Source organism: Actinomyces israelii DSM 43320 (assembly GCF_000711965.1).
In the GTDB taxonomy this organism is placed as follows: Bacteria; Actinomycetota; Actinomycetes; order Actinomycetales; family Actinomycetaceae; genus Actinomyces; species Actinomyces israelii.
Genome location: NZ_JONS01000015.1, coordinates 1 through 98,100 on the forward strand (window position 1 = coordinate 1; position 98,100 = coordinate 98,100).

At 72.6% G+C, this 98,100-nt stretch carries 73 protein-coding genes; 32 read left to right on the forward strand and 41 right to left on the reverse strand.

Annotated elements, in window-relative coordinates; all coding sequences use genetic code 11:
- The first annotated feature begins 415 nt into the window (after positions 1-415).
- On the forward strand, positions 416-1,726 hold the full coding sequence (locus O145_RS06650; RefSeq protein WP_052374781.1) for a hypothetical protein: 1,311 nt from the start codon (positions 416-418) through the stop codon (positions 1,724-1,726).
- Between the two features lie 314 nt (positions 1,727-2,040).
- Positions 2,041-3,648 carry a hypothetical protein gene (locus O145_RS06655; protein ID WP_229118401.1) on the forward strand — a complete coding sequence of 536 codons (1,608 nt, stop codon included), beginning with the start codon at positions 2,041-2,043 and terminating at the stop codon, positions 3,646-3,648.
- A 32-nt stretch (positions 3,649-3,680) separates the two neighbouring features.
- On the opposite strand, the gene O145_RS06660 is transcribed toward O145_RS06655, so the two are convergent.
- Positions 3,681-5,207, reverse strand: a complete 1,527-nt coding sequence (locus O145_RS06660) for an alanine/glycine:cation symporter family protein (RefSeq protein WP_043561459.1) — start codon at positions 5,205-5,207, stop codon at positions 3,681-3,683.
- Positions 5,208-5,392: 185 nt separating this feature from the next.
- Here O145_RS06660 and O145_RS06665 point away from each other — a divergent pair, with 185 nt between their 5' ends.
- From O145_RS06665 to O145_RS06685, 5 genes are all read left to right on the forward strand, one after another.
- On the forward strand, positions 5,393-6,394 hold the full coding sequence (locus tag O145_RS06665) for an ABC transporter ATP-binding protein (protein ID WP_043561461.1): 1,002 nt from the start codon (positions 5,393-5,395) through the stop codon (positions 6,392-6,394).
- A gap of 113 nt (positions 6,395-6,507) precedes the next feature.
- Complete coding sequence (locus O145_RS06670) at positions 6,508-7,344, forward strand: hypothetical protein (RefSeq protein WP_043561463.1); 837 nt, start codon at positions 6,508-6,510, stop codon at positions 7,342-7,344.
- 35 nt (positions 7,345-7,379) lie between these two features.
- The gene (locus tag O145_RS06675) at positions 7,380-8,537 is read left to right on the forward strand and encodes a sensor histidine kinase (protein ID WP_229118402.1); all 1,158 of its coding nucleotides are present in this window, start codon (positions 7,380-7,382) and stop codon (positions 8,535-8,537) included.
- Positions 8,534-9,148 (forward strand): response regulator transcription factor, encoded by a 615-nt coding sequence (locus tag O145_RS06680; RefSeq protein WP_043561469.1) that lies wholly within the window; start codon positions 8,534-8,536, stop codon positions 9,146-9,148. Before O145_RS06675 ends, O145_RS06680 begins: the two co-directional genes overlap by 4 nt.
- 125 nt (positions 9,149-9,273) lie before the next feature.
- Positions 9,274-10,002, forward strand: coding sequence for a B3/B4 domain-containing protein (locus O145_RS06685; RefSeq protein WP_043561473.1), 729 nt, complete (start codon positions 9,274-9,276; stop codon positions 10,000-10,002).
- 468 nt (positions 10,003-10,470) lie between these two features.
- Here the strand turns inward: O145_RS06685 and O145_RS06690 are convergent, their stop codons facing one another.
- The 3 genes from O145_RS06690 to O145_RS06700 all read right to left on the reverse strand — a co-directional run bounded on the left by O145_RS06690 (position 10,471) and on the right by O145_RS06700 (position 14,452).
- A complete protein-coding gene (locus tag O145_RS06690; protein ID WP_052374783.1) occupies positions 10,471-11,679 on the reverse strand; it encodes an AAA family ATPase in 1,209 nt (402 codons plus the stop codon).
- A gap of 70 nt (positions 11,680-11,749) precedes the next feature.
- Entirely contained in the window at positions 11,750-13,453 is a 1,704-nt protein-coding gene (gene ffh / locus O145_RS06695) for a signal recognition particle protein (protein WP_043561476.1), read from the reverse strand.
- 387 nt (positions 13,454-13,840) lie between these two features.
- Positions 13,841-14,452, reverse strand: coding sequence for a LysE family translocator (locus O145_RS06700; protein WP_043561479.1), 612 nt, complete (start codon positions 14,450-14,452; stop codon positions 13,841-13,843).
- A 68-nt stretch (positions 14,453-14,520) separates the two neighbouring features.
- On the opposite strand from O145_RS06700, the gene O145_RS06705 reads away from it, so the two are divergent.
- Positions 14,521-15,408: a LysR family transcriptional regulator ArgP gene (locus O145_RS06705; protein WP_043561481.1), complete on the forward strand. Its 888-nt coding sequence runs from the start codon at positions 14,521-14,523 to the stop codon at positions 15,406-15,408.
- 105 nt (positions 15,409-15,513) lie between these two features.
- Here O145_RS06705 and ftsY read toward each other — a convergent pair whose 3' ends face one another.
- The 5 genes from ftsY to O145_RS06730 form a co-directional block, all read right to left on the reverse strand.
- On the reverse strand, positions 15,514-16,674 hold the full coding sequence (gene ftsY / locus O145_RS06710) for a signal recognition particle-docking protein FtsY (protein WP_043561484.1): 1,161 nt from the start codon (positions 16,672-16,674) through the stop codon (positions 15,514-15,516).
- Positions 16,675-16,830: 156 nt separating this feature from the next.
- Entirely contained in the window at positions 16,831-17,205 is a 375-nt protein-coding gene (locus tag O145_RS06715) for a hypothetical protein (RefSeq protein WP_043561486.1), read from the reverse strand.
- Between the two features lie 145 nt (positions 17,206-17,350).
- Positions 17,351-21,052: a chromosome segregation protein SMC gene (gene smc / locus O145_RS06720; RefSeq protein WP_043561624.1), complete on the reverse strand. Its 3,702-nt coding sequence runs from the start codon at positions 21,050-21,052 to the stop codon at positions 17,351-17,353.
- A gap of 72 nt (positions 21,053-21,124) precedes the next feature.
- Positions 21,125-21,817: an ABC transporter ATP-binding protein gene (locus tag O145_RS06725; protein WP_052374785.1), complete on the reverse strand. Its 693-nt coding sequence runs from the start codon at positions 21,815-21,817 to the stop codon at positions 21,125-21,127.
- The gene (locus O145_RS06730; protein WP_156966631.1) at positions 21,810-22,922 is read right to left on the reverse strand and encodes a hypothetical protein; all 1,113 of its coding nucleotides are present in this window, start codon (positions 22,920-22,922) and stop codon (positions 21,810-21,812) included. Before O145_RS06730 ends, O145_RS06725 begins: the two co-directional genes overlap by 8 nt.
- 242 nt (positions 22,923-23,164) lie before the next feature.
- On the opposite strand from O145_RS06730, the gene O145_RS06740 reads away from it, so the two are divergent.
- The 5 genes from O145_RS06740 to O145_RS06760 all read left to right on the forward strand — a co-directional run bounded on the left by O145_RS06740 (position 23,165) and on the right by O145_RS06760 (position 29,136).
- Entirely contained in the window at positions 23,165-24,535 is a 1,371-nt protein-coding gene (locus O145_RS06740) for a sensor histidine kinase (RefSeq protein ID WP_084682439.1), read from the forward strand.
- Positions 24,522-25,304 carry a response regulator transcription factor gene (locus tag O145_RS06745; RefSeq protein WP_052374787.1) on the forward strand — a complete coding sequence of 261 codons (783 nt, stop codon included), beginning with the start codon at positions 24,522-24,524 and terminating at the stop codon, positions 25,302-25,304. Before O145_RS06740 ends, O145_RS06745 begins: the two co-directional genes overlap by 14 nt.
- Positions 25,305-25,433: 129 nt before the next feature.
- A complete protein-coding gene (locus O145_RS06750) occupies positions 25,434-26,198 on the forward strand; it encodes an ABC transporter ATP-binding protein (RefSeq protein WP_043561496.1) in 765 nt (254 codons plus the stop codon).
- Positions 26,195-27,946: a hypothetical protein gene (locus O145_RS06755; protein ID WP_229118403.1), complete on the forward strand. Its 1,752-nt coding sequence runs from the start codon at positions 26,195-26,197 to the stop codon at positions 27,944-27,946. The genes O145_RS06750 and O145_RS06755 overlap by 4 nt, the downstream gene beginning before the upstream one ends.
- Before the next feature lie 152 nt (positions 27,947-28,098).
- The gene (locus tag O145_RS06760) at positions 28,099-29,136 is read left to right on the forward strand and encodes a S41 family peptidase (protein ID WP_229118404.1); all 1,038 of its coding nucleotides are present in this window, start codon (positions 28,099-28,101) and stop codon (positions 29,134-29,136) included.
- A gap of 134 nt (positions 29,137-29,270) precedes the next feature.
- Here O145_RS06760 and ndk read toward each other — a convergent pair whose 3' ends face one another.
- The 3 genes from ndk to O145_RS06775 all read right to left on the reverse strand — a co-directional run bounded on the left by ndk (position 29,271) and on the right by O145_RS06775 (position 32,520).
- A complete protein-coding gene (ndk, locus tag O145_RS06765; protein WP_043561499.1) occupies positions 29,271-29,705 on the reverse strand; it encodes a nucleoside-diphosphate kinase in 435 nt (144 codons plus the stop codon).
- Positions 29,706-29,833: 128 nt separating this feature from the next.
- The gene (dhaL, locus tag O145_RS06770; protein WP_043561501.1) at positions 29,834-30,517 is read right to left on the reverse strand and encodes a dihydroxyacetone kinase subunit DhaL; all 684 of its coding nucleotides are present in this window, start codon (positions 30,515-30,517) and stop codon (positions 29,834-29,836) included.
- A 143-nt stretch (positions 30,518-30,660) separates the two neighbouring features.
- Positions 30,661-32,520, reverse strand: a complete 1,860-nt coding sequence (locus tag O145_RS06775) for a bifunctional folylpolyglutamate synthase/dihydrofolate synthase (protein WP_043561504.1) — start codon at positions 32,518-32,520, stop codon at positions 30,661-30,663.
- An 853-nt stretch (positions 32,521-33,373) separates the two neighbouring features.
- On the opposite strand from O145_RS06775, the gene O145_RS18035 reads away from it, so the two are divergent.
- Positions 33,374-34,048, forward strand: coding sequence for a hypothetical protein (locus tag O145_RS18035; RefSeq protein ID WP_156966632.1), 675 nt, complete (start codon positions 33,374-33,376; stop codon positions 34,046-34,048).
- A gap of 272 nt (positions 34,049-34,320) precedes the next feature.
- Here the strand turns inward: O145_RS18035 and O145_RS06780 are convergent, their stop codons facing one another.
- From O145_RS06780 to ileS, 11 genes are all read right to left on the reverse strand, one after another.
- Positions 34,321-35,715, reverse strand: a complete 1,395-nt coding sequence (locus tag O145_RS06780; RefSeq protein ID WP_043561505.1) for an FtsX-like permease family protein — start codon at positions 35,713-35,715, stop codon at positions 34,321-34,323.
- Positions 35,712-36,449, reverse strand: coding sequence for an ABC transporter ATP-binding protein (locus tag O145_RS06785; RefSeq protein ID WP_043561508.1), 738 nt, complete (start codon positions 36,447-36,449; stop codon positions 35,712-35,714). Before O145_RS06785 ends, O145_RS06780 begins: the two co-directional genes overlap by 4 nt.
- Before the next feature lie 131 nt (positions 36,450-36,580).
- Complete coding sequence (locus O145_RS06790) at positions 36,581-37,246, reverse strand: response regulator transcription factor (protein ID WP_043561511.1); 666 nt, start codon at positions 37,244-37,246, stop codon at positions 36,581-36,583.
- Positions 37,243-38,436 (reverse strand): sensor histidine kinase, encoded by a 1,194-nt coding sequence (locus O145_RS16405; RefSeq protein ID WP_052374789.1) that lies wholly within the window; start codon positions 38,434-38,436, stop codon positions 37,243-37,245. Before O145_RS16405 ends, O145_RS06790 begins: the two co-directional genes overlap by 4 nt.
- Positions 38,436-39,908: a lipopolysaccharide biosynthesis protein gene (locus O145_RS06805; RefSeq protein ID WP_043561517.1), complete on the reverse strand. Its 1,473-nt coding sequence runs from the start codon at positions 39,906-39,908 to the stop codon at positions 38,436-38,438. The genes O145_RS16405 and O145_RS06805 overlap by 1 nt, the downstream gene beginning before the upstream one ends.
- Positions 39,908-40,507 (reverse strand): acyltransferase, encoded by a 600-nt coding sequence (locus tag O145_RS06810; RefSeq protein ID WP_229118405.1) that lies wholly within the window; start codon positions 40,505-40,507, stop codon positions 39,908-39,910. Before O145_RS06810 ends, O145_RS06805 begins: the two co-directional genes overlap by 1 nt.
- Complete coding sequence (locus tag O145_RS06815; RefSeq protein WP_156966633.1) at positions 40,504-41,781, reverse strand: O-antigen ligase family protein; 1,278 nt, start codon at positions 41,779-41,781, stop codon at positions 40,504-40,506. Before O145_RS06815 ends, O145_RS06810 begins: the two co-directional genes overlap by 4 nt.
- Positions 41,765-43,861, reverse strand: coding sequence for a glycosyltransferase family 4 protein (locus O145_RS06820; protein ID WP_043561523.1), 2,097 nt, complete (start codon positions 43,859-43,861; stop codon positions 41,765-41,767). The genes O145_RS06815 and O145_RS06820 overlap by 17 nt, the downstream gene beginning before the upstream one ends.
- Before the next feature lie 140 nt (positions 43,862-44,001).
- The gene (locus O145_RS06825) at positions 44,002-45,324 is read right to left on the reverse strand and encodes a nucleotide sugar dehydrogenase (RefSeq protein WP_156966634.1); all 1,323 of its coding nucleotides are present in this window, start codon (positions 45,322-45,324) and stop codon (positions 44,002-44,004) included.
- Positions 45,321-46,121, reverse strand: a complete 801-nt coding sequence (locus O145_RS06830) for a glycosyltransferase family 2 protein (RefSeq protein ID WP_084682441.1) — start codon at positions 46,119-46,121, stop codon at positions 45,321-45,323. The genes O145_RS06825 and O145_RS06830 overlap by 4 nt, the downstream gene beginning before the upstream one ends.
- Positions 46,122-46,482: 361 nt before the next feature.
- A complete protein-coding gene (gene ileS / locus O145_RS06835) occupies positions 46,483-49,833 on the reverse strand; it encodes an isoleucine--tRNA ligase (protein WP_043561529.1) in 3,351 nt (1,116 codons plus the stop codon).
- Between the two features lie 885 nt (positions 49,834-50,718).
- Between ileS and O145_RS06840 the strand changes: the two genes are divergently transcribed.
- Entirely contained in the window at positions 50,719-51,642 is a 924-nt protein-coding gene (locus O145_RS06840) for a UTRA domain-containing protein (protein WP_229118406.1), read from the forward strand.
- On the opposite strand, the gene O145_RS06845 is transcribed toward O145_RS06840, so the two are convergent.
- Together O145_RS06845 and O145_RS06850 are read right to left on the reverse strand one after the other, a co-directional pair.
- On the reverse strand, positions 51,552-53,639 hold the full coding sequence (locus O145_RS06845) for a PTS sugar transporter subunit IIABC (protein ID WP_043561532.1): 2,088 nt from the start codon (positions 53,637-53,639) through the stop codon (positions 51,552-51,554). The genes O145_RS06840 and O145_RS06845 overlap by 91 nt on opposite strands.
- Positions 53,640-53,787: 148 nt before the next feature.
- The gene (locus O145_RS06850) at positions 53,788-55,452 is read right to left on the reverse strand and encodes an alpha,alpha-phosphotrehalase (protein WP_043561535.1); all 1,665 of its coding nucleotides are present in this window, start codon (positions 55,450-55,452) and stop codon (positions 53,788-53,790) included.
- A 294-nt stretch (positions 55,453-55,746) separates the two neighbouring features.
- Here O145_RS06850 and O145_RS06855 point away from each other — a divergent pair, with 294 nt between their 5' ends.
- Positions 55,747-56,466, forward strand: a complete 720-nt coding sequence (locus O145_RS06855) for a hypothetical protein (protein ID WP_043561538.1) — start codon at positions 55,747-55,749, stop codon at positions 56,464-56,466.
- 183 nt (positions 56,467-56,649) lie between these two features.
- On the opposite strand, the gene O145_RS18040 is transcribed toward O145_RS06855, so the two are convergent.
- The gene (locus O145_RS18040; protein WP_043561541.1) at positions 56,650-57,432 is read right to left on the reverse strand and encodes a hypothetical protein; all 783 of its coding nucleotides are present in this window, start codon (positions 57,430-57,432) and stop codon (positions 56,650-56,652) included.
- A gap of 215 nt (positions 57,433-57,647) precedes the next feature.
- On the reverse strand, positions 57,648-58,436 hold the full coding sequence (locus tag O145_RS06865) for an SDR family NAD(P)-dependent oxidoreductase (protein WP_043561544.1): 789 nt from the start codon (positions 58,434-58,436) through the stop codon (positions 57,648-57,650).
- Between the two features lie 115 nt (positions 58,437-58,551).
- Here O145_RS06865 and O145_RS06870 point away from each other — a divergent pair, with 115 nt between their 5' ends.
- The gene (locus O145_RS06870; RefSeq protein WP_043561546.1) at positions 58,552-59,979 is read left to right on the forward strand and encodes an alpha-amylase family protein; all 1,428 of its coding nucleotides are present in this window, start codon (positions 58,552-58,554) and stop codon (positions 59,977-59,979) included.
- Between the two features lie 93 nt (positions 59,980-60,072).
- Positions 60,073-60,897: a pyrroline-5-carboxylate reductase gene (gene proC, locus O145_RS06875; RefSeq protein WP_043561549.1), complete on the forward strand. Its 825-nt coding sequence runs from the start codon at positions 60,073-60,075 to the stop codon at positions 60,895-60,897.
- Positions 60,898-60,957: 60 nt separating this feature from the next.
- On the opposite strand, the gene O145_RS06880 is transcribed toward proC, so the two are convergent.
- From O145_RS06880 to O145_RS06890, 3 genes are all read right to left on the reverse strand, one after another.
- Positions 60,958-62,697 (reverse strand): ABC transporter ATP-binding protein, encoded by a 1,740-nt coding sequence (locus O145_RS06880; RefSeq protein WP_043561645.1) that lies wholly within the window; start codon positions 62,695-62,697, stop codon positions 60,958-60,960.
- Between the two features lie 11 nt (positions 62,698-62,708).
- Complete coding sequence (locus O145_RS06885; RefSeq protein ID WP_043561551.1) at positions 62,709-64,541, reverse strand: ABC transporter ATP-binding protein; 1,833 nt, start codon at positions 64,539-64,541, stop codon at positions 62,709-62,711.
- Positions 64,542-64,742: 201 nt separating this feature from the next.
- Positions 64,743-65,273 (reverse strand): hypothetical protein, encoded by a 531-nt coding sequence (locus O145_RS06890; RefSeq protein ID WP_156966635.1) that lies wholly within the window; start codon positions 65,271-65,273, stop codon positions 64,743-64,745.
- 475 nt (positions 65,274-65,748) lie between these two features.
- Between O145_RS06890 and valS the strand changes: the two genes are divergently transcribed.
- From valS to O145_RS06910, 4 genes are all read left to right on the forward strand, one after another.
- A complete protein-coding gene (valS, locus tag O145_RS06895) occupies positions 65,749-68,571 on the forward strand; it encodes a valine--tRNA ligase (RefSeq protein ID WP_043561556.1) in 2,823 nt (940 codons plus the stop codon).
- 713 nt (positions 68,572-69,284) lie between these two features.
- The gene (locus tag O145_RS06900) at positions 69,285-71,171 is read left to right on the forward strand and encodes an AMP-dependent synthetase/ligase (RefSeq protein ID WP_043561560.1); all 1,887 of its coding nucleotides are present in this window, start codon (positions 69,285-69,287) and stop codon (positions 71,169-71,171) included.
- A 122-nt stretch (positions 71,172-71,293) separates the two neighbouring features.
- A complete protein-coding gene (locus O145_RS06905) occupies positions 71,294-73,198 on the forward strand; it encodes an AMP-dependent synthetase/ligase (RefSeq protein WP_043561563.1) in 1,905 nt (634 codons plus the stop codon).
- A gap of 50 nt (positions 73,199-73,248) precedes the next feature.
- Positions 73,249-75,015, forward strand: a complete 1,767-nt coding sequence (locus tag O145_RS06910; protein ID WP_084682444.1) for an AMP-dependent synthetase/ligase — start codon at positions 73,249-73,251, stop codon at positions 75,013-75,015.
- A gap of 32 nt (positions 75,016-75,047) precedes the next feature.
- Here the strand turns inward: O145_RS06910 and O145_RS06915 are convergent, their stop codons facing one another.
- The 4 genes from O145_RS06915 to O145_RS06930 form a co-directional block, all read right to left on the reverse strand.
- Positions 75,048-75,422 (reverse strand): chorismate mutase, encoded by a 375-nt coding sequence (locus tag O145_RS06915; protein ID WP_052374791.1) that lies wholly within the window; start codon positions 75,420-75,422, stop codon positions 75,048-75,050.
- Positions 75,419-76,714, reverse strand: a complete 1,296-nt coding sequence (gene clpX / locus O145_RS06920) for an ATP-dependent Clp protease ATP-binding subunit ClpX (RefSeq protein ID WP_043561567.1) — start codon at positions 76,712-76,714, stop codon at positions 75,419-75,421. The genes O145_RS06915 and clpX overlap by 4 nt, the downstream gene beginning before the upstream one ends.
- Before the next feature lie 218 nt (positions 76,715-76,932).
- Positions 76,933-77,625, reverse strand: a complete 693-nt coding sequence (locus tag O145_RS06925; protein ID WP_043561570.1) for an ATP-dependent Clp protease proteolytic subunit — start codon at positions 77,623-77,625, stop codon at positions 76,933-76,935.
- Position 77,626: 1 nt separating this feature from the next.
- Positions 77,627-78,256, reverse strand: a complete 630-nt coding sequence (locus O145_RS06930; RefSeq protein WP_043561573.1) for an ATP-dependent Clp protease proteolytic subunit — start codon at positions 78,254-78,256, stop codon at positions 77,627-77,629.
- 325 nt (positions 78,257-78,581) lie between these two features.
- Here O145_RS06930 and O145_RS06935 point away from each other — a divergent pair, with 325 nt between their 5' ends.
- The 4 genes from O145_RS06935 (at position 78,582) to O145_RS06950 (ending at position 81,527) form a co-directional block, all read left to right on the forward strand.
- Complete coding sequence (locus O145_RS06935) at positions 78,582-79,232, forward strand: ATP-binding cassette domain-containing protein (RefSeq protein ID WP_043561576.1); 651 nt, start codon at positions 78,582-78,584, stop codon at positions 79,230-79,232.
- A 72-nt stretch (positions 79,233-79,304) separates the two neighbouring features.
- Entirely contained in the window at positions 79,305-80,330 is a 1,026-nt protein-coding gene (locus O145_RS06940) for an ABC transporter substrate-binding protein (RefSeq protein ID WP_043561580.1), read from the forward strand.
- A complete protein-coding gene (locus O145_RS06945) occupies positions 80,330-81,100 on the forward strand; it encodes an ABC transporter permease (protein WP_043561584.1) in 771 nt (256 codons plus the stop codon). Before O145_RS06940 ends, O145_RS06945 begins: the two co-directional genes overlap by 1 nt.
- Positions 81,101-81,164: 64 nt before the next feature.
- A complete protein-coding gene (locus tag O145_RS06950) occupies positions 81,165-81,527 on the forward strand; it encodes a cupin domain-containing protein (RefSeq protein WP_043561586.1) in 363 nt (120 codons plus the stop codon).
- Between the two features lie 64 nt (positions 81,528-81,591).
- Here O145_RS06950 and O145_RS06955 read toward each other — a convergent pair whose 3' ends face one another.
- From O145_RS06955 to O145_RS06980, 6 genes are all read right to left on the reverse strand, one after another.
- A complete protein-coding gene (locus tag O145_RS06955) occupies positions 81,592-82,383 on the reverse strand; it encodes an ABC transporter (protein WP_229118407.1) in 792 nt (263 codons plus the stop codon).
- Positions 82,383-83,093 (reverse strand): fluoroquinolone export ABC transporter permease subunit, encoded by a 711-nt coding sequence (locus O145_RS06960; RefSeq protein ID WP_052374792.1) that lies wholly within the window; start codon positions 83,091-83,093, stop codon positions 82,383-82,385. Before O145_RS06960 ends, O145_RS06955 begins: the two co-directional genes overlap by 1 nt.
- A complete protein-coding gene (locus O145_RS06965) occupies positions 83,090-83,944 on the reverse strand; it encodes an ABC transporter ATP-binding protein (protein ID WP_043561589.1) in 855 nt (284 codons plus the stop codon). The genes O145_RS06960 and O145_RS06965 overlap by 4 nt, the downstream gene beginning before the upstream one ends.
- A complete protein-coding gene (locus O145_RS06970; protein ID WP_229118408.1) occupies positions 83,941-84,588 on the reverse strand; it encodes a TetR/AcrR family transcriptional regulator in 648 nt (215 codons plus the stop codon). Before O145_RS06970 ends, O145_RS06965 begins: the two co-directional genes overlap by 4 nt.
- Positions 84,589-84,757: 169 nt before the next feature.
- A complete protein-coding gene (gene tig / locus O145_RS06975; RefSeq protein ID WP_043561592.1) occupies positions 84,758-86,191 on the reverse strand; it encodes a trigger factor in 1,434 nt (477 codons plus the stop codon).
- A gap of 237 nt (positions 86,192-86,428) precedes the next feature.
- On the reverse strand, positions 86,429-86,719 hold the full coding sequence (locus O145_RS06980; RefSeq protein ID WP_043561594.1) for a hypothetical protein: 291 nt from the start codon (positions 86,717-86,719) through the stop codon (positions 86,429-86,431).
- Positions 86,720-86,857: 138 nt separating this feature from the next.
- Between O145_RS06980 and fucP the strand changes: the two genes are divergently transcribed.
- Both fucP and O145_RS06990 read left to right on the forward strand, forming a co-directional pair.
- Positions 86,858-88,213: an L-fucose:H+ symporter permease gene (gene fucP / locus O145_RS06985; RefSeq protein WP_043561597.1), complete on the forward strand. Its 1,356-nt coding sequence runs from the start codon at positions 86,858-86,860 to the stop codon at positions 88,211-88,213.
- The gene (locus O145_RS06990; RefSeq protein ID WP_043561603.1) at positions 88,210-89,637 is read left to right on the forward strand and encodes an ABC transporter substrate-binding protein; all 1,428 of its coding nucleotides are present in this window, start codon (positions 88,210-88,212) and stop codon (positions 89,635-89,637) included. The genes fucP and O145_RS06990 overlap by 4 nt, the downstream gene beginning before the upstream one ends.
- 130 nt (positions 89,638-89,767) lie before the next feature.
- Here the strand turns inward: O145_RS06990 and O145_RS06995 are convergent, their stop codons facing one another.
- On the reverse strand, positions 89,768-90,058 hold the full coding sequence (locus O145_RS06995; protein ID WP_043561606.1) for a putative quinol monooxygenase: 291 nt from the start codon (positions 90,056-90,058) through the stop codon (positions 89,768-89,770).
- Between the two features lie 406 nt (positions 90,059-90,464).
- On the opposite strand from O145_RS06995, the gene O145_RS07000 reads away from it, so the two are divergent.
- The 4 genes from O145_RS07000 (at position 90,465) to O145_RS07015 (ending at position 97,725) form a co-directional block, all read left to right on the forward strand.
- Positions 90,465-90,869 carry a UDP-N-acetyl glucosamine 2-epimerase gene (locus tag O145_RS07000; protein WP_052374794.1) on the forward strand — a complete coding sequence of 135 codons (405 nt, stop codon included), beginning with the start codon at positions 90,465-90,467 and terminating at the stop codon, positions 90,867-90,869.
- A gap of 251 nt (positions 90,870-91,120) precedes the next feature.
- Complete coding sequence (locus tag O145_RS18605) at positions 91,121-92,056, forward strand: DUF6531 domain-containing protein (protein ID WP_169740329.1); 936 nt, start codon at positions 91,121-91,123, stop codon at positions 92,054-92,056.
- Positions 91,989-97,151 (forward strand): polymorphic toxin-type HINT domain-containing protein, encoded by a 5,163-nt coding sequence (locus O145_RS16410; RefSeq protein WP_052374796.1) that lies wholly within the window; start codon positions 91,989-91,991, stop codon positions 97,149-97,151. The genes O145_RS18605 and O145_RS16410 overlap by 68 nt, the downstream gene beginning before the upstream one ends.
- Positions 97,144-97,725, forward strand: coding sequence for a hypothetical protein (locus O145_RS07015; protein ID WP_156966637.1), 582 nt, complete (start codon positions 97,144-97,146; stop codon positions 97,723-97,725). The genes O145_RS16410 and O145_RS07015 overlap by 8 nt, the downstream gene beginning before the upstream one ends.
- The last annotated feature ends 375 nt before the right edge of the window (positions 97,726-98,100 follow it).

The window sequence follows — 98,100 nt, forward strand, 5'->3', positions numbered from 1 at the left end:
GGTCAAGCAACAGTCCCTCGACGCACGCCTACCAGCACGACCACGCCCGGGAGAGGGACCGCACACGGCCGCACAACCACGCCATCATGCCAGACAATCACCACCGTCAACCACTGCGCCCCTTCCCAGTGCCCGTGCGCACCTGCGGGATCCACCACAGGCCTCGACCGGTCCGGCGCACGTGAAGGTGCTGAAAGACGCTGCAGCAGAAGGTGGCGAGCCGCCGGGCGAATGGATCATGCTTCTGTTTGTGAGACGCCCCTCTTTCGGCATCCGTCCCCCCGGCGCATCGTCCTCTGTCCGCCCGCCCCGGCCGGCGAGCGGCGTCTCCGGCTCATCCCCGTTCCACCGCCCGGGCAGGGTGGCGCGCACAGGCACGCCCGACCCGTCCGAACCGCCGCGGCGCCCGAACCGCGTGGAGACGTGGCTCGGGAGCCTCACTCGGAGATCTGCGTTCCTCATCGCCACCACCGTCGCCCTCGTCGTCGTGCTCGTCGCGGTCGGCGCACTCGCACGTCTCCGAAGAGACAGTGAGCAGAACGCAGCGGGAGACACGCGGTCGACGGGGGCCGCCGCTCCTCAGCCCTCCGCATCCGCCTCCACCGCGTCCCCCGCACCCTCTGTCGGCCCGAGAGACTCGTGGAAGCAGGCATGGAGCACCAATCTCGACCTGGGCGCTGACGCCCAGGTCGAGATCTACGCCAACAGCGACTACGTCGTGGTCTATGACTGGGTTCCCGGGGAGCGGGCGAACGCACGGCTGCGCGGATACAGCCTCGCCGGCGGCCGACCCCAGGAGCTGTGGTCGACAACATCCGCGGGCCAGCCGACAGCGCTGACCTCCTCGGTCCTCGTTCTGGGCGGTCAGCTCATTGATCCCGCCACCGGCGAGACCACGGATGCCCCTTGGGGTGCGTCGTCCTACGCATCCCTGGTCACGGATGACCTCATCATCACCTGCGCGACAAGGCCCTCCCCTGCCTGCACCGGCTGGGACCTCGACGGCGGAGCCCTCATCCAGCGCTGGGGACCGGTCGCCTTCCCCGGAACCGCCCGTCCCCGTTTCAACAGGACTGCCGTCACCGGGGACACCCACACCGGCTACGCCCTGGCAGAGGTCCATGGCTCATTCTCGTCCGAGGAATCCGTGGCTTTCGTGTCACTGGCAGACGGGAGCATTCAGACCCGGCCGGACGAGGAGGGCGGCGAGTACCTGCATTTTGTTCCTGCCGCGGACGGATGGCTCCAGCTCGGCGCCGCTCCCCGGTCGGTCACCGCCCTGGAGCCGGACGGCACCGAGATAGAGACCTATGGTTCTGTCCAGAACATGCTGACACTGCTGCTGACAGACTCCGACTCCGGGCTGCCCACCGTCGAGCAGTACAAAAGTACTTTCACCTTGGGAGGGACCTCCTGGGCCTCGATAGCCTTCAGCTGCCACAGTCGCTCCTGCACGCTCAACGGACAGCCGCTCACCGGCGCGGATGACGCTACGCGGTCCTCGCTCATGTACGAGTTCGACTTCACTGCGACGGCGAATGAGCGCTACCTTGTCCTGAGCCACGACTTCGGAGGCAAGGTGCGCATTATCGATCGTGACCGGGGAGGCGTCGTCCCCCAGGGGGACGCGCTGTACGGGTCCCGCACCCGCGTCAAGGTCGTGCGGGCGGACCTGCTTATCGCGGTCGAGGACGGCAGCCTCGTCGCCTACACGCCCCCCGAGTGAGCCGGCTGTCTTCAACCGGCTGCGCGGAGACGACCCGACGTCGGCGTAGATGATCGATTCCGTGGACGGCGAGCGGGGCCGGCGCCCCCCGGCACGGCCCGCGCAGCCCCTGCAGCCCCCTTCGCCGAGATCGGTTCACTTCCGACCGATCTCGACGAGAGAGGGGGCCGCGGGGACGGGGAGGCGCGCCCATGTGCGCGCCTCCCACCTGGCCCGGCCCACGCCCCGTTGGAACCGATCATCTGAAGAGGACGACCCGGGCATTCCGACCGGGCACTGGCGAGCCGCAAGACGCGTAGGTCATGCTTATGCGTATGAAACGTCCCTTCTTCGGCATCCGTCCCCCCGGCGCGCCGACATCCATCCGTCCGCCCCGGTCGGCGCACGGCTCCGGCTCCTCCCTCTTCCGCCGCCCGGGCCGGGCAATGCCCCATCCGAGCCGGACAACGCCCACAAGCGAGCCGCCCCTCGTCGAACCAGTACCGGCCCCCGAGCCGTTGCGCCGCCCGACGCGCAGGCCCGCCCCCGCGGAACCATCGCCGGCCCGCAAGCCCCAGCAGCGCCCGACAAGCAGGCCCGCCCCCTCCGAGCCGCCGGCCCGCAAGCCCCCGCAGCGCCCGGACCATGCCAGGGGGAAGCCCCGAGACTTCGACTGGGGACCTGCGATCCTCACCGCCTCGGTCGCCCTCATTGTCGTCGGCCTCGTCCTGGTCGGCTCTCTCGACAACGACGGCGAGAGGAACGCGGCCCGGAGAGCACGGCCGACAAGGGCCACCTCCGCACCGCGGTTCTCGGCCTCCTCCCGCGCCACGACGCCCACATCGTCGAATACCGCCGACGACTCGTGGAAGCAGGCGTGGAGCATTGACCTCGAGCTCGACGACGATGCCGACATCCGCACCTACGTCAGCGGCGACCACCTCGTGGTCCACGACCGAGCCGCCGGGGCGAAGCAACAGCTGCGCGGATACAGTCTTGCCGACGGCCGGCCCCAGGAGCTGTGGTCGATCACCCCCAGGGGACGGCCCAAGGCCATGACCCCCACGGTCCTCGTCTCCTCCAGAAGCCTCATCGACCCGGCCACCGGTGAGGCCACGGACGCGCCCTGGGGCTCCTCCGAGCCGGTTCTGGTCACGGACGATTTCATCATCACGTGTACGAGCAGGCCTTCTCCCACCTGCACCGGCTGGGACCTCGCAGACAAGACCCTCACCCAGCGCTGGGGACCTGTCGCCTTCCCCGGAACCGTCCATCCCGGGTTTCTCGACTCTGCTATTACCGGGGACACTCACACCGGCTACGCCCTGGCGATGACCGGGGACTCGGACTCGTCCAAGGAGAGAGGGGCGGTGTCCTTCGTGTCGCTGGCGGACGGGACCATCAAGGCGACCCGCCCCCAGAAGGAGGCGGGGAAGGTCATAAGTCTCTTTCCCGCCGCGGACGGATGGATCCTGCTCAAGGACGATGAGAAGTCGGTCACTGCCCTGGCTCCCGACGGAACCGAGCAGGAGACCTACACCGCTTCCCAGAGCACCTCCGCGCTGCTTCTGACGGACTCGGGAGTTCCCACCCTTGACCAGTACAAGAAGGCATTCACTTCGGGGGACATATCCTGGGCCTCCATCGCTCTCAGCTGTCGGTCCCGGGAAGGCACCTGCACTCTCAATGGGCGCACGGTGACTGACGCGGACTACGGCACAAAATCCTCGCCCATGTACAAGCAAGGATTCACCGCCACGGTGAGTGAGCGGTACCTGATCCTGAACCACAGCCGCAGCGGCCATGTGCGCATTATCGATCGCGACCGGGGAGGCCTTGTCCCCCGAAGGTACGGGCTACAGGACCACGTCACCGTCGCACGCGCCGATCTCCTCATCGCGGTCAAGGACGGCAGCGTCGTGGGCTGCACGCCCGCCGGCTGAACCGGCCGGAGGAGCTCCCCGGCCCTCTCGGCTCACGCCTCGTCGAGGCTGGCCACGCGGGCGGCCGCACGCTCGGCCGTCCACACGTCCCCGGGCAGCTCGTCCGGCAGCAGCGGGTTGTCCGGGGCCACGAAGGCCGGCTCCGCGACGCCGCGGGCCCGCTGCCCGTCGTAGTCGCGCAGGACGGCGAAGGCCCAGCGGCTCAGCCACAGGACGGCGACGAGATTGAGGATCGTCATGAGCGCCAGGGCGATGTCGGCCATGACCCACGCCAGCTCCAGGGCGACGACGGCGCCCAGGCCGGTGGCCGCCGTCATGGCCAGGCGCAGGGTCACGCCCGCCGCCCGTCCCCCGCCGAGGTAGGAGACGTTGATCTCGGCGAAGGCGGAGTAGCCCAGCACGCTGGAGTAGGCGAAGGTGAAGACGACGAAGCTCATGAAGCCGACGACCCAGCCTCCCGGCAGGGCGTCGGCCAGCGCGTGCTGGACCAGCGTGGTCTCGGCCCACTCGGGCTCCACGCCGGGGGTGTAGACCTGCGGCGAGGCGAGCAGCACGGTCAGCCCCGTGGCCGTGCAGATGACGATCGTGTCGATGAAGACGCCGAGGGCCTGGATGAGCCCCTGGGTGACGGGGTGGGCGACGTCAGCGGTGGCGGCCCCGTTGGGCGAGGAGCCCTGGCCGGCCTCGTTGGAGAACAGGCCGCGCTTGGTGCCGTTGAGGAAGGTCGCGAAGAAGCCGCCAGCGGTGCCCGCCAGGCCCGCCCTGAGGTGGAGGGCGCCGGCGACGATATCGACGAGCACCCCGGGCACCCGCGGGGCCGAGACGACGATGACCACGAGGACAACCCCGAGGTAGGCGACCGCCATGAGCGGCACGAGCCACTCGGTGACGCGGGCGACCACGCGCATGCCGGCGAGCAGGATCGGGGCGGTGATCGCCATGAGCGCGACCGCCGTCACGACCGTCCCGATGCCGTGGCCCTCCTGGAGGGTCAGGGCGATGGTGTTGGACTGCACCATGGGGAAGATGAGGCCGTAGGAGAAGACGAGCATGGCGGCGAAGACGACGCCCATGCCCCGGCCGAGCCGGCTCAGGCGGCGCCCGCCCCGCAGGCCCAGGCCGCGCTGCATGTAGTAGGCGGGGCCGCCGCGGAAGATGCCGTCGGAGCCGCGGACCTTGAAGACCTGGGCCAGCGTCGACTCCGCGAAGGAGGTCGCCATGCCGAGCAGGGCCACCACCCACATCCAGAACAGGGCGCCGGGGCCGCCGAGCGTGACCGCGAGCGCGACCCCGGCGATGTTGCCGGTGCCCACGCGCCCGCCCAGCCCGATGACGAAGGCCTGGAAGCTCGACAGGCTGCCGCGCTGGTGGCGCGAGCGCGCCACGAGGTGAACCGCCCGGGAGAACAGGCGCATCTGGACGCCGCGCGTGCGGATCGTCAGGTACAGGCCGGTGCCGAGCAGGATCCAGATGAGGACCTTCCCGGAGACGAGGCCCTCGAAGGCGGACAGGTCCTGCGTCAGGTCGGTTCCCGTCAGGGCGGGCAGCGCGATGGGCACGTGGGTCTCCGTCGGTCGGGAACGGGTCGCGCGCGACGCTACCGGACGACTCCCCCGGCCGCGCCGGGCGTCCGCATCCGGGGACGGGCGCCGGAAGGGCGCGCATGACGTGTATGACATCTGTCACGTCGAGCCGGTGACAGGGCTCAGTACCGCGTCGGGCCTGCCGGGGCGAGGGTCGGGTCATGAGCAGCACACCCTCCCCCACACTGACGCGCCCCGCCGCCAGTCCGGTCGGCGCGGCCCCGGCCGCTCCCGCCGTGCGCGTGCGCGGCCTGCGCAAGACCTTCGGCCCCGTCGTCGCCGTCGACTCCCTCGACCTGACGGTCGCGCCCGGTGAGGTCGTCGCCTTCCTGGGCCCCAACGGCGCCGGCAAGTCCACCACCCTCGACGTCGTCCTCGGCTTCACCCGCCCCGACGCCGGCACCGCCGCCGTCCTGGGGGTCGCGCCGCGCGAGGCGGTGCGGGCCGGGCGCGTGGGTGCGGTCCTCCAGGCCGGCGGGCTCATCCCCTCCTTCACGGTGCGCCAGACCCTCGACATCGTCGCCTCCCTCCAGCTGCGCGCTCCCGACGTCGAGTCGGTGATCGCCCGCACCGGCCTGGGCGGTCTGCTGCGCAGGAAGGTCTCCCGGTGCTCCGGCGGCGAGATCCAGCGCGTCCGCCTGGCGCTGGCCCTCCTGGCCCAGCCCGAGCTGCTGGTCCTCGACGAGCCCACCACCGGCATGGATCCCACCGCCCGCGCCGCCTTCTGGGACATGATGCGCCGGGAGACGGAGCAGGGCCGGGCGATCCTCTTCGCCACCCACTACCTGCAGGAGGCCGCCGACTTCGCCGACCGCATCATCATTATCGACCGCGGCCGCCTCGTCGCCGAGGGATCGGTGGACGAGGTGCGCGCCCTGGGGGAGGGCACCACGGTGACCGCGACCTGGCCGGGCCTGAGCGGGGAGGCGGAGTTGCGCGCGGCCCTCGCCCCCGTGTCCGGCTCCCTGCTGGGGGTCCAGGTCCGCGGCCCGCACCTGGAGCTGCGCACCAGCGCCCCGGACGACGTCGCCCGCCTCCTGCTGACCGCCACCCCGGCCGGCCACCTGGGCATCACCGCGCTCAGCCTGGAGGAGATCTTCGCCGAGCTCGTCGGGGAAGAGCACGACGGCGCCCCTGGCGCCCCCGCTGCGCCCGCGGCCTGAGCCCGCCGGCTCCCGGCGTGCTCCGCGGAAGCGGGTCGCCCGGCCCCGCCCGCGCCGTCCACCGGCCCACTCCCACCCAACTGCTCACCCCTCACCAGCACAAGGAACCAGCCATGACCACCACAACCGCCATCACCTCCCCCGCCCGCAGCGGCGGCAGTGCCGGCAGTGCCGCCGCGCCCGCCCGTCGTCCGCGCCCGTGGACCTACACGCGCATCGACACGCTCACCACCCTGGCCCGCCCGGACATGCTCTTCTTCACCCTCATCATGCCGCTGGGCATGTACCTGTTCTGGGGCGCCCTGCAGGACTACTCCTCCCTCGGCGCCGGGCGCGGCAATGTCGCCGCCTCGATCATGATCAACATGTCGGTCTTCTCGGTGGCCATCGCCGCGACCTGCACGGCCGCCGGCGCCGCCGTTGAGAACGCGGGCGGGTGGGGCCGCCAGATGGCGCTCACGGCGGGCGGCCTGCGCATCTACATCACCACCAAGCTGCTCACCGCCCTCATCGTCTCGGTCTTCCCGGTCACGGTCATCTTCATCGCCGGCATCTTCACGGGCGCGAGGATGGACGCGCCCTGGGTGTGGGCCGCCGGCTACCTGCTCACCCTGCTGGCCGCCGTCCCCTTCGCCTGCTACGGCCTGGCCGTGGGGCTGTGGGTCCCGGCGCAGGCGGCGGTCGGCATCGCGGGCGCCTCGATCAGCATCTACGCCTTCCTCGGCAACCTGTTCATGCCGCTGAGCGGAAGCCTGTTCGACTTCGGCCGCTTCACCCCCATGTACGGCACCGGCGCCCTGGCGACCCGTGCGCTCCAGAAGGACATCGTCTACACCACGGCCGGCGACGTCCGCGAGGCCCTGTGGGTGCCGGTCGCTAACATCGCCGTGTGGACCCTCATCTTCGTCGTGGCCTGCCTGGCCGCGCGGCGCCGAACGACGCGCCGCTGACCGCCGGCCCCGCAGCGACTGCCGGTGAGTGCCACGTGAGCGCAGGCAGCACCCGGGCTGCGGCCGCGTCGAACGCAGCAGATGCGGCCGCGACCCGCCCCTGGTACCGGCGGATCGAGCCGAACTCCGTCTGGACCCTCCTCCTTCTCGTCCCCCTCTTCTTCGTCCTCACCGCCGACATGCCGGTGCCCCTCAAGACGCTGGGCGTCGCCGGGATCGTCGGGTTCGCCTGCCTCTACAGCTGGGCCGTCTCCACCATGCCGACCTGGCTCGCCCTCCCGGCGGGGGCGGGCGCCGTCGGGCAGCTGCGCCCCGTCGCCGGCAGGCTCGCCCTGCTGGCCGGCGCCGCCGCCGTCTCCGGCCCGGGTCTGGACTGGTGGTACACGGTCTTCTACCTGCCCTACTTCTGCGCGATCATCATGTACGCGACGACGCTGCGCGTGGGCCTGACCGTCTCCGGGTGCCTGTGCGTCCTGACCGCCCTCTTCTTCCTCCTCCTCGCCCCGAGGGCGAACATCGCGGGGATGGCCGCCGGCTGCTCCTTCTCCTCCGTCGCTATTGCGCTCGGCCGCATCGGGGCCGATGTCCAGGAGCGCCGTCAGGTCAAGGAGCGCGAGCTCGCCGCCGCTGCGGAGCGCGAGGAGATCGGCCGCGACGTCCACGACCTGCTCGGGCACTCCCTGACCGTCCTGACCCTCAAGGCGGAGGTCGCCCACCGGCTCGTGCGCCGCAGCCCCGAGGCGGCCGAGCGCGAGATGGCCGAGATCGTCGAGCTCTCCCGCGCCGCCCTGGCGGACGTGCGCGCCACCGTCACCCGCCTGCGGGCGCCCGACCTGGCCGGCCAGATGGAGGCCTCCCGCGCCGCCTTCGCCGCCGCCGACGTCGCCGCGGTCTTCTCGGGGCGGGCCGCCGACGTCCCCCTGCCCCAGCGCGAGCTGCTCGCCTGGGCCCTGCGGGAGGCGACGACGAACGTGCTGCGCCACGCCGGCGCCGCCCGCGTGAGCGTCGCGCTCGCCCCGGGACGGGTGCGCGTGGAGGACGACGGCGCCGGCACCGCCGGGCGACCTCCCGGCAACGGGCTGACCGGCCTGCGCGAGCGCGTCGAGGCCACCGGCGGCGCCCTGACACTGACCAGCCCCGCACCGGGCGGCACCGCCGAGCGTCCGGGCACCGTCCTGGAGGTCGCCCTGTGAGCACCCCGATCCGCGTCCTCATCGCCGACGACCAGGCCCTCGTCCGCGGGGCGCTGGCCACGCTGCTGGGCCTGGAGCCGGACATCGACGTCGTCGCCCAGGCGGGCACCGGCCGCCAGGCGCTATCCCTGGCCCGGGAGCGCGCCGTCGACGTCGCCCTGCTGGACATCGACATGCCGGACATGGACGGCCTGGCCGCCGCGGCGGCGCTGACCGCCTCTGGTCTTGCCTGCCGCAGCCTCATTGTCACCACCTTCGGGCGCCCCGGCTACCTGTCCCGCGCCCTGGAGGCCGGCGCCTCGGGGTTCCTGGTCAAGGACACCCCGCCCGAGGAGCTGGCGGAGGCGATCCGCAAGATCGCGGCGGGGCTGCGCGTCATCGACCCGACTCTCGCCCAGGAGTCGGTGCTCGTGGGGCCCAACCCGCTGACGCAGCGGGAGCAGGAGGTGCTGCGCCTGGCGGCGCGCGGCGCGGACGCTCGCGGCATCGCCGCCGCGCTCCACCTGGGCGCCGGGACGGTGCGCAACTACCTGTCCAGCGCGATCGCCAAGACGCACGCCCGCAACCGCACCGAGGCGGCGCGCACCGCCGAGTCCAACGGCTGGCTGTGAGCCCCGGGGCGGGCGCGCGCGACGACGAGCCGGCTGCTCCGAGAAGGGCCCTCCGGCTAGGCTTCGTGCACTGTCAACCGCGAACGGCCATAACCGCCGTCGCCCCGAGGCAAGAAAGGTCCGCCATGTCCAACCCCGCGAGTCCCGCCGAGTTCCTGTCCGCCTGCACCGTGGATCCCGCGGTGCTCGAGCTGCGACCGGACTACCGGGCCATGCTGGTCGTGATCGACGGCCTTGAGCTCGCGTCGGGCCCTGAGCCCGGCAGCAGCGCCGACGAGCTCATCGCGGCGGCCGAGGCTCATGCGCAGGGCCTGCTCGCCGAGTCGCCGGTGGCCGAGCTGCCGCACATCGCAGCGTGGCGGGAGGCGTACCGGGCCTTCGGCGCGAAGCCGCAGCGCACCCGCAACAGCCTCGAGGCCCTCACCCGCCGCGCGGAGCGAGGCCTGCCGCGGATCAATGCGCTCACCGACATCTACAACGCGGTCTCGGTGCTGCACCAGGTCCCCCTGGGCGGGGAGGACCTCCACCGCTACGACGGTCCCGCCCGCCTGGTCCGCGCGACCGGAGCCGAGCCGTTCGACACCACTGCCAATGGCGAGACGGTGATCGAGCACCCCGAGCCCGGCGAGGTCGTCTGGTGCGACGAGACCGGGGTGACCTGTCGGCGGTGGAACTGGCGGCAGGGCCGGCGCACCGGCCTGTCCGAGCAGACCCGAACGGCGCTGTTCATTCTTGACGCTCTGGCCCCGGTCGACGACGAGCAGCTGACGGCCGCCGCCGACGCGCTCATCGGCGCGTGCTCCGGGCTGGGCGCCGAGGTGCGCGCGTCGACGCGCCTGATCAGCGCGCCGTGACCGGCTGGCGGGCCGGCCCGCTGTCCGGCCAGTCTCAGCGCCTGGCTCCCGGGACGTACGGGCGACCATGGGGAGCGACCGCGGTCTCGTGCTGTGTCCGCGACCGGGCGGGGGCTGCGGTCACCGTGGAGGGCCCGCTGTGAGGGGCTCCAGGAGATGGTTGCACATGGGAGAGAGGGACATCGCCGGATCAGGGGCCGGTTCTCGTTGAGATTCCGCGGTTCTGCTCGGATCGTCAGGGCGGGCTGATGTGCTCCCATGTGCACAGACCCCTCTGCGCGCACATGGGAGCACATCGCCTCGTCTTGACGGATGTCGCGAAACCGCAGAAACATGCGGAAAGATGGTTCCCGTCCCGTCGGTCCGCCTTGCTCCCATGTGCAAGCCGCCCCCGCGTCCCGTCCGGCGGGCGGGGAGCCCTCCTCGCAGGCTGGCGGAAAACCTGCGGCGTGAGCCGGACGGGGACGGTCACCGGGTGGGCCCCGCCCCCTGCCACCGCAGATCGCCGTCCTGGTGTGCGGGCCGGAGCCGGTCGGTCCGCAGGAGGTCGCCCGCACTGACGCCAGACTCCCCCAGTGCGACACGGCCGGCTCCGTCCAGGGAGCCGACACGCGTGCCGTTGCCGGTGGCCCGCACCGCGAAGAGCTCCGAGGGCGCCACGCCCCCGTCGAGAAGATCGGGGCTGTGGGTGATGACGAAGACCTGGCGGCGCTCGGAGGCGTCGTGAACCGCGTCGAGAAGAACTCCGGCCGCAGCCGGGTGCAGGGCCGTCTCCGGTTCCTCGATGCAGACGGGCCAGGAAGCGCCATTGATCTCTGAGGGGAACAGAGCGGTAAGCACACCGAGGGCCCGGAGTGTGCCGTCGCTCATGACCGCGGCGGAGAATGATCGATTCCTATCGCCCTTGACGGGCTCCTGCTCGAACTCAAGAACCTCCCAGTCCTCAACGCGCCGCACCACCGTTGAGGCGATCCCGGGGACGATCAGCCGGAGATACTCGTCAATCCTCTCCTTGAGGGCGGGGTCCAGTGACTGGAGCCGGGCGAGGACCGAGGCGATGTTCGCCGCGTCCTGCCACAGAACGGCTCGAGACTGGTGGATACCGATGGAACGCATCGCGTCAGCGTCGGGGCTGCTCGCCGAGATCGAGGTCAGGGCCCTGCGAGCCGCCGAGAAGGGCTCGTACCCCGACAGCACCGCGAGGAGGGAGGAGGGCTCATGCGGCGCGGGCAGCGGAAAGGCCAGTGCTCCCACCTCCGCATACCTCAGCTTTGAGTCGAAGCGCGCCACAATGTCTCCGTCGCGGGAGCGCACCGCACAAGCCTCTTCCGAGTGCAGGTGCAGATTGTCGGAGCCGCCCGTGAAGGACAGCTCGTACTCGCAGCTCCGTCCACCCGTCAAGCCATCGACGTCAAGCCTCCCGCTGACGGCCGGGTGCGACGACCTCGACGACCCCTGAAATACGATCTGCTCGCCTCCCCGCGATTCCACCGCATCGGCGAGGCCGCCCGTAATCGCCTCTCGGACGAACAGCAGCGCATCAACAATATTCGACTTCCCGGAGCCATTGGGGCCCACGAGCACCACGAGGTCGCCGAACGCCAGGTCACAGAGGGCGACGCTGCGGTAGTTCGTCAGCCGGAGGCGCCGGATCCGGATACCGTTGGAGGGATCCATATCAGGAGCCTAACGCCACGGGGAAGACTGTGGTGCCAGAAGAGACGCCGCAGGACGCGCGACCGGGCGCTCACAGCCCGAGCCGGCGCTTCAGGTCCTCGGGCAGGGCGCTCATGGCGTCGGCGACCTCGTCGCCGCTCCCGGAGCCGGCATGCCTCGCGGCCGCATCCCGGCCGGGCGTCACGCCGTAACCGCGTGAGCGGTCCGCAGCGGGCGCGTCCGCGCCCCCGCCCAGGCCGAAGGCGGAGCCCGGGGCGGGTGCGGGCCCCCCGGCCCCGGGCGCGCCGTCGTCGGCCCCGGCCCGGGCGGCCCTCCTCTCCCTGGCCTGCCGGGCGGCCTTGGCGGGGTTGCCGGAGCGCCCCTTCTTGCCGCCCTTGCGCCGTTTGCCCTTGGGGGCCTGCCGGGCCTTGGAACGCCTGCCCACGGACGGCAGCGAGCCCATGCCGGGCATGCCGCCCGCCCCGCCGTCGGGACCTCCGGCGGCCATGGCCTCCATCATCTTCTTGGCCTGACCGAAACGGTCCACCAGCTCGTTGACCGCGCGCACGGTGGTGCCCGAGCCCTTGGCGATGCGCGAGCGGCGCGAGCCGTTGAGGATGGACAGGTCCCGCCGCTCCGCCGGCGTCATGGAGCAGACGATCGCCTCGATGCGGTCGACCTCGCGCTCGTCGAAGGCCTCCAGGGCCTCGCGCATCTGCCCCATGCCCGGCATCATGCCCAGGAGCTTCTTCATCGATCCCATCTTGCGGATCTGCCGCAGCTGGTTCAGGAAGTCGTCGAGGGTGAACTCGCCGGAGGCGAGCTTGGCGGCGGCGTCCTCGGCCTCCTTCTCGTCGAGGGCCTTCTGCGCCTGCTCGATGAGGGTGAGCAGGTCGCCCATGTCCAGGATGCGGCTGGCCATGCGGTCGGCGTGGAAGCGCTCGAAGTCCCCCAGGCCCTCGCCGGTGGAGGAGAACAGGACCGGGGCGCCGGTGACCCCGCGCACAGACAGGGCGGCGCCGCCGCGGGCGTCGCCGTCGAGCTTGGAGAGCACGACGCCGGTGAAGCCGACGCCGTCGCGGAAGGCCACCGAGGTGTTGACGGCGTCCTGACCGACCATGGCGTCCAGGACGAAGAGGATCTCGTGGGGGCTCACGGCGTCGCGGATGCGGATGGCCTGGTCCATCATCTCGGCGTCCACGCCCAGGCGGCCGGCGGTGTCGACGACGACGACGTCGTAGCCGTGGGTGCGCGCCTGCTCCACGCCGGTGCGGGCGACCTGGACGGGGTCGCCGACGCCGTTGCCGGGCTCGGGGGCCCACACGTCCACCCCGGCGCGCTCGGCGACGACGCTCAGCTGGGTGACGGCGTTGGGGCGCTGCAGGTCGGAGGCGACCAGCAGGACGCGCTTGTTCTCCTCGCGCAGCCAGCGGCCGAGCTTGCCGGCCAGCGTCGTCTTGCCGGCGCCCTGGAGGCCGGCGAGCATAATGATGGTGGGGCCTTGGGGGGCCCAGCTGATCTCGCGGGACTGGCCGCCGAGGATCTCGATGAGCTCGTCGTTGACGATTCCCACCACCTGCTGGGCGGGGTTGAGGGCCTGGGAGCGGGCGGCGTCCTTGGCCTTCTCGCGCACTGCCGCGGTGAAGGCGCGGACCACCGGCAGGGCGACGTCGGCCTCCAGCAGGGCGCGACGGATCTCGGAGACGGTGGCGTCGATGTCCGCCTCGGTCAGGCGGCCCTTGCCGCGCAGGGAGCTGAACGAGGCTGTGAGCCGGTCGGAGAGGTTGCCGAACACGCGAAGGTCCTTCCTGGCGCTGGTGGGCGCGTCGTACGGGCAGTATGGGCAGCACGGGCACTGCGCAGACCGCGGGTAGAGCCTGCGCGGCTGCTCGGGCTGCATGGCTGTGCCCCACGATACCGGCAAGGGCGGCCCGGCCTCTCCCACGAGTCCGAACTCGGCCCCGCACGCACCCGACGTTCGTCACGGGCGGGTCATGGCCGATCGCCTGGGAGCCGCGGCGGGGCGGGGCTTCGAGCACCCGCCGATCACGCCGCCGGAACGTGATCTTGGCTGAAGGCCGCCATGGTGGGTCCGAGCAGCACGATGGAACGACGTCAGAAGGTCGGACCTTGCTCGTGCGGCGGCGCATACGGGTTGATGAGGGCGGAAGAGCGAGTCGGACTAGCCGATCGCCACTCGCGCTCCCAGGCCCAGCAGCACGCCGCCGAGGAGCCGCTGCGTCCAGGCGGCGGCCCGGCCACGCGCGAGGACCCGCCTCGCGCAGGACGCGAGTGCGGCGTACGCGGACAGGCAGACGATCGCGATGGCGAACTCGATCGTCATCAGGGCCATCGACCAGGGGAGCACCGGCCCGCCCCTGGGGATGAACTGCGGGATCACCGCGAGGTAGAAGACCCCCATCTTCGGGTTCAGGAGGTCGGCGGCCAGCCCGGTCCAGAACGCTGTCGACACCGGCGTCGTCGCCCCCTCGGGGCCCGCCGGGACGTCCCATGTGCCGGCCGTGACGATCGACTGCACGCCGAGGACTCCCAGGTAGATCGCGCCCGCCCAGCGCAGGATCTCGAAGGCCGCCGGGACCCGGGCGACGAAGGCGGCCACGCCCACGGCCGCCGCGATCCCCCAGGCGAGCGAGCCCGTCGCCGCCCCCAGCGCCACGACGGTCCCGTGCCGGACGCCGTGGGCCAGCGAGCTGCGCAGCGCGAGCGCGGCATCGGGCCCGGGGGTGATGCCGAAGACGAGAGCCACCGGAACGTACGCCCAGATCGTGGTCATGCCACGACGCTACAGCCGGAGTAGCATTAAATGAAATCGTTTCTGCTTCTCTACTATAAGGAGTCCTGATGTTCAAGACCTCGCACCTCGAGGCTCTGAGCGCCGTCTGCGAGTCGGGGTCCTTCGAGATCGCGGCATCGACGCTGGGGATCACCCAGTCCGCCTTGAGCCAACGGATCGGAGCGCTGGAGCGCGAGGCGGGCCTGGTCCTCGTGGAGCGGTCGCGTCCCGCCGGGCCGACACGACCCGGCGCGATCGTCTTGGGTCTCGCCCGCCAGGTCATGCTCCTGAGCTCGGACGCCCAGCGCCTCCTGGCGGCGGACGGCTCGTCGCCCGATGCCTCCGGGATGACGCGCGTCTCACTGGCCATCAACGCGGACTCCATCTCCACGTGGTTCCAGCCCGTGATCGCCCGGATCGCGGCGGAGCGATCGGTCCTCCTCGACCTCCACATCGAGGATCAGGACCACACCGCCGCCCTGCTCGGGGAGGGCCGCGTGATGGCGGCGGTCACGACCTCCAGCGCACCCGCCCCCGGCTGCACGGTCGAGAGGCTCGGGACGATGGTGTACTGGCCGGCCTGCGCCCCGTCCCTGATCAAGGGCCTCAAGGAGGAAGATGTCGATCCGGGGAGGCTGCCGATGCTGCGCTTCGACCTCAAGGACGACCTCCAGCACTCCTACCTGCGGCAGACCGCGGTGAAGAGCCGGCCCCCTGTCCACTACATCCCGTCGAACCGCGAGTTCCTCATGGCCGCCCGACTCGGGCTCGGATGGGGCGTGCTCCCGGAGGGCCAGATCGCCGGAGACCTCGAGACCGGCAGACTGGTCAAGCTCCACCCGGATCGCAGCGTGCGGGTGCCGCTGTACTGGCAGCGGTGGAGGCTCGACTCCCCGACCCTCGACTCGCTGACGACGATCGTGCAGCGCGCGGCGGCGCTCGAGCTCGCCCCCTGAGCCGCCGGCGGTGCCGGCGCGGGACCGTGCGGGTGCAGGCCCGGACGCGGCCGGCCCCCGCCGACCTCCGCGAGCCGCCGCGGCCCAGGGCGGGAAGGCGGCCGGTCAGCCGAGCAGGGCGTCCACGAAGCCCTCGGGGTCGAAGGGCGCCAGGTCGTCCGCCCCCTCCCCGAGCCCGACGAGCTTGACGGGCACGCCCAGCTCCTTCTGGACGGTGACCACAATGCCGCCCTTGGCGGTGCCGTCCATCTTGGTCAGCACGATCCCGGTGATGCCCACGGCCTCGGAGAAGACCTGCGCCTGACGCATGCCGTTCTGGCCGGTGGTGGCGTCCAGGACCAGCAGGACCTCGCCCACGGGGGCGATCTTGCCCATGACGCGCTTGATCTTGCCCAGCTCGTCCATGAGGCCGGCCTTGTTCTGCAGGCGCCCGGCGGTATCCACCAGGACGACGTCGACACCGGTGCGCGCGGCCTCCTGGGCGGCGTCGTAGGCCACCGAGGCCGGGTCGGCGCCCTCCTTGTCGGAGCGCACCACCTCCACGCCCACGCGCCGGCCCCAGGTGGTCAGCTGGTCGGCGGCCGCGGCGCGGAAGGTGTCGGCCGCGCCCATGAGGACCGTGCGGTCCTGGGCGAGCAGGACGCGGGCGAGCTTGCCGCAGGTGGTGGTCTTGCCGGTCCCGTTGACGCCCACCATGAGGACGGCGGCGGCCGGCTCGCCCCTGGCCGCGTCCCAGCCCTCGGCGGGGGCGGGGCGGGTCAGGGTCAGGGTGCGGTCCATGTCCGGGTCGACCAGGGCGAGCAGCTCGGCGCGCAGGACGGCGCGGACGGCGGCGGGGTCGGAGGTGTCCAGGACCTTGGCCTGGGTGCGCAGCTCGTCCATGAGGGCGGTGGTGACCTCGATGCCGAGGTCCGAGGTCAGCAGGGTGTCCTCGATCTCCTCCCAGTCGGCCTCGGTCAGGTCGCCGCGCGACAGGACCGACAGGACGGCGCGCCCGAAGCCGCCGGAGCCGGCCAGGCGCGCCCGCAGGCGCTGCATGCGCCCGGGGATGGACTCAGGCCGCTCGAGCGTCGCCACCCGGGGGGCCTCGGCGCCCTCCTCCTGCTCGTCCGGCGGAGCGGGGAGGACGTCGTCGACCGTGGTGGGCTTGTGGGCGCTGATCTCGGGGGGCGCCGGCTCGTCGCCACGGCGGCCCGCGACGAACCAGATGCCGCCTATCACGGCGACCACGACGATGACGGCGAGAACGATCATCCAGGGTTCCATGGCCCCATCATGCCCGATCGCGTCGGCGCGGGCAGCGACTTGCGCCCCGTGAGCCCGCCGGCGGGACGCCGCCGGGCCAGCGGCAGAGCGGCAGACAGCCGGTACGCACGGCGCTGCGCCGGTCCGGGTGCTCCGGAACCGGCGCAGCGCCAGCCCTCAGGACACCGAGAGCCGCCCGTTGGGCGCGGTCGATGACGCGGGCTTGTGGCCGGCGGACGCCTCGGCGCGCGCACGGCGCACCACCGCGGTGGTCCCCTCGGCCTTGGTCATCGCCTTCTCAACGGCGCCGACCAGGCCGGGGAAGGCGTCGGTGCGGGTGTAGACCGAGGGCCCGTCACGAGTCATGAGGTCGTCCAGGTGCACGTCCTGGGGGACGATCTCGACGGGCTCCTCCTTCTCGCGGGCCACCTCGCTGAGGTCACGAAGTCCGGCCCGCCAGGTGGACACGGGGTAGCGGCTGACAATGAAGAATCCGATAACCGCCAAGGCGGCGATGACGACGACGAGTAGAGGAACGATCAGGTCACCCATGCGTCTAATTGTCCCCTACATACGTCGTACCTACACTGAGGTACCCGACACGTGTCGCGGGCCGGCGCGGCCGCGAGCGCCGCCGGGGCGCGGGATGGCGCCGGGTAGCGGCCGCGCCGCGTTTGTTCTGACTTTCGTCACACGCTCAGGCCGGCTCCGCCTCGTGGACGAGCCGCTGGGAGACGGCCTTGGTGATGCCGTCGCGCATGCTGATGCCGTACAGGGCGTCGGCCACCTCCATGGTGCGCTTCTGGTGGGTGATGATGATGAGCTGGCTGGAGGCCCGCAGCTCGGTGAAGATCTCCAGCAGGCGCCCCAGGTTCGTGTCGTCCAGGGCCGCCTCGACCTCGTCCATGACGTAGAACGGCGAGGGCCTCGCCTTGAAGATCGCGATGAGCAGCGCCACCGCGGCCAGCGACCGCTCGCCGCCGGACAGCAGCGAGAGCCGCTTGACCTTCTTGCCCGCGGGCCGCGCCTCGATCTCGATGCCCGTGGTCAGCATGTCGCCGGGGTCGGTGAGCACCAGGCGCCCCTCGCCCCCGGGGAAGAGGCGGTCGAAGACCTCGGCGAACTGGCGGGCCGTGTCCTCGTAGGCCCGGGCGAAGACCTCCTGGACTCGGGCGTCGATCTCCTCGACGATGCGCAGCAGGTCGTTGCGCGACGCCTTGAGGTCCGCCAGCTGCTCGGCCAGGAACTTGTGGCGCTGCTCCAGGGCGGCGTGCTCCTCCAGGGCCAGCGGGTTGACCCTGCCCAGGCGCTTCAGGTCCCGGCCGGCCCGCGCCAGCCGCCTCTCCTGCTCGGCGCGCACGTACGGGCGGCCCCGGGCGGCGGCCCCCTCCCCCGCGGCGGCGCCGTCCTCGCCGGCCCCGCCCGCGCCCTCCTCGGTCACGGCGGGCACGAGCACGTGGGGACCGTAGTCCTCCACGAGCGGCTCCAGCTCCAGCCCGAGCTCGTTCATGGCCCGCTCGGCCAGGGACTGCAGGCGCATGCGCTGCTCGGTGCGGGCGACCTCGTCGCGGTGGGCGGCGTCGGTCAGGCGGGTCATCTGCGCGCCCAGGTCGTCCAGCTCGGCGCGGACCTCGCCGGTCGCCGCGCTCGCCTCCGCCCGCTCGGCCTCGATGCGGGTGCGCTCGCCCTGGGCCTCGCCGATCCAGGCGCGGGCGGTCTCGACCGCGGCGCGCGCCTGGTCGCGCACGTGGGCCGCAATGGTCAGCTGGGCGGCGCGGCGCGCCCGGGCCCGCTCGGCGGCGGCGCGCGCCTCGCGCTCGTGGCGGGCGGCGGCGCGCAGGGAGTCCGCGCGCCCTCGCCCCGAGTGCTCGCGCTCCTCGGCGGTGCGCAGCGCCAGACGGGCCTCGGTCTCGTCGGCGCGCGCCCGCCGGGCCGCGGCGACCGCCTCCTCTCTCCGCCCCCGGGCCGTCTCCACGGCGGCGTCGAGGTCGTCCCCCTCGCCCCCGCCCGACCGACCGGACTCGATCTCGGCCAGGGCGGCGGCGGCCGCGGCGAGCTCGGTGGTGCGCCGGGCCGACTCGTCCTCGGCGCGCTCCAGCACGCGGCGGGCGCGCCCGGCCTCCTCCTCCGCGGCGTGGGCGGCGGAGGTCAGGCGGGCCAGCGCCTCGGCGGCGCGGGCGGCCTCGGCATCGGCCGCGCGCAGGGCCGACAGGGCCTCGCCGACGGCCCTGCGGGCGGCCTCCTCGCGGACGCGGGCCGCCTCCAGGGCGGCGTCGGCCCCGGTCTCGGCCTGCGCGGCGGCGTCGGCCTCGGCGGAGGCCTCCTCGTGGGCGGCCGCCAGCTCCAGGACGGAGGAGGTGCCGCGCCCGGCCGACGTCGCCCAGGCGGGTGCGAGGACCTCCCCGTCCCGGGTGGCGACGACGGCGCCCGGCAGCGCCTCGCGCACGGCGCGGGCCGTCTCCAGGTCCGGGGCGACCCGGGCGCCGGCGAGGATCCGTCCCAGCGCGGCGCCGAGTCCCGGCCCGTCGGCGGACACCAGGTCCGTGGCGGCGCGCACGCCGTCCAGGGGCGGGGCCGGGTCCTCAGCGCCTCCGGAGCGCCCGGCGCTCCCAGAGCCCTCGACAGCGTCCCCGCCCGCCTCCGGGTCCTGGAGGAGCACCAGGCGCAGGGCGCCGCCGTCGGTCTCGCGCACGTGGGTCATGGCGGCCAGGGCCGCCCCGGTCCCCTCCACCAGGGCGGCCCCGGCCAGCTCCCCAAGGAGGGCGGCGACGGCGTTCTCCCAGCCGCGCTCAATGCTCACGGCCTCGCTGAGGGGGCCGAGCACGCCGGGCAGGCCCGCCTCGGTCAGGGCGCCGGTGGCGTCCTGCGCGCTCAGGGACAGGGCCAGGGTGTCGCGGCGCGCCGTCCAGGTGGCGCGGTCGGAGGCGGCCTCGCGGCGGGCGTCGGTGGCAGCGGCGACGGCGTGGCGGGCGTCGGCCAGAGCGGCGGTGGCCCTCTCGTGGGCCGCGGCGGCCCGGGCCTGCCGCTCGTCCAGCCTCCCGGCGGCGGCGCCGGGCCCGTCGGGGCGGGCGCGCCCGGCGGACTCGGCCGACTCAGGGGACTCGGCCAGGGCGGCCCGCGCGGCCTGCGCGCGCCGCTCGGCGGCCGCCAGCGCGGCGCGGGCCTGCTCGCGGGCAGCCAGGGCGGCCTCGTGGCGGGAGCGGGCGGAGGCCACCCGGCCGCCGGCGCGGGCCAGGGACTCGCGGCGGTCGGCGGCGCGGCGCTGGAGATGGGACAGGGCCCGCTCGGCGGTGGCCTCGGCGGCCTCGGCGTCGGCGCGCCCCCGGGTCGCCTCGTCCAGGGCGGAGCGGGCGGCCTCGATGGCGGCGACCAGCTCGGCCTCCTCGACCGCGGCGGTCTCGGCGCGGCGGTCGAGCTCGTCGGGGTCGGCGCCCCGGGCGGGCTGGGGGGCGGAGGCGAGGCCGCGGACGCGCTCGGCGGCGACGTCGGCCAGCGCGCTCAGCGACTGGGCGGCGGCGGTGAGCTCCTCCCAGACGTCGGTGGCGCGCGCCAGGCGCTGCGTGGAGGTGGTCTCCACGGCCGCGAGCTCGGCCGCTCGGGAGCGGGCGGCGCGCTCGGCCTCCTCCACGGCGGCCCGGCGGCGGTCCAGGAGGGTCTTGTCCGCGTCCCCGGCCTGGAGGAGGGCCTGGGTCTGGACGACGTCGTCGGCCAGGAGGCGGGCGGTGGCGTCGCGGACCTCGACCTGGATGGTGCGGGCGCGGCGCGCCACGGCGGCCTGGCGGGCGAGCGGCCCGAGCTGGCGGCGCAGCTCGGTCGTCAGGTCCGTCAGGCGGGCCAGGTCGGCCGCCATGGAGTCGAGCTTGCGCAGGGCCCGCTCCTTGCGGCGGCGGTGCTTGAGGACGCCGGCGGCCTCCTCGATGAACCCGCGCCGGTCCTCCGGCGTGGCGCTCAGGACGGCGTCGAGCCGGCCCTGCCCGACGACCACGTGCATCTGACGGCCCAGGCCGGTGTCGGAGAGCAGCTCCTGGACGTCCAGGAGGCGGCAGGCGGTGCCGTTGATCCGGTACTCCGAGCCGCCGCCGCGGAACAGGGTGCGGGAGATGGTGACCTCGGTGTAGTCGATCGGCAGGGCGCCGTCGGCGTTGTCGATGGTCAGGGAGACCTCGGCGCGCCCCAGCGCCGGGCGGGACCCGGCCCCGGCGAAGATGACGTCGGCCATGGAGCCGCCGCGCAGGTTCTTGGCGCCCTGCTCCCCCATGACCCAGGTCAGGGCGTCCACCACGTTGGACTTGCCGCTGCCGTTGGGGCCCACCACCGCGGTGATGCCGGGCTCCAGGCGCAGGGTCGTCGACGAGGCGAAGGACTTGAAGCCCTTGAGCGTCAACGTCTTGAGGTGCACGACGCCCACGATAGCGCCGCTGCCGGGCCCGCCGGGGGCGGCGCACCCGCGCCTGCGGTGTGGCGGGCCCGGTCAGCCGAACAGCCGCCGGTAGGCGCGCTCGGCCGTGCCGCGGCCCCCGGTGACGTCGACGGTCTCGACCACGCGGCCGCGGTTGAGCAGGACGACCCGGCTGCAGGACTCGTCGACCAGGTCGAGGACGTGGCTGGACAGCAGGACGGCCGCGCCGCGCTCGCGGCACCTGCGCAGCTCCTCCTTCAGGGCGATGACGGTGGCGACATCCAGGGCGTTGAGGGGCTCGTCGAGGACGACGACGTCCGGCTCGCCCAGCAGGGCGCGGGCGATCGCGGAGCGCTTGGCCATGCCCTGGGACAGGCGGCGGGTGGGCGTGTCCGCGAAGCCCGCCGCGCCCAGGCGCCCGAGCTGGGCGTCGATCTGGGCGTCGGCGAGCTCCAGGCCCCTCAGGGCGGCGTCGAGGCGGCAGGCCTGGCGGGGCGTGAGGCGGGGCAGGTCGGCGGCCTCCTCGGGCAGGAAGCCGAGGTCGGCGGCGGGCACGCGGCTGCCCACGGCCCCGCCCACGCGCACCGTCCCCGCCTCGGGGCGCTCCAGGCCCGCCAGGACGCGGAAGAGGGTCGTCTTGCCCGCGCCGTTGGGACCGACGACGGCGACCGCCTCGCCGGCCCCGACGCCCAGGTCGACCGGCCCGACGCCGCCGCGGCCGCGGTAGCGGCGGGTCAGGCCCCTGACCTGGAGCAGATCACGCACGCCGGGCCCTCCTGTCGGGGCGCCACGAGGGCAGGGCCGGCACGATGAGGCCGACCAGCGGCACGACGGGGACGAAGGCGAGGAGGGCCAGGAGGATCTCCTCGGCCGCGAGCAGCCGGCGGGTCCCGGTCAGGCGCACGACCACGGCCTCGACTGCGACCTGGAGGACGGCGACGTACAGGGCCGCGGCACCGGCCGCGAGCGCCTGCGAGCCGCTGGGCCGCTGCGCGGCTCCCAGCGCGAGAAGCGTCAGAACCAGCAGGCACGCCGCGAGAATGCCGGTGGCGACGACGGTCCTGGCCCGCAGGCGGTCCGCCCGGCCCACCTGGCCGACGGCGGCGACCCGCGCCCAGCCGGGCCCCTCCTCCACGCGGCACAGCTCCAGGGCGACGCCCGCCGCGAGCCAGCAGCCGGTGAGCCAGACGGCGGGGGCGGGGCCCGCGCCGGCCCGGACGAGGGCCGCGCCGCAGAAGGTGATCACCGCCGTCCCGCCCCACAGGCGCAGCGGGCTCGACCCGGTCGCGTAGGCGAAGGCGAGGGCGCCGGTGCGGCCGGTCGGGCAGCGCAGGCGGGCCGCGGGGAGCGCCCCCGGGCCGGGGAACCCTCGGGGCAGGGAGCCCGCCGCTGCCAGGGGCACTGCCAGCCAGATGGCCGCTGCGGGGACGAGCAGCAGGACCGAGACCGCGGCGAGCGCCCGCGCGGGAGCGCTCAGGGCGCCGTCGAGAACGGCCGCGGTGCAGGCGGCGCCCGACAGGGCCGCGGGAAGGGCCTCCAGGGCCAGCATCCCGGCCTCGCCGGTGCGCGTGAGCCCCAGGACCCGCAGGTGCTCGCGCTCGCCCGTCGGGTGGTCGCGCCCGAACGCCTCCAGGACCGCCAGCGCGAGCGCGACGCCGGTCAGGACAAGGGCCGGGACCGTCAGGGGCGCCGGGACCGCCGGCAGGCGCCCGGTCAGGACCGTGGCGCCGAGAAGGCCGAGCGGCAGGGCGGCCGCGATCACCAGGCTCCGGCGGCCCAGCAGGTCGAGCGCGAGTCCCTGCCCGAGCATCCCGCGCAGGTAGGCGGACCACCAGCGCCCCTCACGGTGACGGCGGGGCGGGGCTGCCACGTCCTGCGAGCCCCGCGATGAGCGGTGCGTTGCGAGCATCCGCCTACCCCACTTCCGCGTTTGTGCCACAATCCGGGACGAACGCGCCCCACTCGCCGTCAGGGCCCCGGAGAACCGCTGGAATCGCACGGTTCCTCCCGGCGGCGCGAGCGCGCCGGCCCGCGTTCGTCCCGGATTGTGGCACAGTCTCCCTACACTTGGGGCCCTGGGAGCTCACAGGCAGCCGGACAGGAGGCAGAGTCATGACGGACGACCGCAGCGGAGCGTCCGTCGTGCGCCCGGACGAGACCCGGATCACGGCCGCGGCGACCGACTGGCGCGCGGCCGCCCAGATGCTCGGCCCGCGCGACGCGACCTGGTCCCTGCCGCTGACCGACGTCCTGCTGGGCGCCGCCTGCCTCCTCATCGCGTGGTCGGACCTGTCCTTCATCGACCGTTTCGGCATCCACGCGGTCTACGTCGCGGACATCGCCCTGGCGGTCGTGATCGCCGCGGCCCAGCCGCTGCGGCGGCGCATGGTGCGCGTCTCCTTCATCGTCACCGCCGTCGCGCTGGCCCTCTACGCGCTGCTGACCTGCCTGTCGCCCGTGCTGCTCGGCCTGTCTCCCCTGACGCTGACCGCCCTGACGAGCCTGCACGCCGTCGCCCGCTGGTGCCCGGACCGCCGCTGGGGGCGGGCGGCCCTGGGCGCGGCCCTCGTGGGGGCGGTCGTCAACCCCGTCACCATGACCATGATCGGCCGCAGCCGCTCCGCCTGGGAGGTGGTCGTGCAGCCCCGGGACCCCATGGCGGCCCTGGCCGTGTGCACCGCGTTCACGGCCCTCATCGTGCTCGCCGTGCTGCTGGTGGTCGGCGACGCGTGGCGCCGCCGCCGCCTGGCCGAGGAGCGTCTGCGCCAGCTCGCCCGGGAGCGGGCGGCCGCGGCGGCGTCCGAGCGGCTGGAGCTGGCGCGCGAGCTCCACGACCTCCTGGGCCACAGCCTGACGGCGATCAAGGTGCAGGCCGCCACCGCCCTGGCGGTGGGGCAGGCGCAGGCGCTGGCCGCGACGCTCTGCGCGATCGAGCGGACGGCCGCGGCCAGCCTGGAGGAGGTGCGCGACCTGGTGCGGGCGCTGCGGGGCAGCTCCGGCGACGCCGTGCCGCCCGCCGATCTGGACGGCATCGACCGGGCCGTGGGCGCGGCCGTGGCCGCCGGACTGGCCCTGGAGGCCGACCTCCCGGACCCCGCCGAGCTGGCGCGCGCCAACGGCTCCTGGTCCCTCCTCCAGCGGCTGACCGTGCTGCGCGCCGTCCAGGAGGGGCTGACCAACGCCCTGCGCCACGGGGCCGGCGCCGCCGCCCTGCGCATGGAGATTGCCCGCGGCCGGTGCACCGTCCTCATCACCAACCCGGTGGCGCGCTCCGGCCGGGAGGAGGCCGCCGGCAGCGGGCTGGCGGGCCTGGGCGAGCGCATCCGTCTGACGGGCGGAACCATGGAGGCCGGGTCGCGCGAGCTCGACGGCGCCCCCGGATTCCGCCTGGCGGTGAGCCTGCCGGTAGCCGCCGGCGGCGCCCCGGACGCTTCCGGTACCGCCGAGAGCGAGAGGCAGGAGGACCACCGTGAGCACTTCTGAGCCGGGCGGCCGGGCGCCGTGGCGCACCGTCGTCGTCGACGACCAGGCGCTGCTCGTCTCCGCCTTCGAGATGCTCCTGAGCGCCCAGCCGGACGTGGAGGTCGCCGGGACCGCCGCCGACGGCGCCGCCGCCCTGGCCCTGCTGCGCTCGCGGGCGCACGGCGGCGCACCCGCCGACGTCGTCCTGATGGACATCCGCATGCCGGTCATGGACGGCGTCGCCGCGATCCGGGCCATGCGCGGCGAGGAGGCGCTGCGGCGCACCCCGGTGCTGGTGCTGACCACCTTCGACGACGACGAGCTCGTCCTGGCCGCGCTGCGGGCGGGCGCCAACGGCTTCCTCCTCAAGGACGCCTCGCCCCGGGTCCTGCTCGAGGCCGTGCGCACGGTGGCGCGCGGAGGGGCCTGGCTCGACCCGGCCGTCACCGGCACGGTCCTGTCGCATCTCGGCGCCGCCGAGGGGCGGGCCGCGCCCGGTGCCGCAGCCGGGCCCGGGCCGGACCGGGAGCCGGACCCTCCCGCCCCGGGCGCCCCCGACGACGGCAGAAGGCGGACGAGCGGCCTGTTCGAGCCGCTGACCGGCCGCGAGCGCGACGTGCTGTCGCTGGTGTGCGAGGGACTGCCCAATGCCGAGATCGGCGGCCGGCTTCACCTGGCGGAGTCGACCGTCAAGACCCACGTCAAGGCGCTCCTGGCCAAGACCGGCTGCCGCAACCGGGTCGAGCTCATCGTCCACGCCTTCCGCCACCGCCTGGCGGCGGCGCGCTGAGCCCTGGTCGTTCCCTGCAGCCCGGCCGGGCCCGGCTCCCCCCTGGGGAGGAGGACCCGGCGGACGGCTCGGCCCGGCCGTGTCCCCACGGGGGATCCGCCGAGCGCCGCCGCCGCGGATGCTGAGACCATGACACGCACAGCCCCAGCCGCACCTCCCACCGCCCCCGCAGCGCCTCCGACCGGCCTGCGCATGACGGGTATCGTCAAGTCCTTCGGCCCCCAGAGGGTCCTGAACGGCCTGAGCCTGACCGCCCTCCCGGGACGCGTCTACGCCCTGCTGGGCCCCAACGGCGCCGGCAAGTCGACCACGCTCGCGATCGCGCTCGGCCTGACGCCCCCGGACGCCGGCGACGTCCGGATCCTGGACCGGCCGTGGTCCCGGCGGTCCCTGGAGCACGTGGGCGCCTCGCTCAACGGCCCGGCGCTCTTCCCCCAGCTGTCGGCCCGCCGCAACCTGCTCGTGCACGCCCGCCTGACCGGCACCGACCCGGCCGCGATCGCCCCGCTCCTGGAGCACGTGGGCCTGGGCGGGGCCGGGCGCAAGCGCGCCGGGTCCTTCTCGACCGGCATGAAGGTGCGCCTGGCGCTGGCGATGGCGCTGCTGACCGACCCCGAGGTCCTCATCCTCGACGAGCCGCAGAACGGCCTGGACCCCCAGGGCATTATCGAGCTGCGCGACCTGCTGCGGGCGCTGGCCGACGCCGGGCGCACGGTGGTCGTCTCCAGCCACCAGCTGGGCGAGATGGCGCGCATGGCCGACGACGTCGGCGTCCTGGTGGCGGGCCGCCTGGCCTACGAGGGCCCGCTGTCCGGGCTCGCCCACCCCGACGACGGCCCCGGTCTCGAGGCCGCCTACCTGGCCCTGGTCACCGGGAGGAGGGCCGCCGCATGAGCCCCGCGAACGCCGCCGCCTACCCCGCCCCGCTCCCCGCCGCTCCCCCCGGGTCCCCGACCGGCCGCGCGAGCCGTTCCAGGGCCGCGCGGCCCGCCCTCCTGCGCGCCGAGCTGCTCCGGTCGCGCCGGACCTTCACCTGGGGCGCCACCTGCGTCACCCTGTTCATCGCGGCCTGGTCGATCAACCTGTCCCACTCCCTGACGTCCGCCGGGCTGGTCACGGACGAGGGGCGCTGGGCAGGCAACATCCTGGCCTGGCTGTCCTTCTACCCGGACTTCTTCGCCCTGACCCTCGGGGCGCTCGTCGGCGCCATGGCGCAGTGGCGCGAGCAGCGGGTCCGCGAGGGCGGGACCGCCTGGCGCGCAGTCTCCCCGCGCCGGGTGGCGGCGGCGCGCGCGGCGGTGGCGGCCCTGTCGGCGCTGGCGTGCCAGGCGGGGCTGCTCGTGCCCGTCGTCGGCTACGGGCTGGCGTCCGGGGCGGGATGGGGCCCGGTCGCGAGCTACCTCCGCTTCGCCGTGCTCATGTGGGTCTCGGTGACCGGGGCGAGCCTGTGGGGGCTGGCGCTGGCCCGCCTCATCGGCGGGGTCGCCGTCGGCCTGGCCCCGGTGGTCGGCGTCATCTGGTCGGTCGCCGGTGCCATGCGCGCCGAGGGGCCGACGTGGCTGGTCGAGCCCTGGACCTGGATGATCCGCACGACGCTCCCGCTGCTGGGCGTCCACGGCAACTCGGTCAACCTGGAGCCGGGCGACGCCGCCTGGTCCTACCCCTTCTGGCCCGGGATGCTCCTGCAGAGCCTCATCGCGGCGGCCGGGCTCGCCGTCGTCCTCGCCACCGCCGGACGGCGCCCCCGCCTCGCCCGGCCCACCCGGCGCGCGGGCGCCGGGCACCGGGCCTCCGACGACGTCGCCGGCACGCGCACCGGGACGGCCGCGTCCCCCGAGGCGCTCCCGACAGCGGCCCGGCAGGCTCCGGGCCGGACCGCCGCACCGGCACGGCCCGGGACCGGCCGCGCCGTTCCCCTGCCGGCGCAGGTGACCGCGGTCGGGGGCGGGCGCCGCAGCGCCGCGGGCGCCCTGGCACCCGTCCTGCCCTGGCGGACCTGGGCGGTGCTGACCCTCCCGCTGCTGGGCCTGATCGCCCTGGTCCGGGCCACGTACTCCACCTCCGCCGCCGTCTCCCTGGTCGCCCTGGCCGGGGTACCGATCACGGCCGCGGTCGTCGGCGTCACCACCTGGACGAGCCTGCGCGGGGCGTGGCGGGGCCTGCTGACGCGCACCACACCGACCCGGGCGACGTGCGCGGCGCTCCTGCCCGCCTGGGGGTTCCTGACCGCGGTGCTCCTGGCCGCCTGGGGCACGGGCGCCGCCGGGGCAGAGCTGTTCCCCACCGGGTCGGACCCTAACCTGCCGGCCGTGGCCGGGGAGGTCTACATCGCCGCGACCATCCCGTTCGTGGCCCTCATGCTCATGGCCGCCGCCTACGTCCTCGCCCAGACCGCCGGCCTGGCTGCATCGATCGCCGTCACGGCGATCGGCCTGCTCGCAGGACTCGTCATCGCGGGCAACGAGATTCTCGTGAGCGCACCCGGGCTGTGGCTGTCCGCCCCCTGGGGGTGGGCCTCGGTTGCCGGCTCGTATCCGGGCCGGTGGCTCGCCGTCGTCGGCCTGAGCCTCCTCCTGGCTCTTGCGGCGCTCGCCGTGAGCGCGGCCTCGGGACGGCGGGTGGCCATGCGGGACGGCGAGTGAGGCACCGTGAGCGCCCAGCGCAGAAGTCCGCAGAAGCCGCAGTAGTCATCATCGAGAATGAGGAGCGCGATGCGCCCTCCGCCTTGAGACGGAGGGCGCATCACCTCCCACGTCCGATCCGCGCACCCGCCCGCCGCGGCCACCATAGAGCCATGAGCACTCCCGCAGACGGGCCCGCCGAAGCGCCCCAGACCGATCCCGCATCTGAGCCGGTACCAGGCCAGCGTCGCCACCGGACCCTCACGATCGTCGCCGCGGTCGTCTCGGCCCTCGTGGTGGTCGGCGCCGCCGGCGGTGCCTGGCTGATCCACTCCATCGGCCCCGCCTTCGGCATCTGGTGGCCTGCCCCGAGCCCCCAGTCCTATGGGTCAGCCGTCCTGGGGCTCATGGACTCGGGTCTCCACGCCACCGGCCAGGAGTGGGAGACGGCGCGCGCCGACGCCGCCGGGCGGATCAAGGAGGCCGCCACCCACGACGAAGTCGACGACATCCTGGCCGACGCCATCAAGGTCGCCGGTGGCAGGCACTCCTTCATCATGGACGCCGCAGACCTCCAGAGCTCGATCGACTCCTACACGGCGCCGACGTCCTCCATGGACGGCTGCGTGCTGACCGTGACGGTCCCGGCCTTCATGGGGACGGCGGAGCAGGGGAAGGAGTATGCCACCACCCTGGCGGACGCGCTGGGCGCCGAGGGCGTGTGCGGCGTGGTGGTGGACCTGCGGGACAACGACGGCGGGGACATGGGCCCGATGCTCGCCGGGCTGTCCCCTCTGCTGCCCGACGGGGTGATCACCTCCTTCGTGAGCCAGGGACGCACCAGCGACGTCACTCTGAAGGATGGCGCGATTAAGGGAGGCGGCAGTCCGACCTCGGTGGGGCAGCGCGACAAGCTCGACGTGCCCGTGGCCGTGCTGACCTCGCAGACGACCGCCTCCTCGGGCGAGCAGGCGCTTCTCGCCTTCCGCGGGCTGGACAACACCCGGGTCTTCGGCCAGGCGACGGCGGGCTACGCCTCGGTCAACCAGACCTTCCCGCTGTACACGGGTCGCACCATGGTGCTCACAATCGGCACCTCGCAGGCGCGCACCGGCGAGGGCTTCGGAGAGGAGCCGATCGCCCCCGACGTCGAGACCCCGCGCCAGGGGGCGCCCGAGGCCGCGACCGCGTGGATCGCCTCCCGGCCCTGACCGGCCGCCCCCGTCGAGATCGGTCCGGCCGAGCCGCGTGGCACGACGGTGCCGCAGGGTTGCCCGCACACAGCCGCGGGCGGCCCGTCGGCACCGTGCAGGCCGGGCCGCCCGGGGCCCGGGTCAGAAGGTGATCAGAAGGTGAGGTGGGGGAACCAGATGGAGATCTCGCGCTCGGCGGACTCCGGCGAGTCCGAGCCGTGGACGAGGTTCATCATCGACTCCCCGCCCCAGTCACGGCCCAGGTCGCCGCGGATGGTCCCGGGGGCCGCGGCGGTCGGGTCGGTGGCCCCGATGAGGGAGCGCAGCCCCTCGACCACCCGGTGCCCCTCGACGACGACGGAGACCAGCGGCCCGCTGGTCATGTACTCCACGACACTGGGGTAGAAGGGCTTGCCGACATGCTCGGCGTAGTGCTCGGCGAGCACGTCGGGGGTGGCTACCAGGCGGTCGAGCGCGACGATGTCGTAGCCCTTGGCCTCGATCCGGCGCAGGATCTCGCCGGTCAGGCGGCGTCGGACGGCGTCGGGCTTGATGAGGATGAGAATGCGGCCGGGGGCGTCGGTCATGGCGGGTCCTTTCGGCGGATCATGCAGAGGGCGCGGCTGCTCGCACGGGCCCAGAACGCCAGCGTGACGGGGATCGCCTCAATTGGCAACCCCCGGCGCCCTCCGTCGTCTCCGCCCCGCCCAGGCGGCTAGCCGGCCGCCCCGCCGCCGGCGGCCAGCACGGCGGCCCCGAGGATGAGGGCGGTCGAGCGCGCACCGGGATCGCAGTGGCTCACCGAGCGCGCGCCGAGGTAGGAGGCGCGGCCCCTGCGCGCCCGCATCGGGCAGGTCGAGTCGGCGCCGTCGGCGGCGGCGAGGGCCGCGGCCTGCAGGACCGCCATGGGGCTCGCCCCGGCGTCGGCGGCCTCGCGGGCGGCACGGGCGGCCGGGTGCCAGGCGTCCAGCATCGTCTTGTCGCCGATCTCGGCCCGGCCGCGCCCCTGCACGCCCGCCGCCGCCGCGCTCAGGAGCGTGGCGACGTCCTGGGAGGACAGCACGGGGACGTCGCAGACCCGCGACGCCTTCAGGAAAGCCGTTCCCAGCAGCGGGCCGGCCGCACCGCCGACCGTGGCCAGCAGGGTGGTCGCCGTCGCCTTGAGCACGCCCGCGAGCGCCAGCGACACGTCACCGGCGTTCTCCTGGACATCGAGCTTGGCCACCACCGCATGCATGCCGCGGTCGAGATTAATGCCATGGTCGCCATCACCAATGGCGGTGTCCAGCGCCGTGAGCTCGTCACGGTGCTCAGCAACAACCGCGGCCGCATCGCGAATCCAGGCGGTGCTCCACGCGGCGTCAAGCGGCTTCTCGTGAGTCACGGTCCTCCTTGTCATTCTGCGCCTGATCCTGTGCCGGTCAGTGCCGGTCGGTGCCCGTCAGCGCCGGCCTGAGGCGCTGCATCAATTCTCGCACCCCGCGCGCCGGCGCGCCTGTTAGGCGCCCCGGGGCCGGTCGTCGCGAGACCCGTCACAGGGTCTCAGGCCCGGCCGAACAGGGCGCGAGCCTCGGCCGCCAGCACCACCGAGCCGACAATGAGGACGCCTGAGGCGGTCAGGGGGTCCTCGAAGCCCTCGGAGAGGGTGACGGCACGATCGATGCCGAGCGCCAGGGTGTCGGCCGCCTCGACGCGGTCGGCCCCGAAGACCTCGCGCGCGGTGACGGCCAGGTCCTCGGCCTCCAGGGCCCGCGGGGAGTCGATGGGCACGCACACCACGGCGTCGCAGGCCGGCTCGAGGACCGACAGGATTCCCTCGGCGTCCTTGTCCGCCATGGTGCCGACGACGGCGACCAGGTGGCGGAAGCCGAAGGTCTCCTCCACGGCGGGCACGAGCGCGGCCAGCCCGTGGGGGTTGTGCCCGGCGTCGAGGACCACGGTGGGGCTGGAGCGAAGCACCTCCAGGCGGCCGGGGCTGGTGACCGAGGCGAAGCCGTCCTCGACGATCTTGGCCGGCAGGGCCCTCCCCCCGAAGACGGCCTCGACGGCGGCCAGCGCCAGCAGGGCGTTGCGGACCTGGTAGGCGCCGTGCAGCGGGATGAAGACGTCCTCGTAGACGGCGGCGGCGGTGCGCAGCGTCGCCATCTGCCCGCCGACCGCCAGGGTGCGGTCGACCACGCGCAGCACCCCCGCGTCCGGGGAGCCCGGGTCGTCCTCCGGGTCCAGCTCGCGGCGCCAGACAACGCCGTGGGCCGCCGCGGCCGCGGCGATGACCTCCTGCGCCGCCGGGGGCTGGACGGCCGTGACGAGGGTGGCGCCGTCCTTGATGATGCCGGCCTTGTTGGCGGCGACCTCCTCGATCGTGCCCCCCAGCCAGGCGGCGTGGTCCAGGCCGATGGGCGCGATCACCTCGACGTCGCCGGGCACGACGTTGGTGCAGTCCCAGGTCCCGCCCATGCCGACCTCCAGGACGGCGACGTCGACGGGGTGGTCGGCGAAAGCGGCCAGGGCCATGACGGTGAGCACCTCGAAGAAGCTCATGCGCGGCCCGCCGGCGGCCGCCGAGCGCTCGTCGACGAGGCCGACGTAGGGGGCGACGTCCTCCCACGCGGCGATGAAGCCCTCCTCGCTGATGGGCTCGCCGTCCAGGGCGATGCGCTCGCGGATGGTGGCCAGGTGGGGGCTGGTGAAGCGGCCGGTGCGCATGCCGGTGGCGGCCAGGAGCCGCTCGGCCATGCGGGCGGTGGAGGTCTTGCCGTTGGTACCGGTGATGTGGACGGTCCGGTAGGTGCGCTCGGGGTTGCCGAGCAGGTCGAGGACGGCCTCCACGCGCTCCAGGCTCGGCTGGACGCGGTGCTCGGGGGCGCGAGAGAGGATCTCGGCCTCCACCTCGCGCATGCGCCCGGAGACCTCGACGGCGCGGGCGGCGGCGAGCAGGTCGGCCCGGTGGCGCTCGGCCTCGTCGCCCGAGCCGGCGTCCGGCACGACGGCGGGCGAGTCGGGCAGCCGGGGCTCCCACTCCTCCCAGTCGTCGGTCTCGTCCTCGTCGACCTCGGACAGGAGGGCGTCGAGGCGCTCCAGGTCGCCCTCCGGGATCATGCTGGCGGCCACGAGCTCGCGCAGGGCTTCCAGGTTCTCCTCCTCGGCGGCCCGGCGCGAGGCCTCGGCGGAGCGGACGTCGGCCGGCGTACTGCCGGTGCCGCCGGCCTCGTCAGGCCCGCCGTCGGCGGCCTCCAGGTAGGGCAGCAGCCCGGGGTCGATACCGCCCGGACCGCCGGAGCCGGCAGCGCCGGCGCCCATGACGGCGTCGACGACGTCCTCCCCCGTGGCGCCCTCGGGAATCCCGAAGGCCGCCCCGGGGCGGTCGTCCTCGCCCTCGGAGCGAGGCCTGCTTCCGCTCATGACAACGCCTTTCTGCACGTTCGACCGGGCAACCGCAGCAGACCTTACCGCAACTGTCAATTGGCAGGAGCAGAGTTATCAGGATCACCTATCGAAGCGTCGTCCGCCGCCGAGGACCGGCCGGTGCCGCGAACGCGCTCTCGCCCGCCGTCCTCGCCGCCAACGGCTGCACCGTCGAGCAGGCGGGCCCGGGATCGTCCCGCCTGGTCGCCCCGGGTCGCAGCCCACCGGCGCGCCGGCGCCAGTGCTGGAAGAGTTCACAGGCACGACATATCCTGATTCCGACCGCCTTCGTCCGTTAAGTCGAGGAGACCAGCCCGCTCTGGCCTCGGACGCGTCGGTCCGCCGATCTCCAGGTGATGAAAGTGATGAGAAGAAGACCGATCCTCTATGTCACGGCGGCCGGGACGCTCGTCTTCAGCGTCCTGGCCATCATTCTCAGCCTAAGAGGCATCATTGTCTCACTAGAAGGAAGTCCTTCCAGAACGTGGACCTCGTTCGGCAGCACCGCGGCTACGTGCGGCCTCGTCTGCCTGGGCTTTCACATCCACCTGCGCAGGTCCCAGCGCAACGGTGATTCCTCGCGACGCGGCAGAAAACGCTGACTGGGCCGATCCCCGCCCGAGCCCAGCGCGGCCCCCTCCACGTGCGCGCCCGCTCGGGCCCGGGCGCGCCCCGCGACTCGACGACATACCCTTGGAGGTCGCTGGCAGTCGCCCCGAAAGGGTCTCATAAATAGCGAAAAAGCCTTGCCCCCGCCCTTGGCGGTCACCATACTTGTCAATGGCTAGCCGTAGTCGGCAGGCCGGTCGGCACTCGTACCGAGGCATCACGCAACGAGGAGGAGACCGATATGAACACGTACACCAAGCTCAAGGCCGGGTCACTGGGAGCGAGCCTCGCGCTGCTCCTGTCGGCAGCGGCTCCGGCAGCATTCGCCGCGTCCGCACCACAGGACGGCCGACCTCCCACGCAACCCGCATCCACACAGGCCGCCCCCACTCCGGACGCATCCTCGCAGATTGAGTCCGACCCTGAGATGCAGGCGCTGGAGAATCACATCGCTGACGGCACTCTGGACTACCAGGCGGCCAAGGCCGATCCGGCAATCACAGATGCCACGCTCGACGACTTCACCGCGGGCTACATCGTCGCAGGGGGCCAGTTGTCAGCCCCGGACTCAGCACCTCCGGAAGTTCGGGATCGAGTAGCGGCCCTCGCACCTTATGCGGAGGAATTCGCCTCCTGTGAGGGGAGATCGGGATGGCGTGCAGTCTGGCCGACCATCTTCCTGGACAGCTGCCAAGCCGACAGACTATCGGGCGCTCTTGCTGCTGGCGCATCGGTCACATTCCTCGCAGGAATGATCACCGCGGAGACAGGAGCGGGCCCGGCAGTAGCAGGAGCCATTGCCGGGGTACTGGGCTTCTACGGGGGCCTGACTCAGATATGCAACTCATGGGATACCGGAATTGCGATTGTTTATATTCCCTACCCCAGTGTCTTGACCTGCGTGCCCCAGCAATGAGAAGAAGACCGATCCTCTATGTCACGACGGCCGGGACGGTCATTTTCAACCTCCTCGCCATCATTACTGGACTAAGTGTTGCGCTCACAAGGAATCCTTCCGGAACATGGGTATCGCTCTCCAGAGCCGCATTTTCATTCGGCATCGCTTTCCTGGGCTTTCATATCTTCCTGCGCAGGTCCCAGCGCAACAACAGCGGCTCCTCGCGACGCGGCAGAAAACACTGACCGGATCGCTCCGCGGACCGGCACCGGGGTCAGGGGCGGCCGTTCTCACTCGGCGGCCAGCGTCGGGCCGATCGGCGCCCGGTAGGCGCGGCGCACGGGTGCCAGGAGCACCGCGGTCAGAGCCGCGAAGGACGCCAGCGCCACGAGTGCCAGCGTCCCGACGGCCGGCCTGGGAAGGAACGGCAGTCCGGCCCTGGCGAGGAAGAGCGCCTCGCCGACCGCGGTGACCGCGGTCGGGACGATGGAGATGATCAGTGCCGTCCCGACGTACAGGCCCGCCTCGATGACGACCTGGGCGTGCACGCGGCCGATGGTGGTCCCGGCGCAGCGGAGCACCGCGATCTCGCGCTGCCTGGAGCGGGAGGCCATGGCCACGACGGCGATGGCGCCGAGCAGCGCCATGGCCCCCAGGATCGAGGCCAGCACCAGGGAGTCGGTCTGGCTGAGCACGGCGTGCAGGTGCGCCGCCCTGATCACCGCCCGCGCCACCTCGAGATTGGTCACCAGGACCGCGGCGAAGGAGAAGGCGAGGGACAGCAGGGCGATGGCGCTCGCCGCCAGCGAGCTGCGCCAGAGCGCAGAGCGGCGGGCGATCATGCACGGCCCTCCCAGCCGGGTCAGAGGAGCCGACCAGGCGCGCAGCAGGCCGGGAATCAGTGCGGGCGCGAGCAGTACGACCAGAACGGCCAGCAGCAGGGCGGCCAGCATCGCCTGGCCGCCCCCGTCCGGCAATCCATCGATGCTCTTCCCGGGCCGGACCAGGAGGGCCGCGAGCAGCTGGACGGCGCACACCAGCGCCCACGCTCCGGCCAGGACCCACCGGACGACGCCCATGCGTCGTCGGACCGGCACCGGGGAGGCGGTGCGGACCGCCTCGGTCGCCGGGGTGCGCACGGCGCTGCGCGCCGGCCCGATCGCCCCGATGACGGCGATGCCGACGACGGAGACGACGGTGAGCGCCGCGGTCGCCGGCGTCTGGGCCACCTCGATCCGCCCCATGCGCTGCGCGGCCATGCGGGTGAGCACCTCGGCGAAGGGCTGGTCCACCGCCAGCCCGACCAGGATGCCGGGCACGCAGGCCACCGCCCCGAGCACGGCGACGGTCGCGACCACGCTGGCCAGCACCTGACGGGGCAGCGCCCCGGCCAGGCGCCACCTGGCCCAGCTCGTGCGCAGGGCCTGCACGCAGGACTGCCCGACGACGGCCACCACCGGGATCGCCACCATCGCCGAGTAGAAGTACATCGAGACGCCGGGGACGGCCAGCTCCCGCGGGCTGACGCCCGCATCCCGGGCCGCGGCCACGACGTCCGGGCGGGTGACGGTCATCCGGTGCGCCAGGCACACATCGACCAGCACCGCCGCGAGGGCCAGCACCACCACGGTTCCCGACCAGGCCCGCCACTGGGCGGCGAGGGCCCGCAGCGTGTAGCGCGTCATGACTCCTCCCCCGTCCGGTTCACCACAGCCAGCAGCTCGTCGGGGCCGGCCCCGCGGCGGCGGCCGATGATCACCCCGTCGCGCATAATGAGCACCGTCTCCGCCAGCGCCGCGGCCCCCAGGTCGTGCGTGACGAGCACGACGGCGGCGCCCGCGTCCGCGAGCCCGCGCAGCTCGGCCAGGACGAAGGATGCCGAGCGCGTGTCCAGGGCCCCGGTGGGCTCGTCGGCGAACACCACCGGCGGGCGCCGGTAGAGCACCCGCCCCAGGGCGACGCGCTGCTGCTCCCCGCCGGAGAGCGTCGCCGTGACCGCGTCGGCGCGCGCCTCAAGGCCGAGCCCGGCCAGGATCTGCCGCACGCGCGCCCGGTCGGGCCTGCGTCCCGCCAGGGTGTCGGAGATCGTCAGGTTCTCCCGCACACTCAGGTAGGGCACGAGGTTGTAGGCCTGGAAGACGAAGCCGACCTGGTCGCGGTACAGCTCCGCGACGCGCGCCGGGGGCAGCGCCCCCAGGTCGCGCCCCATGAGGACCACCCGGCCCGAGGTCGCCGGCTCAAGCCCGGCCAGGCACAGCAGGGCGGTGGACTTGCCCGACCCGCTGGGACCGACCAGGGCCGTCATCCTGCCCGCCTCAATGGCGCAGGTGACGCCGTGCAGGATCTCGATCGGCCTCCCGCCGGGAGTTGGGAAGGATTTGCGCAGCTCATGGGCCTCGATCGCCCGGGTCGGTCTCATGCCCCCATGTCAGCCCAGTGCGTCCGCGAGCGCAGTGGGCCTGACGGCCGGATCGTGGTGGGGAAAACCCCACCACCGGCTCCGCCTCGCGTTGCGCGTCTCCGGTACCGGCCGGGTTCAGGGCGTCCGGGTCAGGGATGGTCGAGGAAGGCCAGTACCGCCAGGACCCGCCGGTTGCCCTCGCGCCGGGACAGGCCCAGCTTGTCGAAGATGGCGCCGATGTGCTTGACGACCGCGCCGTCGGACAGGTGCAGCGCCTCGGCGATCCCGTGGTTGGTCTCCCCCGCCGAGACGTGCCGGAGCACCTCCCGCTCCCGCGGCGTCAGGCGCTCCAGGCGGTCCTCGCGGCGGCGCATGAGCGCGGTGATGACCTTGCGGTCGACGACGACCCCGCCGCAGGCCACGGTCTGCAGCGCCTGAGTGAGCTCCTGGACGTGGGCCACCCGGTCCTTGAGCAGGTAGCCGACGCCGCCCGAGCGCGGGTCGTCCTCGGCGGAGTCCAGGAGCCGCCGCAGGTACTCGTTGCCCAGGTACTGGGACAGGAGCAGGATCGGCAGGCGCGGGTGGTCGCGACGCAGCTCGATGGCGGCGCGCAGCCCGTCGTCGCTCCGCCCCGGGGGCATGCGCACGTCGGTGATGACAATGTCGGGCGGCGCCGCGGGGTCGGCTCGCCGCACCGCGTGAAGAAGCTCGGTGGCGGTCGAGACCGAGGCGACGACGTCGTGCCCGGCGTGCTCGAGCAGCACGCGCAGCCCCTCGCGCAGGAGCGCCTCGTCCTCCGCCAGGACTATTCTCATCGCCGTCCTCCCATCGGAATGCGGACCGTGATGGCGGTCGGGCCGCCGGCGGGGCTGTCCGCCTCGAAGTCACCTCCCAGACGGCGGGTGCGGGCCTCCATCGCAAGGAGGCCCTGCCCGCTCGGGACGGCCCCGCCCGCACCGTCGTCGCGCACCGCCAGCACGACGGCGTCGTCCTCCGCATCGTCCCCCGCGTCGGCGTGCTCCACGCGCACCTCGATGCGGCTGCAGCCGCTGTGCCGGATCGCGTTGGTGATCGCCTCGGAGGCGATGAGGTACAGGTTCTCGGCGACCTCGCCGCGGGGCGACGGCGCCCGCGCGCCCGTCCCGCCGCCCCAGACCACCTCGGTGGTGACGGGCAGGCCCGCGGCGAGCTCCTCCAGGGCGGCCCGCAGCCCCCGCTCGGCGAGGGTCCTCGGGGCGAGCCCGTGAGCGGCCTCTCGCACCGCGTCGGCGGCGGCGTCGATCTGGTCCCGCAGCTCGCCGAGGGCCTCGCGCGCGGCGGCGCCCTCGGGCCCCTCGACGTCGGCGAGCCGCAGCTCCAGGAGCCCCAGGCGGACCCCGGCCGCGCTCAGGTGCAGCTGGGCGCCGTCGTGGAGGCGCTGCTCCAGGAGCCTGCGCTCCAGGATGAGGCGGTCCTCGGCGTCCACCGCCCTGTCGACGAGGGCGTCGACCTGCTCCGCCAGCTGCTCGGGCCGTGGGGAGAGCAGTGCCGTGGACAGGCGCGCCAGGCCCGACGCCGCCATGACGGCGAGCCGCGGGAGCAGGCACGCGCCGAGGACGCCGACGAGGAGGGCCAGGCAGCGCCCCGCCGTCGATGCCGATGAGCCGCCGTCCGCGCCGGCCTGCGCCCTGAGCGGCTCGACGAGCGTGATCCGCGCCCCGGCGTACAGCATGCCCGCCGCGACCGTTCCCAGGACCGCCACCACGGCGAGGACCAGGGCGAAGGCCGTCTCGCGCGCGCGGCCGGTCCAGCCCGCCGCCCGCGACCGGATCGGCGGAAGTCCGGTCAGCGCCACCAGGCGCCGCTCGGCGCCCGCCCACGCCGCCGCCCACACCGGCAGCAGCACGAGGGTGCTCGCGAACAGCCAGGTGAGCCAGCCCGCGGCGATCTCCGCCGCCAGGTAGGCCGCCGACGCCCCGGAGCGGCGCACCCAGAGCGACCACGGCGCCCGCTGCCTCGTCACCATCACTTCATCGCGTTGATCGCCCTGAGCGAAGTCCTGAGCGATGTGAAATTGAGAGCCAGCACGGCGGCCGACACGGCGCACATGACAAGCGCCGCGACCGCCGGAGCCGGCAGGCCGAGGGTCACCAGACCCCACCGCAGCCCATAGCCCGCCGCGGCCGCCGCGAGCGTGGTGAGGGTGTACGTGCCAACCGCCCTGGGGTCGAAGGCCGTCGCCAGGTCGCCGTCTATCTCCCTCAGGCTGAGCCGCACGAGGACCGCCGCCATGCCGACGTTGACCACGACCGACGCCAGCGCCGGGCCGACGAACCCGATGAGCGAGTACAGGACGACGCACAGGACCGCGTTGACCGCCACGGCCGCGAGGGAGACGACCATGAGCGCCCTCGTCCGACCCGACGCGCTCAGGATCAGGGACAGGCTCGCGAACCTGACCATGGCCGTGACCAGGTAGAGGCAGAAGACGGTGTATCCCGGAAGGTAGCGCGCGCCGTAGAGCACCTGGATGACCTCGGGGGCCACGACGAAGCAGGCCACCGAGAAGGTGACGGTCGTGAGGTACCCCACCGCGAGGTAGTGCTTGAAGACGACGCGCACCTGCTCCTTCTGCCCGGCGCCGATGTGCCGCGTCACGATCGGGATGATGACCGTCAGGAAGGACATGGAGACGACGTCGAGGGGGAGCACGGTCGCGCTGTTGGCGTAGATCGCGTACCTGTCTGTGCTCTCGTTCATGCCGATGACCAGCTGGCCGACCTGTCTCATCAGGGAGGCCGTCAGGACGTAGACGGCCATGGGCAGGGAGAACCCCAGGATCTCCCGGATCCTCCCCCAGCGCGGCCGGGTGAGGCGGATCATGTACTTCCACCGGCGGAAGCAGTCCCAGAACCACAGGACGGACAGGACGTCGAGCACGAGCAGCATGACGAACAGCGTCGCAATGCTGGAGGTCAGCAGCGCCGTCACGAGGACGGCCATGAGCTTCAGGGCCGAGAAGACGACGTTCCTGACCGCGATGGCCCGTGCGCGGCCGATGGAGACGATCAGCACCTGGAGCACGCTCGTCATATTGGTCAGCATCGGCCTGAAGGCCAGGAAGACCACGAGAGCCGTGAGCGCGGGGTTGGAGAAGTAGTCGCCGATCGCGCCCCGCAGCGCCACAAGCGCCGCGGCCGTCGCCACGCCGATGACGACCTGCAGGACGAAGACCGAGTTCACGTACTCCCGGGTGGCGGACTCCCTGCTGTCCCGGTTGAAGAAGAAGTTGACGGCGTCCGCCAGGCCGAGGATGGTCGCGTCCGCGCACAGGGTCACCAGCAGGACCCCCTGGGCGTAGGTGCCGTAGGCCTCCAGCGACAGGCTGTGGGAGAGGATCATCGTGTTGGCCATGGTCGAGCCGAGCGTCACGAGCTTGACGCTGGCCAGCAGGAGGGAGTCGACGGCGCTTCCCGACCTCGGCCTGAGCCCCCTCATCACCGGAGCCGCTTGATCGTCTTCGCCGGGTTCCCGGCCGCGATCGTGTACGGGGGGACGTCCTTGGTCACCACGGAGTGCGCCGCGACTACGGAGCCCCTGCCCACCGTCACGCCCTTGAGGATCATGGAGAACTCGCCGATCCAGACGTTGTCCTCGACCACGACCGGCGCCGAGGCCGCCTCGGTCCACTCCCACAGCGGCCCTGCGAGCTCTCCCCGGGTCATGCGCCGTCGCGCGTCGGGGTCGGTCGGGTGGTTGTTGTTGTCGTAGATGTGCACGTGGTTGGAGATAATGACGTCGGAGCCGATCGTGACCGACTCGGTGGCGCCGATCGCCGTCGAGCCCGCCCCCCCGAACCAGCAGTCGGAGCCGATCGCTATGCGCCCGCCGCCCCTGGTGATGAGCGAGCAGTCGAGGAAGACGTGGGAGCCGATCACGATCGAGGGCGCCGCCGTGGAGCGCGCCGAGCACCGTGCGAAAGGTCCGATGGAGAACCTGTCGCCGGTTCGCAGCTGCCCGTCCTTCCTCGCCCGGCCGTACTCGTACCTGCTCATGGACATGCGCACGGCATTGACCAGTCGCGAGGGAATGCTCATTGCTCCTCACTCTTTCTGCGCTCGTCGTCGCCCACCAGCTCATCGGCCCTGCTCGCCAGGAACGGGATGAGATAGAAGAGCGCCATGTTGTAGACGTAGATCTCACTGATGGCCATGACCGACATGGCGGCGTAGACGGAGACGAAGGCGGCCCTCGCACGAGGGTTGCAGCGGGAGGCGTCGGCGCGGGTGCTCGCCGTCCACAGCAGGGCGATGAACAGGCCGACGGCCGCCAGGCCGCCGTCGTAGGCGATCTGAAGGTACTGGTTGTGGGCCTGCCACAGCAGTCCCTCGGGGCCGGGGATGAAGTTGCCGAAGTCGGAGTTGATGCCGTAGCCGAACAGCGGCGAGTCCGCCAGGATCGGGAAGGCGGCGTCCCACAGGTCGGTGCGCCCCGTCAGGCTGACCGACTTGCCGAGGAGCTCCTCGATCTGCTCGGCAAAGAAGACCTGCACCCGGGCGAAGACGACGAGCAGCGTGGCGGCCACGCCCAGGACGGTCGCGCCCCGCATGGAGAACAGGCCGCCCCTGTGCGGACGCGCGGTGACGGCGAGGTAGAAGGCCGCGGTCACCGCGAGGCCGACCCATGCCGTGGCGACCTGCAGCGTGGCGATCTGCACGATCCCGCTGGCGACCGCCACCATCGTCCTCCAGCCCCAGCGCCGGTGCGAGCCGGAGTCGTACAGGAGGGCGAGGAGGATCGCCGGGAAGATGCAGTCGGTCACGCGGGTGCGGATGCCCAGGAGGTAGGAGGGCTGGGCGAAGGCGCCGTCCCCCCAGGCCGCCACCCTTCCCCAGTCCATGAGGATCATGACGTAGTTGATCAGCAGGTAGATGAGCAGCAGGTCTGTCATCACCCGCAGGAGCCTTCTGCGCTCCTCCTGCCCGGCCGTGGCGTGCAGCTCGATGAGCATGAGGACGGAGAGCAGGCTGAGCGTGACGTAGCCCCAGTTGAGGAGGTCGCCGCCTTGGTAGACCGTCGGCAGCAGAGAGGACACCCGGTAGAGGACGAAGAGGATGACGGTTGCGGACAGCGTCACCCGCCGCAGGAAGTAGAGGTTCACCAGCCATGCGAAGATCGCGGCCGTGAGGACCTTCATAATGGGTGCCAGGGACTCGGTCTGGCCGACCATGATCGGCTTCATGAGCACGAAGCACACCGCCATGAGCCGCAGGTAGCGCAGCGGGTAGCTCCTTCTGAGGACCTCCCGGTCCAGTGCGGCGGGCAGTGTTCTGCGCATCCCGCCCATGGCGTGCTCAGCGATAGAGGTCAACGTAGTTCTCCATCATCGCTCTGGCCGAGTGGGCCGCCGACGCCTTCACCGCAGCGGCGCTCAGCCGCTGATAGAGGGCATGGTCGTCGCAGATGGCGGCGATGGCCGCGGCGGCCGCGCCCGCATCGGCCTTGACGAGAGCGCCGTTGACGCCGTCCTTCACGATCTCGGGGACGCCCCCGGCGCGGGTGGCCACCACGGGCAGCCCGGCAGCCATCGCCTCGAGAATGCTCATGGGCATGCCCTCGTAGGTCGACAGCAGCACGAAGATGTCGGCCCGCCGGTAGAAGGCGGCGGTATCCCTCTGCCGGCCGGCGAAGCGGACGCAGTCCGACACGCCCAGTGCCTGGGCGTGCTCGACCAGTCGACTTCTGAGGGGCCCGTCGCCGACCAGGGTCAGCGAGACCTCCCGTCCCGCCCCTCTCAGCCGCGCCATCGCCTCAAGCAGCAGAGCGTGGTTCTTGACCACGGCCAGGCGAGCAACGCACAGGAGGCGCACCGGCCTGTCGCGCAGGTCCTCCGGGTCCCGGCGACAGAGGAAGGCGTCGAGATCGATGCCATTGCCGACGACGGGGACCGCGGAGGCGGGGAGGGCGTACTCGCGGCAGACCGAGGCCCTCACCTCGTCATTGAGGGCGACGGGAACGATGCCGTGGGAGAAGGCGTAGCGGTTAAGCCTTCTCAGGGCGGGGTGCCGGGACTCCTTGAGCGCGAGGTTGTGGACCGTGTGGATGATCTTGACCCGCTTGCCGTAGAGCCGTGCCGCGGGCAGCACGTACTCCAGCACGGGCAGGTGCGTGTGCAGGACTGTCGGGCAGAAGCTTCTCATCGCCGTGCGCAGCCGGAGCACCGTGCGAGGATCGGGGCCCTTCGCCTTGTTGAGGGCCACGACGTCGATGCCGGCCCGCCTCATGAGCTCCGCCACGTCCGTCTGATCGCCGTGGAGGGAGACCACCTGGACCGGGTGGCCGGCCCCGGCGAGCTCGCGGGCGAGGTTGAGCACCATCATCTCGGCGCCGCCGGTCCCCAGCCCGTGGATGACGATCATGACGCGCGGTCCGCGCTGCGCAGGCGCCGCGGCGCGGCGGGTGAGCGTGCGGGCGATCTCGCCGAAGACGGCCTGGGGTGAGTAGGCGCGCGAGCGCGCGAAGACCGCGCGTCTCATCGACTCGACCTCCCCCTCGGGCAGTGCGATGAGCCGGCGGATCGTGCCCTCGAGGAGCTCGGGGGAGCTGAAGTCGTAGCTCAGCCCGGTGACCCCGTCCTCAAGCATCTCGGAGTAGTGGCGCCACCTGCTCGCCACCACCGGAAGGCTCGCGTGCATGGCGTCGATGATCGTTCCCGGCACGCCCTCCGTGGTGAACTCGGTCGGGAAGAGGAGCGCGAAGTAGCCGGTGATCGTGGCCGCGGCCCGCTCGGGGGGCACACGGCCCGCGTAGCGCACGTGCGGGACGGAGTCGATCAGGCGGCGGAAGTGCTCCTCGTAGGAGGGCTCGATCGGGCCGAAGACGTCGAGCGTCACCACGGGCGGCCCGTCCCCGTTGATCGCCGCGACCGCCCGCACGGCGTTGTCGATGCCCTTCTCGGGCGTCACCCGGCTGAGGGTGCACAGCCGGCGGGGGCGCCCCCGCGGGGCCTGCGGGTCGACGTCGACGTCGTCGACGTCCTTGAAATTGGGCAGGTGGGAGACGTTGCGCACCCCGAGGGCGCGCAGCCTGTCCGCCAGGGCGCGGGTCTCCACCCAGTTCACCTCGAAGGAGTTGAGGTAGCGCACCAGGCGGCCCGAGGCGTCGGCCTCGACGTCGTCGGCCAGGGACCCCCCGATGAGGTCGTGGTGGACCCTGACCCCCAGCACCTGGGAGGCGAGCCACAGGATCGGGAACAGCGCCCTGCGCCCGCCGCTGGACAGGAGCACGACGACGTCGTCGCACGCGTGCAGGCAGCGGATCAGCTCCCGGGTGACCCGGGCCGCCTCATGATGGTAGTTCAGCGTGTCCACGGCGCAGATATTGGCCGCGCCGAAGCGCTCGACCATGTAGCGGTACAGGGTTCTGGTCTTGACGGTCTGGCCGTCGACCATCGTCTCTCCGAGATCGATCCGGCCGATGAACCCGATTCTTCCTCTGCGCCCCCTCACGGCACATCCCCTTCGCTCATATCCCATACCTCTATCCCATACCTCAATGACCCGACATGACCCGACCAGCCCGCTGAGCCTTCTCAGAGCCGCCAGTACCGGTAGGAGGAGAAGTCCTCCTTGCGGAGGATGCTCTTGACGTCGACGAGGACCCTCTCCTCGTCCCGGGAGGGGCGGAAGAGCCGCTTGTAGTCCGCGCTGGTCATGCGCCGGAACTCGTCGTGGGCCACCGCCACGATGAGGCAGTCGAGCCCGCCGAGCTCGGCCAGGGGGACGAGGTCGACGCCGTGGACGCGCCTGGCGTCGGCGGCGTCGGCCGCCGGGTCGCAGACCCGCGGCACGATCCCGTACTGCCCCAGGCGGCGGATGATGTCGGCGACCTTGGAGTTGCGCACGTCGGGGCAGTTCTCCTTGAAGGTGATGCCGAGGATCGCGACGCCGGCGCGGCTCGGGGCGTGCCCGGCGCGGACCATCTCCCTGATGGCGGCGTCGGCGACGAACTCCCCCATGGCGTCGTTGACCTTGCGCCCGGACAGAATGATCTGGCTGTGGTAGCCGAGCTTCTCCGCCTCGTAGGTGAAGTAGTACGGGTCGACACCGATGCAGTGCCCGCCCACGAGTCCCGGCCGGAATCCCAGGGCGTTCCACTTGGTGTTCATGGCCTCGACCACCTCGCTGGTGTCGATCCCCATGAGGTCGAAGACGACGGCGAGCTCGTTCATGAAGGCGATGTTGATGTCCCGCTGGCTGTTCTCGACCACCTTGGCGGCCTCGGCGACCTTGATGGAGGACGCGCGGTGAATGCCGGCGTCGATGACCAGCGAGTAGACGTCCGCGATCTCGTCCAGGGCCCGGGAGTCGATTCCGGACACGATCTTCTTAATGCTCTCCAGACGGTGCACCCTGTCCCCCGGGTTGATCCGCTCGGGGGAGTAGCCGACCTTGAAGTCCTGCGGGCACCGCAGGCCCGAGACCCGCTCGAGGATCGGGATGCACACGTCCTCGGTGACCCCCGGGTAGACGGTTGACTCGTAGACGACCGTGTCGCCCTCCTTGAGATGCCGGCCCACTGTCTCGCTCACCGAGGTGACGGGCGCCAGGTCCGGGGTCTTGTCGAGGTTGACCGGCGTGGGGACGGCGATGACGAAGAAGGATGCCTCGTCCAGGCGCGTCGCGTCAGAGGTGAAGTCCACCGCGCACGCCCGCAGCGCCTCGTCGCCGACCTCCGCGGTGGGGTCAAGTCCGGACCGGTAGGCGCTCACCTTCTCCTCGTTCGAGTCGTACCCGATCACACGGGCCCTCCGGGAGAAGGCGACGGCCAGGGGCAGCCCCACGTAGCCGAGGCCGACGACGGCCAGCGCGGCCCCGCCGTCGAGCAGGCGGTCCGCCCGACTCCGTACCATCATGCGTTCCTTCTCCTTTTCAAAGCGGCGTGGAACAGCTGCCAGAACAAGCAGTAGGCGGCGTAAGGACGGGACAGTCCCTCGACATTGCGGTAGAGGTTCCAGGTCCGGCGGATGGCCTTGATCTTGCTGCTGGACAGCGAGCCCGACGTCTTGCGGTACTTGGCGAGGCACTCGTCCAGGCCGTAGAAGAGGTGCCCGGCCTTCATGACCCCCAGCCAGGTAGCCGCGTCCTGGCCCCGCCTGAGATCCGGCATCCTGAGAAGGGCGCGGTCGACGACCTGCGTGTCGAACAGCAGCGTGTGGCTGCACGTCACCGTGTTCTTCAGAAAGTCCTTGTACCCGATTGAGGCGGGAACCCGCACGAAGTTGCGGTGGGCCCCGTTCTCCTCGATGGTCTCGTAGGAGGTGAAGCAGGCCCCCGCCCCCGTCCTGGTCATGAAGGCGATCTGGCGCTCGAGCTTCTCGGGCATCCACAGGTCGTCGGAGTCAAGGTAGGCGACGTACCGGCCCCTGGCGTGCGCGAGCCCCCGGTTCCTGGCCAGGGCGACTCCCTGGTTGGTGGGCTGCACGAGCACCCGCACCCGCGGGTCCCGCTCCGCGAGCGCCTGGATGAGCGAGCGCGTCCGGTCCTGCGAGGCGTCGTCCACCGCGAGCACCTCCAGGTCGCGCATCGTCTGGGACAGCACGCTCTGAAGCGTCTGAAGAACATGCGTCTCGCTGTTGTAGGAGGGGACGATCACGGACACGAGGGGGCGGTCGCCGGGCGTCTGCTGGTCGGGCCCTGCTTCGGTCACCACCTGCCCGCCTTCCGGGACGGAGCCGGATCATTCCAGGGCGGGCCGCCCTTCCAGGGCCGGCCGGCCTCCGCTCGGCGCGCCGAGGAGGGCGCGCAGACAGACAGCCATCGATGTGGATTCATGTAAACCATCGCTATTCCCCATGAGGAAGTACGATCTCGACCAAGGGAAGTCCCGCAGCCGCAAGGGATTCATACGGTCATACAGGACGTCGAGCTGAGGAGACCCCAGAGTCAAGCTCTCTTCCGCGCCGCCTTTCTTCGATGCATTCTGCTCGTCGGTCAGACGCTACATCACCGGGGCCGCGCTGACCAGCGGGACGCTCCGAGGACGCGCCCTGCCGCGCGCGCCGCCCGGCGCCTCAGCCCTCCGCCCTGACGACGACGGCTCCGGCCTGCTCGGCGGCCGGGTCGGCCACGACACTGGCGGACACGCACCCGGTCTCGCTCTTGATCAGGTCCAGGTGCGCCCCCGTCCAGGCGCCCTTGTCGGCTGGAACCGTGAGGGTCAGCTCGATGCGGTCGCCCACGTGCAGCCCGGCGGCCTTGCGCTCGTCCTGGACGAGCCGGATCAGGTCGCGGGCCCAGCCCTCGGCCTCCAGGGCGTCGTCCAGCGCCGTGTCCAGGACGACGAAGGCGCCCGAGCCGATCATGGTGGCGGCCAGGGAGTCGTCGGCGACCTCGATGCGGCTGGTCAGGGTGAACGCCCCCTCCTCGGCCTCGAGCACCACGGGCGCGCCGCCGACCAGGACGCCGTCGAAGCGCACGTCCCCGTCCTCGGTCAGCTCCCACTCCCCCGCCTTGACGGCGGCGAAGAGCCTGCTCGTCATCCGGCGGATCTCGGGGTCCAGGGCGCGGGGGTTGAGGGTCAGCTGCTCGGTCACCTCGTAGCCGGCGTCGGCGGCGTCGAGGACCCGAACCTCCTTGACGTTGACCTCCTCGGCGATCAGGGCGCGGAAGGGCGCCAGGGCGGCGGGGTCGATCGTGGCGACGGTGAGCGAGCGCAGCGGCTGGCGCACGCGCAGCTTCTCGGCCTTGCGCAGGCTCAGCGCCGCCGAGACGGCGTCGCGGGCCTCGTCCATGGCGGCCACGAGGGCGGAGTCGGCCGCGTGCGCGGGCAGGACGGGCCAGTCGGTCAGGTGCACGGATCGCTCCCCCGTCAGGCCGCGGTAGATCTCCTCGCTGGTCAGCGGCGCCAGCGGCGCCATCACCTGGGTGAGGACCCGCAGCACCGTGGCCAGGGTGTCGAAGGCCGGGCGGCAGTCCGAGGCGGTGGCGCCGTCGGTGAACCGGCTCCGCGAGGTGCGCAGGTACCAGTTGGTGAGCACGTCGAGGAACTCGCGCACGGCGGCGGTGGCGCCGGTGACGTCGTAGGCGCTCATCTGCGCGCCCACCGTGGCGGCCAGGTCCTTGGTGCGGGCCAGGATGTAGCGGTCCATGACGTGCAGGGAGCCCTTCCGCCCGAACAGGCCCGCGTCGCCGAGGTCTACCCCGCCGGTGACGTAGCCGCGCCCGTCGTCGGCCTGGCCGGCGTACAGGGCGAAGAAGTACCAGACGTTCCACAGCGGCAGCAGCACCTGGCGCACCGTGTCGCGGATGGCCCTGTCGGTGACCACGAGGTTCCCGCCGCGCACCACGGGGCTGGACAGCAGGAACCAGCGCATGGCGTCGGCGCCGTCGCGGTTGAAGACCATGGACACGTCGGGGTAGTTGCGCCGGGACTTGCTCATCTTCGCCCCGTCGTTGCCCAGGAGGATCCCGTGGGACACGCAGCTGGTGAAGGCGGGCCGGTCGAACAGGGCCGTGGCCAGCACGTGGAGGGTGTAGAACCAGCCGCGGGTCTGGCCGATGTACTCCACGATGAAGTCCCCCGGGTAGTGGGACTCGAACCACTCGACGTTCTCGAAGGGGTAGTGCACCTGGGCGAAGGGCATGGAGCCGGACTCGAACCAGCAGTCCAGGACGTCGGGGATGCGCCGCATCATGGACCGCCCCGTGGGGTCGTCCGGGTTGGGCCGCACCAGGGAGTCGATGAAGGGCCGGTGCAGGTCGGTGACCCTCACCCCGAAGTCGCGCTCGAGCTCGGCGAAGGACCCGTAGACGTCCTCGCGCGGCCAGCGGGGGTCGTCCGAGCGCCACACCGGGATGGGGGCGCCCCAGAAGCGGTTGCGGGAGATGGACCAGTCGCGGGCGCCGGCCAGCCACTTGCCGAAGATGCCGTCCTTGATGTGGCCGGGGAACCACTCGATGTCCCGGTTGATCTCCACCATGCGGTCGCGGATGGCGGTCACGCGCACGAACCAGGAGGAGACGGCCTTGTAGATGAGCGGGTTGCGGCAGCGCCAGCAGTGCGGGTAGGAGTGCACGTAGGAGGCCTGGCGCACCAGGACCGCCCGCTGAGAGGCGTCCCGGCGGGCGAGCGGCCCGGCGGCGTCGCGCAGGTCGGCCACGATCGGCTTGTTGGCCTCGAAGACCTGCATGCCGGCGTAGTCGCCGACCTCCTCGGTCAGGCGGCCGCCGTCGTCCACCGGCACGACGGTCTCGATGCCGGCCTCGGTGCAGGCGACCATGTCGTCCTCGCCGAAGGCCGGGGCCAGGTGGACCAGGCCGGTGCCGTCGGAGGTGGTGACGAAGTCGGCGGTGATGACGCTCCACGCCTTCGGCCCGGGGGCGGCGCCGGCGGCCCGGTGGGCGTCGTCGTCGAAGTAGTCGAAGATGGGGTGGTAGCGCGCCCCCGCCAGGTCGGCCCCGGTGCATGTGGCCACGACCCGTGGGGCCTTGCCGAGCTCGCGGGTGTAGGCGCCCAGGAGGTCGGCGGCGATGACGACGTCCTCGCCCGCCACCGGGGAGTCGAGGCCCTCATCGACGTGCACGGTGACGTACTCGACGTCGGCGCCCACGGCGATGGCCAGGTTGGAGGGCAGGGTCCACGGCGTCGTCGTCCAGATGAGCAGCAGCTCGGGCCGCTCCGCCCCGGTCCGCAGCGGCTCCTGAAGACGCAGGCCCACTGTGACGGTGTTGTCCTGGCGGTCCTGGTAGATGTCGTCGTCCATCTTGAGCTCGTGGTTGCTCAAGGGGGTGCGGTCGTGCCAGCAGTAGGGCAGGACGCGGTAGCCCTGGTAGGCCAGGCCCTTGTCGTACAGGGACTTGAAGGCCCAGATGACGGACTCCATGTAGGTGGGGTCGAGGGTCTTGTAGTCGCCCTCGAAGTCCACCCAGCGGGCCTGACGGGTGACGTAGTCCTCCCACTCCTTGGTGTAGCGCAGCACGGAGGAGCGGCACTCGGCGTTGAAGGCCTCGATGCCGATGCCGCCGGGTCGGGTGATCTCGGTGACGTCGTCGATGCCGAGCAGGCGCTGGGCCTCGAGCTCGGCGGGCAGGCCGTGGGTGTCCCAGCCGAAGCGGCGCTCGACGCGCTTGCCCATCTGGGTCTGGAAGCGCCCGACGGCGTCCTTGACGTAGCCGGTCAGCAGGTGCCCGTAGTGGGGCAGGCCGTTGGCGAAGGGCGGGCCGTCGTAGAAGACGAACTCGTCGCAGGGCTCGGCGCGGTTGTCGACGGAGGCGGCGAAGGTGCCGTCGGCCTTCCAGTAGGCGAGGACGTCCTCCTCGATGGCGGGGAAGGACGGCGAGGGGACGACCTCCTGCCCCGGCCGGTGCAGGGGGTAGAAGGCGGCGCCCGTGCGGGCGGTGGTCTGGTCGGCGGTGTCAGCCATCGGGGTGCCTCGCGTCTCGCTCGTGAACGTCTGCGTCTTACGAGGACGACGCCGGTCCCGCCCGCGGCTCATGGCCGACGGCGTGGGGAGCGGCACCGCGGTACCACCTCGCTTGCCGCGCCCGCCGCCCCGGGGGCGGCGGGCGCGACCGCTCGCGCGGGGCTGTGCGGGCCCCTCCCGCCCGGGTCTAGTGGGGCGCGCGCCGACCTGGGCCGACTGGGGCCGTCCGGGCCGGACTGGGCCGGTCGGCAAGCGCCTGTTCTTCCGGGAGGCTCGCCGGTGATGCCCGGGGCGCCGCGCGAGCGACGTCCCGGCCGGGTCAGTGCCTGGATGCGGTGGAGTGTAGCCACAGGCGCCCGGCCCGGGCCAGCCGGCATCGGCGCAGCACCCCGTTGCGCTCGCCACAGCGACGCGTCGCCGAGATCGGTCCAGCTCCGCACCGGGATCGGTCCGAGGCACCGGTCTGATGCCGGCCTGACCCCACTGACCCCACTGCGCACCGGACGGTGGTCACTGATCGCCCTTCTCGTCCTCGCCTCCCCGCGCCGCCCGGCCCGCACCGCAGAACCGCGGGATCGCACCGATCCCCGTGGCGCCCCGGGGCCGTCGAGCGCCGCCCTCCTGATCGTCGTGTCCGTGCGTGGCGGCTCCGGCGCCAGACCCCCTCGCCGCGGCGCCGACGGCATGAGCCCCGTGACCGCCCCCGGTCTCCCGATGACCGTCACGACACGTGAGCCGGTTCCGGTCGCCGCCCACCGCTACCGTGCGGCGACCGGCCGGTCGTCCCTGACCGCCTCTCTCAAACGATAAACTCGGCCCCGAATGGTCCACCGGTCCGCCGACGGCTGACCGCCCGATGAGGACCGGACGGGAGGGACGAGGCACGTGGCGAAGTACGAGGAGATCTACTCCGCGCTGCGCACAGGGATCGAGCGGGGCGACTACCCCTTCCTGTCCTTCCTCCCCTCGGAGAACTCCCTGGCCGGCGACTTCGGGATCTCGCGCAACACGGTGCGCAAGGCGCTGCAGTACCTGGCGAGCCAGGGGTACGTCCAGGCGATGCAGGGCAAGGGCATCCAGGTCATCTTCCGCCAGCACCGCAACTCCCACTTCCTGCTGGCGGGCATCGAGTCGCTGGCCGAGGCCGGGCGGCGCCTGGGCATTGAGGTGCGCACCCGGTTGCTGGACTCCCGCACGGTGAGCGTCGACGCGGGCCTGGCCGAGCACTCCGGCCTCCCCGAGGGAGCGAGCGCGCTCGCCCTGACGCGTCTGCGCTTCCTGGACGGGCGCGCCGCCATCGTGGACCACAACATGTTCCTCACCGGGGTCGTCCCGCAGATACCTGCGGAGGCCGCCGAGTCCTCGATCTACGCCTACCTGGAGAACGAGCTCGGGGTGAGCATCGTCTCCTCCTCCCGCCTGGCCACCATTGAGCCGGCCGACGAGGAGGACCTGCGCTACCTGGACCTGGGGGGGGCAGAACTGCGTGGGCGTGGTCGAGTCCTTCTCCTTCGACTCCGCGGGCGTCCCCTTCGAGTACACCCGGTCCCATCACGCGGCCAGGACCTTCAGCTTCATCTCCACCGCCCAGCGCCTGCCGTCGCAGCGCTGAGGAGCACGTCGGAGGACCCTGAGGCCCTCGCACTCCCCCGGACACGGCGGTCGGGGGGCACGAGGGCCTGGCGGGCGGGGGCCGTCCGGACGGCTCCCGCCCGGGGTCACGCGCCGGCGGGCTCCCGGCGCCCCAGCCGGACCTTCTTGACAGTCCTGCCGCCCTCGAAGTCGGCTTCCTTGAAGCCGAAGAAGTAGGTGCAGGCGAAGGAGACCGCCAGGGCCGCGGCGGAGGCGATCCAGTAGCCGGTGAAGCCCGCGTCGATGCCGTCGGGGTTGACAAACGAGGGGAAGCCGACGAAGGCGCCGGTGAAGCCGTACATGTTGACGTCGAGCAGGCCGGTGAGGAGCCCGCCCACGGCGCCGCCGATCGAGGCGGTGATGAAGATGCGGCCGTACTTGAGGTTGAGGCCGTACATGGCGGGCTCGGTCACTCCGCAGAAGGCGGAGATGGTGGCGGGCGCGGCCATGCTCCGAATGCGGGCGGCCCTGACCTTGAGCCACACGGCCAGGGCGCCGCCGCCCTGGGCGATCATGGTGGCCGAGACGATGGCGTTCAGGTGCGAGCTCCCGGCCGAGGCCAGCTCGGAGGAGATGAGCGGGATGACGGCCCAGTGCAGGCCGAAGATGACCAGGCACTGGTAGAGGCCGCCGATAGCCAGGCCCGCGATCGGGTAGTTGAAGCTCAGGACCGCGTTGATGAGCGAGGCGAGGCCTCCGGAGACGAACATGACCGCGGGGCCGAACACCAGCAGGATGAGGGCGGAGACCACAAAGATCTCGATGAGGGGACCGAAGATGGGGCAGATGACCGCGGGCAGGGCCTTCTTGAGCCAGGGCTCGATCTTGGCCGCCAGCCAGGCGCCCACGATGATGGGGAAGATCGAGTAGGCGTAGGCGTTGCCCTGCGGCAGGGTGACGGGGATGCCGAAGAAGTCGGCGTTGAAGACCGTCTGCCCGACCTGCGCGACGACGTGGTAGGTCGACTCGTATCCTGCGGCGTTGTCAGCCTTGACGACGTGGTCCGGGTTGGACAGGGCCGTGATGGAGGGGTAGCACAGGACGCCGCCGATAATGGCCACGACGATGGGGTTCGCGCCCAGGCGCCGGGCAGCGGTGAAGCCGACGATGATCGGCAGGAAGTAGAACATCGACGAGCTCATGGCGTCGATGATCTGGTAGGTGTTCGAGGCCTCGGCGACCACCTTGAACTGGACCAGCAGGGCCAGCAGGCCCTTGAGGATTCCGGAGGCGGCCAGCATGCCGACGATCGGGATCATGGAGCCGGTGATGACGCCGATGAGCGAGGAGAAGCCGAACTTGACCCAGCCGATCAGGGTGGTGGGCCTGTCGACCTCCTCGACCTCGCCGTCCGCCTCGCCCTGGGAGGATCCGGGCAGCAGCTTGACGACGGCGTCGTAGACGTCCTCCACCTCGGGGCCGATGATGACCTGGTACTGGCCGCCGGCCTTGGCCACGTCGATGACCCCCTCGGTGTCGGCCACGGCCGCGTCATCGGCCAGCGACTGGTCCTTGAGGTAGAAGCGCACGCGGGTGATGCAGTGGAGCACCGAGCGGACGTTGTCAGGGCCGCCGATGTTCTTGACGATGTCGGCGGCGGTGGCGTCGAAGCCGGTCAGGCCGTCGGCGCGCTCACCGGTCGTGGGGGCCGCGCCGGAGCCGGCGGCCGAGTCGGCCTCGCTCCCGGAGTCCTCGCTCTTGAGGGCGGCGACGGCGACGGCGGCGCCCGCCTCGGCCCGGCCGGTGGTCACGGACAGGGACTCCAGGCGGGTGGCGGTGTTGGTGAGGACCACGATGGCGGTGGCGGCCTTGCCCGCGGCGCGGATGGCCTCCAGGTCCATGGTGCCCAGCGCGTCGCCGACCTCGACGGTGTCGCCGACGCTGACGGTGAGGTCGAAGGGCCTGCCCTCCAGCTCCACGGTGTCCACGCCCAGGTGGAGGAGGACCTCCAGGCCGGTGCCGGTCTTGAAGCCGATGGCGTGCCCGGTGCCAGCCACCAGGGTGACGGTCGCGTCCACCGGGGAGACGAGGGCGCCGTCGTCGGGCTCGACGCCGAGGCCGTCTCCGACGGCCTCGGAGGAGAAGACGGGGTCGGGGACGTCGGCGAGGTCCATGACCCTCCCCGTCACCGGGGAGGCGATCTGCATCTCGCGATCTGTTGCCGGTTGGGACATGAGGGATTCCTTTCGGAGCGTTGGGATGACAGCGGGTCGGGGAGAGGCCGCGCGGGTGGCGGTACTCCGGGGCGGAGAGGGTTGTGAACCGGGTCTGGACGGCGGGCGGCGGGCCGATGGCCCTCCTCTCTCGGGGCGATCCGCCGCCTCAGGCGAGCAGGGCGAAGGCCTCGTAGGGGCGCAGGCTCGCCCACGGGCGCAGCGGCCGGGCCGGGTAGTTGGAGACGAGCGCCTCGCCGCCCAGGAGGCCCGCGGGCAGGTCGATGCTGGTCTCGTGGCCGCGGAAGCTGCAGACGACCAGCAGGCGGCGGTCCCCGTGGCGGCGGATGTAGGCCAGGACGTCCGGGTGGTCGGGCGCGTAGGGCTCGTAGGTTCCCTCGGAGACGACCGGCATGTCCTTGCGCAGGGCGATGAGCCGCCTGTAGTAGGGCAGGATGCGCCCGGCCGTCTCCTCACAGGCGACATTGACCTCGGCCTGGTTGGTGGGCCGCAGCCACGGGGTGCCGTCGGTGAACCCGGCGCCCGCGCCGGCGTCCCACTGCATGGGGGTGCGGGAGTTGTCGCGCGCCTTGGAGTGGACGATCCGGAACGCCTCCGCCGGGTCACGCCCGGCCTCGACGAGCTCGGCGAAGGCGTTGCGCGCCTCGACGTCCACATAGTCCTCGATGGTCGTGTAGCCGGGGTCGCTCATGCCGATCTCCTCACCCATGTAGATGTAGGGGGTTCCGCGCATGAGGTGGATGGCGGTGGCGAGCATGGTGGCCGACTCGTAGCGGAAGCGCTCGGCGTCGCCGAATCGGTCCAGGGCTCGGGGCTGGTCGTGGTTGTTCCAGAACAGGGCGCCCCAGCCGCCGCCGGCCTGGAGCCCGAGGGCCCAGTCGTTGAGGATCCGCTTGAGGGCGAGGATGTCGGGGGCCATGAGCGTCCACTTGCGGCCCCGGGCGTAGTCGACCTTGAGGTGGTGGAAGTTGAACACCATGGACAGCTCGTGGTTCTCCGGCCGCGTGTACTCCACGCACGCACCGATGCTGGTGGAGGACATCTCCCCCACGGTCACCGAGTCGGGGTCGCGCCCAAAGCTGGCCTCGTTGAGCTCGCGCAGGTAGGCGTGGACCAGGGGCCCGTCGGTGTAGGTGGGCCGGTCATCGACCCCCGCCGGCGCGTCGTGGAGCGGCTCGGTCTTGCCGATGAGGTTGACGACGTCGAAGCGGAAGGCCCGCACGCCCCGGTCGCGCCAGAAGTTGACGACCTCGGCGGCGCGGGCGCGCACCTCGGGGTTGTGCCAGTCGAGGTCCGCCTGCCCGGGGTCGAACAGGTGGAGGTAGTACTCGCCCGAGCGCGGGCGCCCGTCCCGCCCGACCGGGCCGAAGGGGGCCCAGGCGGGCCCGCCGAACTTGGAGACCCAGTTGGTGGGCAGGGAGCCGTCCGGCCTGGGAGGGCGGATGTAGAAGTAGTCGCGGTAGCGCCGCTGGCCGGCCAGGGCCCGCTGGAACCACTCGTGCTCGGTGGAGACGTGGTTGAGGACCATGTCGAGCATGACCCCGACGCCGTGGGCGTCCAGAGCGGCGACGAGGTCGTCGAAGTCCTCCAGGGTGCCCATGGCGGGATCGACGGCGCAGTAGTCGGACACGTCGTAGCCGTTGTCCCGCCCCGGCGAGGGGAAGAAGGGGTTGAGCCAGACGTAGTCGACGCCGAGGGAGGCGATGTAGGGGACCTTCTCGACAATGCCGCGCAGGTCGCCGACGCCGTCGCCCGTGGAGTCGCGGAAGGAGCGCGGGTAGATCTGATAGACGACAGCGTCTTTGAAGGACATGGCTTCCTAGGGGTCGGGCGACGCCGGGGCAGCGCCGGCAACTTGTGCACATGAGTACTTGTGCATATAAGTAGATCCCAGGGGGACCTTGATGGCAAGGAGAGCCGCCTCACACGTCTCCCGGCGCCTGGCGGGCGGCCCCTCCCCCGCCGACGCGCAGCGCTCGGCGCCCGCCCCGGCCGCTGGCGGCGCACAGGCGGGCACGGCGATACTGGGTGGCCGCTGCCTGCCTGCGGCGCGGGCGGCTCGCGCCGCCGGCAGGCAGCGGCTCGCCGGAAGCACAGGAGCACAGCCATGACAGTCGAACCGCGTCGTCTCACGGCACCGGTCGAGGAGTCCGCCGTGGAGGCCGCCGTGGAGTCCGGCGCCGGGGCCGCGGAGTCCGGCGAGGAGCTCGACATCGGACTCGTCAACGCGCTCATCGACCTGCTGACCGACCTGCGCCTGCTCAGGCCCCCGGCGGAGGAGCAGCTGGGCCGGGTCGGCGCCCTGCTGGCCGCCGCCGGGCCGCGCTGGAGACGCGAGAACGCCGTCAGCGCCCGGGCGGCGAGCGTCCTGTCCGACGTCGAGGCCTGGGTCCTCGGCTCGCAGAACCTCTATCCGCCGGGCCGGCTCGCCCCCCTGCGCACCCGGCTGCGCGACGAGGCGCTCAGCGCCCTGACGGGCGCTCCGACGACGCTGGAGAGCACCTGCAGCCGGCTCATCCACTGCGACCCGCGAGAGGCGGGGCACGGACCGCTGCGGGGGCCGCTCATCTGCCTCCTGCGGCACCTGGAGGACCCCGGGAGAAACCCGGATCCCGGCGGCCTCCTGCTCGCCGAGCTCCTCGTCGGCATGGTCCGCGAGCACGCGGGGCGGTGGAGCCGCACCGGCACGGTGCCGCCGGAGCACGTGGTCCGGCTCATCTGCGTGCGCAGTCGGCTGGCCGAGTCCGTGACGGAGGAGGGCGCCCGCCGCCGGGCCGCCGTCGACGACCTGCTCGACGCGCTCCTGGACGACGGCGAACCGGCATGAGGAAGCCCGCGGGCGAGCTCATCACCATCGGCGCCCCGGGCCCCGCCGGGAGCGCTCATCGAGGCCTACGGCCCGGTGCGCGGCAAGCGCGCCGGCGCTGCCGGCAACGACCCCGAGGGGCGCCGGCTCGGCCTCCTGGTCGATCCTGGCCGAGGCACTGCGACGGCGCGGGCCCTGAGCGGCTCAGTCGTCGTCATCGCTGTCATCGCTGTCATCGTCATACGCAGGGGGAAAGTCGTAGCCGGGGTCGTCGTCGGCACCCGCCCGGGGGACGGACGGCGCCGGCCGGGAGCGGGGGTCGTCCTGCTGGGAGCCTGACCGGTCGAGCCGCGGGGAGCGACGGCCGTCATCGCGACCGCCGTCCTGCCGCGCCGAGCCGTCGCCGTCGGACTGCGGAGCACTGTCGCCCGGGCCGGCGGTCGCCCGCTGCGCGGTCGCCTGCGGCGCAGGGGCCGGCGCCGCGGTGGCGTCCGCGGCCGGGGCATGCGACGCCGTCGGCACGGTCGTGGCGGCGCCGCCCTGGCCGAGCCGTCCGGTGATCGCGCCCGCCCCGAAGGCCACGGCGGCCAGGGCAACCGCTCCCACGGCCAGTGCGGCGGCTCGTCTCCCGCCGCGCGAAGGCCTCCCGCCTCCCGGGGCCGAGCCGGCGGCCGCGGGAGGGATGGCGACCGCGGGCGCCTCCGGCGCCAGCATGGGGGTCGAGGCGGTCGGCGGCCCGCCCGTCGGAGCGGAGGCGCTCGGCGGCACGGCGGCGGGCAGGGCGGCCGTCCTCATCGGGTCGCCGGCAGCGATCTCGGCGGTCGCGGCAGAGGGCGCGGGAGCGGTGGCGGCTGGGAAGACGGCGGTCGCCGACACCGGGGCGGGGAGCACCGAGGTGTTGACGGCTTCGGCGGTGCCGGCCGGGCCCGAGGCCCCGTCGGCCGGCCGGCCGACGGGGCGCCCGCGGTACGGGCCGGACTCGTCCATGGATGTTCCTTTCAACGACTCGGCCGGGCGCAGCGCCGCGGAGGATGACCGCGCAACGGATCGGGCGGGGGTGGGTCGGCGCTCCGACCGGGAGGGTGCGGCCGCGCCCGGGGTCAGGACGCGCGGAGAGGGTACTCGACGGCGTCCAGGCTACCGCAGGAGGGGCGGTCCGTCAGGACGGACCGCCGTCGGGGCGCCCGTCCTCGCCCGCGGCCTCAGCCACGCGCGACCACCGTGTTGGAGGCCTGGGCGCGCGGGCGCACGATCATGGAGTCGATATTGACGTGGGCGGGGCGCTGAAGGGCCCAGGCGATGCACTCGGCGATGTCCTCGGCGCGCAGCGGGGCCTCGACCCCGGCGTAGACGGCCTCGGCCCGGGACTGGTCCCCGTGGAAGCGGTTGAGTGAGAACTCGCTGGTGGCGACCATGCCCGGCGCGATCTCGATGACGCGCACCGGCTCCCCGACGAGCTCCAGGCGCAGGGTGTTCGCGATGATCCGCTCGCCGTGCTTGGCCGCCACGTAGCCGGCTCCGCCGGGGTAGGTGTCGTGGGCCGCGGTGGAGGTCAGGAAGACGATGTCGCCGCCGCGCTCGCGCATGCCGGGCAGGAAGGCCTGGGTGACGCGCAGCGCCGCCAGGACATTGCGCTCGTACATGGTCAGCCACTCCCGGGGGCTGCCGTCGGCGACCGGGTCGGCGCCGAGCGCGCCGCCGGCGTTGTTGACCACCGCGTCCACGTGTCCGGTGTCGAGCACCTCGGTGGCGAGCCGCTCGACGTCGTCGTGGCGCTGAAGGTCCGCGGCGACCCAGGCGCAGCCGGTCCCGGCGGCGAGGGCCTTGAGGCGCTCGGTCCGGCGCGCGGTGGCGACCACGTCCCACCCGTGGGACCGGAGAAGACGGACGGTGGCCTCGCCGATGCCGGTGGAGGCCCCGGTGACGAGGGCTCGACGGGCGACGGGGGACGCGGGCGACTGGCTCTGCGACTGGCTCTGCGACTGGCTCATGGCGCCATCCTCCCCCGAGCGCCCGGGACGCTCCCGGTCCCGGGCCGGGAGTGTCGGCCCGCGGGCGCCCGTCGAACTCCCAGCGATCACGCCGCCGCCGCGGTAGGTTTGTGCCATGCACGCCGACGCCGCTGCACCTGACACCTCCGCCCTCAAGCCGGCCGGCCCGGGCGAGCCGGACTGGGTCCGTCACGCCATCGCCTGGCACGTCTTCCCCCTCGGGGCCGCGGGCGCCCCGGCGCTGTGCCCTCCCGGGGACCCCGACGACCCCTCCTCGCCCGCCGGGGCGATGGCGGCCGAGCACCGCCTGCGACGCCTCATCCCCTGGCTCGACCGCCTGATCGAGCTCGGTTGCAACGTGCTCATGCTCGGCCCCGTCTTCCACTCCATGTCGCACGGCTACGACACGATCGACCACATGCGGCTCGATCCCCGCCTGGGTGCGAACGAGGACCTGCTCGCCCTCATCGACGCCGCCCACGCCCGGGGCGTGCGCGTCATGCTCGACGGCGTCTTCAACCACGTCGGCATCGACCACCCGGTCTTCGCGGCCCTGCCGCAGGCCGGCCCCCGCTCCCGCGAGGCCTCCATGTTCCGCCTGACATGGCCGGGCGGGCCGGAGGCGTGGACCCCGGGCACCGCACCGGACTATGAGCGCTTCGAGGGCCAGGACTGGCTGCCCGAGCTCAACCACTCCTGCGAGGCGGTGGCCGACCTGGTCACCGATGTCATGAGCCACTGGTGCGAGTGCGGCGTGGACGGCTGGCGGCTGGACGCGGCCTACGCCGTCGAGCCCTCCTTCTGGACGCGGGTGCTGCCCCGGGTGCGCCGCGCCCACCCGGGGGTCTACGTCGTCGGCGAGGTCATCCACGGGGACTACGCCGCCATCGTGGCCGCCTCGGGCATGGACTCCGTGACCCAGTACGAGCTGTGGCAGGCGACCTGGCACTCCCTGGCCGAGGCCAACTTCTACGAGCTGAGCTGGACCCTGGGGCGCAACGCCGAGCTGCTGAAGACCTTCGTGCCGTGGACCTTCGTCGGCAACCACGACACCACCAGGATCGCCTCCCAGCTGCCCGACGCGCGCCGCCTGCCCCACGCGCTGGCCCTGCTCATGACCCTGCCGGGCACGCCGGCGATCTACTACGGCGACGAGGACGGCCTGCGCGCCGTCAAGGAGGACCGGCTCGGCGGGGACGACGCCATCCGCCCCGAGCTGCCCGCCTCACCCGAGGACAGGCCCGCCGGGCCGGTGCGCGCCCTGCACCAGGAGCTCATCGGCGTGCGCCGCCGCCTGCCCTGGCTGCACGACGCCGAGGTGGAGGTGCTGCACCTGGACAACACGGTGCTGTCGCTGCGCATGCGCGCACGCTCGTCCGAGAGCGCCGAGGCGGTGCTCGTCCTCAGCCTGGAGGACAGCGAGGTCTGGCTGCCCACGGCCGGCCGCAGCCACGTCCTGGCCTCGACCCACGACGCCCCGCCCCCGCGGCCCGAGCGCGACGGCGTCGTCCTGCCGCCGCTGGGCTGGGCCGTCCTGACCTGAGGTGCGGCCCCGCCCCCTACCGCGCCGAGATCGGTCCAGCTCCGCACCGAGATCGGTCCATGCGGGGCCGCGGAGCGCGGATAGGGTGGGGGCATGACGACCTACGGATTCATCGGTGCGGGCAACATGGCGGGAGCGATCGTGGTCGGCCTGGTCGCCTCCGGGCGCGGCGCCGACACGACGGTGTGGAGCGCGCACGGCTCGGCCGCGGCACTGGCGGCGCGCACCGGTGTGCGTCTCGCCTCCGGCCCTGAGGAGCTCGTGCGCGCCGGCGACGTCGTCGTCCTGGCGGTCAAGCCTCACGTTGTCCCCGTCGCGCTGGCACCGCTGCATGAGGTCCTGGCCGAGCGGGCGCCCCTGGTCGTCTCCATCGCGGCGGGACTGACGACGGCGGACCTGGAGGCCCTGCTGCCGGACGGCGCCCGGGTGGTGCGGGCCATGCCCAACATGGCGGCGTCCGTGCGCGAGTCCATGACAGCGCTGACGGCGGGCGCGGCGGCGAGCGAGAACGACCTGGAGGCCGCCGCCTCCCTCATGGGCCTGGTCGGGCGCACGGTGGTCCTGGCGGAGAGGGACTTCCCGGCCTTCACGGCCCTGGCCGGCTCCTCCCCCGCCTTCATCCTCACCTTCGTCGAGGCGCTCGCCCGGGGCGGGGTGGAGGCGGGGCTGCCCAAGGCGCAGGCGCTCGAGATCATCACCCAGGCGCTGCTCGGCTCTGCGGCCATGGTCCGCCGCGAGGCGGGGCGCCGGGCTGCGGGCGGGACCGGCCGCACGCCGGCGGACCTGATCGACGCCGTGTGCTCCCCCGGCGGGACGACGGTGGCGGGCCTGGTCGCCATGGAGCGGCACGGCTTCTCGCCCGCCGTCGTCGAGGCGGTGCGGGCCACCGTCGCCCGCGACCGCGCGCTCGGGGCCTGAGCGCGCCCCGGGCCGCGCGGCCGGTCGGGCCGCCTGCGCAGCACCCGCCGTCATCCGGTATCAGCCCCGGGCGAGGTGCCAGCGGGAGGCGGCCGTGGACGCCTCGACGAAGTCGCGGAAGGGGCCGGGGGCGGCGGCCAGGTCGGCCGGCGCGCCCCGCTGCGCCACCCGCGCGCCGCCGTCGGCGGGCTCCAGGAAGACGACCTCGTCGGCCCGCCGGACCGTGGACAGGCGGTGGGCCACCACGATGACGGTGCGCCCGTGGGACAGGTCGCGCACGACCTCGGTGATCGCCGACTCATTCTCCCCGTCCAGGGCGGAGGTGATCTCGTCGAGCAGGAGGATCGGGGCGTCCTTGACGAAGGCGCGGGCGATGGCCACGCGCTGGCGCTCGCCGCCGGACAGGCTCAGGCCGCCGGGGCCCACCCTCGTGTCCCACCCGTGCGGGAGCGCCTCGATGACCCGGTCCAGGCGGGCGCGGCGGGCCGCCTCAGCCAGCTCGGCGTCGGTGGCCCCGGGCCGGGCGACGCGCAGGTTCTCCCGGATGGTCGTGTCGAAGAGGTAGACGTCCTGGAAGACCATGGAGGTCATGGCCATGACCTCGGCGGTGGGCAGGGCGCGCACGTCGGCGCCGCCGATGGTCACGGCCCCGGAGCCGACGTCCCAGAAGCGGGCGGCCAGGCGCAGGATCGTGGACTTGCCGGCGCCGGAGGGGCCCACCAGCGCGGTGACGCGCCCCTGCGGCGCGGTCAGGGACACGTCCTTCAGGACGGGGCGGCCCTCGTCGTAGGAGAAGGAGACGCTCTCCAGGGCGATCGTGGTGCCCTCGGGGCGGGCCCGCTCCTCAGGGGCGGGCTCGGGCAGGGGCTCGGCGTCGAGGATGGAGCTCATGGCGGTCAGGGCGACCCGGGCGCCATCGGCCTCGGTGGAGAACAGGGCGGCCCTGGTCAGCGGCATGAGCATGCGCGAGGTGACGGCCATGATCGCCAGGTAGGCGACCACGTCGAGCCGGTGGCCGCTGACCAGCGACAGGCCGGTGGCCATGACCAGGGCGAAGGCCGTATTGACCACGAGGTTGAAGGCCTGGGCGGGCCGGCTCTTGATGCGCAGGCTGTTCAGGGTGGCCTCGGAGTCGGCCTCGAGGACCGCGCGCACCGGCTCCCAGCCGGTCTCGGTGACACCGCTGGCGCGCAGCACCGGCTGGAGGCGGGCGAACTCGACCAGGCGGCCGGCCGCCGCCGCCGAGGCGGAGTCCTCCAGCTCGTTGGCACGGGTGGTCGCCGCGGCCATGCGCCGCCAGATGAGGGCCAGGGGGATGATCGTGAGCGCCATGATCAGGGCCAGCGGCCACTCGACGAAGGCCGTGGCCACGAGCATGACCACCGGCACGATGAAGGCGTTGCACAGGTGGGGGATGACCAGGGAGGTCAGGTGCGACAGGGTGTTGACCTCCTTGGATGTCGCGTTGACCACGGCGGCCTGCCGCTGGGCGCTGAACCAGCCCAGCGGCAGGGCGAGGACGTGCTCGGCGACCCGGTCGATCATGGTGTCGCAGACCTCGTAGACGCTCACCCGGTAGGAGCGGAACATGGCGAAGGCGTCCACGGCGAAGGTGATGACCCCCAGCGCCACGACGGCGGCGAGCCAGGGGGCCAGGGAGCTCGAACGCCCGTAGAGGGCGCGCAGGAAGGGGACCATGAGCGCCAGGGTCACTCCCTGGAGGACCGCCGAGGCGACGAACCAGGCGAGCACCACCCGCATCTCGCGCGCGTTGACCAGGCGCAGCAGCATCGTCCACATCGTCCGCACGGTCATTCCCCCTCTCCGGCGGTGGCCGCGGCGGCTCCGGCGCGATCGCGGCCCTCGGGGTCGTCATCGCCGTCATCATCATCTGAGCCGCCGGGGCCGCCGGGGTCCAGGTCCTGGCTGCGCCACATGGAGGCGTAGCGGCCGTCCGCCACCACGAGCTCGTCATGGCGGCCGCGCTCGACGATCCGCCCGTCGTCGACGACGAGGATCTGGTCGGCGTCGCGCACGGTGGACAGGCGGTGGGCGATGACGATGACGGTGCGGCCGGCGGTCAGGCGGGACAGGGCCAGGTGGATGTCGCGCTCGGAGGCGGGGTCGGCCTGGGCGGTGGCCTCGTCCAGGACGAGGACGGGGGCGTCCTGGAGGTAGGCGCGGGCGAGAGTCACCCGCTGGCGCTCGCCGCCCGACAGGAAGCCGCCCTCCTCACCCAGGACGGTGTCGTAGCCGCGGGGCAGGCGCATGATGCGTTCGTGGATGCAGGCGGCCCGCGCCGCGGCCTCGATCTGCTCGCGGGTGGCCCCGGGGCGGCCCAGGGCGATGTTGTCGGCCACGGAGTCGTGCGACAGGTCCACGTCCTGCAGCACGATCGCGACCCTGGAGAGCAGCCAGGGGAAGGTCGCCTCGCGCACGTCGATGCCGGCCACGCGCACGGCGCCGTCGTCGACGTCGTAGAAGCGGGCGATGAGGCGGGCCAGGGTGGACTTCCCGCCGCCGGAGGGGCCGACGAGGGCGGTGACGGTGCCCGGCTCGGCGGTGAAGGACACGCCCCGCAGCACCGGGGAGCCGGCCTCGTAGGAGAAGGTGACGCCGTCGGCCTCCACGCGCCCCGGGGCCGGCCCCTCCCCCTCGTTGCGGGCGCCCTCGGGCATGGGCGACTGGGACAGGAGCTCGGCGGTGGTCTGGGCGGCCATGCGGGACTCGTACATCTGCTGCATCATGCCGACCAGCGTCTGCAGCCCCTCGGGCAGGCCCAGCGCCAGGAGGAAGAAGGGCAGGGTGGCGGACGGCTGCGTCCATCCCCGGGCCACGAAGAGGACCGCCAGGGGCGCGACGGTGGCGAAGACGGTGGCGGGGCGCAGGAAGGCGCCCATGAGGCTGATGGTCCTCCCGGAGGCGGAGACCCACTCGTAGGAGATGTCGGAGAAGTGCTCGCGGGCGGCGTTGAAGCGGGTGCGGGTGGCGTCGGCGGCCTGGAAGCTCTTGATCTCCTTGACGCCCTCGAGCATCTCGACGGTGGCGGCCGCCAGCCGGGTCTGGGCGACGCCGAAGCGGTCGGTGATGTCACCGAAGCCGCGCACGACAGGGACCGCGGCGGCGACCAGCACCAGGCACCACACGCCGAGCAGCGCCAGGGCGAGCCGCCAGTCCGCCCACAGGAGGTAGGCCATGCCCGCAACCGTGCCGACCGCGGCGTTGGTGGCGTCCCCGGGCACGTGGGCCACCAGGGTGTGGATGGAGGAGGTGTCGTCGGCGACCATCTTGCGTATGGCGCCGTGGGGGATGGCGGCCACGCGCCCCAGCGGCAGGTGGCCGAGGGCGTCGACCACCTGCGTGCGCAGCAGGTGGCGCAGCCTGGCCTCGGCCAGGTGAGTGACGCCCAGGCCCATGAGATAGAGCACCTGCGCGGCGAGCAGGGAGACGACGGCGACGGCCGCCCATGCCCACGGGCTGGCGGCCCATCCGCCCCGCTCCGACTCGCCCAGCCAGATGGCCGCCATATTGTGCAGCGCCGCGTACGGCACGACGCCGAGAACGGCCCCGGCGGCCGTGAGCAGGCCGGAGGCGACCATGGCTCTGCGCGCGGGACTGATGAGCGTGCCAATGGTGACCGCCATCCTGTTCCTCCTCATCTACCAGCGCAGTCGGCCCGGAGCGGGGATGCACCGCGCTAGATCAGGCGATCCTAATTCTCAATAGGGGCAGGGGCCAGGGCCCTTGTTCCCAGTTCCCGGGGGCGGCCGGAGCGCTCGGCATCGGCTCCCGGACGGGCACGACGGCGGCCGCAGCCGCTGCGCGGAGTACTACCGGTCTCGCGGTCAGGGGGTGGTGGCGGAATCGGACGGCTGCGCGGGCGCCGTCGGCTGCGGAACGCCGGTCTCGGAGGCCAAGGAGTGCTGCGGGTGGGGCGGCGCGGGATCCTCGGACTGCTTCTCCGTCTCCGCGTCGGGCCGCTCGTCCGGCTCACCGGACCTGTCGGAGTCCGCAGCCTCGGGCGCGTCAGCACCACCGTAATCACGGTCATCGGCGTCGTACTGGCCGGCGTCGGGCTGGGCCGCGTCCGACGCGGAGGTCTCGGGTGTCGGCAGGCCGGCCCCGGAGGCGCCCGGAGCGGCGGGTCGGGCCGTCCTGGCGGGGGCGGTCCTGGTGGTCTGCGCCGTCGGCGACGGCTGCCCGGCCTCGGCGGTGCTGGTGACCGTGGGACGAGCGGCCCCCTGGCCGCTCTCCCGCCCCCCGGAGCCGGGCACGATGATGGCCAGGGCGGCGACGACCCCGAGACCGGCGACCACGGCGACGCCGATCTGGGCGCGGGCCAGCGAGGACAGCCGCTTGGTCGTCGAGGCCTTCACCGCGGGAATCGGAGCGACGGGCGTGCTCGGCGCCCGCTCGTCGGCCAGCGAGCCGGCCGGCCTGGCAATATCGGCGCTGACGGGCTCGACGGAGCCGGTATCCTCCTGCAGACGCCGCTGCGCCTCCAGCTCGGCGGCGCCCGCGGGCGCAGAGGACGCCGAAGATGAAGCATGTACACGACCGGGTGCCGGGCGGGGGTCAGGGGATGTCCCGGACGGAGCCGTCTGAGAGCGCTCGTCCACGGGCTCTCCTCTCAGTGGTTTCGGGAAGTCGGGTGCTGGGCGGGTTGCTGGTCAGTGGGTTGCCTGCAACAGAACGATAAACGTCCGTGGGCTCAGTTTCATCCCGTCCCCGCATCCGCGTGCGCGGCACGTGCCCCGCACGCACCGCCCGGACCGCCCCGTAGCCCACTTCACACAGCGGTGCAGGGCGCCCGTTCAAGGCGCGCCTGCGCCCCGTGACAGAATCGGGCTCATGTCTGGTTCCCCCGCCGAGCGCTCCCCCCGCCTCCTGCCCTCCGAGCCGCACAGCCCCCGCGTTCCCGCCAGGGTGAGCGCCGACGGCCTGGAGGCCGCGTGGGGCGAGCGCTGGCAGGCCGAGGGCACCTACGCCTTCGACCGCGGTGCTGAGCGGGCCGAGGTCTTCTCCATCGACACCCCGCCGCCCACGGTCTCCGGCTCTCTCCACGTGGGGCACGTCTTCTCCTACACCCACACCGACGCCGTCGCCCGCTTCCAGCGCATGCGCGGGAGGGCCGTGTTCTACCCCATGGGCTGGGACGACAACGGCCTGCCCACCGAGCGCCGCGTCCAGAACTACTTCGGCGTGCGCTGCGACCCGACCCTGCCCTACGACCCCGGCTTCGAGCCGCCCTTCGCCGGCGGGCAGGGCAGGTCGGACAGGGCCAGGGACCAGGTGCCGATCTCGCGGCGCAACTTCGTCGAGCTGTGCGAGCGCCTGACCGTGGAGGACGAGGCCCAGTTCGAGGCCCTGTGGCGCCGCCTGGGCCTGAGCGTGGACTGGTCGCAGACCTACCAGACCATCGGGAAGCGGGCCCGCAGGGTCGCCCAGGCCGCCTTCCTGCGCAACCTGGCGCGCGGGGAGGCCTACCAGAGCGCCGCCCCGGGCCTGTGGGACGTGACATTCCAGACGGCGGTCGCCCAGGCGGAGCTGGAGTCCCGGGAGTACCCGGGCTTCTACCACCGCATCGCCTTCCACATCGTCGACGCCGATGCCGCCGCGGCGGCCCGGGCGGCCGGCGCCCCGGTCGAGACGGGGCCGGCCGGCACCGCCGACATCTGCGTGGAGACCACCCGCCCCGAGCTGCTGCCCGCCTGCGCGGCTCTGGTGGCCCACCCCGACGACGAGCGCTTCAAGCCGCTGTTCGGCATGACGGTCGCCTCCCCCGCCTTCGGCGTCGAGGTGCCCGTGCTGCCCCACCCCGAGGCCGAGATGGGCAAGGGCGCGGGCATCGCCATGTGCTGCACCTTCGGCGACACCACCGACATCGCCTGGTGGCGCGACCTCGACCTGCCGCTGCGCGCGGTGCTGCGCAAGGACGGGCGCCTGGAGACCGAGACCCCCGGGTGGATCACCGACGCCCACGGCCGCGAGGTCTACGGGGCCATGGCCGGCAAGACCACCTACTCCGCCCGCGAGGCGGTCGTGAGCGAGCTGACCGCCACCGGCGAGATGCGCGGCGAGCCCGTCAGGACGGTGCGCCAGACCAGCTTCTTCGAGAAGGGCGACAAGCCCCTGGAGATCGTCACCTCCCGCCAGTGGTACATCCGCAACGGCGGCAGGGAGTGGACCAACCCGGCGAGCGGCGCCGACCTGCGCGCCGAGCTGCTTCAGCGGGGCCGCGAGCTGGCCTTCCACCCCGACTTCATGCGGGTGCGCTACGAGAACTGGGTGGGGGGCCTGAACAACGACTGGCTCGTCTCCCGCCAGCGCTTCTTCGGCGTGCCCTTCCCCCTGTGGTACCGGGTCGGCGCCGACGGCGAGGTCGACTACGACGCGGTCATCACCCCCGACGAGTCGGACCTGCCGGTCGACCCCTCCTCGGACGCGCCCGCCGGCTACACCGAGGCCCAGCGCGGAGCGCCCGGCGGCTTCGTCGGCGAGCTGGACATTATGGACACCTGGGCGACATCCTCCCTGTCCCCCGAGCTGGCCTGCGGGTGGCTGACCGACGACGACCTGTTCGCCCGCACCTACCCCATGGACCTGCGGCCCCAGGGCCAGGACATCATCCGCACCTGGCTGTTCTCCACCGTGGTGCGCGCCGACCTGGAGTTCGGCGCGCTGCCGTGGGCGCACGCGGGCATCTCCGGGTGGATCCTGGACCCGGACCACAAGAAGATGTCCAAGTCCAAGGGGAACGTCGTCACCCCCATGGACCTGCTGGAGAAGTACGGCTCCGACGCCGTGCGCTACTGGGCGGTCTCGGCCCGCCTGGGCCTGGACGCAACCTTCGACGAGGCGCAGATCAAGGTCGGGCGGCGCCTGGCCATCAAGGTCCTCAACGCCTCCAAGTTCGCCCTGTCCATGGGCCTCCCCTTCAACGCCGATGAGGCGGCCCTGGCCGCGGCACCGCCGCCGAGCCTGGAGGCGGGCGCCGTCACCGAGCCCATCGACCGCGCGGTGCTGGCCGCCCTCGCCGACGTCGTGGACACCGCGACGACCGCCCTGGACGGCTACGAGCACGCCCGCGCGCTGGAGGTCACCGAGTCGCTGTTCTGGACCTTCTGCGACGACTACATCGAGCTCGTCAAGGACCGCGCCAACGACTTCGAGGGCATCCACGACGCCGCCGCGGTCCGCAGCGCCCGCACCGCGCTGGCGATCGCGGTGGACACCTTCGTGCGCCTGCTGGCCCCGTTCCTGCCCTTCGTCACTGAGGAGGTGTGGAGCTGGTACCGCACCGGCAGCGTCCACCGCTCCGCCTGGCCCGAGGCGGCGGGCCTGCGAGCGGCCGCGGGCGACGCCGACGCCGGTCTGGTCGAGCGCGCGGGAACGGCCCTGGCGGCCCTGCGCAAGGTGAAGTCGGAGGCCAGGACGAGCCAGAAGACGCCGATCCTGTCGGTCGCCCTGGCGGTGGCGCCAGAGACCGCACCCGCCATCGAGGCCGTGCGCGCGGACCTGCTGGAGGCCGCCAAGGTCACCGGTCCCTTCACGGTCGAGATCGCGGAGCCCGCGGCCGGACGCGCCGACGACGGCGCCGAGGCGGCTGGCGCCCCGGTGAGCGTGACCGCCGTCGAGCTCGGCCAGGCCCCGCCCAGGCGCAAGAGGCCCTGACGCCGTCGGCCGGTGCGGCTACCCGCCGGAGCCGGAGCCGGCATCCTTCGAGGAGCCGTCGGCCGGTGCGGGCTCGGGCCCCGGCGGCGTGGCGCGCGTAGAACGACGGAAGCCTGCGCGTCCCGACGGGCCTGCCGGCGCAGCCGTGAAGCGTGCTCCAGGCCACGAGGCGCAGCGTGTCCGCCCGCCCGGGGCTGACGAGCCCCAGGGCCCCGATGAGGACGGCACGACGGCGAGCGGGACGGTGCTGACCTTCGCCGGCCGCCCCAGGGCGCAGAAGGCGCAAGACCCCGCCAGGTGAGGACCTGCGGCCACTCCGCGCTCCACGCGCCCTCCTGCCCGGCCATCAGGCGGTCGACGCAGGGCTGCGCGAGATCGGCGCCGTGAATGGGATTGATCCGGGCCTCCGGGCGGAGGAGGGGGCTCGCCTTCTGCCTGGTGACGCCCGGGCCCTGTTGTAAAAGCCGTCGGGGCCGGCGCCGGTGGTGTGCGGTGGCCTGGCCGAAAGGTGGGGGCTGCACGTGGGAGCGGGGGAGCCCGCCGGGGCTGGGGGGCATGGGCGGAGTAAGCTGGAGGGCATGGGCGGGGTAAGGCGGGCGGGAAGTCTCGCGGGGGTGAGACGGGCGGTGCGCCCGAGGCGATGCCGGTGTTCCATGCCGGCCGCCGGCCCGCAACGCCGACGGCGCCGGCGCGGGAGGAGGGACAATGCCGTCATGGCGAACCCGTCCTCCCCCTCCCCGTCCCCCTCCTCCGGCGCCCCCGCCGGGCGCGGTGCGCTGGAGTGGCACGCCCCCACCCTGGTGCGCACCGACGAGCGGACGACGATCCCCGCACTGCTGCGGGCGCGCGTCTCCCGCTCGGCGGACCGCCCGCTCATCGCCCGCAAGCAGGAGATGAGCGAGGTGTGGCGCACCGTGACCGCCCGCGACTTCTCCGAGGAGGTCGAGGCCGTCGCCTCCGGACTTATCGGCATGGGGCTGGGCCCCGGCGAGCGGGTCGCCATCATGTCGCGCACCCGGTACGAGTGGACGCTGCTCGACTTCGCCTGCTGGGCCGCGGCCCTGGTCCCGGTCCCCATCTACGAGACGAGCTCGGCCGAGCAGATCGCCCACGTCCTGACCGACGCCGATGTCAGCCTCGTCGTCACCGAGACGATCACCATGGCCGAGCTAGTCCGCGCGGCCGCCGCCTCGGCGGGGCGGGAGAGCACCCGGGTGCTGTCCCTGGACACCGAGGCGATCCGCGCCATCACCGAGGCCGGCCGCAGCGCGCCCGGCTCCTCCCTGGCCGAGCGCGCCGACTCCCTGACGACGTCCTCCATCGCCACCATCGTCTACACCTCGGGCACCACCGGCGCGCCCAAGGGCACCGTCCTGTCCCACGGCAACTTCACCGACCTGTGCGTCAACTCCCACCAGTGGATGCCGGAGATCGCCATGGGGCGGGGCTCCAGGCTCCTGCTCTTCCTGCCCCTGGCCCACGTGTTCGCGCGCTTCCTGGAACTGTTCCAGATCTCCGGGGAGGGCGTCATCGGCCATGCGCCCGACACAAAGAACCTCCTGTCCGACCTCGCCTCATTCCGCCCGTCCTACCTGCTGGTGGTGCCGCGGGTGCTTGAGAAGATCTACAACTCCGCCGACGCCCGGGCCGGCTCAGCCAGCGCCCGGAGGGTGTTCCGCTGGGCCGCCAGGATCGCCGTCGCCTACTCCCGGGCGCTGGACACCCCGGCCGGACCGTCCCGCGCGCTGCGCGCCCAGCGGGCCGTGGCCGACCGCCTGGTCTACCAGCGCATCCGCACCCTCGTGGGCGGGAGGGCGGACTGGATCATCTCCGGCGGAGCGCCCCTGTCCCAGCGCCTGGCCCACTTCTACCGGGGGCTCGGCATCCCCGTCCTGGAGGGCTACGGCCTGACCGAGACCGTGGGCCCGGTCTCGGTCAACACGCCGCAGCTGACGAAGATCGGCACCGTGGGGCCGCCCCTGCCGCCCATGGCCGTGCGCGTGGCAGAGGACGGCGAGATCCTCCTCAAGGGCCCCTCGGTCTTCCAGGGATATCACAACGACCCCGAGACGACGGCGGCCTCCTTCACGCCGGACGGCTGGTTCCGCACCGGGGACATCGGCTCCCTGGACCGGGACGGCTACGTGAGCATCACGGGCAGGGCCAAGGAGATCATTGTGACCGCCGGCGGCAAGAACGTCGCCCCGGCCGCCCTCGAGGACGCCCTGCGCGGGCACCCGCTCATCAGCCAGATCATCGTCGTCGGCGAGCAGCGGCCCTTCATCGCCGCGCTCATCACGCTCGACGCCGAGATGCTGCCCGGCTGGCTGCGCTCCCACGGCCTGCCCCCGATGACCGCCTCCGAGGCCGCATCCGACCCCCAGGTCCTGGCCGCCCTCGACAGGGCGGTGGCACGGGCCAACAAGCACGTCTCGCGGGCGGAGTCGATCCGCAAGATCGCGGTCCTCAGCGGGGACTTCACGGAGGCCAACGGGCTGCTCACTCCCTCGCTCAAGGTCAAGCGCGCCGTGGCGGTGGAGCGCTTCTCCGCCCGGATCGACGAGATCTACGGCGGCCCGGTGCGCGCCGAGCACTCCTGAGCCCGCACCTGTGAGAGCGCACGATCAGCAGAGGCCTCTTTAGCGGATTTCTCCAAGACAGAGTGTCAGATCTTGCGCTCCACGCGGGCCGCCGGCACTGACCGGCCTGACACAATGAGGCGGTGAATCCTCGCCCCACCTCCGGCCAGCCCACTGTGTCCGTCGCAGGCAAGCCCTACATCCGAGACGGCGCCGCCACCAGCGACGCCATCACCGAGCCGGACTCGTCCTGGACGGTCCCGTGGCTGCTGGCCGACCGCATCGCCCGCACCCCGGACTCGACGCTCATCGAGCGCAAGGCCGCGCTGGGCCACGCCTGGGTCAAGGTCACGGCGCACAGCTTCGGGGAGGACGTCGCCCGGGTCGCCTCCGGCCTGGTGGGGATGGGTCTGGAGCCCGGCCAGAGCGTGAGCATCATGGCTCACACCTCGTACGAGTGGACGCTGCTCGACATGGCCATCGCCCGCGCGGGCCTGGTCTCGGTGCCGATCTACGAGACCGACTCCGCCTCCCAGGTGCAGTGGATCCTCCAGGACGCCGACGTGCGGCTGGTGGTCACCGAGTCGGCCGCGCTGGCCGAGCTGGTGCGGGGCGCCGCGGCGGCGCGGGCCGCTGCCCACCCCGACGCCGCCGAGGTGCAGGTGCTGTCCCTGGACCGCGATGCCATCACGACCATCTCCGCCAAGGGCAGGACGGTCTCCCGCGCCGCCCTGGACGAGCGCTCCGAGGCGCTGCGGGCCGACGACGTCTTCTCGATCATCTACACCTCGGGGACCACCGGCAACCCCAAGGGCGTCGAGGTCACCCACCGCATGGCAGCGGGTCTGGCCTGGAACGGCGTGAGGTGGATCCCCGACCTGCTCTTCTCCCCCGACACGCGCCTGCTGCTGTTCCTGCCGCTGGCCCACTCCTACGCCCGGTGCCTGGAGCTGCTGTCCATCGCCGGCAACGGCGTGCTCGGGCACACCCCCGACGTCGCCACCCTGCTGCCCGACCTCAAGGGCTTCGGCCCCTCCTACGTCCTGGCCGTGCCCCGCGTCCTGGAGAAGATCTACAACGCGGCGGACGCGAAGGCCGGCGGCGGCTTCAGGCTCAAGACCTTCCGCTGGGCCGCGAAGGTCGCCATCGAGTACTCCCGCGCCCTGGACGCCCCTGAGGGCCCCTCCCGCGGGCTGACCGCCGCGCACGCCGTGGCGGACCGGCTCGTCTACCGCACCATCCGCGACCTGCTGGGCCCCAACGCCCGCTACGCGATCTCCGGCGGCGGGCCGCTGGGCGCGCGCCTGGGCCACTTCTACCGCGGCCTGGGCCTGGTCATCCTCGAGGGCTACGGCCTGACCGAGACGATCGGTCCCCTGAGCGTCAACCTCGACTGGTGCAACAAGATCGACACCGTGGGCCCGCCGGTGTGCGGCGCCCAGGCCCGAGTGGGCGCCGACGGCGAGATCGAGGTCCGCGGAATGAGCGTCTTCTCCCGCTACCACAACAATCCCGATGCCGACGCCGAGGCCTTCACGCCCGACGGCTGGTTCCGCACCGGGGACATCGGCTCGATCGACTCCGAGGGCTGGATCAGGATCACGGGCCGCAAGAAGGAGCTCATTGTGACCGCCGGCGGCAAGAACGTCGCCCCCGCCGTCCTGGAGGACCGGCTGCGCGGGCACCCGCTGGTCAGCCAGGTCCTGGTCATCGGTGACGGCGAGCCCTTCGTCTCCGCCCTGATCACCCTGGACCGCGAGATGCTGCCCGGCTGGCTGCGCAACCACGGCCTGCCGGAGATGGACGTCGTCGAGGCCTCGACCAACCCGCGGGTCCTGGCGGCCCTCGACCGGGCGGTGGCGCGCACGAACCGGGCGGTCTCGCGGGCCGAGTCCATCCGCACCTACCGGGTGCTGACCACCGACTTCACGGAGGCCAACGGCCTGCTGACCCCCTCGCTGAAGGTCAAGCGCAACCGGGTGATGCAGGAGTACGCCGACACGATCGCCAGCATCTACTCCACCACGAGGAAGGGCCCCCGGGAGTGAGCGCCGCCCGCGAGATCTCGACCCCGCTGCTCACGCCCGTCCACGACGGCATGACGTGCCCGTGGGCGCTGGCCGAGCGCGTGCGGGCCAATCCCGACGCCCCGCTGATCGCGCGCAAGTCCTCCGTGGGCGGGCGCTGGCGGGAGATGTCCGCCCGGGCCTTCCGCGACCAGGTCCGCCAGGTCGCCTCCGGGCTCGCTGCTCACGGCCTGGGGCCCGGGGACGCCCTCGCCATTATGGCGCACACGAGCTATGAGTGGACGCTGCTCGACTTCGCCGCCTGGGAGGCGGGCCTGGTCGTCGTGCCCATCTACGAGACCTCCTCGGCCGAGCAGGCGCGGTGGATCCTCACCGACGCCGCCGTGCGCCTGGCCGTCGTCGAGGACGCGGCCATGGAGACCATGCTGACCTCGCTCACGGCCACCGCCCCCGAGCTGGGCGGGCTGCGGGTGCTGTCCATCGCCGGGGGCGCGGTCACCGACCTCATGGCGGCGGGCCGGCACGCCGTCGCCGATCTCGACGCCCGCTCCGCGGGCCTGAGGAGCACCGACCTGGCCACGATCGTCTACACCTCGGGCACGACGGGCCGCCCCAAGGGCGTCGAGCTCACCCACGGCAACCTCATCCACCTGAGCGTCAACACGGTCGCCCACGTCCCGGAGGTGCTCCAGGCCCCCGAGGTGCGCGCACTGCTGTTCCTCCCCCTGGCGCACGTGCTGGGCCGCTTCGTCGAGATCGCGATCATCTGCTCGCCGGCAGGCATTCTGGGGCACACGCCGGACGTGAGGAACCTGGTGACCGACCTGGCCTCATTCCGCCCGACCTTCGTCATCGCCGTGCCGCGCGTGTTCGAGAAGATCTACAACGCCGCCGACGCCCGCTCCGCAGGCGCCAGGCAGAAGGTCTTCCGCCTGGCCGCCAAGACCGCGATCGCCTACTCGCGGGCCCTGGACACCCCGGACGGACCGAGCCGGGGCCTGCGGGCGCAGCGGGCCGTCTTCGACCGCCTGGTCTTCTCCACCCTGCGGGGCCTGCTGGGGGGCCGCGTCGCCCACGTCATCTCCGGCGGCGGACCGCTGGGCGAGCGCCTGGGGCACTTCTACCGCGGCGCCGGGGTCACGGTCCTGGAGGGCTACGGCCTGACCGAGACGGCCGCCCCGTGCACGGTCAACCTGCCGGCGGCCGCGCGCATCGGCTCGGTCGGGCGGCCCCTGCCGGGCACCTCGGTGAGGCTGGGCGAGGACGGCGAGATCCTCATCAGGGGCATCGGCCTGTTCCGCGGCTACCGCAACAACCCGGCGGCCACCGCAGAGGCGCTCGACGACGGGTGGCTGCGCAGCGGGGACCTCGGCTCGCTCGACGACGACGGCTTCCTGCGGATCACGGGACGCAAGAAGGAGCTCATTGTGACCGCCGGCGGCAAGAACGTCGCCCCCGCCGTCCTGGAGGACCGGCTGCGCGGGCACCCGCTGGTCAGCCAGGTCCTCGTGGTGGGCGACGGGCGCCCCTGCATCGGCGCCCTGATCACCCTGGACGCGGAGATGCTGCCGCTGTGGCTGGCCGGCCACGGCCTGGAGGACATGGACCCGGTCCAGGCCGGGTCCGACCCGCGGGTGCGGGCCGCCCTGGAGCGGGCGGTGGCCCGGGCGAACGAGGCGGTCTCGCGGGCCGAGTCCATCCGGACCTTCACGGTGCTGCCCGGGGACTTCACGGTCGCCAACGGGCTGCTCACGCCCTCGCTGAAGGTGCGGCGGGCGCAGGCCCAGGAGCGCTTCGCCAAGGAGATCGACGCGCTCTACACGCGCACCCTCAGGTGAGCCGGGTCCGGCCTCTCAGGCCCGGCCACCGCTCAGCCGGCCAGCTCGTCGCGGATCGCCTCGTGGTGGCGGATCACCTCGGCGACGATGAAGGCGAAGAACTTCTCGGCGAAGACCGGGTCGAGGCCGGAGTCCTGGGCGAGGGCCCGCAGCCGCGCCACCTGGCGCCTCTCCCGGGCGGGGTCCGACGGCGGCAGGTCGAGCTCGGCCTTGAGGACGCCGACCTGCTGGGTGCAGCGGAAGCGCTCGGCCAGCAGGTGGACCAGGGCGGCGTCCAGGTTGTCGATGGTCGCCCGGTAGGCCGCCAGCCGGGGCGGGACGCCCGGCAGGCTCCGCTCGACGGCCTCCGGCCCCGTCGTCGGGGCGGCGCCGGCCGTGCCGGCGCTCCCGGCGGCGGAGGCGCTCATGCCGTCCGGCTCCGCTCCCCCTTGTAGGCGGCCGCCAGGGTCCCCGACCCCACCTCGTAGCGGGGGCGCCCCGTGCCGTGCACGGCGTCGGCGTCGACGACGACCCGGCCGACCTCCGGCATGGAGGGCACCTCGAACATGGCGTTGCCCAGGACCTCCTCGGCGATGCTGGTCAGGCCCCGGGCGCCGGTCTTGCGCTCCAGGGCGAGGGTGGCGATGGCCTTGATGGCCTCGTCGGTGAAGACGAGCTCGACACCGTCGAGGCTGAAGAGGTACTCGTACTGGGACACGAGCGCGTTCTTGGGCTCGGTCATCACCCGCACCAGCTCGGGCACGCCCAGGTCCTGGACGGTGGCGATGACGGGCAGGCGCCCGATGAACTCGGGGATGAGGCCGAACTTGTGGAGGTCCTCGGGGCGCACCGGCGAGGCGAACACGTCCCGGGCGGAGTCCCTGGCCAGGGTCGCGCCGAAGCCGACCAGCTGGGCGCCGACCTCCTTGCGCTGGCGCTGGCGGACGATCTCCTCGATGCCCGCGAAGGCCCCGGCCGCGATGAACAGGATGTTGGTGGTGTCGATCTCCAGGAACTCCTGGTGGGGGTGCTTGCGCCCCCCGCCGGGCGGGACCGAGGCGGTGGTGCCCTCGATGATCTTCAGGAGGGCCTGCTGGACGCCCTCGCCGGAGACGTCGCGCGTGATCGACGGGTTCTCGGCCTTGCGCCCGATCTTGTCGATCTCGTCGATGTAGATGATGCCCTTCTCGGCGCGCTTGACGTCGCCGTCGGCGGCCTGGATGAGCTTGAGCAGGATGTTCTCCACGTCCTCGCCCACGTACCCGGCCTCGGTCAGGGCGGTGGCGTCCACAATGGCGAAGGGGACGTCGAGGAGACGGGCCAGGGTGCGGGCCAGGTGGGTCTTGCCGGTGCCGGTGGGGCCGAGCAGGAGGATGTTCGACTTGCCGAGCTCCAGCCCGTCGCCCTCGGCGACCGCGCGCTCGCGCACCTGGACGCGCTTGTAGTGGTTGTAGACGGCCACGCTCATGGCGCGCTTGGCGCCCTCCTGGCCGATGACGTACTGGTTGAGGAAGTCGAAGATCTCCTGCGGCTTGGGCAGCTCCAGGGGAACACCCGCGCCGGAGTCGCCGAGCTCCTCATCGACGATCTCATTGCACAGCTCGATGCACTCGTCGCAGATGTAGACGCCCGGGCCTGCGATTAACTTCTTGACCTGCTTCTGGCTCTTGCCGCAGAAAGAGCACTTGAGAAGATCGACACTCTCGGCGCTGCGTGCCACGTTGGGGCTCCTCCGTCTTGTCAAGCCGCTGCGGGCGCGAGGCCCGACTCTTGCGCCAGCCTACGATGAAGGCCTCTCAGCGCGGTCGGACCGGTCGGCGTGTCCGCACAGCAGCGGGATGGGCGTTGGGGTGGGGGGTTGTCTTTCTCGTAGGCTAACGCGCCCACCCCGCGCTCGTCCGCTGATTTGTCGGATTTCAGAGCGAACTCAGGGCATTCTCAGGCTGAGTGCGGTGAGGGGCGCGACTTCCGGGACGACAGGACCTGGTCGACGATGCCGTACTCCAGGGCCTGGGTGGCCGTGAGGATCTTGTCGCGCTCCAGGTCGGCGTGCACGAGGTCGCGGTCGCGGCCGGTGTGCGAGGCCAGCGTGTCCTCGAGCCAGGCGCGCATGCGGTCGATCTCGTCGGCGACGATCTCGATGTCGCTGGCCTGCCCCTGCACGCCCTCCATGGCGGGCTGGTGGATGAGGACCCGCACGTTGGGCAGGGCCAGGCGCTTGCCGGGGCTGCCCGCGGCCAGCAGCACCGCGGCGGCGGAGGCGGCCTGCCCCAGGCAGACCGTCTGCACCTGCGGCTTGATGTACTGCATGGTGTCGTAGATGGCCGTCAGGGCGGTGAAGGAGCCGCCGGGGCTGTTGATGTACATGGTGATCTGCCCGTCGGGGTCCTGGGACTCCAGGACGAGCAGCTGGGCCATGATGTCGTCGGCGCTGGCGTCGTCGATCTGCACGCCCATGAAGACGATGCGGTCCTCGAAGAGCTTGGCGTAGGGGTCCTGGCGCTTGAAGCCGTAGGCGGTGCGCTCCTCGAACTGGGGCAGCACGTAGCGGGACTGCGGCAGGGGGCCCGCCTGGGCCGCGGCGCCCATCTGGCGGGCGGCGGCGTCGAAGTAGGGACGAGAGCTCGTCATGTCAGTTCTCTCCGTTCTGGGCGCCGATCTCACGGCTCGAGGTCACGATGTGGTCGATGAAGCCGTAGTCGAGGGCCTCGGACGCGCTGAACCAGTGGTCGCGGTCGGAGTCGGCGATGATCTCCTCCACCGTGTGGCCGGTGTTGGACGCCGTGATCTGGGCCAGCTCCTGCTTCATTTTGATAATGAGGTCGGCGTTGATGCGGATGTCCGTGGCCGACCCGCCCGCCCCGCCTGAGGGCTGGTGCATGAGGACCCGGGCGTGCGGGGTGATGTAGCGCTTGTCCTTGGCGCCGGCGGTCAGCAGGAACTGCCCCATGGAGGCGGCCAGGCCCGTGGCGACCGTCGCGACGTCGGGGGCGACGTACTGCATGGTGTCGTAGATGGCCATGCCCGCGGTCACCGAGCCGCCGGGGCTGTTGATGTACAGGTAGATGTCCCGATCCGGGTCCTCGGCCGCCAGGAGCAGCATCTGGGCGCAGATGGCGTTGGCGTTGTCGTCGCGCACCTCGGAGCCCAGCCAGATGATCCGCTCCTTCAGGAGCCGGTTGTAGATGGAGTCGGTCAGGCCCAGCCCCGCGCCGGGCCCCTCGGCCGCCGCGGGCGTCACGGGTGAAGTCAGCTCGCTCACGTCAGTCCTCTCGTGTTCGGTATTGCCAACGCTAACGCGGGCCGAGCGCCCCTCATGCCCGTGATCGGGCGCTTTCGCTCACGGCACAGGGTCCGACGGCGGGCTGCGCCGACCGCACCGTGAGGCAGCGCACCCGCCCGAACGCGTACGGGTGCGTTAGGGTACCCTCAACTCATTTGTAACGGCTCAGGGAGGGAAAATTGTTGCTCGCTTCCGGCCCCGCGCCGCAAGCCCATGGTGTCCGCCCCGCGGCCGTGCATCGGAGCCTCCGCCCCCGGGGAGAGATGCTCACCGCCGTCGGCGTCGTGGCGCGGAAGCCACCCGCATGAGCACTCAGCCGCAGGATGCCGCCGCCCCGAGCACGGCCGCCGACCTCGTCCTGGAGCGCGTCACCATGGTGCGCCGGGGCCTCACGCTCGTGGAGGACCTCTCGCTCACGGTCCGCCCCGGCCAGACCCTGGCCGTCACCGGTCCTTCGGGCGCGGGCAAGACGACGCTCCTGCGCGCCGTCTCCGGCCTGTCTCCCACCGACGGCGGCGCCGTGGCGCGCCCCGACGGCCGCCTGTCCCAGGTGTTCCAGGAGCCCCGCCTGCTGCCCTGGTACTCCGCGCACCGCAACATCTCGCTCATCGTGGACGGGCCTGCCCCGGACCCGGTCGCCGCGCAGTGGCTGGAGCGCGTGGGGCTGGCGGGCGCCGGCCACCTGCCCCCGGCACGGCTGTCCGGCGGCATGCGCCAGCGCGTCGCCATCGCCCGGGCGCTGGCCGCCTCCCCGAGCCTGCTGCTCGTCGACGAGCCCTTCTCGGCTCTGGACCGCCCGCTGGCCGCCTCTCTGCGGGCCGACCTCATTGCGCTCCTCGCCGACCAGAACGTGGTGACCGTGTGGGTGACCCACGATCCGCAGGAGGCCGAGGAGGTCTCCCACCTCCACCTGCACCTGGACGGCCCGCCGGGCACCTGGCGGCTGGCCGCCTGACCCGCAGCGTCACCGCCACGTCCCGCCGGCTACCGCGACATCCCCACCAGTACCCGTGAAAGGAACCGCACAATGAAGCGCCGCTCCCTCCTGACCCTGGCCGGACTCGGCCTGCTGGCCCCGGCGGCCCTGCCCGCCTGCTCCTCGAGGACCGGCTCGAGGGGCTCGGGCTCCCAGGTCCTCGACGTCCTGCGCGTCCACACCCCCACCACTCTCGCCTACGCCGCCCCCATGACCTCCTTCGGCACCTACGGCAACCTCGACGGCGTCGTCGGGGACGTCCAGAAGGACAGCTGGGCGAGCGCCGACGCCCTCAAGTCGCTCCTCATCAACGGGGAGACGGACCTGGCGGCCGCCCCCTCCTACGCGGCCGCCAACCTGTTCACCAAGAGCGTGGCGGTGCGGCTGATCGCCATGCAGGTGTGGGGCATGCTCTACGTCATCGGCCCCGCCGGCTCCTCCGGCAAGGGCCTGGAGGCGCTGCGCGGCAGGAGCGTCGGCGTGCCCATGCCGAACAACATGCCCGACCTGGTCTTCCGCTATCTGCTGGGGCAGAAGGGGTGGAACGCCGAGACCGACCTGAGCATCACGCCCTACACCGACGGGCCGGGAGCAGCGCTCAACGCCCTGCTGACCGGGGATGTCGAGTACGCCGTCCTGCCCGAGCACCCGGCGAGCGTCTCCCTGGCCAGGGGCGAGCAGCAGGGGCTGAGCCTGGAGCGCACGGTCAACCTCCAGGAGCTGTGGGCCGAGGTCACCGGCGGCGAGGCGCGCTTCCCCATGGCGGGCCTGGTCATGCCGCAGGCCCTCACCGACGACCGCCCCGAGCTCGTCGGCGCCGTGCTGAACGAGCTCGAGGCCGCCGTCGCCGACGTCAACGGCGCGTCCGATGCGACGGTGCAGAAGGTCTCCGAGGCCAACGACGTGCCCGTCCCTGTGGTCAAGGAGGTCATCCCGCGTCTGCAGCTCGAGATCGTCCCCGCCAGGGCCGCCAAGGACGCGCTGGAGGACTTCTACACGAGAATGTCCACGCTCAACCCGGACATCGTCGGCGGGTCCCTGCCGGCCGACGACTTCTACGTCGCCGACCCGCGCTAATGCACGAGACGCGGTCCCGTGCCGAACGGCTGCGCTCGACCGTCCTGTGGTGGGTGGGCATCGCCCTGGCGGTCCTCATCTGGCACGCGGCCGCCCGCTCCCAGCCCGCCTACGTGCTGCCGAGCCCGCAGGCCACCTGGGCGGCCCTCCTCGACCTCATCCGCGGCGGGAGGCTCGGGGGCGCGCTCCTGCTGACCATCGGGCGCGGCGCCACCGGGCTCGCCATCTCCTGCCTGATCGGAATGCCGCTGGGCTGGGCGATGGGCACGTGGGCGTGGCTGCGCGAGCTGCTGGACTCGTGGGTGCAGGTGCTCCTGTCCGTACCGCCGATCGTCATCGTCGTGGTCGGCATGATCTGGCTGGGCCCGACCGCCGGGGTCGTCGTCCTCGTGGTCGCCCTGGTGACCCTGCCCCTGCTGACCACCACCGTGCGCGACGCCGTGGCGGGCGTGGACCCCGACCTGCTGGACATGGCGAGGGTGTTCGCCAGAGGCCGGGCGTGGACGGTCCGCAGGATCATTCTGCCCGCGGTCGCTCCCCCGGTACTGTCGGCCCTGACCGTGGCCGTCGGCCAGAGCGTACGGGTCACCGTCATGTCCGAGCTGCTGAGCACCACCACGGGCCTGGGCGCCATGGTCCAGCTGGCGCGCACCAACCTGGACACCGACGACGTCTTCGCCCTGTCCGCCGTCATGGCGGCGCTCACGCTCGTCCTGGAGCTGTGCGTCCTGGGGCCGGCGCGCCGCAGACTCGCCCGCCCCCCGGGCTGAGGCCGCCCTCCGGCGCCCGCGCCCCCATCCCCAAGACCCCGACACAACACACGAAAGGAACACCATGGCCGTCACACCCGTGACCGAGTCCCTCTTCCGCCTGGGCCTGAACGAGGCCCTGCCCATTAGCGAGGAGGCCACCACCTCCCGCGTGGTCGTCAACAACGACGTGCTGCGCACCGTCGTCTTCACCTTCGACGCCGGCCAGCTGCTCACCGAGCACGCCTCGCCGCGGGCCGTGGTCGTCACCCTGCTGGAGGGCGAGATGGACTTCTCCATCGGCGGGCGCACCGAGCGAATGGGTGCCGGCGACGTCATCTACCTGGCGCCGGGGGACCGCCACGCCCTGGCCGCGGTGACCCCCTGCCGCATGCAGCTCGTCATGGTCGACGTCGACAACGACGCCGTCGGCGCGCACCAGGGCTGACCCGCCGCCGGGCCCGGCCGGCGGGGTGGGGGAACCGTCGCGGCCCCCACCCCGCTCGCACGGCTCATGCGGCTGCTCGGGCGCCCCCCGGGCGCGCGGCGCCGCGCCCGACGCCTGCGACGGCGGCGCCCATGACCAGTAGGTTGACGACGATCGAGCCGAGCACGAGCAGGGGCCAGTGGAGACCATGGGCAGCGCAGCCCGTGCAGCCTCCGCCGCCCGCACCGCCCATGGCCTCCACCGCCCGCAGGACCCACCAGCTGGGCACGAGCACCAGCAGGTCCCGCCACGGAGCCGTCAGGGCGGGCGCGGCCGCGGGCAGGACCAGGACGACGAGGAGCAGCTTGACCGCGGCGAAGCCCTGGATCGTGTCCCGCGCCCATGCGGCCAGTCCCAGCGCCACCGCCCCGGCCAGGGGCGCGGCGCCCGCGGCCGCCCAGGCCGTCCGCCCGACGCCCAGCCCGGCCGGCCCGGCGATCCGCAGGCAGGCGAAGGTCACCAGCGCCGCCGCGGTCAGGCAGGTGGCCACCCGCCACGCCAGGTAGCGCCGCAGGGACATCTCGGTGACCGCCAGGGCCACCCAGACCCGGTCCTGCTTCTCCTCCAGGAGCATAAAGCCCACCACGACGCCGATCATGAGGGGCACGACGACGGCGAAGGCCACGGCCCGCAGCTGCGGGAGCCAGGGCCCGGCCACAATGCCGTGGCCCTCCAGCGCATCGGCCAGCCGCGGCAGGCCCGCCCGCACGGCCACGGCCATAACCAGTGGAAGAGCCGCCACCCACGCCAGGAGCCCGTCGCGCCCCAGCCGGCGGCGGTCGGCGTCCGTCAGGGCCAGTACGGTCCGCAGTGGCACTAGCGCCCTCCCCGGGCGATCATGCCCGTCAGCCGGCGGCGGGCCACGAGCAGGGCCGCGCACGCCCAGGCGCCCGACGCCGCGACGGCGGGAGCAGCCTCCCAGGCCGGGGCCTGGTCGAAGCCGATCTGGACCAGGGTGAAGGCGCCCTGAAGCGGGTGGAGCCAGAGCCACCACCCCTGCAGCCCCACCAGGGGCGCCACCGGGATGATGAGCACCAGCGTCCACACCCCCGACGGCAGCAGGAAGCCGCTCATGGAGTCGTACCCGGCCACCGCGATGACCCCGTAGAGCACCTCCAGACCGGCCAGGCAGGCGACGCCGGTCAAAAAGGGGCCCCACTGCATCTGAGTCCCGCGACCGATGAGCACCAGGACCGCGCTCTCGACGAGCGCCAGGAGCACCAGGGAGGCGACCAGGGCGGCCAGGTACTCCCCGCCGCGCATGGGCGTGACCGCGCGCGCCACCAGGGTGCCCTCGCCGTGCTCGAGCAGGACGTGGACGGCGGCGAAGTAGAACCCGGTGACGGCCAGCTCGCCCAGGATGACGACGGGCCACCACTGGCCGGGCCCCTCCGGCCGGGGCAGTGCGCGCACCAGCGCAGCGACAAGGGCGCCCGCAATGAGGGCGACCAGCCAGAACCCGCTCCGGGCCTGGCGTCCCAGGTTCAGTCCCAGCGTGGCGGCCGTGCGCCTGAGGGCGGGCGTCATCCCAGGCTCCGCCCGGTGACCGCCAGGAACACGTCGGCCAGGTCGGCCTCCTGGCTGTGGAGGGCCTGGATGCGGTGGGTGCGCAGCGCGGTGCGGAAGTCCTCGTCGTCGGCGAGCCCGGCCAGGGGGAAGCGGGCGCTGCCGCCCTCCCACGTGACCAGGACCTCGGGGGTGCCGTGGCGGCGGCGCATGCCGGCGGGGTCCCCTGTCTCCAGCAGGCGCCCGTCGACGATGAAGCCGACGCGGTCGCAGGCGCGCTGGGCCAGGACCATGTCGTGGGTGGTCACCACGACGGTGCGTCCCCGCCGGCGCTGGTGGTCGATGATCTCCTCGACCTGCACCACCCTGGCCGGGTCTAGTCCCGAGGTCGGCTCGTCGAGGAAGAGGAGCTCGGGGTCGGGCAGCAGCGCCCTGGCGAGGTTGAGGCGCACCCCCATGCCCTTGCTCATGTGGGCTCCGGGCACGTCGGCGTCGCCGGACAGGCCCACGGCCTCCAGAAGCTCGTCGGCGTCGCGAGTGGCGCGGGTGTACATGGCCGCGAAGTAGCGCAGGTTCTCCCGCGCCGTGAGCCGTCCGAAGGAGATGGGTGTCTCGAAGGCGACCCCGATGCGCTCATACAGCGCCCGGCCCCAGGCCGAGACCTCTGCGCCCAGGACCCGGGCGGAGCCCCGGTAGCCCGGCAGGAGGCCGGTGAGGACGCGCTGCAGGGTGGACTTCCCGGCGCCGCTGGGGCCCAGCAGCCCCAGGACCTGGCCGGCGGGGACCTCCAGGCCGATGCCTTCGAGGGCGGGTGTCGCGGCTCCCCGGTAGGTGAATCCGAGCGCGCGCAGGCGCAGTGCCGGGGCGCTCATGACCGCTCCGGGGACAGGGCGGCGACGAGCAGGGCGACGACGTCGTCGACCATGCTGGCGACCTCGGGCCGGTCCATGGCCGAGCCGTCGGCAGCGACCCGCTCGGGGTCGATCCCGAAGCGGGCCATAATGCGCTGGGGCAGTCCCAGCAGCACGCGCTCGACCATCCAGGCCGCGGTGCCGGCATCGACGTCGTCGCGCAGCTCGCCGGCCTCCTGCCCGGCGGCGATGGCGGCCGCGGCCCAGCTGTGGACGGCGTCGGAGACCGACTCGCCGGAGCCGATGACCGGCGGGGCGTCGTCGGCGCAGGCGCGCGCCAGGACGGCCCACGCGAGCGGGTCGCGGATACGGAAGTCGTGGCTGCCGCGGACGACGGCGGTGAGCACCTCGGCGAAGGAGGCCTCCGGTACGGGGGTGCCCGCCAGGCCGATGCGCGCGCTCATGAGCTCGCCCACCAGGTGGGTGTAGGCGTCCCGCTTGTCCTGGAAGTACTGGTAGAAGCTCCCCTTGGAGACGCCGGCGGCGGCCGTGACGCGGTCCACGGAGGCCCGGGCGTAGGGGCGGGCGGCGAACTCGGCCTTGAGGGCGTCCATGAGCCGGGCGCGCTTGGCCTCGGGGAGGTTGAGGAAGGTCTGTCTGGGCACGGCACTCCGTATGACTCGTCGGTCATATGACTGGTGAGTCATACGGTAGCGCCGGCCCGCGACCCCCGCAAGACGAGGGCCCCGCACCGGCGAGGCGGTGCGGGGCCCGACACTATTGAGTGGACGACGGGTGAGGGGCCGAGGCGCGCGGGCGCTCAGCGGGCCCGGCTCACTCGGCGCTCGCAGCAGACGGCGCGGAGGCGGCCGACGGGGAGGAGGCGGAGGCCGCAGAGCCCCCGGAGGCGGCCGAGCCGGTCTCGGCATCGGCCGGGGAGGCGACGTCCTCGTCCTCGACCTCCGAGACCACGGCGGCCTCGTCGAGCTCGTCGGAGCCGATGAACTCGGTCAGGTCGACGACCTGGCCGTCGGAGTCCCTGACGGTCACCTGGCGCAGGGCCACGGCCAGGGACTTGTTGCGGCTGATCTCGGAGACGAAGGCCGGGATCTGGCCGGCCTTCTGGGCGCCCTGCATGAACTGGGCGGGCTCCATGCCGTACTGCTGGGCGGTCTGGACGAGGTAGTCGATGAGCTCGTCCTGGCCCACTCCCACCTCGAGGCTCTCCGCCAGGACGTCCAGGAGGATCTGGTCGCGCACGCTGGCGGTGACGTCCTCACGGATCTCCTCGGCGTGCTCGTCGTCCTCCTCCTTGCCCTCGGCGGTCAGGTGCTGCTTGATCTCATTGTCGACGACGTCGGCGGGAACGTCGAAGGAGACCTGCGCGCGCAGGTTCTCCAGGAGGGCGTCGCGGGCGGCGATGGCCTGGTCGCCGGCCCTGCGCTCGGCGACCTGCCTCCTCAGGTCCTCGCGCAGCTCGTCAATGGTGTCGAACTCCGAGGCCTCCATGGCGAAGTCGTCGTCGGCCTCCGGCAGCTCGCGCTCCTTGACGGCCGTGGCGGTGACCGTGACCTCGGCCTCCTCGCCGGCGTGCTCACCGCCGGCGAGCCTGGTGGTGAAGGTGGTGGACTCGCCGGACCTCAGGCCGCTCAGGGCGTCGTCCAGGCCCTCGAGCATATTGCCCTTGCCGATCTCGTAGGAGACGCCGGAGACCGAGTCGACCTCCTCGTCGTCGATGACGGCCTTGAGGTCAATGGTGACGAAGTCGCCGGCGCCGGCCTCGCGCTCCACGGACTTCAGGGAGCCGAAACGGGCGCGGAGGCTGTCCAGCTCGCTGTTGATGTCCTCGTCGCCGACCTCGACGGCGTCGACGACGACCTCGGTGCCGCCCAGATCGGGCAGGTCGAACTCGGGGCGGACGGTGACCTCGGCGGTGAAGCCGAGCAGGCCGCCCTGGGCGCCGGTGACGTTGGGCAGGTCGGTGACCTCGACCTCGGGCTGGGCCATGGGCACGCGGGCGGCCTCGCTAATGGCGTCGCGGTAGAAGTCCGAGAGCTTGTTGTTGACCGCCTCCTGAATGACCGAGGCGCGCCCCACACGCTGGTCGATGACCTGGGCGGGGACGTGGCCGCGGCGGAAGCCGGGAACCTGGATCTGGGAGCCGATCTCCTTGTAGGCGGCGTCGAGGCTGGGCTTGAGCTCCTCGTAGGGGACCTCCACGATCAGCTTGATGCGCGTGGGGTCAAGGTTCTCGACAGTGCTCTTCACGAGGGTCTACTCCGATGCGGGGGTGCTGGTGGTGCGCGCGAGGGCGGAAGCGCCTCGTCACGGACGCCGATGGACGGCGTCAATCCGTGCCATCCTAGGGCACGGGCCGCGCCGGGCGAAAAATGACGCCGCCCACAGGCGCGCGGGGCGGACGCGGCCTGGGCACCGGGCGGGCGAGGCCGAGGCGCCGGGCGGACGCTCACGGCGCCGCCGGCACTCGGCGTCGTCGGCGCCGCCTCAGGCGACCGGGACGCTGCGGCCGGCCACGACCCTGGCCAGCAGAGCCCGGGGCGCGGTCGCGACGGCGCCGACCGCCTCGACAGTGCGGGCATGGACGGCGCGCGCCTCGGCGTCGTCGGCGCCCGTGAAGCGGACGGTGACGCGGGGCTCACCGCGCACGACACCGACCTGGAAGGCCTCCAGCACGGTCGTCCTCCCGACGGCGGCGCGGGCGGCCGCCTCGACGTCGTCGGGGCCGCGGCCGGGACGCAGGGCGGTGACGGTCAGGATCGTCCGGTAGGAGGGCACAGTCCGAAAGACTGCCAAAGACCTCGCGACGAAAACCAGCCGATGTGACGCAGTACGAGTACCATCGCAGTGACGCGCTGCACACACTCCGGCGCGGAACCGGCTTCCGCCTCGCCGGAACAGATCCACGGAGACTCCATGACGGCCCCGACAGCAACCAAAGACAAAGACACAGAATCCACCGACCCGCCCGCCGCATCCAAGCCCAAGATCCTCTTCCCCGGCACCGCCATGCTCCTGGTCGCGGTCATCGGGTGCTTCACCGCCTGGGGCATTGCCGCAGACCTGACGACTCCCATGGTCTCGGGCTTCAAGCGCATCTTCGACATGTCCTCGTTCCAGGCGTCCCTGGTCCAGATGGCGTACTACGGCGCATACTTCCTCCTCGCCATTCCCGCCGCCTTCATCAACTCCCGGTGGGGCTACAAGGCGGGAATGGTCTCCGGCCTCGCCCTGGCGGCGCTGGGCGCCTTCGGCTTCTGGCCCGCCTCCCAGGTGATGACCTACGGGGCGTTCCTGGCCGCCCTGTTCGCCATCGCCGCCGGCTGCTCCCTGCTGGAGACCTCCGCCAGCCCCTACGTGATCTCCCTGGGCCCGGAGGAGACCGCCACGCGGCGCCTGAACCTCGCCCAGGCGTTCAACCCGCTGGGGACCAACATCGGCGTCCTGATCGCCTCGACCCTCATCCTGCCCAAGCTCGACACCCCGGTGAACCTCGCCGACGTCACCCCCGAGGTGGAGCGGCAGATCCGCGCCGAGCAGCTGCGCGCCGTCACCGGCCCCTACATCGGGCTCGGGATCCTGCTGGCCGTCATCCTCGTGATCATCTTCGTCCAGAAGGCGCCGCCGTCGGCCCCGGCCGATGAGGCCGAGGCCGCGAAGCCCGCCAACCCGGCGGCCACCCTGTGGCGCTCGACGAGATACAGGTACGGCGTCGTCGCCCAGTTCTTCAACGTGGCCGCCCAGGTGTGCTGCTGGACGTACATCATCCAGTACACCCAGCAGGCGATCAACGGCTCCCTCCAGCTGGGCTCGCAGATGCTGCAGATCAGCCTCATCGTCTTCCTCATCGCCCGTTTCGTCATGACCGCCGTCATCGCGCGCATCCGGGCGACCAAGGTCATGGCGGCCCTGGGCGCGCTCGCTGTCGCCCTGTGCATCTACGCCGCGCTCCGCCCGGACATCACCGGGGTCATCGCCGTCATCGCGATCTCCCTGTGCCTGTCCCTCATGTTCCCCACGATCTACGGCGTCGCCCTCGCGGGCCTCGGCGAGGCGACCAAGTTCGGCGCCGCGGGCCTCGTCATGGCGATCGTCGGCGGGGCGATCATGCCGATGATCCAGGGGAAGGTGATGGACTCCACGAGCGCGGCGACCTCGTTCATCGTCCCGGCGATCTGCTTCGCCATGGTCACGCTCTACGCGATCTACGACCTGCGCACGCCCACCCCGCGAGTAATCGCCACAACCTCATCAGAGAGGAAGGCCAAGTGATGACCACTCTGAGACAACGCCTCGTCGCACTTCTCACCGCCGCGACAACCGCCCTCGCCCTGGCCGCCTGCTCGCCGCACCACTCGGCGAGCGGGTCCATCGACGTCCTGTCGTGGTGGACATCCGCCTCCGAGTCCTCCGCACTCGACACCCTCATCGCCCAGCACAAGGAGCGCAACCCCGGAGCCTCCGTTGACGAGATCGCGGTCGTCGGCGGCGGGGGCTCCCAGGCCCACGTCACCCTGGCGACGCGCATCGCGCACGGGGACGCGCCCGACGTCTGGCAGAGCCTCGTGGGCGGGAACATTACCGCCTGGCACAACGCCAACGCCGTCGGCGACGTCTCCTCCCTGTTCACCGACAACGTCAAGGCCCAGCTCCCCGAGGACATCCTCTCCTCGGTCACGGCCGACGGGAAGCAGTACGCGGCCCCCCTGTCGGTGCACCGCGCGAACGTCCTCATGTACAACCGCGACGTCCTCCAGAAGGCCGGGGTCGCCGAGCCGGGCGAGGGCTACACCCTCACCCAGTTCCTCGCCGACCTGGACGCCCTGAAGGCCAAGGGGACGACGCCGATGTGCATCGGCGCGGCCGACTCCATCACCACGGCGGGGCTCTTCGAGTCCGTCCTGCTGGCCACCGTCGGCCAGGACGGCTGGGAGAAGATCGAGGCCGACCGCTTCGACTGGAACGGCCAGGAGGTCAAGACCGCCCTCGGCACATTCGGCCAGCTCATTGACCACAGCGACTACGCCGACCAGACCGACAAGCCCCGCACCTGGGACGAGGCCTCCGGCCGCCTGGCGGCTGGCGACTGCGGCTTCTACCAGATGAACGACAGCGCCCTCGGCGAGTCCCTCACCGTCGGCGACTCGATGGCCGGCTCCGCGACCAGCACGGCGGCCAGTACGGCAACCGGCACGGCCGGCGCAACCGGCGGCTCCACCGCCGGGGCGACGGCGGCCTCGGCCGACGGGACGACGGCGGCCTCCACCGGTGAGGCCGCTGACGCCTCGCCGGTGTCCTCGACCGTCTTCCCGGGGACCGAGGGGAGCTTCCTCATGGTCGTCGACGCATTCGTCACCTCCTCCTCGACGGACAACCGCGAGGGCGCGGACGCCTTCCTGACCTCGGCCCTGGACCCGGGGGTGCAGACCGCCTTCTGCAAGGTCAAGGGGTGCGTCCCGACGCGCAACGACGCCGATGTCTCCTCCTTGTCCTCCTACCAGCAGCAGGCTGCGGGGGACCTGCGCAGCCAGAAGGTCCTCAGCTCGATCTCCTACGGGGAGGTGATCTCCCCAGCGATGCAGGACGGCTTCTTCCAGGCCGTCAAGAGCTACATCTCCACCCGGGACGCCTCGTCCTTCGGACGGGTTCTCACCGAACGCGTCAATGAGGGGGCGGGCGGGCCCGCCGACCGCTGACCGGGCCGGCCGCTGACCGGGCCGACGACGGCGCGGCAGCGGGCACGGTCAGGGGCGGGGCCCGCCGACATGGTGACATGATCGGCGGGCCCCGCCCCTGCGCTCGATCAGGCGCCTGCGGCGGATGCCGTCAGGCGATCTGGTCGAGGAAGGTGAGGATCGAGTGGGGCTCCTCGATGATCTCCTCCAGGCGCGCGTTGAAGGGCCCGCCGTAGGGCATGCCCAGGTGGGTCTGGAAGGCGTCCTCGTCGACGTAGGCCTCCATGACGAAGAACTTCGCGGGGTTGTCGCTGTGGCGGTAGACGTCGAAGACGCGGTTGCCCGGCTCGGCGCGGACCTTGTCGGCAAAGCCGCAGATCATCTTGGCGACCTCGTCCTCGAAGCCGGGCTTGGCGGTGAACTGCGAGTGCAGGATCTTCATGGTTCCTCCTCCTGGCGTCACGTGCGACGCCGCCCCCATCTTATGGCGCGCATCACTGGCAGGTGCGGAGAACGGCGGCTGTTTACGGGGCCGCCGGGCGGGCCGGGGAGCGGCCCCCCGTCCCGGGGCCGACGCCGGTGGAACGGCATGGGCCGGACGGCTGGTTCCGGACTGGTACCGGCGGGAGGCGCGGGCCGCACCCCGGCCGTCAACATGGGTTGACGGCAGTCGGCAACGTCAACGGAGGTTCGTTGATGCGGGAAAGGTACGTTCACGATTCAGTCGAGACCGTCGACGAGGTCGGTCAGTTCCTCCCCTTCGCCGAGATCAGTCCAGGCCGTATGAGAGCAGGGTCCGATGGCTTGCGGGCCGGGGTGAGGCGGGGCCGCACTCCTTCAGCCGGCAGATGCCCGAGGAGATCAACCGGGTCCCGACCGACCACGCCGCCGACCTGCTGCTCGCCCCTGCGCAGGTGGCCGCCGGGCAGCACCGGCCCCTCGAGCTCACCGCCCATGCTCGCCCCCGCGCAGGTGGCCGCCGGGCTAGGCCTGGAAGCGGGCTCTACTCGCCGGCCATGATCCACCGGGCGGAGAACACCGACGACGTCGACCGCCTGCGCCTGGTCCGGGACTCCCCGGCCGGGGTCAACCACCCGGTGGCGCTGCTGGCGCACCCGCGGCTGGTGGCCAGGTGCGCCGAGCACGAGAGCGAGCCGGCCGACCGCGGGGCGCTGCGCGCCCACCCGCTGCCGGCCTACCCGGGGTGGCGTCGTCTCGTGCTCATGCTGGCGGCAGAGCCATTGTGGGCGTAGAGTGTGGCAGGTCACCCCGCTGTGGTGCGGGTGGCTCTCGTCCTGTCCTGGTCTGGTCCCTGGGGGTTGTTGTGGGTTCGTGCAAGGATGATCTGGGGGCGTATAACGAGCCGGTGGTGTTTGACGACGCGACGGCGGATGCTCTGGTTACGGCGGCGTCGGGCTTGTCGTCGACGATCTCGACGATGGGGTCGGATGTGGGAGTGTGGGCGTCGACGGCGTCGGCTGATTTCGAGGGTCATTACGGGGACGTGTTCGACTCTGGCGCCAAGGCGGGCCAGGAGGACTGTACGAATATCTCGGCCGCTCTGGATGACCTGGTCAGTGAGGTGCGGGCGCTGAAGAGTGCGGCCGCGACTGAGCGGAGGCGTCGGGCGGTGGCCAAGGAGTGGGCGGACCGTCAGGACGAGGAGAACCTGTTCAAGCAGGGGTGGGACTGGTTGACCGACGGGGACAAGCCGCCTGCCGGCCCGGCTCCGGTACCGTTGCCCGAGCCTCATGAGCCGGTGGTCTCGACGTGGGCGGAGCCGGCGCCGGGGGCGGCTGGTGCGGTGTCGTCGGCCAGGCCGTCGGACCTGCGCACGTACGCCTCGAACCTATCGGGGGCCAGCGAGAACGTGTCCACGGGCAAGGGGAGGCTGGAGTCGGCGCTGGACTCGTTCGCGTCGTTGTGCTCGTGGTGCTCCGTGAACGCCTCGGGGATCACCAGCGCCCTGGCGTCATTCATCTCGAACAACTCTGGTGAGGTGACGTGGGTGGGGGCGGTCGCCTCCGCCTTCGAGGCCGCTGGTGGCGATGGGATCGTGAGCGTGTCGGACGCCGCGATGGAGGCCTCCCTGACGGCCCAGGGGGTCGTGGGTGGTCGCAGGCCGCTGGATGTGGCGTCCCCGCGGATCGCGGGGGACCCGCAGACCTCGGGGTACGCCGATGACCCGGTGAACACCACGACGGGCAACTTCGTGGAGCGTGAGGTGGACCTGGGCTTCACCGGCGGCCTGGCCTCGCTGGGGTTTGCGCGCACCTACAACTCGGTGCTGGACAGTGTGGGGGCCCTGGGGCCGGGGTGGGCCTCGTGCGCTGACGAGCGCCTGGTCCTGGACGAGGAGGGGGGCGAGGTGGGTGCGCCCCTCAGGGCGGCACCTGGTCTTCCCCCGCCTGGGAACAGGCTGGGAGCGGGCCACGGGTGACGCCCTGTGGCTCGAGCACCTGAAGCCGGCCGACGACGGCACCAGCGACGCCGGTCGCGACGGCACCGGCGACGCTGCCGGCGCCGGCGGTGACGACGGCGGGCCAGGCGACGCCGCTGGGCCGGCCGGTAACGAGTGGCTGGTGGTGTCGGACAACGCCGGCGGCCGGTGGGTGTTCGACGCCTCGGGGCGCCTGGCATGGACGTGCACAGGGGCCGGGAGCCGGGTGGACTACGTCTGGCAGGCGGGGCGGCTGGTGGGCCTGGCCCATGAGCGCGGCGGGCGCGTCACCGTGGTGTGGGACCAGGAGGCCGACCGGATCACGGGCCTGGAGGCCTCCGACGGGCGGCAGGTGTCGTACCGTTATGATGCCTCGGGGCGGCTGGTGGGTGTGGAGCGCGAGGGCGGGCGCCGCAGCTATGAGTGGGACGAGGGCGGGCGGGTGCGCCGGGTGGTGGACGCCGACGGCGTGGTGGAGGTGGATAACACCTACAACCAGGCCGGCCAGGTCCTCACACAGCGCTCCCCCTTCGGGCGGGTCAGCCACTACACCTACCTGCCCGGTGGGGTCACGCAGGTCGCCGATGAGGACGGGGGCCGGGCCAACACGTGGATCTACGACCGGTGGGGCCGTCTGGTCGGCATGGTCGACGCCGACGGGGCACGCCAGTCGGTCGCCTGGGACCGGTGGGGCAACAAGGTCATGGTCACCGCCCGTGACAAGCAGCGCACCATCAACCAGTACGACCAGCGGTCCCGCCTGACCATGCGGGTCGAGCCTACCGGGGCTCGGACCACCTATGACTACGACCAGGCCGACAGGGTCGTGCGAGTGGCCGTAACCCCCGAGCCGGACGCCGCCCCCAGCGTCACGACATTCACCTACCAGGGGGCTGACCGCAACCCCACAACCATCACGGACCCGTGCGGCGGCCTGACCCACCTGGAATGGGACCACGGGCTGCTGGTGCGGGTCGTCGACCCGGTGGGCGTGAGCCTGGACCTGACCTACGACCACCACGGCGACCTGATCGCCACCACCAACGCCGACGGGGCTACCGCGCGCCTGGAACGCGACGCCCGGGGACGGATCACCGCCGCCACCACCCCCCTGGGACACCGCACGCAGTACCGCTACGACCAGGCGGGCAACCTCACCCACCGCCGCGACCCCGACGGCGCCCTGTGGCGGTGGGAGTACACGCCCGGTGGGCGCCTGTGCACGCTGGTGGACCCGGCCGGGGGCCGTACCGAGGTCGCCTATGGAGACCACGGGGCCGAGGAGTCCACGACTGACGCAGTGGGCCGGGTGATCTCAACGGTCTATGACGACCTGGGGCTCAAGGCCGGTGCGACACTGCCGGACGGGTCGTCCTGGCAGTTCGGGTGGGACGCGCTGTCGCGGTTGCGTTCCGTGACGGACCCGACAGGAGCGCGGGCGGTCCTGGAGTACACGGCCAATGGGGACCTGGCCCGGACGGTGGACCCCACGGGTGTGGTCCAGGACTTCGAGTCCGGGCCGTTGGGCCTGCCCACGCTGGCGCGCGACGCCGACTCGCAGGTCGGTACCACCTGGGACGCCCTGGGTCGCATGGTGGGGGCGGTCAACGCGGACGGCACCACCTCGACGCTGGTGCATGACGCGTGCGGTCGTGTGGTCGAGCGCGTCGATGAGCACGGCGGGTGCACGCGCCTGGAGCGCGACGCCGCGGGTCGCGTGGTGCGCGTGACCCAGCCGTCGGGGGCGTCGTTCTCCTACGAGTACGACCACCTGGGCCGGTGGGTGGCGACGATCTCCACGGGTGGGCGCCGCTACGAGATGCGTTACGACTCCGACTCCCGCCTGGTGGGTGAGACCTGGCCCGATGGGCAGGAGGTGTCCACAACCTTCGACGTGTGCGGGCGGATCACCCGCAGGGTGGAACCGGGCCGGGGCACCACCTGGTTCACCTACGACAAGTGCGGGCGCATCTCCTCGGTGCGCGACGCCTGGTACGGGCTGCGCAGGTTCACCTACGACGACGCCGGACAGCTCGTGTCGGTGACCAACGCCCTGGGGGCGGTCACGCGCTTCGAGTACGACCGGATGGGCCACCGGGTGGCGATGGTCGACGCGGCCGGGGGCAGGCGCACCTGCACCTATGACTCCATGGGCCGTGTGAGGGCGATGACGGACCAGGTGGGGCGCACCACCCGCTACACGTACGACGCGGCCGGACGCGTGACCAGCCGCGCGGACGCCACCGGGATCCTGGGCTGGGCCTACGGGAGCACCGGGCGCCTGGAACGAGTCATCAGCAGACCAGCCGGCGGGCTGGAGGACCAGGGAGGCGACGCCGTCGGGCAGGACGCTGGGGCGGAGACCATCGCCAGCATCGTGCGGGACATAGCCGGGCGGACCTGGAGCGCCACGGGCCCCGGCGGACGCGCGGATACCCTGACCTGGGACGCCATGGGACGCCTGGTCTCCCGCAGCCGCGGGGACCAGACCATCAGGTGGACCTATGACGCGGATGGGCTGCGCACGTCCATGACCCACCCGGACGGGTCCGTGACCCGCTACGTCTACGACGCCGACGAGATGCTGGCGGCGGTCGAGCACCCGACCCTGGGGCGCCTGGACCTTCAGCGGGACTGGCTGGGGCGTGTGACGCGGGCGGTCGCGCCCGGGGTGGAGGCCACCTGGACCTGGGGGCCCCACGGCGTGGTCGCTCACAAGGTGGTGCGGGACGGGTTCGTGCGCACCACCGCCCTGGAGTACGACGAGCAGGGGCGCGTGACCGCCCAGAGCGTGGACGGGATCCGCACCGCCTTCGCCTACGACGCGGCCGGCCAGTTGACCCGCGCCGTCACCGACGAGGGCATCACCACCACCTACACCTGGGACGCCCTGGGCCGCCTGGAGGCCGGCGACAGCGACGGGATCGTCACCACCTACACCTATGACGCGGCCGGCCAGCTGCTGACCACCACGACCACCGACACCAAGAACCCCACCACCGACGCTGGGAACGACCCGGCGCACAATGCCGGCGCCACCGGTCGCGCCGGTGCGGGCGCCGACGGCAATGGGGCGCGTCGACAGGTCCTGACCTACGACGCCGCGGGGCGGCGGGTCAGCCAGGACGACGGGACCAGCAGGCGAGAGTTCACCTGGGACCCGCGCGGGTTCCTGGCCGCCTACACCGATACGACCGACGGCGGCGGGGCGCCCGGGTCGACCCACACCCTGGACGTCGACACCCTGGGTGAGCTGGCCGGCGTCGATGGGCAGGGCGTCATGTGGGACACCGCCTGGGGCGGGTTGGCGCAGGTCGGGCACGTGCCCGTCACCGCCGTCGCCGGGGTCGGCACCGGCACCGGTGGGCCCGGCGGCGGGTGGCTGCTGCCCGAGCGCGCCGGTCACGACGCCGCCGCCTCCCCGTGGGGCACCGGTGCGCCGGGCCCCGGCCTGGGCGGCCTGGGGGTCACCACTACCGGGACCCTGACCCTGCCCGGGGAGCCGGGCCCCGGCGGAGCTGGCGGCGGCCGGCCCGGTGGCGGGGCCGGCCTGTCGTGGCTGGGCGCACGCGTCTACGACCCGTCCACACACTCCCTGCTCTCGCCCGACCCGCTCGAGCCGGTCCTGGGAGCCGGCTGGGCGGGCAACCCGTACTCCTACGCCGGCAACGACCCGGTCAACCTGTCCGACCCCACCGGCCTGAGGCCGCTGAGCGACGCGGACCTGCAGGCGTGGAACGAGGCGCACACCACCGGCCTGGCCGCAGCCGGCAGCTGGCTGGCCAATAACTGGAAGTACGTCGCCGCCGGCATCGTCATCGGGGGCCTGGCGACTGCGTTCCTGGGACCGGTCGCGGGCGGGGCCATCACCGGGGCTGTCATCGGCGCCTGGCAGAACTACGACCAGCAGGCCGCCTCCGGCCAGGGCGTCAACCCCTGGCAGGTCCTGGGAGCCGGGCTGGTGGGAGGCGCCGCAGGCGCCATCGGGGGCGGGGTGGCCTCGTGGCTGGGAGGCGCTAACGGTGCCGGCGCCTACGCGTGGTTGCAGAACATGCCCGCCATAGGTCGTAACACTCTCATCGGCGGGGCCTCCGGGGCGGCCGGCGGGGCCTTCGGCGGCGGCGCCGGCTACGTGCTGGAACCAGGCCCCCACACCGTCGGCGGCCTCCTGGGCGCCACCGGCCGGGGAGCCGCCATGGGCGGGACCATGGGAGCCGGCGTCGGAGCCGTCTCCTCAGTGGGCCGTAACGCCTGCTTCCCCGCCGGCACCCCTGTCCTCATGGCCGACGGCACCACCAGGCCCATCGAGGACGTGGCCGTCGGCGACCACGTCGCCTGCACCGACCCCGACACCGGCCAACCCACCACCTCCACGGTCACCAGGACCTTCACCCACGAGCACGCGCCCACTATCCGCCTGGCCACCAGCAACGGCGACCTGGAGACCACACCAGCCCACCCCCTGTACGTCCACGGCAAGGGCTTCACTCCCGCCGGACACATCCAACCCGGCGACCACCTGCGCGACAACCACGGGCACCCTGTCACCGTCAGCACCGTTACCGCCACCGGCCAGGCCCCCACCGTCCACAATATCGAGGTCAACAACACCCACACCTACCACACCACCACAACCACCGGCACCCACATCCTGGCCCACAACGGATGTACCACGGACTTCGCTGAACCCGTCCTGGCGGAGCAGTACGTGCCACGCTCGAACTGGAGCCTCATGACCCAGAGGAATCGCCTTGACATGGCCCGCGACATGCGGGACCAGGTGGCACTGGAGGCCAAGCCCGGACCTTATGCCACGGTGACTGCCGGGTACACCAGCAGAGGACACATTGCCGTCGCCGGGAACCGGAGCAAAGTATGCGCCGAGCGCAACGCCCAGATACAGCTCGACGTCCCCGATTACCAGATGCACTTCACCGAGGCCGTGAGACCAAGACTCGTCCAAGATGTCGCGAAAGGAAAACCCGTGCCGAATGGCGTCAATGTCGATATATGTCATACGTGCCAGCATGATTTTGGGAGATGGCAGTTCCCACGGGGGACTGAGCCGAAACCAGGAGGTGAATGGGGTGAGTGAGATGAGGCTCGACTGGGGCGGTGTGCGCACCTTGGACGGGGTGGGGCTGGATCCCGGGCTTGTGGAGGCGGTGGTCTCAGCAGGCGGCCGGGCCCAGGGCCGCGAGGACCTGATGATCCTGGACGGTATCGTGTACTACAACCGCTGCCTGTCAGAGGCGGCGCTTCTGGTCACGAGCGAGCTGGTGGAGGCAGTGTGCACGGGGCGCTGCACCGTCCCCTGGGGACTGTGCTGGTCCACCGACGCCCTGTACGAGATCAGCCTCGGCGAGACAGCCTCATCCGAGACGGCGCTCAGTAACACAGGCGTGGCGGACCGGTGCCGTAGCATCATCCGCGACAACCTCCCCCGCCTCTACCAGACCGCCCAGAGCGTCACCGACGACCACACCCTGGCAAGCCTGGTGACCATCATGGGTATGACCGACCCCGACGAGAACCGCTGGAACACCTTCACCCAGAAGCTCCTCGACCACGACCCCGAAGTACTGACCGTGAAAGAGGTGAAGGACACCCGGGACTGGCGCGCAAAGATAGGAGGGCCCCTGTACGAAGGCTTCGACTGGTGGAAATAGACACCACAGACCTGGAACACGGCCAGACGGCCCCGGCGCTTCGCAGAGACAAGGTGCCCCACAGCGATCAGGGAGGCGTTCTCCCATCCTGCGCCGGCCCCCGCCCCGGAAGAGACCCCACTCCTTAGGCTGTCCCACGTGAGGTCATCCTGGCCGGCGGCACCTCCGGGGCGGCCGACGGCACCATCAGGCCCATCGAGGACGTCCGGGCCGGCAACCAGTATGTACGAGCGCCCATAGTGAGGATCACCGCGATGACAAAGACCCCCTTCCTGGGGCTGCCCGATCTTGAGGGCCTGGACCATGCCGACCTCGCCGCGGCGGCTCTGGCCTGCGCGACGCGCCTGTCGCCGCTGTTCGCGGGGTTGGCGACGC

Excerpts from the sequence above, each read along its gene's own strand:
- O145_RS06655 (WP_229118401.1), top strand. The coding sequence starts at position 2,041 with ATGAAACGTCCCTTCTTCGGCATCCGTCCCCCCGGCGCGCCGACATCC.
- O145_RS06665 (WP_043561461.1), top strand. The coding sequence starts at position 5,393 with ATGAGCAGCACACCCTCCCCCACACTGACGCGCCCCGCCGCCAGTCCG.
- O145_RS06670 (WP_043561463.1), top strand. The coding sequence starts at position 6,508 with ATGACCACCACAACCGCCATCACCTCCCCCGCCCGCAGCGGCGGCAGT.
- O145_RS06685 (WP_043561473.1), top strand. The coding sequence starts at position 9,274 with ATGTCCAACCCCGCGAGTCCCGCCGAGTTCCTGTCCGCCTGCACCGTG.
- O145_RS06690 (WP_052374783.1), bottom strand. The coding sequence starts at position 11,679 with ATGGATCCCTCCAACGGTATCCGGATCCGGCGCCTCCGGCTGACGAAC.
- O145_RS06700 (WP_043561479.1), bottom strand. The coding sequence starts at position 14,452 with ATGACCACGATCTGGGCGTACGTTCCGGTGGCTCTCGTCTTCGGCATC.
- O145_RS06705 (WP_043561481.1), top strand. The coding sequence starts at position 14,521 with ATGTTCAAGACCTCGCACCTCGAGGCTCTGAGCGCCGTCTGCGAGTCG.
- ftsY (WP_043561484.1), bottom strand. The coding sequence starts at position 16,674 with ATGGAACCCTGGATGATCGTTCTCGCCGTCATCGTCGTGGTCGCCGTG.
- O145_RS06715 (WP_043561486.1), bottom strand. The coding sequence starts at position 17,205 with ATGGGTGACCTGATCGTTCCTCTACTCGTCGTCGTCATCGCCGCCTTG.
- O145_RS06740 (WP_084682439.1), top strand. The coding sequence starts at position 23,165 with ATGACGGACGACCGCAGCGGAGCGTCCGTCGTGCGCCCGGACGAGACC.
- O145_RS06750 (WP_043561496.1), top strand. The coding sequence starts at position 25,434 with ATGACACGCACAGCCCCAGCCGCACCTCCCACCGCCCCCGCAGCGCCT.
- O145_RS06755 (WP_229118403.1), top strand. The coding sequence starts at position 26,195 with ATGAGCCCCGCGAACGCCGCCGCCTACCCCGCCCCGCTCCCCGCCGCT.
- O145_RS06760 (WP_229118404.1), top strand. The coding sequence starts at position 28,099 with ATGAGCACTCCCGCAGACGGGCCCGCCGAAGCGCCCCAGACCGATCCC.
- ndk (WP_043561499.1), bottom strand. The coding sequence starts at position 29,705 with ATGACCGACGCCCCCGGCCGCATTCTCATCCTCATCAAGCCCGACGCC.
- dhaL (WP_043561501.1), bottom strand. The coding sequence starts at position 30,517 with ATGACAAGGAGGACCGTGACTCACGAGAAGCCGCTTGACGCCGCGTGG.
- O145_RS06775 (WP_043561504.1), bottom strand. The coding sequence starts at position 32,520 with ATGAGCGGAAGCAGGCCTCGCTCCGAGGGCGAGGACGACCGCCCCGGG.
- O145_RS18035 (WP_156966632.1), top strand. The coding sequence starts at position 33,374 with ATGAACACGTACACCAAGCTCAAGGCCGGGTCACTGGGAGCGAGCCTC.
- O145_RS06780 (WP_043561505.1), bottom strand. The coding sequence starts at position 35,715 with ATGACGCGCTACACGCTGCGGGCCCTCGCCGCCCAGTGGCGGGCCTGG.
- O145_RS06785 (WP_043561508.1), bottom strand. The coding sequence starts at position 36,449 with ATGAGACCGACCCGGGCGATCGAGGCCCATGAGCTGCGCAAATCCTTC.
- O145_RS06790 (WP_043561511.1), bottom strand. The coding sequence starts at position 37,246 with ATGAGAATAGTCCTGGCGGAGGACGAGGCGCTCCTGCGCGAGGGGCTG.
- O145_RS16405 (WP_052374789.1), bottom strand. The coding sequence starts at position 38,436 with ATGGTGACGAGGCAGCGGGCGCCGTGGTCGCTCTGGGTGCGCCGCTCC.
- O145_RS06805 (WP_043561517.1), bottom strand. The coding sequence starts at position 39,908 with ATGAGGGGGCTCAGGCCGAGGTCGGGAAGCGCCGTCGACTCCCTCCTG.
- O145_RS06810 (WP_229118405.1), bottom strand. The coding sequence starts at position 40,507 with ATGAGCATTCCCTCGCGACTGGTCAATGCCGTGCGCATGTCCATGAGC.
- O145_RS06820 (WP_043561523.1), bottom strand. The coding sequence starts at position 43,861 with ATGGTCGACGGCCAGACCGTCAAGACCAGAACCCTGTACCGCTACATG.
- O145_RS06825 (WP_156966634.1), bottom strand. The coding sequence starts at position 45,324 with ATGATGGTACGGAGTCGGGCGGACCGCCTGCTCGACGGCGGGGCCGCG.
- ileS (WP_043561529.1), bottom strand. The coding sequence starts at position 49,833 with ATGGCTGACACCGCCGACCAGACCACCGCCCGCACGGGCGCCGCCTTC.
- O145_RS06845 (WP_043561532.1), bottom strand. The coding sequence starts at position 53,639 with ATGTCCCAACCGGCAACAGATCGCGAGATGCAGATCGCCTCCCCGGTG.
- O145_RS06850 (WP_043561535.1), bottom strand. The coding sequence starts at position 55,452 with ATGTCCTTCAAAGACGCTGTCGTCTATCAGATCTACCCGCGCTCCTTC.
- O145_RS06855 (WP_043561538.1), top strand. The coding sequence starts at position 55,747 with ATGACAGTCGAACCGCGTCGTCTCACGGCACCGGTCGAGGAGTCCGCC.
- O145_RS18040 (WP_043561541.1), bottom strand. The coding sequence starts at position 57,432 with ATGGACGAGTCCGGCCCGTACCGCGGGCGCCCCGTCGGCCGGCCGGCC.
- O145_RS06865 (WP_043561544.1), bottom strand. The coding sequence starts at position 58,436 with ATGAGCCAGTCGCAGAGCCAGTCGCAGAGCCAGTCGCCCGCGTCCCCC.
- O145_RS06870 (WP_043561546.1), top strand. The coding sequence starts at position 58,552 with ATGCACGCCGACGCCGCTGCACCTGACACCTCCGCCCTCAAGCCGGCC.
- proC (WP_043561549.1), top strand. The coding sequence starts at position 60,073 with ATGACGACCTACGGATTCATCGGTGCGGGCAACATGGCGGGAGCGATC.
- O145_RS06880 (WP_043561645.1), bottom strand. The coding sequence starts at position 62,697 with ATGTGGACGATGCTGCTGCGCCTGGTCAACGCGCGCGAGATGCGGGTG.
- O145_RS06885 (WP_043561551.1), bottom strand. The coding sequence starts at position 64,541 with ATGGCGGTCACCATTGGCACGCTCATCAGTCCCGCGCGCAGAGCCATG.
- valS (WP_043561556.1), top strand. The coding sequence starts at position 65,749 with ATGTCTGGTTCCCCCGCCGAGCGCTCCCCCCGCCTCCTGCCCTCCGAG.
- O145_RS06900 (WP_043561560.1), top strand. The coding sequence starts at position 69,285 with ATGGCGAACCCGTCCTCCCCCTCCCCGTCCCCCTCCTCCGGCGCCCCC.
- O145_RS06910 (WP_084682444.1), top strand. The coding sequence starts at position 73,249 with ATGACGTGCCCGTGGGCGCTGGCCGAGCGCGTGCGGGCCAATCCCGAC.
- O145_RS06915 (WP_052374791.1), bottom strand. The coding sequence starts at position 75,422 with ATGAGCGCCTCCGCCGCCGGGAGCGCCGGCACGGCCGGCGCCGCCCCG.
- O145_RS06925 (WP_043561570.1), bottom strand. The coding sequence starts at position 77,625 with ATGACGAGCTCTCGTCCCTACTTCGACGCCGCCGCCCGCCAGATGGGC.
- O145_RS06935 (WP_043561576.1), top strand. The coding sequence starts at position 78,582 with ATGAGCACTCAGCCGCAGGATGCCGCCGCCCCGAGCACGGCCGCCGAC.
- O145_RS06940 (WP_043561580.1), top strand. The coding sequence starts at position 79,305 with ATGAAGCGCCGCTCCCTCCTGACCCTGGCCGGACTCGGCCTGCTGGCC.
- O145_RS06945 (WP_043561584.1), top strand. The coding sequence starts at position 80,330 with ATGCACGAGACGCGGTCCCGTGCCGAACGGCTGCGCTCGACCGTCCTG.
- O145_RS06950 (WP_043561586.1), top strand. The coding sequence starts at position 81,165 with ATGGCCGTCACACCCGTGACCGAGTCCCTCTTCCGCCTGGGCCTGAAC.
- O145_RS06960 (WP_052374792.1), bottom strand. The coding sequence starts at position 83,093 with ATGACGCCCGCCCTCAGGCGCACGGCCGCCACGCTGGGACTGAACCTG.
- O145_RS06965 (WP_043561589.1), bottom strand. The coding sequence starts at position 83,944 with ATGAGCGCCCCGGCACTGCGCCTGCGCGCGCTCGGATTCACCTACCGG.
- fucP (WP_043561597.1), top strand. The coding sequence starts at position 86,858 with ATGACGGCCCCGACAGCAACCAAAGACAAAGACACAGAATCCACCGAC.
- O145_RS06995 (WP_043561606.1), bottom strand. The coding sequence starts at position 90,058 with ATGAAGATCCTGCACTCGCAGTTCACCGCCAAGCCCGGCTTCGAGGAC.
- O145_RS07000 (WP_052374794.1), top strand. The coding sequence starts at position 90,465 with ATGCCCGAGGAGATCAACCGGGTCCCGACCGACCACGCCGCCGACCTG.